Origin of the sequence: Catalinimonas alkaloidigena, from assembly GCF_029504655.1 — a bacterium.
Classification (GTDB): Bacteria; Bacteroidota; Bacteroidia; order Cytophagales; family Cyclobacteriaceae; genus Catalinimonas; species Catalinimonas alkaloidigena.
Window position 1 is genome coordinate 6,175,672 of record NZ_JAQFIL010000001.1, and the last position, 115,343, is coordinate 6,291,014.

Here is a 115,343-nt window from a genome sequence, read left to right on the forward strand (position 1 = left end):
AGCTTTCATCTGCGTCTGAAGCCTTCGGCATTTTTACAATGGCAATGGTCAGCCAGAGTGCTAACAAAAGAACGGCCACGCCCACATAAGGCCCCATCACTGCTGCAAGTTCTTCTGCCTGTATGTTCTTCAATTCATCGGGAGTCATGCCGGCCCTTACTTCAGCACTGGCAGCATTCAGTTTAGAAAGGATAAACACTTTACTCAGTAATACTCCTATAATAGAACCTATCGGATTAAAGGACTGCGCCAGATTTAGTCTACGCGTACCTGTGTCTTCCGGCCCCATGGCGATGATGTAAGGGTTAGCAGAAGTTTCAAGAATAGATAAACCGCCTGCCAGGATGAATAGAGAAGCCAGAAAATGGCCATATACCATCGTCTGACTTGCCGGGTAAAATAAAAGAGAACCGGCAATAAACATTCCCAGCCCTAAAAGCACTCCTGTCTTATAGGTAAACTTCTTGATCAGAATCGCCGCCGGCAGTGCAAGACAAAAGTAAGAACCATAAAAGGCAATCTGTATCCAGCTGGTCTGGAAATCTGACATGCTCATGATCTTCTTGAAAGCTGCCAATAAAGTATCGGTCATATTATTGGCCAGTCCCCACATCAGAAACAAGCTCGTAATTAAGATAAAGGGAAGAAGGGGAGTTTTAGAGGGATTGCTCATTCGGTTTTTGTATTAGCTAAAGTATTCTTTCAAATTTAAGATTTATATGAATTATGTCAGCATAATCAAAAAGCAAATAGATAAATTTATCCCAGCATCACTACATCAATCTTTACCGATGCTTGACTCTATCTTTCTTTCCTACACTGTCCGGGAGCTTAATATTACAGCGAAGCCATTACTTTAATCACTCCCGATTCAGGTTCAAGCCAAGTATTTAACTGATTTTTCCTTTCTTCAAAGCTGACTTGCCTCTGCTGATAAATATCAGGCTGATCGGTAGGGAACCGCTTATACTCATCGGTTAGGTCTGATGCGGATATATGCTTTGCTGATTCCAAATCCAGGGCTTAAGTTATTCATTTAAAAATGATATTACTATGCTTTATTTTCATGTTTTTGTCCAAACTGGCAATAGTCAAAACTAGTACGAAAGTAAACTGAATTATTTGCTGTAAATAGTTGAAGACTATTTCATACTTCATCGGATTTATACCCTTTGCGAATAACTAAGTATGAAGATTTATTTACATTAAACTAAAAACTGGTTTCAGTCTTCAAGACTGAAATCATGAATGAGGGCAAAGTCTGAGACTTTGCTTCATTTGTCCACTTCAGTTAGAAACTGAAGCGAGTATCTTGCTACAAAGCAATGATTTAAACTAATAGTGTCACCTTACTTATCTCCTCTAACCTTCGATCATTAAAGATAAAGCACAAAAAAAAGGTGCAGCTTTTCACTACACCTGGGGCAATAAACTCTAAAAGTTTATTGAGGAAGCCACATCTAGCGTGTTTTACATCTCACACGGTAACAGCTGCCTTTCATCAATATCACGATTTAATCATTCTTGATCTGGATAATGATCGGTTCCACTGCTTCGGTCGCATTGCCTGCCAGATCGGCTGGAAGGTTATTGATCGATACAGAAGCCAACTCATTGGCACCATCTTCCGGCTCAAACACGTATGTCCAGGTAATACCGTCCTGGGTAATCATATTTGCATCGGTAACATAGGCAGCATCAGTAGTAATCCCATTGACAGATACCTTTACGGTGTCAGAAGTGCTGAGCGCTTCACTAAAGACTGCTGACAAGGTCACCGCCATGTCATCGCTAACCGGCGTTTGTGAGGCCATAAGTTCGCCGGTGGCTGAGGTATTATCTACCTTGTATACATCAAAGGTCATGACGGTATCCATCGTTACAGAACCGTAGAATTCGGTAGATACGGCTTGCACTACGCTGACCTGATCAATGCCATCCCCCGTGCCGGCGGTATAGGCTACCTGAAAAGTACGGTCATCCACCTTTTCTACCGCACCGAGGGTACCGCCTGCCAGTTTATCTACCTCTACCATACTGACTTCGGGAGCGCTGGCAATATCCTGGTCAAAAGAAATTAGCACGTTAGCAGTCTCACCTTCAGATAATACTACTCCACTATCCAGCGCTATGCTAGCCTCCGGCGCAGAAGTAAGCACATCTACTGCCTTAGTACCGTTAATTCCGCGAGCAGCTACGCTGATTTCGCCACCTCCGGCGGCGGTAAATGTAACTGTAACCACCGGAGTGTCCTCACCACTGGTCACAGTTGCCCCTGCGGGTACCGTCCAGCTATAAGTTTCATTTTCGTAACGATCAGTGATATAGGTAGCGGTGTCACCGGGAGATACTTCTTCAGGACCCAATATGGTTAGTTCAGTAGGTTCATAAACCGTCACTTCATCATCTTCACAAGAAGAGATAAGTAATACTACTAGGCATAGCATACTTAAAGTTACTTTAATGGACAAGCATGTTTTCATTGGTTATTGTTATAGAGTAAGAAATATTATTTTGATTGTTTTCCCACAAATATATAAACATAAACCGCTTAATTGACTAAAAAATACTTATTCATGCGTTGATTTATTTGTTTTTTGGTACATCATCCAATGTGAAAATATCTTTTAAAAAAATCATAATAATTACAATAGCTTGTAATTCAATGATTAATTATATGAGAATATGTGAGCAATGCATACATATTACTTTGAATATTTTCTCATTGAAATATAATTATATCTATTTTGTGAAATTTGCATATCTACCTGAACTTCATCTCTGGCAAGCTATTCCCTAACCAAAAGCAGTGATAGCCGAGCGATTTTCTTGAAAAAGTGGGAGTTAAGTACATAAAAACATGAAGCATCACTGAAATTTTAATACTTTAAGGTTTTAAAAACGAACTGACTAATGAAAAACAACCTACTAAACTGCCTATGCTTTTTCATTGCTTTTACGGCAATGGCCCAAACCAAGTCTCTCCAAAAATCCCCACCCCTTACTGAAGCGTCTCCTGCCAGCGTAGATATGTCGGCCGAACGCCTGCAAAGAATAGACGCTATGTGCCAGGAAGCCATTGAAGAGGGGCAGGTGCCGGGCATTGTAGCTCTGGTAGCCCGTAAGGGAAAGATTGTCTACCACAAGGCTTTTGGCCATGCCAATATTGCTACTGATAAAGCGATGGAAAAGGATGCGATCTTCCGCATTGCTTCCCAGAGTAAAGCCATTACCTCTACGGCCGTGATGATGTTATGGGAAGAAGGGCATTTCCAGCTGGATGATCCTGTCTCCAAGTACATCCCTGAATTCAAAAACCCTCAGTTGCTGAAAAACTTTCGGTATAGTGATACGACTTATACCACTGAACCTGCTGAGCGGGAGATCACCATACGTCATCTGCTCACCCACACTTCCGGCCTGGGTTATGGCATGATAGACGGCGACGAGCGCTTTAAGATGATGTACCAGAAAGCGGGCGTCACGGACTTGTTTACTACCGAAGACATTACCATAGAGGAAAGCGTAAAACGACTGGCCCAGCTTCCGCTTCATCATAATCCGGGGGATGCCTATACTTACAGCGAAGGGCTGGATGTATTAGGCTATTTCATTGAAGTAATCTCCGGAATGCCTTTTGACGAGTTTTTACAGGAGCGTCTTTTTGATCTGCTGGGCATGGATGATACTGGTTTTTATCTGCCTGATAGCAAAGCCGACCGCCTTGTAGCAGTACAGCACAAAGTGGATGGAGCGTGGGAACCTTTGCCTGTCACTTTTTACGATCCTGAATATCCCATCAAAGGAGCTAAGACTTTCTTCTCCGGTGGTGCCGGTCTATCCAGTACGGCCAGAGATTACGCCACCTTCTTACAGATGTATATTAATGGAGGCGAGCTAAACGGCACACGCTTCCTGAGCCGCACCACTATCCAATCTATGATGGCCAACCAGATCGGTGACCTGTGGGAAGGTACTGGTCGCCATTATGGCCTTGCTTTCGGTGTACTTAATAAAGAAGGAGAAGCAATGGGAGGCCGAGGTAGCAGTGGCACTTTTGACTGGGGCGGCTATTTCAACACCCAATATTTCGCTGATCCGGTAGAAGACATCATCGGCATCATCATGAAGCAAACCCGCGGGCCTGTGGATGACCAGACAGGCTGGAAATTCCGACTGCTGGTAGGTCAGGCCGTGGATAACTAAAACTTACGACAAGCCTTTTATGAAAGCCTTACTTATTAGCTGTTGTCTTACACTCTGTTTTAATTCATCTGAAACCCTAACGGTAAGCTGACTATTCATAAAGTCATTTCAGACAGCATAACGCACCAGATTATTTCAAGCGGTAAGACAGCTGGTAAATAGCAGGCTTTTCCCAATACCTGTTGTTTGTAGCATGGTGATATTGGGGCTGCCTTTTACGCAGGTCATAATATCAGGATGGCAGATCTACTATCTTCTCTTCGGTTATTGTTCCGCATGATGTTTCACGAAATTCAATACGTTTTTTGCGGAAAAAAAAGGGCGCCACAGCAAAATATTTTTAGCTTCATATTCAATAAAATATTTTTTACTCAGTTAAGGATGCTTTTTTATGGCTTTGACGTATACTTTCTGAAAAATGGCTACGCCTTATGCTCACTGACGTATTACTGATTGTCGTTTCTTTGATTTTACTTTACTTCGGGGCAAGCTGGCTGGTAAACGGCGCCAGTGCTTTAGCGACTCGTTTAGGCGTAACACCCCTGATCATTGGTCTGACAGTAGTTGCTTTCGGTACCAGTACCCCTGAACTTATCGTCAGCATACAGGCTGCCTTGCAGGGAAATGGTGGTATATCTATCGGGAATGTGGTAGGTTCCAACATTTTTAACATAGGCGTGATTTTGGGAGTTTCCGCGCTTTGTTATCCCATTAAAGTCAAAGCAGAAGTACTCCGCCTGGATGTGCCGGTGATGTTGCTGACAGCCCTGCTATTCTTTGTTTTCTTTTTGAACTACGAACTGAGCCGCCTGGAAGGAATGGTATTGCTGATCGGCAGCATAGGCTATACTTTGTTTAATGTCCGTAAAGCCCGGCAGGCAAATGCTGAAGTACAGGAAGAATTTCAGGAAGCCATGCCTAAAACTTCCCGGCACTGGGCCATAGAAGTACTCTTCATATTGCTGGGCCTGGGCGTATTGATCTTTGGCTCAGATCTGCTGGTCAATCATGCTGTCAGCCTGGCCAAACGTTTTCAGGTCAGCGATGTAGTGATTGGCCTGACCATCGTGGCAGCAGGTACAAGTATGCCGGAACTGGCGACTTCGGTAGTGGCAGCCATCAAAAAGCAGTCGGATATCGCTTTGGGAAATGTGGTTGGTTCTAATATTTATAATATTCTGATCATTCTGGGAGTCTCTACCCTGATTACCCCCATCAAAGCGCCGGACATTGCCCTGGTGGATAGCCTGGTGATGGTAGGCATTTCTGTTCTTTTGATCCCCCTGGTCAAAACAGGATTTATCCTGAAACGCTGGGAAGGGGCACTCTTGCTAGGCGTATATGGGGCTTATCTGTTCTATCTTTTGGCAGTTTAAGTGTTGATAAAATCTAAGCCGTATCTCATCTGCTGGCGTTTAGCTTTGGTGTAACGTGTGCCTTGCTGTAGCGTTTTTTACTACACTTTTATATCAAAATTGCTGCATAGAAAGCTGTAGTGAACTTGCTGTAGGTAAGTGGAGAGAGCGTTATCTGTTCTAAAATGTTTGTTTATACTGTAATCTAATAGATAGAAGAACTAGAAATTTTCCAATCGTTATATCGTGAAGGCGTGCATTTCAGCTTAGTCGTTGCCCAAATGAATGTCATAATTCGTACAATCATATTAGGTGCTACTCCCCCTGTGTCAACTAAAATAGAAACAGGTTTTTCAAGAGTAGTTGTTAAGATATCAATAGAATAATATCCTTGATCAGAAATTCCAGAAACATATAATGAATCAATACTAGGAAGATCAACTCTGTGAATCATTGAGTTGAGAATATTCATTTCACTTTGATCTAAAGAACATATACTGAAGAGTGTATCCTCGTTTTGGGTTAACTCGCTAAAATATACTTCACCATTATCATTAAGTTGAATCTTAAATATCTCTGTTTCACCAGGATACGAATTTTTTGTAAGAGTTATTGATTTAATAATATTTTGTTCAACAGGAGGTCTTCTATAAAAAATTACTTCTGTAGAATCTTCGTTGAAAACAGTGCTTTTCAACACTAAAGAATCACGATAATAACCTGTTATAAAATAATTAACCCATAAGGAATCCGATTCACTCTCAATATCATATAGTTGAATTTTATCGTCCGTAAATTTCCAATTTGAGAATAGATAAAAACTCAATGGTAAAACAACCGAATCTTTAAACAATAAAAATTCTTCTTCATTTTTACTTGACCACTCGCCAATTAAATCTTTCTTATTAATCTCAATTGTATTGTCAGTGGTTTTTTCGGTACATGAAATGGTGAAAAATATGATTATAAACGAAACAACAAATATGCGACTCATATAAAAATTTGTAATCATCTTTATACCCACTGGTTAAAAACCTTGCCATTTTCTTCAAAGATTTTCACATCTTCCTCAGACCAGACTGATACCTCTTTGATTTTCTCTCCCGCCGGACCGCCTCTGCCTGACTCATAGATGATACTTTTTTCTGAAGTTAGCCATCACTTCGGCATGAGGTTTCCCCTGGCCTTGCTCCAGTTGTGCTAAACCTTCTTCTATGGCAGCTTTCTCGGCTTCAGATAAAGTATCCCATGGTTTGGCCTCAGGATTGGCAAGATGTGTAATCATGCCATACAGCTTTTGTAGCTCACTTTCTGGTAGTTGATCTACCATTCTAAAGATGTCTAGTTTTAATTCTGCTACGCCCATAACGCATTGCTTTTCTCAAAGAGAACGATTTTCCAGTCTTATAGATTCTAGGAAAAGTCTGATAAATAATTTGAGGCTCAGAAGATCTACCAAATTTTAGAAATTTGGCAGATCTATCCTTATTATTTTGAATTATCAAACACAATCTAGTCCTAGTGTTAAAAAATTATTATTGCTTTTTAACAAATACGGGCAGATATAAATCGTAAAAATCTACACCAAATTTAAATCCATCACCTAATACCATAGAGTGTATTCTTGACTTAATAAACTGATCCAAATTAAGAACAACTTCTTCTTCAGAGGAACAGCTCGTTTTTGTCTCAATGTATTCTACACTTCCATTTTTATATAATCTGAACCCAAGAAAAAGCTTACATTCTTTCTTAAAAGAAAAACTTTCTTTTACATCCAAAATCAGCTTCTCAATACTTGGATAGATTAACATTTTAACCTCACCTTCAATCTCAGACTCAAGACTATGTTTTATAATAGATACTGAATCAGCCCTATAGGCGTCTACTTGCCCAATTACTGAATTCCACATAAAAAGGTTAATTATTAATAATGCTATTGGCTTTGACATTATAGAGTATTTAGCTCTTGGTGATTTGCTAGTGAGTTAAGATAACTGAGACATTAACATATCCTCACTGTGTTTACTTTACAGAACATTTTTTATACCAAAACTGCTCCATAAAAAAACTCTAACAGTAGAATCCACCCTCTCAAACCAAAAACAAAAGCATGTAGACTGCTTCATCCACGCAGAATGAAGCTTCATCCCTTTTCACTTGTCGGATAAGGCTGGAAAGAGCATTCCTAGGCTTATTGTACTGTATTTGAAGTCAGAATTTTGCACTACAGGGGAGTGAAGGAGGGTAAAGGAGCCTCAAAGTGAACTGAGAGGTTTTGTAAAGGCGTTTTATTCCGTCAAAGACGACAACATTTCTTCGTAAGCTGCTTAAATAGCTCATGAAGTGCTTTACAATTTGATGTCATGCGCATTCTGAACAATAAATGCTCTTTACATTTTATGGTAATCCGTTTTATCGCAATAAAAGCGCTTTACATTTCTTCGTAATGCGGATTATCGCAATAAATGCACATTACAAAATATTGTAAGCTGCTTCTTAAGCGATAAAAGTGCGCTACAAAATGATGTAAAGCACTTTGACGCAATATCTGCATCCTACAAAACTTATAGCTGCGCTTTGAAGGAAGAAACCACCTTCAAGCGATAATTTGAGGGAATAAAAAGCTTTTTAGCAGGCCAATGGGCCACAGCCATGGGGTTTAGGATATGCTCATACTTTTCTGACTCATTATTATTTTCACTTCTTCCTTATCAGCAATATCCAGTCCTCGGGACCGGGAGCGGTGAGGGTCATTTCTCCTCCCCGGCTGTCAGAGCCATATACCCAGGCTCCGGAGTCGGGATCAAACCAGCTTGGAGTATAGGTGCCTCTGGGCAAAGTCATACTTACCGAGGGAGCTTCCAGACTAGGATGATCTGTACCAGGTTCGGTACCGCTGGGATTAGCCAGATAGATGATGTAAGTGCTATCGTCGTGGGCACATTTCCACCGATAAGGGTCACTGCCTACCAACGCGTCATCCGGCTCCATGCCTGCCAGCGTCAGGCCGGTCTGCTCAAAAAAGGTATGGATGTGGCGGAAATCATGCCCTCCCTGTGAGAGTATGCCTTTCCGGTTAGCGTCAAAGTAGCCGGATACTCCATAATCCCTGCCCTGGTGTGGCTCATAGCTGACCTCCACTGCACGCTCATTGCCAATGTAAGACTGACCGTCATAGGGCAGGTAAGTCTTCAGGCCACCGTAGGTAGCATGGCCTCCGGAGAGTAACGAAGCCCACATGAGCCTGCGAAAATAATACCTGCTGTGCGCCGGATAGCGGTAGAGTTCGTAGCGGTCTTCATCCAGCACGACGGGCTGCTTCCTCTTCTGGCGGTATTCCAGAATCAGTTCTCCTCCTACCTGGTCAAGGTCTTCCAGCGTAATCAAATCCGACCAGGGCTCATCCACATGATCATAGCCTTTGAAGCGTGATTGATGATTGGTGAGCAGCGTGCCCCAGGCTTCCCGTTCCGCCATGTCCTTACCCATTTGATTGATGATTTCGTAGTGTACCTGCCTGCCGCTCAGGCTATCACTTCGGCTGATCTCCCGGTCGTTGGTGATGGTCCACTGCACATTGGGAAAGGCCGACCAACGTGCCTGCGCGTACTCTGCCAGCAGTTGAGCCGCCTCATCTCCTTCACCATACTTTCTGATCAGTTCGGTATCTTCCGCATAAGGAATTAGCTGTAAATTAATGTGTGGGTGGTGATGAAGCGTGTACAAAATCCTTCGCTCAATTTCTTTCCAGTAATAGAGCGCCAGGTCTTTCTGATTGTTTGTAAAGAGGTTATTGACTGTCCCTCTGTCCATAGCAAACCAGGTGCGGATTTTGGTCGCTCCCATCTCACTGGCCTGGTCAATATACTCCTGCCAATAGGGTTCGGAAGCTACCACAAAACGATAACCGGTATCGCCGATGTGGAGAAACCAATCGCCATTGTCGTAGGCAAACTGATAAGGGTCATCCGGATGAATACGGAGTTTTCCTCGCAGATTGGAAGGCAGTACTTCAAAAGTTCCTTCCTGCCCATCCAGTCCAGGATTGTTGGAAGCAGATTGCCACTGCCATGTTCCGGGCTGATCGCAGTAAGCCCGGGCTTTGAAAGATAATCCACCATCATAAAAGCCATCTACCGGCACTTCGGTACCATCGGGTTTTGTAAAAGTGACCGTACATTGTATATCGTAATAAGGATTTTCATCCGTAGGACTGGCGCTCAGGATAACTTCATAGACTCCCCGATGCTGGGCAGTAGAAGTATTTTCAGACAAGACCTCCTGCGCATAAGTAACGTGATGTAGTATGATAAATATAAAAATGAATGCAAGCGTTTTGAGCATGATTACTACATTTGTTATTCTTATGAACCTAGGAGTATAAAGGGTCAATTGGTCAGCGAATTCATTTGTTAGGAGCTCTGCCAGATTTCCAAAACCTGGCAGAGCTTGCCTAACACCGGTTACTTCTTCTGCTGAGCAAGAAAGTTAACCAGGGAGGCAAATTCCTCAAAAGAGAGTGAATTGGCCAGGCCGGGAGGCATCATGGAAGTTTCCAGTTCTTCCCGGGTTTCAATATCTTCTTTGTTGACATTGAAGACCTGTCCGGTGATATTGCGTACTACCATTTTTTCTGCCGACTCTTCCGACACAAAGCCGGTGATGTTTTTTCCATCTTTTGTCTTGATATATACCGAGGCAAAGCCCTGGGAAATAGAGGCGTTAGGCTTAAGAATAGACTCTGCGATCTGTTCACGGGTCATGATAGAGCCGATCTGACCCATAAAAGGGCCTTTCATGGTTTCATTGGTACTGATGCTATGACAGGCCACACAGCCTTGCTTGGTAAAGAGTGTTTTACCCAGTTCTGGATCTCCTTTCACCTCATCTAAAGCCAGCATGATATCTTCAATAGAACTTTTGCCGATCTGCCCTTTCTCATTGCTGATTTTGGCCAGGTCAACCTTCACTTCTTCTTCCTTGGCAGCCACCACTTCTTCTCCGCCAAATTCGCTAATGCCCATGCGGTGCTTAGCATTGAGGCCGGCAAAGAATACTTTACCCTGAGCGTTGACTTTATTTCTTTCCTTCACCAACAGCGCTTTGATCTCAGGGGAAGCTTCCCAGCTTTCAGCCTTGTAATAGGGGCCGTGCGTATCGGGACGGGTGCTCCACCACCAGGAGCCATCGTAAGGGGCCTCTTTTTGGTAGAGACGAGACAAGGTGGTAAGGATTTCTTTTTTCAGCGCATCTCCGCTATTAGAGGAGTTACTTGTGGAAACCAATTCATTATTTAGACTAATGTCATCAGCGGCTTCGTAGGCAGCAATCAAGCCTTCTACCGCTTTAGGTTCGTGCATGTAGCGCAGCGCCCAAAGTGCAAGTGTACTATTTTCTGTTCCTATGGCATCCACACAGGCGTCAACCGCATTCAGTGCTACCAAAGCACGCACTGCAAGGTGGGCAGGAACAATCGCGGCATTAGGGGAGGCATGCGGACCTTCTGTGCCCTTAGCGGGGGCTACGAAAGAATCAGGAACGGGAATCTCCAGGAGTGCCCGGGCAGCTTCTTTATGTCCTAAGCGGCCAAGCCCGACAATAGCAGCAGCCTGTATACGCACAGAAGTATCTTTCAGACTTTGTACAAAAGGCTCCAGCGGCACATTTTCTACATAAGGTTTACGATCAGCGAGGGCACGCAGGGCAAACTCTTTTACATCCCTGTCAGAAACGAGATTTACCAGATTATCCACACCCTCTTCTCCGGCGACCTGTGCATAGGTAAAGATTCCTGCCACCCGGGCGTAAAGAGGGATACTTTGGTTTGCCGCAACGTTCCAGGCCGCTTCAGCGGCATCTTCTTTCGGACGTGTCAACAGTTCCTGCTGGGCATGCAGACGAGCCACCGCGCTTTCTGAGTTCAGGAGCGAAGCCAGTTGTTTCTCTGAAGCTTCTTTGATGTCAGGGAAAGGGGTATACTCCCAGTCTTTGGGAACGGTGCGCACAATAAAGCCTTTGCTGGAATCTCCTTTGTAACCCGCGCCATCCCAGGCAGATAGAAAAAGCCGGCCGGAACCATCAATGTCCAGGTCGGTAATCTGCGGCAGGCTGATAAACTCCTCCTGCTCCTGGGTAAAACTGGCACCATCCTCGGTGACACGATGAATGTACAACTGATTTCTCCCCCAGTCGGCCATCATCGGCACCTGATTGTACTTTTGAGGCCAGTGCGGATCGTCCATAAACAATGAACCTGTCCCTGAGCCACCTCCCACATCTACCAGGGCAGGGATGATCTCCTCGGTAAAATGTTTGAATAATACCGGATAGCCGTATTCACCGGATTGGATCTGATGCGAAAAACGAATGTTCCAGCCCCCGCCATCATTGGTATTACCGCGGGCAAAGATATTCATATAAGGGTCAATGGCCACATCGTAAATGTTACGCATACCGTGGGTGTAGACTTCCATCTCTTTACCATCAGGACGTACCCTGACTATGCCACCACCCAGCATGGTCATTTTCTTTCCTGAGCGATCCATGGCCTCGTGAAAGCCAAAATCACCTACGGCTATGTAAATCCAGCCATCAATGCCCATACGGATGCCATTGGTAGCATGGTCAGTACCACGGTCTTGCAGGAACTTGGGAGAGCTTATGTTTTGGATAAGTGGCTCAGAAGGACCATCGGCCACACCATCATGATCAGTATCCTTGAAAACGACCAGGTCCATGCCGCTGGCTTTGCCGGTTTCTTTAGAGAAGGTGGTATGTAGCACAAAAACCTGATCACCTATGGGAATAATTCCACGAGGATTATCCACTTTGGCAAATTCGGTATGGCTATCAGCAACCCCGTCATGATTGCAGTCTACCAGTTTGATGATAGCTCCTTTATCGGGATCTTTCCCCAGCGACCCCATCATATCCACACCCGCAAAAACTTCTCCCGTAGGGGCTACTGCCAGGCAGGCGGGACTTGGCGTAATATCAGGACCGGCAAAATAAGTCAGTTCCAGCTCCTCCGGCCATTTCAATGACTGGGTAAGAGAGTCTGTGATCCTCATCGCTTCAGTAGTATCCACGCCCTCACAGGGAGGTACTTGCTCCCCACAGCCTATCAGAAGTAAGAAGCAGAACAAACTTAAGCTGCTTCTGAGAAGCATGAAAGGCTTGGTAGTATTCGTTAATTTGGCACTCATTATTAGTTGTTATCTGATTATTTTCGTCACTCGCATTATCCTAGAGCAATTTCTAAAAACAAGCTGTAGAAGTTTGATAGGGGGCTATAAATATAATGGCAGAGTATCTTTACAGCAAGACACTCTGCCAAAGTTTATTAAACATTAATTTTCCTGGTGCTTTGAAAAAACACTAAAGTCCGTGCTTTTCCTTCATTTTATGGATAAAGGCATAGCCTTTTTCGGCTATATCCCAGGGTTGGGAGAATTCGCGCCACACCCCTATGCCATTGGCAAAGTCGGGATCATTGCGAGAAAATGCTTCAATGGTTAGCCAACCGTCATATTTAATTTCCGCCAATGCTGAGAAAGCATCATCCCAGGGCACATGCCCATCACCGGGCGTACCTCGGTCGTTTTCGCTGATATGCACATGGGCCAGCATAGGGGCTATGGTACGGATAGCATCAGAAAGCTTTTTCTCCTCAATATTGGCATGATGCGTATCAAACATGGCTTTGATATTAGGATGATCTACCGCCTTAAGCAATCTTGTCATCTGCTGCATGGTATTGCACAAATAGCATTCAAAACGGTTAACCGCCTCCAGGGCGAAGGTAATATCCGCCTGGGCGGCATAATCGCCAGCGGCATGCAAAACTTCCGCTGCCCAGCCATATTCTTCATCCTGTGGGGCGTGCTGCTTAAAATGCGCATGCGCTGAATGGAGAGGACCACAAAGCGTTTTGGCATGCATATCATGCCCGCGGTCAATGACCCACTTGAGGCGGTCCAATGCTTTTTCTCTTACGGCGACTGAGGAATCTATGGGGTTCATGTCCGGGCTAAGGACGGAGACCACGGTAGTTTCCATGCCCAGACTTTTTACGTAATCACCTATCCGTTTATAGGCAGCCTCATCGGGTGAGCCTATAAAAAACTCTACACCATCATAGCCTATTTCTTTTAACCTGTCAATGATTGGCATCATTTCGTCGGACATCACAGCCGACCAGACCAGTACGTCAAATCCTACTTTAGTCATGGATTGTTGTGTTTTTAGATTTCCAGATTATTATTTTAAAACAAAATCAGAGGGTTTCAAACCTTTCTGATGATCGCCAAAGCCAAACATGGTAGGTTCATACTCTCCTACATACTCTACATTAGCTTCTTCAGGTATCTGGTCTTCCATCTCCATGGTCCAGAAGCAGGCATTGACCATCATTCTACGTAAATCCTCGCTCTGCAAATCTATTGAAGCCCCCATTGTGGTGGTGAAAACACGGGCAGTTTTGCCGCTTTCGCTTTGGTAACTTTTTGTCCATGCCACTGGCATTACTGATTTTTCGTAGCTCAGGGGAGCATCGGCACTCATGCCTTTCGTAGTCTGGCCCCACAGCAATACCTCAGCATCTTCTGTCAGGTCACGGATAGTGTATACATCGGTAGGCCCCCAGATATCTTGTACACTCTTTAGTATAGGATGAGCAGCATGCAGCCCGTTGATCAATCCACGAGTACCTTCCTTGCCATGCTTACCATGATGGGCCACCCAGGTCTCACCCAGTACCTGTCTGCCGTAGCCTTCTCTCCAGCCTTCTACCTTACTGTCAGAACTGTATCTGGCATAAGGGCTCTGCTCATCGCTATCATACTTAAAGGCATGGGTAGAGGTGCGCATCGCGACTACTGGCTTACCGGCTTTGGTATAAGCGTCTATGTACTTCATTTGCTCGGCAGGCAGATGTCTCCAACGGGTGAAAAGCACCATCAGATCGGCAGTTTCCAGATGCTCAAGACCGGGAATATTGGTGTTATATTCCGGATCAATCTCACCGTTTTCAGGGTCAATGGCAAAGAGCACGGTAGTCTTAAAGCCATGATGTTTAGCCAGAATTTTAGCCAACATTGGCAGTGCTTCTTCAGAGCGGTACTCTTCATCGCCACTTACCAATACAATGTATTTCCCATTGCCAGGGCCATTTTCAGGTTCGTAAGTAACCCATTTTTCCCCTTCCTGGGCATGCACGATTTGTGTACTTAAAATCAAACTTAAGGAGCCAAAACAAAAAGCTTTCAGCAGGGGGTAGATAAGTTTTTTTACTTGGTTAATGGTTTTCATTATTTGGTTGTCTAAATAATATGTAGTGTTAATTTATTTATTCTTCAATCGGGTGCTGCCTGAGTAATTCTTCAGGAGAATAAAAGCCTGTTTTATCTTCAATGGAAGCTCTCACTTCTTTCACTTTTTCCGGAGCAATGGGAGAGGCTTCATTTCCAAAAGAATTGCGCACATAGGTAAGTACAGCAGCCACTTCTTCATCTTTCAGCATACCGCCAAAAGGTGTCATCGGCACCTGTCCGGGATATTCTTTGTCCAAGACTTCAATAGGTCCTTGTAGTCCTTTCAGCACCAGTTTGATCAGGCGCTCCTCATTACCTATTACCCACTGCGTTTGGGCAAGGGGAGGAAAGCCAGAAGGATCCAGTCCTTTTCCATCTGCCTGATGACAGGTACTGCAAAAACCTTCGCGATTGTAGATTTCCTGTCCTGCAATGAAAAGATCACGATCAGCACCTGTGAGCTTTGTTGCCACTTTCTCCTCCGTTTTCTCCTGCACAGATTTCCCGTTAAGATGGGCTACTGCTGTTTCATAAGCTTCGGTCATCCAGTCGTCAATAGGATACTTACCTGCTTCTTCCACAATAGGCAGGCCCATTTCTTTGGGCAACCAGGAGGCGGCAACAATGGCTTCCAGGCGCACGCGACCATGGTTATCCTGGGCTGCCTGCATCAGCAGTTCAGACTGATCGGCTATCTGATGTCCATTATAGCGCAAAGCCCTCACAGCAGCTGAGCGTACGTGAAAGTCTTCTGATTTAAGTAGCTGACGAAGTAGTGATTCATCTACCTGATTAAGCCCCCAGCTCACCCATAGAGCTTCCAGCAAATGATGTTCATAAAGGGGATCTTCCTGATCCAGATTGTCTATCCAGCTATACAACTGATTCTTCACCTCAGCGGCATCATGTCCTCTCAACTCACGACGGGAGCGATAGCGGGTGCGAAATTCGGGTAGTTTCAGATTGTCCAGCAGTTCGCTAATACTGGCTCCTGCTACTTTGGCAGGTTCTACCAGCGGACGAGAAGGATAAGTAATGCGATAAATACGTCCATGAACATGGTCGCGCAGCGGGTCACGGGCGTTGTGCTGCATATGGCCGATCAGCACATTGTGCCAGTCTACCAGATAGAGAGAGCCATCGGGCGCAAACTCCATATCTACCGGACGGAAGTTTTTATCATCACTCCACACCAGATCCTGACGATGCTCACTGTGGTAGCCGGTACCATCATCTACCAACATATGCTGCTTGGTACCCAAAAAGCCAATGGTATTATTAATGAGTAAATCGCCTTGTACATCATCAGGAAAGTGGCGGCTGGAAACGAATTCCATACCTGAGGTGGGACGCACCCTATGTGCATCTTCAATCAGGTTTCTGGACTTGGGGGTAGCTACGCCGTAGCGAGGTTTTACTTCGCCGGGCATCATCCAGTGGACATCCGGCCCGGAAGTATCGGCGAAGAAATCCTGCCCCCACGCATCAAAGGCAATACCCCAGGGGTTAGGAATCGGAAGCTGAGCTACTCGTTCCAGGCGGCGGCGATTCGGGTTATAGCGGTAAAATCCGCCATTGGTAGCCCTTACCGGCCCATAAGAAGTCTCTACATTGGTATGCAGGAAAACGCCCTCTCCCATATAGATAGCCCCCGAAGGATCGGCCGTATAAGCACTATGTGCATGGTGGGTGTCGTGATCGTCAAATCCGCTGAGAAGAATCTGTTGTTGGTCTGCCTGATCATCACCGTCGGTATCGGTATACAGCATCAGGTTAGTGCCCTGAGAGATATAAACACCTTCCGGGGCAATCTCAAAACCTACAGGAAGATGTAGGCTGTCAGCAAAAGTGGTCTGCTTATCGGCTTTGCCATCTCCATCCGTATCTTCCAGAATGATAATTTTGTCGTTTGGTTTTGCATCTCCCGGCTTATAATGAGGATAGCTAGGCATGGTGGCTATCCAGAGCCTTCCTTTATTATCAAAGGATAGCTGTACCGGGTTGGCGAGGTCCGTAAATTCTTCTTCAGAAGCAAAGAGCTCTATCTTATAGCCGGGAGCTACGTGCAATTTGTCCAGGGCATCCTGTCCGTAAAGGTATTCAGTCATACCGTTTTTACTGCTAGGCTCATAGTTGGTCTGTACAGGAGGCAGCTTTCTGGTTTTTTCGTCAGCCGCTTTTATATCCATCTTTTCTCCACCCACGGCCTTCCAGATCGCCTCATCCCGGATAGCGGTCATCTCACGGATTTTCTCAATTTCAAAGGGGTAATTATCCGGACCAAAAGGATCATAGCGACGGCCATACGCATGTACCCCATTGGGTATTTTATAATCATTGTGCCACATCCAGTTTTTCTCCATTACAGCATCATGCACCAGCGAACGATGCGCCTCCACCGCTTCCTTTACGTCCCTCTTACCAAATACTTTATCGGCCAGTAAGGTAGCAAAGCGGGCATACCCCTCATCCGTGAGTTGGGAGCCATCAATGGTAAGGGCATCGTCAGCTTCAAACCAGACTTTGGTAGGCCTGAACACATCTATGAAAGGCACATCATTTTGCGCAGCGACCTCTCTCATTGCTGCTGAATACAAGCCCAGATTGGCATTTACCTGCTCACCATCCGGAAGGTCGTAGCGATCAGAAAGGTCTTCAAAGGCAATGGGAGACACGATAGCCAGCCGGGGAGGAACAGTATCTCCATTGTAGCGCTGGCTCAGCGTATGCTTGATAAAAGCATCAAGTTCTGCCTTATAGTTTTCCAGCCCTGCCTCTCCCTGATAAGATTCGTTGAAGCCAAAAAAAGCCAGGATCACATCAGCTTCCAGGTGAGTAAGCCATTCATCGGGTGCAGGAAAATGCCCTTCGCTTCCCGAATCAGTAGCCAGTTCGGATTGGAATTCCTCCGCACCCGGAAATGCCCAGGGAGAATTACGGCTGGAATGTGGTCTGAAGCCGGGTGTATTTCCGGGATCACTCATATTACGGATAAACAGCAGGCTATCTGGATAACGAAGCTGCATTTCTGTCTCAAAATGGCCAAAGTTCATCATTCTGGACCCCAGGTTGTTACCAATCAAGACAATGTGATCGTCTTTGTAAATCTCCAGCGCACCTGGCTCAGAGCTCGAACATTGGAATAAACAAAAGCCAACTGCTATTATGCTAAAGGCCCGCGCTAATATTTTGCTAATCTTTCTTAAGGTTGTTATCATCTAATCATCTTTAGAGCATAAAATGTAGGCGATTTTTCAAAAAAAACTACCCTGAACTATCCTGCCTTTTTGTAAAAACTATACTAAGGCAAAATAAGTATCAAAGATTACAATTAATTGCCAATAATGGAGCTACAAAAAGAACCCTCCCAAAATATAGACATAAATAGATAAAAAAAAACTTCATGTGTGGCCACAGAAACCTGACATTTCGTGTAGATCGCCTATGCTATTTGCCCTAATTTTTCTAAATACACTTATATTAGATTCAATCATGAACTGCTATCGGAATGGAAGAAAATAAAGAGCTCATACTTCGTGATATACTGGCGATTGAAAGGACCAAAATGGCCAATGAAAGAACATTTCTGGCTTACTTCAGAACGGCTGTAGCCTTGTTTGGCGCAGGGGTAGGTATTGTAGAGATAGACTATTTTAAAGAGTATAGACTATTGGGTTTCATTCTGTTAGTAGCAGCGGTGATTATCCTGTTGATAGGAATCATCAGAATATTTCAGGTAAAGAAAGCAATCAGAAAAGCTCAGTAAGTTTTCTCTCAACACTAAGCTATGAGTAAATACCAGAGCACCGTAGATATTGCCCGGGCACTCAAATTATCCCCTTCCACGGTCTCGCGAGCCCTGAATGATCATTACTCGATTAGCGAAAAAACCAAGCTAAGGGTGCTGGCTTATGCCCATGAAGTAGGCTTCAGGAAGAATCTCAATGCTTCCCGCCTGATTCAGCGTAAAACTTTTACCCTGGGTATACTGATGCCTGAAGTAGTCAGCCATACTTTTTCTACCCTGGCCCAGGGTATCAACGATGTACTGGAGCCCGTGGGTTATGATATGCTGATCATGAACGCTTCGGAGCAGTATAAGAAAGAAGTACATATGCTCAACTATCTGGCTTCTATCAGGGTGGATGGAATCATCTTTTCGCCTACACAGCAGACCAAAGACTACGCCCACCTGCAAAGCCTACTCAAGAATAAAATTCCTTTCGTCAATATTGACCGTGGGCTCACCAATGTAGATTGCCATCAGATATTGCTGGACGACGAAGAAGGAGCTTTTCAGGCGGTGCAGCACCTGGTTAACCTAGGTTGCCGAAGCATTGCCCATATCGCGGGTCCGCCGGAGGCGCTCAACTCCAGAAACCGAATAATAGGGTACCGCAAGGCGCTGGAAGCTGGTGGGCTGGCTTTTGATGCGTCGCTGCTCACTTATTCTGACTTTATCATTGGTAACAGCATGGAAGCGGTCAGGAGTTTATTTGAAAGAGATAACATTCCCGAGGGGATCTTTGCGGTGAATGATGAGATCGTTTTAGGCTGTCTGCAAATGGCTGCCCAGAAAGGCATACAAGTTCCTGAACAACTGGCACTGGTAGGCTTTGACGATGAGGTATATAGTCGTTTTTTTCGCCCTTCTATCTCCACAGTCAGGAGCCCTATCCGGGAGATGGGGCAGAAAGCTGCTCAGCTCTGCCTGAATATGATAGACGATTATGAGAGCTTTCCTCCCAAAACCCAGTTGCTGACTCCCCAACTCATCATCAGAAGTTCATCCAGAAAAGAGTGGCGTAAGGAGTGAAGGGAAGCACCTGGTCTGTACTCAGGCTATCTTATCATTACCATAGGATTAAAAAAAATGACAGCGTCGTACCTGAAGTCCAAAATAGTAATCACCAAGCTACGCACTCCGGCGAGCCCCTGGCGACTGAAGATAATTCAGCGCAAACGTGTGCGTAAATAAATTCCTGATAAATTGCTACCCTTATACTTCGTTAATAAATTGTACGACCTTTTTGACTAATACTTTGACTAATACAACAACATGCAAACCCTTCTGTCTTTCGTGGGCTTCACGGCTTTCGTTGCTTTTTACTCATGGTACAAACTTCGTAAAGATCCGCTGTCCTCAAGAGACGGGTATTTTCTGGGGGGAAGGAGCCTGACCGGAATTGTCATTGCCGGTTCCATGCTACTCACTAACATTTCTACCGAGCACCTGATCGGACTGAACGGATCATCTTACAAAAACGGGTTTATCATCATTGCCTGGGAGGTCACATCTGCCCTGGCCCTTATCGTAGCAGCGACTTACTTTATACCGACCTATTTGAAGATGGGGTTGACTACCATACCGCAGTACCTGGAGTCTCGCTTTGACAGCGGCACCCGTACGCTGGTAGCTTTCTTTCTCATGATATCCTTTGTGGTGACCCTGCTGCCCATCGTCCTGTTTACCGGAGCCATCAATCTGGAAAGCATTTTTAATGTTTCTGAAGTGCTGAATGTTACTCAGAGCGAAGGGCTATGGATCACAGTAGTAGCCATTGGGATGATTGGCTCCTGCTACGCGATCTTTGGTGGACTTAAAGCCGTGGCTTATTCTGATACCATCAATGGAATTGGCCTCTTTATTGGCGGGTTAGCGGTACCCATCTTAGCGCTCTGGGATATTGGCGATGGCAATGTACTGACCGGACTTTCCAAGGTGTACGAAAACAGTCCTGAGAAATTTAATGTCATTGGTGCTCCGGATTCGGTTTTGCCTTTCAGCACCTTGTTTACCGGCCTGGTGATCAACCAGCTTTACTTCTGGGGGATGAACCAGACTATTATACAACGAGCCCTTGGAGCCAAAAACCTGGTAGAAGCACAAAAGGGACTTCTGTATACCGGAGCCTTGAAAGTGTTTGTGCCTATCATTATTGTCTTGCCGGGAGTTATCGGTTTTTATTATTTCGGGGATTCGCTCTATGAAAATCAGGACATGATCTACCCTGAACTCATCAAAAAAGTATTACCCTTGAGTTTTGTTGGTTTCTTTGCGGCCGTAGTAATGGGGGCAGTACTCAGTACCTTCAACAGTGTACTTAACAGTACAGCTACCATTTTTAGCGTAGGCATTTATAAGCGACTGATTGACAAGGACGCCACCGACAGACAGTTGGTAAGGGCAGGAAAAATAAGCTCCACCGTACTGGCGATTGTAGCCATCATGGCAGCCCCACTGGTAGCCAGTGCTCCCGAAGGATTGTACCAGCTTTTACAGCAGCTGAATGGCATTTTCTTTATCCCCATTGCCTCTATCATGATTGCAGGGCTGTTCATTCCGCAGATTTCTGCCGCCGGAGCTAAAGCCGCGCTTTTCGTTGGGCTGGCGTTTTACATCACCGCTACTTTCATCCTGGAGATAGACATCCACTTTGTACATATATGGGGGATAGAATTTGTACTCAACTTATTGGTGATGTTTGTTGTTTCTAGATTTTACCCCAATACCGAACGTTTTCAGCCTTCTGATTTTGGGGAGCTAGAGTTGAACCAATGGAAATATACCAAACCATTTAGCATCATCCTTACGCTGATCATCATAGGAATATACATCTGGTTAGGAAATTTTTAACAAGAAATACGTAAATTAATACTTATGGAAAATGTAAAAAAACAGTTGGATATCGAGGATCTTTGGGAGGAAGATCTTCGCGAACGTTATCCTGAAAATGGAGAAAAAGAAAAGACTAAGGAAGAATTCAGAAATTATGATAATCCCGGGCGGGATACGGTGAAAGAATTTTATCGCCAGAACCACCTGCATCAGTCTTATGATTTTGTGATGCAGAAAGAAGCAGAATATAAGAAGCTGGACAAGAAAAAGATGACCTTATGGGAAGCCGTAGAGTTTCTCAATACTTTGGTAGATGATTCTGACCCGGATATTGATCTTGACCAGACGCAACACCTGCTGCAAACCTCGGAAGCCATGCGTGCCGACGGTCAGCCCGACTGGATGGTTCTGACCGGATTTTTGCATGACCTGGGTAAAATCCTCTGCCTCTTTGGTGAGCCCCAATGGGCAGTAGTGGGCGATACTTTCCCCGTAGGCTGCAAATATTCTAACAAGATCGTATACCCTGAGTTTTTCAAAGATAACCCGGACTACCATGATGAGCGCTTCAATACCAAATATGGTATTTATGAGCCTAACTGCGGTCTGAACAATGTGCATATGTCATGGGGACATGATGAGTACCTGTATACGGCCATGAAGGATTATCTGCCCGAACCGGCGCTTTATATCATCCGCTATCATTCATTCTATGCGCAGCATAAGGAGGAAGCTTATAACCACCTGATGAATGAGCACGACCATGAGATGTTTAAGTGGGTAAGAGCGTTCAACCCTTACGACCTATATACCAAGTCGCCTAAGGCTCCCAATGTGAAAGAACTGCGTCCTTATTACGAAGATCTGGCAGCCAAGTATCTTCCTAAGGAGATCGCTTTCTAGTGTAATGTCTCAGAAAATAAATGTCTGCATCCTAGGCTTGGGCAGGGCCGGAATGTTCCACTTACGCTCTGTAAGTTCACTGAATTTGTTCAGGCTTAAATATGTGGTAGACCCTGGTCTTAGCCAAGAGGATGAAATTGTGAAGGCGCATGATTTCATCCTCCTGCAACATATAGAAGCTGCTCTTTCTGATCCTACGCTTGATGCTGTCATCATATCTACTCCTACCCAGTCTCATTATGCCAATATCATACGTGCTTTAGAAGCCGGCAAGCATGTATTTACTGAGAAACCACTGGGAAAAGCAGTAGAAGAGATCAAACACTGCTATGAGCTGGCAAAAGAAAAAAAGTTAGCCCTTCATCTGGGTTTTCAGAGGCGGTATGATGAAAACTTTGTTGCGCTGAAAGCGAGTCTGGCAGACATAGGCAAGATCAGGACCATCAAGACCAGTTCCCGGGATAACCCTAAACCCTCGCTGGATTATCTGAAAATTTCCGGCAATATCTTTCATGATATGCTCATCCATGATTTTGATATGCTGATCTATCTGCTGGGCATGCGTATCCCCCAGTCAATTTATGCCATAGGGCACGCTTATGATCAGGAGATTGCCAATATTCCGGATTTTGACACTGTGCTAGTCACTTTACAATATGCTGAAGGGTTGATCTGTGCCATAGATACCAGCAGAATAGCCACCTATGGCTATGACCAACGTATTGAACTTTTTGGAGAGCATGGCATGGCTATCGCTGAAAATCAGAAGCAAAACAGTGTTCGACTGCATACTGCTGAGGGTATGCATCTGTCTCCCATACAGTACTCATTTCCTCAACGCTATCAGAAAGCCTATGCCAAAGAGATGAGGTCCTTTGGAGAAGGTATTCTAAACAATCAGCTACATAATGTGAGCCTTGAGGAATGTATTTTAGCACACCTCATTGCCGATGCAGCCCATACCTCGGCGACACAGCGGCAGGTGATTGACTTTCAAACATTTTATCATCAGTTTAGCTGAAAATCGTTTCCATTGGCAAAAATAAAAGTAGGCATAGTACAGGATAGTCCGGTCTTTTTTGACAAAGAAGCCTGCCTTCAAAAGGTAGAATCAATTACAAAAAAGTATGCCCGTGAAGGCTGTCAGCTACTCGTCTTTCCCGAATCTTTTATCCCCGGCTATCCTCGGGCTTTTGCTTTTGGCACTAAAGTAGGAAGCCGCAGCGAAGCGGGACGTAAACTCTATGCCAAATACCACCAAAATGCTGTGGATGTAGAAAGTAATGATCTCCTCAGGCTTGAAAAACTTGCTAAAGAACAGCAGGTTTATCTGGCTGTAGGCCTTACTGAGAAAAATAACCGAAATGGAAGTTTGTATTGCTCACTTCTGTATATCTCTCCCAAAGTGGGGCTGATGGGTGTGCATCGCAAAATCAAGCCTACCGGACAGGAAAGAGTAATCTGGGCCGAGGCGGGCGGAGAATCCCTCATCAGTATGCAAACCCGGATCGGCAGAATAGGAGGATTGATCTGCTGGGAAAATTATATGCCGCTGGCACGCATGAGTATGTACCGGCAAGGGGTAGAAATTTATATTGCGCCTACTGCTGATGCACGCCCGGGATGGCAGGCGACAATGCAGCATATCGCGCTGGAAGGCCGCTGTTTTGTCCTGGCCAGCAATCAGTATTTCAAGAGAAGCATGTATCCGGAAGCCTATCAGGAATTGGTAGAAAGTGAGGAAGAGGTGCTGTGCAGAGGGGGCAGTGTCATCATCTCTCCTATGGGTGAAATACTGGCCGGACCATTATACGATCAGGCGGGTGTGCTAAGCGCGGAAATTACTTTAGAAGATATTATCTCTGCCAAACTCGACTTTGATGTGGACGGACATTATGCTCGTCCCGATATTTTTGAGTTGAATATCCAGAACCAATTGGAGATAATACAGGAAGACGAATTGCTTTCAAAACTGAATAAAGAGAAGTAAGCTTCTCTCAAGGAAAAATTACTTTCGCCTCCACTGCAACTTCCCATTGAAACTGGCCTGCTCCTCGCCTTGGCGGTAACCGCTGATCAGGAACTTTTCTGCCTGTATTTCATGCCTGTAAATTTCTACACTGTCCCCTTCTCTCAGTTCAGATTGAAAATTGATCTGCAAGGTTTGTAATTCGTGTTGAGAGAAAAAGTCCAGCGGAAAACTATTGAGCATCCAGCTTACATAGCGAATGTTGTTCACATGCTGGTTGTGATCCAGCTCGGTGTACCTGGCAATTTCCGTATAACTAAGCTTTGCTTTTGTACTCTCCAGTTTCTCTATCGGCTCATCTATTGCGTGTGCTTCATGCTTCAATCGGGCAAAGAAGCTATCCGGGCGAACAGGGCGACGGCTATTAGCATTCAGCATCAGCCAGTAAGAAGTAGCCTGAATGAGTATTTCACCCTGCCCATTACGTACTACAAAATCTCGCAGGGCAAAGAGGCGGTCGGTGCCCTTGGCCCAGGTCTCAATGATAATTTCCTCATGCCACCTTGGAAGCTTTGTGATTTGTAAGAGGAGGCGGGATAGCACCCAGAATAGCTGCTGCTCATCCAGTTGTTGGTATCCTACGCCCAGCTTAAGCGCATGCTCACTGGCTACCTCCTGAAAGAAGCCGCACAGCACATCTGTACGTAAGTGGCGCTGAAAATCCACATCATAAGAGCGTACTGTAAAATGTTGCTGATGCACCAGAGAGGGCGTTGATAAAGGCATGATATTTTTATTAAGGCCAAAAATTAAATTTTCAGACAAATATAAGAAGCCCTTAGAAAATCCGGCTGATCGGCTGTGAAGGGGATAGATCAAATGGGTTCAAAGCATTGACGAATTTGAAATGGCTGTACTGCCCTAAATCTTTCTCCAAAATCTGTTTTTCTTTCACGGTTCCCTGATCCAGCAGAAACTGTCTCTGTACGCCGTTCAGCAAAGGCTGCTCTGAGGTATACCACCGGCCTCCCTGGCTAAAAAGGATATTGGCAAAATAAGTATCCGTCACCACATCTTTTTTGATGATCAGAATATCATCGCACTCTCCTTTTTGTTGAAATAGTGAAGTCAGCGACTCTCGCTCAGCATATTTATAAGTATAGTCAACCTCATGACTGTATACTTTCTTAAGACTATTAATCTGGGGACGCTGGTAAGGCACAAACTCTAGCTGCTTAACCTCATGCTGGTAGAGCACTCTACATTTGTATAAACCCTGAGCATATTTGCTGAGCAAAGGAGAAATGATTCCCGATAGGCTAATTTCCTTATTGAGGCCCCATAAATCTTTACGGCTGCGGTTCATGCGCTGCTCATGATAGTGGAGCAGTTGGACTTCTCCATTTTCTACGCAGATAGATTCAAGCAAAAGGCACATACACTTTGTCAATTAGCTCCTGATATTCGGTTTCCGCCCGGCTGCGCGCAGTGATGCCCCCTCCACTTTTATACACATACTGCCTCCCCTGCTTTTCTATGAAACGAATCATCACAGCACTGTCTACATTCTGTCCATCAAAAATACCCATCACACCGCTATAGTGGCCACGCTCATAGCCTTCCGCTTCGCGGATGATTTCCAGTGTCTTAGGCTTAGGGGCGCCACTGATAGAACCGGCCGGAAGCATGCTCATCAAAATATCTCCTAATTGCTCACGATAATTTTCAGCAAGCTGTCCACAAATCTCCGAGCTCACCTGCAAAAGTTTACCTCTGTAAGTCTCTACTTCTTCCACATAGCGAAAGCGCTTCACCTGGACATCACTGGCAAAATAGCTCATATCATTCCGGATAAGGTCCACGATGGTCACATGCTCCGCCATCTCTTTAGGGTCTGACAGCAGTTTTTCCTGGGCATTGGGGATGCTACTGTCAATCGTTCCTTTCATGGGATAGGAGGAAATTTCTCTGCCTCTGATTTTGATAAAAGACTCAGGGGAGAAAACCACGAACTGATCTTTGTACCACAACTTATAGCGTGCCTTGCTTTGGTAAAAGACCTCTACCAAGCTACGGTTGATCGCGATGGGCGTAGGCAAAGTTAAGTTGACCAGAAAAGAATTCCCCGCTTTCAGATGATGCATTACCGTGTTAAAAGAACGCTGATACGTAGCAAAGTCAACCGGAAATTTCTCAAAAACAAGCGGTTTCAATTCCGTAGCGGCAGATGAATGAGAAGCGTTGGTACGACCGTCAAAATTATAAAGTAGTTGGCCCCTATCAATTTCCTGCAATGGAATTATGATAGGTTTCTTGATCAGGAAATCAATCGCAAAGAGAAAGGGCGTACCATTTGCCCCCAGGGTATTCATCCGCTGCCTGCACCGCTGCTTTTCTTCATGATACATTTGCTTAACCATTGCGCCTCTTTATCAAATTGGTACACAAAATTAGCAAGATCACAGCAAACATCCTTTAGCTCCCGGCTATTATCCATTTATATTGCTTGCTAAACTTCTCTGATTATGTTAGGTGCTATTGCCGGAGACATCATAGGCTCAGTCTATGAAGCTGCTCCTATCAAACGAACAGATTTTCCGCTTTTTCAGCCTGCCTCCACTTTCACTGATGATACGGTGCTGACGGTAGCTGTAGCGGATTGCCTCCTTAATGATAAGGATTATACGGCTAGCTTGCAGGAATACGGGCGCAAATATCCGGATGCCGGATATGGAGGCAACTTTATGCATTGGATTTTTGACAAAGATCCTCAGCCTTACAACAGCTGGGGCAATGGCTCCGCCATGCGGGTAAGTCCGATAGGCTGGGCATTTGATAAACTGGATCAGGTATTAGAGGAAGCCCAAAAAAGCGCGGCGGTTACGCATAATCATCCCGAAGGCATCAAAGGCGCACAAGCCACTGCAACAGCGATCTTTCTTGCCAGAAAAGGCAATAGCAAATCCGAAATCAAAGCTTATATTGAGGAAAACTTTGGCTACGATCTGGGCACAACGCTGGTAGAAATCAGACCACAGTATCATTTTGATGTAAGTTGCCAGGGTTCTGTACCGCAAGCGATCATAGCCTTTCTGGAAAGCAAAAGTTTTAAAGAAAGTGTGCGACTGGCGGTTTCGCTGGGAGGCGACAGTGATACCCAGGCTTGTATTGCCGGGGGTATAGCTGAGGCTTTTTATGGTAGCATACCGGCAGATATTGCCCAGGAAGTTGTGGGTAGGCTTCCAAAAGATTTGAGAAACATTACTGAAAAATTTAAGCTACGCAATACATGAATATACCTTGTGTTACCTTCCTCCTACTTATTAGTTTTTCTACTTTTGCTCAGCAATCCTGGAGAATGCACACGATTGACAGCACTTCTTTTGGCGCTGATGGCACTAAACTGTATCATGCCAATGAAGATAATTTTGCAGACATCATCTGTGGCTGGGAGCAGGGCAACATTGCCCGCCTGTATCTAAACCCTGCCAATACGGAGCTGGACTGGCCTTTTGTAGAAGTGCCTGCCCCGCAGGTAGAAGATGCCCTGCTCGCCGATCTGGATGAAGATGGTTTTGCCGATATTGTTACGTTAAGTGAGGGAAAGCAGCAGCGCATTACTTTTCACTGGGCTCCGGCAGATCAGGTTAAATATGAGCAGAGCGAATATTGGCGGTCCGTAGATGTACCTTCCACCATCGGCAAAACGCGTTGGATGTTCGGCATGGTGATGGACGTAGATGGTAAAAATGGATTGGACCTGGTGGTAGGCTCCAAAGATCCGAACGCTACGCTGGGCTGGCTGGAGGCACCTGCTGATCCACGGGATGTAGCGGCCTGGCAGTTTCACGAGATCAGCCCTGCCGGCTGGATTATGTCTATTCTAAGCCTTGATATGGATAATGACGGCTGGAGAGATGTGCTTATCTCTGACCGCTACGGTGATCACAGAGGCGTGCGTTGGCTCAAAAATCCTGGAAATACTCAGGCGCTTAAAGCACATTGGAAAAGCCATACGATTGGTTTAGAAGAGGGCGAGCCTATGTTTTTAACACATACAGAAGCAGGAGGCATTTATGCTCCTGATTTAAAAGCAGGGCTTTTACATTTTCAGCGAAGCGCAGCGGGACGGTGGCAGGCCGATACTATTGCCTATCCGGACATAGCCGGAAGCCGGGGCAAAGCTGTGAGTGTAGGAGATATAAATCAGGATGGCACAGAGGATATAGCGCTTAGTTTTGAAGGGGCTGAAAATAAAAATGGTGTCATTTGGCGAGATGGCAAAACCCAACAGTTTCACCCCATCAGCAGCCTGGAGGGGATCAAGTACGATCTTGTAGTGCTTATTGATATGGATCAGGATAGTGATCTTGATGTGCTCACTTCAGAAGAAAATAACAACAGTGCAAGCGAAGGCGGCTTAGGTGTGGTCTGGTATGAAAACCCTACCTACTAAGAAAAGCTTAAAGGCAATACTTATCCACTTTTAGAGTATGCCTCCAATTCTCCCATCACTTTCTGTCCGATATATTTCTTAAAATATACGACAAACTCCGACCCTTCTCCTGGCTTACTCCTGACCTCCAGCTTTCCATTATTGCCATGAACAAACTGTTTCACCAGCATCAGCCCTATGCCTGTACCTTTTTCCCGATTAGTGCCTCTGCTGGAAATGCTTTGGCCGGTTTCCACAAATATTTTATCCAGCTTATCAGAAGGTATGCCCACACCACTATCCTTTACATGTACCGCAAAATAAGTATCGTCTTCAGAGTAGAAGAGGTGAATGTCCCTTCCGGCGGGAGTAAACTTGATAGCATTGCCAATAATATTCTGTAAAATAATCTTTACGTGATCCGGGTCTGCATAAATAAATTTGGAACGGTCTGAGGCGTGCTGAATGCATACCTTCTTCTCATGGGCCAGAATATTTGACACAGCGAGAATACTATCCACTACTACTGGTAAGTTTACTTTCAGGAATACCGCACTGATTCCTTTTTGCTGACTGTTAGCCCAATACAAAAGGTTATTTAGCATTTCTGAAACACTTGAAACTTTTCGGTGAAGTTCTTTGAGCACCATTTTTTGTTCTCTAGTATCAAGTAAGCCTTCTCCTATCAATTCAAAGGTTCCCATGATTGAGGCAAAAGGGCTTTTCAGATCATGGCTGATAACTGAAAATAGTTGATCTTTGGTATTATTTAAGGCACTTAACTCCTCATTTTGCTCAGCTATTTTTTCTTTTTGCGAAGCGATATCTGCATTTCTTTCTATCAGCAACTTATTCAACTGGTGCTTTTGCCGATTATTGCGATAAATGAAAGAGGCTGCAATGATGAAGAATAGGCTTACTATGCTGATAATGATAATAATGAGTTTGCTCAGACGATTTTCCTGCTGCTGTAATTGGTTTTCGCGCGCGAGTTGCTGGTTTTCTGCTTCTTTCTGCTGTAAGTGCAGAAAGTTAATTTCCCTTTCCTTAGCCTCGCTGTATAAACTATCACTGTAAGCCTTGTAGAGTGTATGGTAGTGATACGCCTGACCAAAATTTCCCAGGGCAGCATAGCCATCCGAGAGTATCCGCAATGCTCTTTCCATATCCCACTTGGCATGCATGTCGCGAGCAAATTCGTAGCCTTTTAAGGCATTATTCACACATTGCTGATACTTTCCCAGCGCGTAATAGGTTTGCCCCGTTCCAGCATAGGCGAAGCTATTTTCCCATTTACTGCGATATGAGGTATCCTGCAAAACTCTCTGGTAGTAGGCCAGGGCTTCTGTATACTTCTTCATATGGAAATAGATCTCTCCCAGCCTGTTGTGGCTCATGACAATCATGCGGTAATCCCTGATTTTTTTTGCTATCAGAATTACTTTTTTTACATAAAAAATCGCACTGTCGTAGTTTGAGGTTTCGTCATAGCAAAGCCCTATATTAAAGTAGTTTTTGATAAGCTGGGCACTGTCCTTTAGCGCAATATTGAGCTCTGCCGCATTAAAGAGTTCTTTAAGAGCGGCACTGTAATTATGCTGCCCGATATAAACCAGGCCGATTGTATTCAAACCTCTTACATAGCCAGCTTTATCTTTCAGTTCCTTGCTCAACTCCAAAGCCTTGAAATTATTTTCCAAAGCCATGTTATAGGATCCTTTGATATAATATGCTTTCCCCAAAACATACAGGACTTTCATTTCACCTATCTTGTACCCTTGTTGTTGAGCCAGTTTCAGAGCTTCTTCGCAAAAAACAAGCGCACTGTCGGGTTGATCAAACATATACTGCTCAGCAAGTTGCTGAAGAAGCAATACGGAAGTAGTATCAGAGGTAAAATCAGGCTTTAGCTTTTGATTGTTCCACTCACTCAAAAGTGACAGCGTATCTTTTTGGGCAAAACTGAAATTATACGATAATATTATGCAAATAATACTGAGCAAGATGTAAAATCTACCAAATGACATGAATAGTGAGCAGTTTGGGCAAATCGCTGATACTTATACCAATTAAAATATATCGTTAAAATTATGAAGGGGAACCCAATAAAAACAGAAAAAAAGCACCAATACTCTAATCTGTAATGAATGCGCTGATAAAGTAAGTGCTATGCCCAAGAAAGGTACTGAGCTGTGAGGCTTCTTTGTTTGAACCGGAGTATCAAAACGGATGAATTAATCCATATTCGCGCTCCATTATGAGCTTAAAATAGAAAAAGCGCCCCTCCAGGAGCGCTTTCAGTATTGTTTTATCAAAATAAAATATCATACAACGCAGTAAGCAGCCCATGCTGCACATACCAACGTCACTTTAATAGCGATTTCAAATCTTCTTTTAGTATCCATAACTTTGTGTTTTGAATCAGTGTATTAAACGAGAATCCCCGAGCACAAAGTTCACTTTTTTACGAATTATTTTATCATAAGCCTATTTTACTGACAATATCCATATCAAAAACCCCTAATATTTACAATATTAATACTTATTAGAAATTAGTACTATTTCATCACTGCTAAGCTTTAGAGCGCATTAGGGTGTAGAAAATAAGACAAAACCCAGTGTTCAGCAAGAGGAATTATCTTTTACTTCCTGGTATCATCACACCCAGCCCGCCATCAATTCGGTAGGCCTGCCCGGTCATAAAAGCCGCTTTGTCACTGCACAGATAGGCGATAAACTCTCCAACTTCAATGGGTTGGGCAATACGCTTGGTCAGGTGCATATCTACACACTCCTGATAGGGAATTTCCGGATCAGGCGACTGTTCAAAGCCCCAACGCAGCATGGGCGTATCCACAGAGCCTGGGCAGACAGCCACGCAGCGTACCTGAGGACCATAGTCTACCGCAATGCTGCGGGTAAGCCCGATCATAGCGGTCTTGGAAGTCACGTAAGGACAAACATTCCCCTGACTGATCATAGCCTGTACGCTGGAAACATTTACTACTACTCCTTTACCAATTTTTTGCATATGGGGGATAGCGTGTTTGGCACAGAGAAAAGCACTCTTTAGGTTGATATCCATAACCAGGTCCCACTCCTCTTCGCTGGTTTCCGTTACGGTAGAATAACGCTGTATCCCTGCATTACTGACCAGGTAGTTGATCTGCCCGAATTTTTCAACGCCCTTGGCTATCGCAGCTTTGACCTCCTGTTCTTTAGAAACATCGCATTTGATAAAAACAACTTTCTCTCCTGCCTTAGACGCTACATCATTGCCTTGGGCCTCATCTACATCTAAAATGATGACATTGGCACCTTCTCTTGCAAAAACTTCTACGCTGGCAGCTCCTATTCCCTTGCTGCCACCGGTCACAATGGCTGTTCTGCCCTGGTGTTCCATGAGTTTGTCGTTAAATGTTTACCCTGAGTTAAACCGGACCTGATGACAGATCAGGATTCAGGGCCTGGTTAAAAGTTAATACTTAATAAAAAATGCATACGCCTGCTTTACTGAAATAAAGGCTGCCCCGAGGCTAACTTATGGCAAGCTAAAGGAGCGCCTTTCACGCCAAAATTAATCTGATTAATATGATATCTTCCTAAATTTGAAGTATATAATTGATCAAAGTCAGGACCTCCAAAGGCAATGTTGGTGGGATTAGAGAGAGTGTGTCCTTCCCAGTCATCTACCAACTGCTGAACTTCCTGCTGAGGCGTAACTCTGTAAATTCTGTTAGGAGCGTAGCAAGAAACGTATAAATTTTCCTCAGCATCAAAAGCCAAACCATCAGGACAGGTTTGCGGTAAAGTCACGAAAACCGAGCGCTCACCCGCACGACCATCCCGGAGGATAGGAATACGCTCAACACCGGGCAGCCAGGTACAGGCTACATAGAGGGTCTGCTCATCGGGAGATATAGCCAGACCGTTGGCAAAATTAAATGGTCCCGCATGCCATATTTCATGCTTGCCGTCAACACCAAACCTGAGAATCTTTCCTGTCTTTTGCCGAAAAGCCCCGCTCTCACTTACATAAAGGTTTCCCTGACTATCAAACACCGGATAATTTGGGATATTAAACTGATGCCCTTCTGCGCCTTCGGCAAACTTAGTCAACTTACCGCTACTTAGCTCATATTTCCAGACACAGTGCTGCTTGTTATCACAGACTGCCAGCCACTCAGCGGTAGGGTTAAAGGCAATTCCTAATACAAAGCCTCCGGTATTGCTTACTTCTTCTACATGACTGCCATCAGGGGCAACCTTATAAACTTGTCCTGCCTCTCCTCCTGCCCAGATATGCCCATCCGGATGTACAGCCACCCCTTCTACATGGTCCAGGCCTCCTACAAGCTCAGAAACTTGGTTAAGTCGGATTTCCATAGATTGTCAAATTAAGAGCAGTGCTTAAGATAGGGCAAAATTACGAGAAACGGCAAAATTATGTGCCAGCTTCCAGCGGCAGATGCTGACTTTTGATTTAGAAATTTCCAAATAAGGCTTTTACTGATAAAATTTCAGCCTTCATTAGCTATCCCACCACCTGTATATTAGAATAATTCAAATTCATTTAAAGTGGTAACGTACACATTTGGGCATGCTCCTAATATTATCCTATAAAAAAGATGATTTATAGTTTTCTAGTAGAAAACTTGTCAAACTGATAAAACCATTGAGCTTATTGCGAATATTATTTGCAAATATTAATAAAATGCGTAAAAATATTTTATCAATGCCACTGATTAATTCATTTGATTAATTCAAATTTTGGCCAGTAAAATCTTATTAATTGCAAAAAAGCAAAAGTAAATTATAGTTAGCATATTTTGCGATATATATGATAAATACAATTTATAGACTCTACAGTATTTGAAATATAGTAGAATTTTACCCAGAACATATTATTTTCTTGCCTTGTATTTCATCAATGCTTATGTTTACAAGATATAAATTTATTAATACATATAAAACACACATAAGATTTTACTATTGGCTCTATATACAATATTTATCATTACACCAATATTTGTTATCCTTTTTATAGTCTCATTATTTGATAGTCTTATTCCTAATTTAATTCCTATATTGAACAGTGAGAGCTTTGGATATTTTCCGAAAACGAACTTGTTTTTTTATAGCCAAAAATCCTGTAAAAATGATATTTTACATCAAATAATCTTTACAGAAGACCGCTAATCATTGAATTTATACCTTTATTTACACAGAATTGCTTTTACACATTTTATGAATTCCCTGAACTCTGGCTTGTGCTTTAATTTTATCCTTACGCTTTTAGTGCTTGTTGCTTTCACCCAATGTCAGCAAAACAGTAATTTACCTCCCTCTGACCCCGAAAATGGTGGTCTTTATCTGCCCGACGGCTTTGAAGCAGTGGTACTCGTGGATAGCCTCCCCGCTCGAGCCCGGCATCTGGCAGTACGGGATAATGGCGATGTTTATGTCAAAAACAGATTTTCAGACGGCAAGTCTTCCATTACAGCTTTGCGTGATACCGATCAGGACGGGAAGGCAGATATCATTCAAACCTTTGGCGAAACCCATCGGGAAAGAGGCTACGGTACCTCGATGAGAATACATAACGACTACCTCTACTTTAGCACTGAGTTGATGGTCTATCGTTATGCCCTCGATACCGACGATCTGGTGCCTACGAGTGAAATGGAAGTTGTACTCACTGATGATCATGAGCATGGTATGCATGAGCATATTGCCAAACCAATCGCCTTTGATAACGAAGGTTATTTGTATGTTCCTTTTGGTGCTCCTTCCAATGCCTGCCAGGACCCTAAAAGAACGCCCAACGCTCCCGGAATAGACCCATGCCCACAGTTGGCAGACCACGGAGGAGTATGGCGTTTTGATGCAAACAAAACCAACCTTACCCAGGCAGATGGAGAAATGTTTTCTACCGGAATCAGAAGTGTGGTGGCGATGGAGTGGAACCCGTTGGATGAAAACCTTTATCTGGTCATGCATGGCAGAGATGATTTGCTGCGCTTATGGCCTCAGAAATTCTCATCCTGGGAGAGTGCTTTACTTCCTGCTGAAGAGTTTTTAAAAGTTACTCAAGGTTCTGATTTTGGCTGGCCCTACTGTTATTATGATCAGATGCAGGAGAAAAAAGTACTGGCTCCCGAATACGGAGGAGATGGTAATAAAGTAGGCCGCTGCAGCGATTGTGATGATCCTATTATGGGATTTCCCGGCCACTGGGCCCCTAATGATCTGTTTTTCTATACCGGTGAGCAGTTTCCTGAACGTTATAAGCAAGGTGCTTTCGTGGCTTTTCATGGTTCTACCAACCGAGCCCCTTACCCGCAATCAGGTTACATCGTCGCCTTCATCCCTTTTGAGAATGGCGCGCCAAGCGGAGATTTTGAGATTTTTGCCGATGGCTTTGCCGGAGTTGACCCTATTGTCAATGTAAGTGATGCGATTTACCGCCCAATGGGCATTTCCATGGGACCCGACGGATCTTTGTATATTGGAGAAACTGAAAAAGGAAAAATCTGGCGTGTGATGTACAAAGGGGATAAAAATGTGTTTGGAAAAACCCAGCTGGCCAGCATGGAAGAAAGAAAATCTCTATCCCATATCAGAACGCCCGATGAGATAGAGGACAATCTGGATAGAGGAGTGGCGGTAGAGGGAGCCAAGCTATTCAATACCTACTGTGCTACCTGTCATCAGCGCAATGGGCAGGGCGATTCTCAGCGTTTTCCTACCTTAGTAGGCACCAGGTGGGTGTTGGGAGATAAAAAAGAGCTGATTGAAGTAGTTTTGAATGGTCTGGAAGGGCCTATAGAAGTAAAAGGAAAGCCTTATAATAGCCTGATGCCTCAGCACAGCTTTCTGAGTGATGAGGATGTAGCCCAAGTGCTAACTTATGTGCGACAGAACTTTGGAAATAAGGCCAGTGAAGTAAGTACGGAAGAAGTAAGTGCCGTAAGAAAAACTTTGCAAAAGGAATAAACATAGTAATCCTACAGAAACTTGCAGAATAATATAAAATTGAGAAAATTAATCTACACTACCCATAAAATTGAATCATGATTAATAGAAGAAATCTTCTCAAACGCTTAGCCAGCCTACCCTTGCTAGGTAGCATAGTGGGCAGTGGTATCCCTATCCAATCTGCTTCCGCTACACCAGCAGCAGTATCAGTAAAACAAGATTTATTCAAAGAACTGGGCATAAGGCCTTTGATCAATGCCCGCGGCACTATGACCTTTTTATCAGGTTCTCTCATGGAACCGGAAGCCTTAGCCGCGATCAATGCTACTGCGCATGACTTTGCCAATATGCATGAGGTGGAAGACAAAGTAGGAGAAAAAATTGCAGAGATGCTGGAAGTAGAAGCCGCTATGGTAACTTCAGGCGCTGCCTGCGCCCTCACCATCGGCACGGCAGCAGCCATTACCGGCATGGATATGGAGAAGATCAGACAAATTCCTAATCTGCCCGGCCCTCAGCCAGAAGTAATCATCCAGAAAAAACACCGTTATGTGTTTGATCAGGCAGTACGCAGCGCAGGAGTAAAGCTGATAGAAGTAGAGAGTGCTGAGGAAATGGAAAAAGCCATCAACGAACGTACCGTAATGTCTCTTTTCTTTAATGCTGCGGTCTCCTGGTATGGTATTGAAGATAGCATTAGCCACGAAGAATTTGTGGCCATTTCCAAGCGCAACAATATTCCATCTTTTATTGATGCGGCTGCCGATGTACCTCCGCTTGAAAACCTCTTCAAATATCAGAAAATGGGCTTTGATATGGTCACTTTCTCAGGAGGAAAGATGATCCGAGGTCCGCAAAGCGCCGGCCTTCTGTATGGACGTAAAGATCTAATTGAAGCAGCCAAGTTGAATTTCTCACCCCATGAGAGTCCTATTGGCAGGTCTATGAAGGTCAACAAAGAGGAAATTTTTGGAATGTATGCAGCCCTGAAGCATTATCTGGAAAAAGACCATGAAAAAGAGTGGGAAGAATGGATGGGCCGGGTAAAAGATATTGCGAAAAAAGTAGAAAGCGTGTCAGGAGTAATAGGTGAGACACATATTCCTAAGGGCCGTGCCAATGTATTTCCCGGCTTGCGTGTGAAGTGGGATCAGAACAAAATAAAAATAAAGCCGGATGAAGTAGTGGAAGCGCTTAGAGCGGGAGAGCCCAGAATTGAGACCTCTGCCGGAGACGATGGACTGCAAATCGCAGTGGTAACACTTCAGCCAGCGCATGTTCCGATTGTAGCAAGACGCATTAAAGAGGTACTGGAAACAGCAGTATAAGTTGATGGGGATTCAATAGTCTTAAATAATTTTTTTAATATAACCAATGCTAAAAATTTAATGATATGAAATCACAACGTAGATCTATTTTAAAGAAAATGATGGCATCACTGGCCGGAGTAGCAGGCTTGGGTGTAGCTGCACAGGCAAAGAGCGAAACAACTCCTTCCACGAAAGAGACTTTCAGCCCTCACACAGAACCCGGCCAGGAAGTACCGCTATTTTCAGGATCTGTCAAGCATGGAGGATTTGTATTCGTAGCCGGTAAGGGTGCTCACTTTGAGGGAGATATCAAAGCGCATACTGATCACGTCCTCAATGAGTTGGAAAAAGAGCTTAAAAAAGCAGGTTCTTCAATGGATAAGGTGGTAAAAGTAAATGTATACCTGGCTGACCTGAATGACTATACCGCTATGAACGAGGTCTATCGCGGACGCTTTGGAAACAATCCTCCTGTTCGTACTACAGTAGCTACTTACGGGGGCGTACCCGGAGATTCACTGGTAGAAATTGACTGCATCGCCTCTGTGTAAATGGATTTTAGGATTTGGGAGGAGGAATTTAGAAACATTCAAACCCCCTACTCCCAAAATCCCAATTCCCAAAACCTAACAATTACCCTTATGCTAGACCGAAGACAATTGATCAAACGCCTCTCTGCCCTACCCTTGGTGGGCGGCATTATAGGAGGAAGCGCCCCTTTCACTTCCGTAATGGCATCAACAGCCGCTCCTCTCTACCGCGACTATTTTGCCGAACTGGGAGTACGCACTTTCATCAACGCAGCAGGCACTTATACGGCCATGACCGGCTCGCTGCTACGCGAAGAGATGAAGGATGCCTATAACTATGCTTCCCAGCACTATGTAATGCTGGATGAGCTACAGGATAAAGTGGGCGAAAGAATCGCACAAATGCTAAAATGTGAAGCTGCTACGGTCACTTCCGGGGCTTTTTCTGCCATGACCTTTGGCATGGCAGGTGTGCTCACTGGCATGGATCCTAAGAAAGCAGCACAAATTCCTCACCTGGAAGGCACCGGCATGAAGACAGAAGTTATCATTCAGAAAGCACATAACATTGGCTATGCCCATGCTGTGCGTAACTGTGGGGTGAAAGTCGTAGAAGTAGAAACCAAAGAAGAGCTGGAAAAAGCCATCAATAAAAACACTGCCATGATGCTCTACATCAACACCTTTGAGCCCAATGGAGAGATCAGTGTAGAAGAATGGCTGGAAGTAGCCAAGAAACATGATATTCCTGCTATGAACGACTGCGCCGCTGATGTACCCCCTGTAGAAAACCTATGGAAATATACCCAAATGGGCTACGACCTGGTTTGTTTCTCTGGGGGTAAAGGCTTGCGAGGGCCACAGAGTGCAGGCTTACTTCTTGGTAAAAAAGACCTGATTGCCGCTGCCAGACTTAGTGCTCCTCCCAGGGGGGACACTGTTGGTAGAGGGATGAAGATCAACAAAGAAGAGATACTGGGCATGTGGGCCGCACTGGAAGCTTTTCTTAATAGTGACCGGGACCAAGAGTGGAAGCTATGGGAAGATCAGGTGGCCCATATCGCTGATGCCGCAAAGTCTGTGAAAGGGGTCACCACTGATATACATGTTCCTCCGATTGCTAATCATGTACCTACCCTAGGGGTCTCCTGGAATACTAAAAAAGTAAAGATCTCCGGCGATGAGCTCAAAGAAGTGTTGCGCAGCGGTCATCCTTCAATAGAAGTCGCCGGTGGTGGTAAGGATTCTATCAGCATAACCACCTGGATGATGCGTCCCGGGCAGGAAAGGATTGTAGCCACTCGTCTTCAGCAGGCACTCTCCGAGGCAAGTACTTAGTCTTTTCGTAGACCGGAGGCAGGAGCCTGGCTAGCGTATATGTCCGCTACCTGGCACCCGCTTCCGGTCTTTGTCGCCTGTTTTCCCTTTTATTAACCTTTTCTATATACTCTACACCATGCGAATCAAATTACCTATATTTCTTTTGTTCTTCTGCCTGCTGGCCACCCATATCCAGGCACAAAACTATAGCCTTCTCCTCAAAGGAGGGCATGTAATAGACCCTAAAAATAATATTGACGAAGTAATGGACATTGCTGTCAGCGGAGACAGTATTGCCCGGGTAGCGAAAAATATTTCCGAGGCTGAGGCAGAAAAAGTAGTTGACGCCAGTGGCTTATATGTTACCCCCGGCCTCATTGACATCCACTCCCATAATTTTCACGGTACTGAGCCGGATGCTTACCTCAGCAATAGCTTTACTGCACTTCCTCCTGATGGTTTTACCTTCCGGGTAGGCATAACTACCATTGTAGATGTGGGGGGAGCTGGCTGGAAAAACTTCAATACTTTTAAGGAACAAACCATAGACCAGTCCAAAACAAGGGTGCTTTCTTTCCTCAATATTGTAGGCTCTGGCATGAAAGGAGGGCCTTATGAGCAGAATCTAAACGATATGGATGGTAAGATGACCGGCATGATGGCGCAGCGCTACCCTGAGATTGTAGGGGTAAAAGTAGCCCATTACGCAGGTCCGGAATGGAAGCCGGTAGAGCAGGCAGTAATCGCCGGTGAGATGGCCAACGTACCGGTGATGATTGACTTTGGCGGGCATATCCCGCCCCTTTCGCTTGAGACCCTATTTATGGAGAAGCTACGCCCCGGTGATATCTTTACGCACACTTTCGCACATGTGCCGGGCAGAATACCTGTAGTAGATGAAAGAGGGCATGTAAGACCCTACGTATATGAGGCCCAGGAGCGAGGAATCATTTTTGATGTAGGGCATGGTGGAGGAAGCTTCCTTTTCCGTCAGGCAATTCCCGCCCTGAAAGAGGGCTTTCGTCCTAACACAATCAGCACTGACCTGCATACCGGCAGTATGAATGCGGGGATGAAAGATCAACTCAATATCATGTCCAAGTTTCTGAACATGGAGATGTCGCTGGCAGAAGTAATAACAGCTTCTACCTGGAAACCTGCTCAGGTGATCCACCGCGAAGAGCTGGGCCACCTGAGTGAAGGAGCGATAGCCGATATCGCAGTATTCAGCCTGCAGGAAGGAGAGTTTGGCTTTATTGACTCGGGAGGGTACAGAATGGATGGCACACAAAAGCTACAATGCGAACTCACCATCCGTGCAGGTGATGTAGTTTATGACCTCAATGGAATTTCCCGTCCCTACTGGATTGTAGAGTAAAAAGACCATCGTATCATATATCTTTCAAATGAATAGCCAATTACCGTGGGTGCTGTTATTCTGCTTTGCGCTAATTACAGCTTGTAAACAGTCAGAATCTACCGCCAAAGTACAGGGAAATTCTATTGACGGGAGAGATGTTAAGGCGCTGGCAGAAGGCGTAAGTGTGAAACCTTTTATGGCGATAGAAAGAGGAGGCATCCGCCTCTGCCTTGACCCTGTTACCGGAGACTTTTTTTATAATACCATGAAAGGGGATATCCACAGGATATACAGGAGTCAGGACTCTCTCTATGATGAGAAAGTGTACTCAGTGGAGGATCATGGTGTAGAGTCACTGCAGGGCATGCATTTTCAGGATAGTAATATCTTTTTGGTAGGCAATAAATATTATAACGGTAATACTGCTACCAAAGGCATCGTGATGCGGGGGGAACTGAGCCATGAAGGAAAATATCTTTGGGATACGCTGGCGATTACAGAGCTTTATGGCAAGCCCAAGACTTTGTACAGCCATGAGTTTAATGGCATCGCAATCAGCCCGGATGGTGAATACATGTATGTAAACAGCGGGGCGCGTACCGATCACGGTGAAGTGCAGGATAATGGGGACCTCTACCCCGGTCTGAGAGAGTCTTTCCTGACCGCCTGCATTTTCCGGTTGCCAGTTGATGGCAAAGATATAGTCCTCAAAGATGACTCTACTTTTCTGGCAGAAAAAGGGTACCTCTTTGCCGATGGTGTGAGAAATGCCTATGACCTGGACTTCTCGCCGGCAGGACATTTGTTCGCAGTATCCAACTCATCTGATTATGACCATCCGGAAGATATGTTCTGGCTCAGGGAAGGGCATCATTATGGTTTTCCCTGGAGAATGGGCAATACTGACAATCCTCAGCAATATGCAGACTGGGAACCTGAGCTAGACAAAGACCCTTTTATCAATCCCGCGGCATATGCTTATAATAACAACTATTTCAAGGTTGACCCTGAGTTTCCAAAAAAGCCTGCGGCATTAGAGATCACCCCCCCGGTATTGAATTATGGCCCTGATGCTAACTTTTACCGTGATGTAAAGACTGGTGAAGTCATGGATGGTGACGATACCGGAGAAGCGGTGGGTACCTTTACCGGTCACCGTTCTCCTTTAGGATTATTCTTTGATCAGGACAGTCTGCTGGCAGCGCCGTTTAAAGGGAATGGTTTTGTATTAAGCTATTCATTTGGCGCACAGTCAAGCCTGATGAGAAGGCTTTCTCTTTTGGGAGGAGATCTCATTCGCATGGAAATGGAATATAAGCCTGAGCTAGATAATTACATCGTATACTGCTACAGGGTTGTAGATGGTTTGAGAGGACCTACTGATGCGCTGATGATTGACAACCATGTATACATTATAGAAACTGGAGGAAGAATATGGGAGGTCACATTACCTATAGATACGGCTACCTGAGCAATAATGCGCCGCAGCAAATTAAAGCCATTCAATGCTAGTACAGCCTGTTTTTTTTCTTATATTTAACGTAATGCGTAGCCTTGTGGAAATACAATCGCCGATTGGTATTCACTTAATTTCCGAGATTTGCACTTAGCAATCAAATATTTTGATGCATCCTATTGACAGTAGTCAGGTTAATAATACGATTTCATTTGTTTGACCGGCTAATATGTGAAGTGTATAGCAGGTAGGCTTACAGGCAATTATAAGAATATATCTACTGGTGATGAAGCGGCTACAGCGAGTGCAACTTACAGGCATATTGTTAGTCTGGAAAATTCGTAGCTAAGGGTCAATATTTACTCCGGAATTTAGAAAATCAGGAGTATTTTATTGGGTAATTTATGGTAACGTAACCGATATGTTTATTTCAATTTTATCATCACTTTCGCCATAAAAAAATTGAAGTTTTTCAATTTATCGCGCCTTTTTCACAGAAGTTGGAAAAATTAATAATAATGATTCTTCGCATTATAATCTTATGCAAGATATTCTGATATTTATCCATACAAATCTCTTTTTATCTACAAATTCTCAAAACAAAATTTTATGAACCATTCCTAAATTAACCCAAATTCACAAAACTGATTGAACACTAAAAGTCAGTACACTTTCACATGATTAACTAAATTTTACTATGAAAAAATCCTTACTTTTTTTTATTTGTTTTTTACTGCTGCTATCAGTGCTTGAAGTCCAGGCACAAACGCGCACAGTAAGAGGTAAAGTCATTTCAGGTGATGAACAAGAAGCCCTGCCTGGAGTGAACGTACTTGTACAGGGAACTACCACCGGAACCGTTACCGACATTGAAGGTAACTACGCTATTTCTGTATCAGGAGATAATCCGGTATTGGTTTTTACCTCGGTAGGCTTTGAATCCGTTTCCGAAGAGGTCAATGGTAGGTCTACCATAGATGTGGTACTCATGCCTGACCTTCAGCAATTAGGCGAGATCGTGGTGACCGCGCTGGGTATAGCAAAAGAAAAGCGTACTCTGACCTATAGTACGCAGGAAGTATCCAGCCAGGGAATTGAAGAAACAAGACCCTTGAATGTTACCGAAGCCCTAAGTGGTAAAGTAGCGGGTATTGCCATCACAACCACTGGCGCTGGCGTAGGAGCCCCTACCAAAGTAGTGTTGCGTGGTAACCGTTCATTACAAAGCAATGGTAGCCAACCCCTTTATGTGGTGGATGGTATTCCCGTAGGTGGTAGTATTGCTGATATTTCCCCTGACAACATCGCCAGTATATCAGTACTGAAAGGTGGTAATGCCGCAGCACTTTACGGAAGCCGTGCAAACAATGGCGCTATTATCGTCACGACCAAATCCGGTGAAAATGCTCCTGATGGAGTTACGGCCAATCTTGGGTTTAACTATCAGGTCAATAGCCCTATATTACTGACCAAGTACCAGAATGAATACGCTCAGGGCTCAGCAGGCATATATTCTCCCATGGCTTATACTTCCTGGGGCCCCAGAATGACTGGCCAGGTTGTAGATCACTGGTCCAATGACCCTGACTACCTGGCTTCTGTAGGAGGTACTTATGCGCTTCAGGGACAACCGGATAATGTCAGGGATTTCTTTCAGACAGGACATACGATTGCTGCCAGTGTAGGGGTAAATATCAAGAATGAGAATTCTAATACGCATGTCAACTACACTTACTCTGATGGTAAAGGTATTATTCCGCAGAACAATCTGCAGAGACATTATCTGAGCCTGAGAAACAATACCAAGCTGCACGAAAAGCTGACTCTTGACACCAAAGTTACTTATATCCGTAGTAATTACTCCGATATTTTGTTTAGTGGAGAGGGTTTTGACAACCCTATGCGATATGCCTACATTCTCCCCAGAAATATACGTACGCAGGATCTGGAACACTATCAGTTCATTAATGAGGCTGGACAGTTAAGACAACATTTCTATGTGCCACGGTCCAATGAAGCAGGAAACCCTTACTGGACAGTCAACAATGTAAAGCGCCCTCAGATCAATGAAAGAGTACTGGGCCTGGTTTCTTTGAAATATCAAATTACCGATGACTTATCTTTACTGGGTAGATCGGGTATAGACCGCAGCAGTACCTATGAGGAGACCTTTCGCTATGTAGATACATACATTGTTGCGGATGGAGGAGATTATTCCAAGACCTTTAGCTATGGTCTGGAGTGGAACTCAGATGTACTACTAAGCTTTCAAAAAGATCTGACAGAGAACATTTCCTTAGGCCTTAACGCTGGTGCTAACCTGAGAGTAGCTAAAGCTGAGAGTGTAGGAGGCTCCGGTGCCAACTTCAGTGTGGAAAACCTATTCGCGCTGGGTAACACCTTAAATCCCCGTCCTAATGAATCTTATGCGGAAAGAGAGCAGCAGTCGGTCTATGCTTTTGGAGAAATTGGTTTTTATAATGCCATTTTCCTTAGTGGATCTTTCAGAAATGACTGGAGCTCTACCCTACCCGAAGCAAACCGATCTTATAGCTACCCTTCCGTAGGACTAACCGCTGTAATAAGTGATCTGGTAGACCTTCCTTCTGCTGTAAGCTTCCTGAAATTAAGAGGATCATGGGCTGAAGTAGGAAACGATACCGATCCTTATCGCCTCTCCAGACAGGCTAATGTAAGAGCCGGTACTATTTCACTAAGTCCTACTTTACCTCTGGCTGATTTGAAGCCGGAGAGAACAACCACCTGGGAAGCAGGCTTTGATGCCCGATTCCTGGACGATAACCTCAGATTTGACTTCACTTATTATAAGTCTAACACCTTTGACCAGTTATTTGCTACTAACGTACCGGTAGCATCAGGAGTAAGCAGTGTGTTTCTCAATGGTGCTGACATCCAAAACCAGGGTGTGGAAATTGTATTAGGAATCACTCCGGTAACTACGCCTAACTTCTCATGGGACCTGAATGCTAACTTCGCCAAAAACATCAGCGAAGTAGTTGAAATTTCTGATGATGTTGATGTTTTGATTCAGGGCAGCGGTTTCTTGAATGAATACCGGATTGAAGCGGGCGAACCTTTTGGAAATCAGTATTCACGTGGATTTGCAAGAGATGATGATGGGAATGTGCTGATTGACTCACAGGGTTTACCGGTTGTTACTGCTGGCAAAACTGTACCGGTGGCTAATTTTAACCCCGATTTTCTATTGGGACTTAACAATACTTTCAAATACAAAAACTTCTCTTTGAGGGCTTTGGTTGATATGCGCCAGGGTGGACAGGTAACTGTATTCACTGAAGCTATCATGGCAGGTAGTGGGTTACTTGACTATACTTCCCAGGGAAGAGATGGAACTTTGGTATTCGGTGAAAATATCTTTGCAGGAGAAACTGCTGTTTTGACAGATGAAACAGGAGCACCTACTGAAACGCCAAATAACATTCAAATGAGTGCCGAAGACTTGTGGAACAGATTAGGTGGTAGAAATACACCGGTAGGTGAGGCCTTCATCAGAGATGCTTCTAACATCCGCCTGAGAGAGCTTTCATTTAGCTATAACGTACCGGAGAGCACGCTTTCCAGCCTTCCTTTCCGTAGTGCAAGCTTATCCGTGGTGGGAAGAAATCTGTTTTTCTTCAGTAACAAGACGGAATATTTTGATCCGGAAGCCGTTCAGTCTGTATCAAATAATGCGGAAGGACTCAACTCTTTTGCTCCCCCCACTACCAGGAGCTTTGGTGTATCATTAAAACTTGGTTTTTAATAGCAAAAAATATGATGAAGATGAATCGTAGTATATTATATATAGCAGCCTTGTCCATCCTGTTTTTGGTCAATAGCTGTACCGATGATTTTACGGAAATGAATACTGATCCTAAAAATCTTACGGTAGATAACCTTACTCAAAGTGAGTACGGAGCAGTAGTAAAAGCAGCCATGTATACGCCTGCTTTCTTAGGTGATCCTGCGAGGGGCGCATTCCAGCTTACGCAGTCACTATTTTCGGATATTTATGGAGGCTACTTCGCCACTACTGCCCCCAATTTTAACTCTGATAAATTTATCCTGGTAGGTGGCTGGCTCAATGGTGCATTTAATTATTTCTATGCCAATGCCGCTCCTCAGATCAAATACGCGGAGGATTTTGCCGCAGAAAATGGTTTTGAACTGGAAAATGCCATGATGAAGGTATGGCGGGTGTGGGCTTACCATAGAATGACTGACTATTGGGGGCCTATACCTTACTCTGAGTTTGGAAACAGAGAGAGGTCAGTGCCCTATGATGCACAGGACGAAATCTATGCTGACTTCTTTGCTACTTTGGATGAGGCAATTCCAGTACTACAAAGTAATGCTGGGGGTACTTCTTTCTTAGGCATCAATGACTTGGTCTACGGAGGGAATGTAGATCAATGGCTTAGATTTGCTAATACATTACGTCTTCGTCTGGCCATGCGGGTAAAGTATGTTGATCCTTCATTGAGTCAAACTGAAGCTGAAAAAGCAGTATCAGTTGGTGAGTTCATTGAGGACAATGAGGACAATGCTATCATAGAGACAGATGCTGATTTCAGAAACCCTTACAATACCATTACCCAATGGGGAGAGTTTCGTATGAGCGCCGATATGGAAAGCATCCTCAAAGGGTATGAAGATCCCCGCGTACAGTACTATGTTGCTCCTGCCGCAGAGCCGGACCCTACTGACGACCCTGCCAGCATATCATTCCCCTACGAAGGGATGAGAAACGGGCAGTCTCAGGTGGCCAAACAGGGCACTAACTTCAATGCGATAGCATCTGATATGGCTCCGGAATATACAGAAGCCGGAGCAGCTGGTCCAAACTATGTAGTGATGAATGCTGCTGAGTCTTATTTCCTAAGAGCTGAGGGTGCATTAGAAGGGTGGAACATGGGAGGAGGAACTGCTCAGAGTTTTTATGAGGATGGTATTGTTACATCTCATGAAGAATATGGACTGGATGGAAATAACCTGGCTGGAAATCCTTATGTAAGTAGCTCCAATACACCTGACTCTTACAATGGAACCGACCCTGCGCCTTCAGAAGTACCCGTTGCATATAATGCCGGAGGCAGTGTAGAAGAGCAGCTGGAGCAGATCATTACCCAGAAGTGGATTTCTCTTTATCCCAATTCTCAGGAGGCCTGGGCAGAGAAGAGAAGAACGGGTTACCCCACCTTCTATGATCGCCTGAATACTGACGATCCGGCTATTCCGGTAACTACAGTGCCTAGAAGAGTACCTTTTGTAGATGGCGAATTCACTACCAATGCTGAAGCTGTTAATGCTGCAGTAGATAATTTACTTGGCGGTCCTGATAACGGAACTACCAAACTCTGGTGGGATGCTAAGCCTTAATTTATATTGACTTTCTCTTAAAAAGTGCCAGCGTCCCTGGCACTTTTTTTTATCTTTATCCTTAGCTATGAAGAAACTAATAACCTGTTTGCTGATTGGAATTTCAGGCTTTTGCTTACTGACTGCCTGCAATGATACTGAAGAAGCACGAACATTATTTACCAGAATGCCTGCTGACGATACGGGTATCCGCTTCAGAAATGTTCTGCGGGAAACGGAGGAGTTCAATGTCATGAAGTACGGTTATTTCTATAATGGAGGAGGCGTAGCAGTAGGAGATATTAACAATGACAGCCTTCCCGACATCTACCTCAGTGGAAACCTGGTGGCCAGCAAGCTTTATCTGAATAAAGGGAACTGGGAATTTGAAGACATTACTGAAGAAGCTGGAGTGGCTGCTGCCGGGCTATGGAATACCGGCGTAAGTATGGCTGACGTTAATGGAGATGGCTGGCTTGACATCTATGTATGCCGCTCCGCCGCAGCTGATCCAGGCAAGCGAAAAAACCTGCTTTTTATCAATAGTGGTGCTCAGGAAGAAGGAAAGATAGCCTTCAGCGAGATGGGAGAAAAGTATGGGCTGGCTGATCAGGGGTATACCACACAAACTTCTTTCTTTGATTATGACCGGGATGGTGACCTTGATGCCTTTGTGCTTAACCATTCTACACAGGAATATGCCGGTTTCAGTAATGTATCAGCACAGTATAAAAAAAGAAAAAACAACTTTTTAGCCGATAAGCTTTACCGCAATGATATGGCTGAGGGTAATGCCAAGCATCCTGTTTTTACAGATGTCAGTGAAGAGGCTGGCATTATTCAGAATGTACTGGGCTTTGGGTTGGGTGTAAGCATTACCGATGTCAATCAGGATGGATGGTTTGATATCTATGTAAGCAATGACTATAACGAAGAGGATTACCTCTATATCAATCAGCAGGATGGCGCATTTGTAGAGTCTTTAAGAGATTACATGAACCACGTTTCGCTATTTTCCATGGGAAGCGACGCTGCAGACCTGAATAATGATGCCCTACCAGACATCGTAACCTTAGACATGCTTCCCGAAGGCAATGAAAGACTGAAAATGTCTCTGGGACCAGAGAATTACGATAAATACCAGCAGTTGATCAATAGCGGCTTTCATTATCAGAGCATGCGCAATATGCTTCAATTGAACAACGGCAACAATTCATTCAGCGAAGTAGGGCAGCTGACAGGGATCTCTAGTACCGATTGGAGTTGGGCAGCGCTCATCGCGGATTATGACCTGGATGGCTGGAAGGATTTATTCATCAGCAATGGTTATGCCCGCAACTACCTGGACATGGACTTCATGAACTATGTAGTCAATGAGCAGGTAAAAAGTCAGCGGGAAAATCTGGATGTAGAGATTATGGGGTTGGTAGAAAATATGCCTTCTATAAATGCTCAAAACTACATTTACCAAAACCAGGGGGGACTCAACTTCAAGAATCAGGCTACTGCCTGGGGACTGGATGAGCAAACACAATCCAATGGAGCTGTATACGCTGATCTGGATAATGATGGTGACCTGGACCTGATCATCAATAATGTCAATGAAGATGTATTTGTCTACAGAAACAATAACGAAAGCCTTCTGAATCATCGCTATCTCAAAGTCTACCTGAAAGGACAGGATAAAAATCCATTTGGAATCGGAAGTAAAGTTTATGCCTATTCTGATGGAAAATCACAATACCAGGAAATGATTCCGGTAAGAGGTTTTCAGTCCTCAGTAAGCTATGAGTTGATTTTCGGGCTAGGAGAAAAAAGTATGCTGGACAGTCTAAAAATTATTTGGCCTGATGGTAAGCAGCAAATTTTACACGAAATAAAAGCCGATCAATTTCTTCAACTTGAGTACTCACAAGCAAAAAGTGCTCAGGGAAATCAGAGCTTGGCAAATCAACCCACATTATTCCAGGCAAAGAGCAACAAGCTCAACATTGATTTCGTGCATCAGGAAAATGCTTTTTTTGATTTTAAACGGGACAAAATGCTTCCTTACGGGATTTCTAACCTGGGGCCAAAAATTGCCAAAGGCGATATAGATGGAGATGGACGTGAAGATCTCTACCTGGGGGGAGCCAAAGGCCAGGCAGGGCAGCTTTATCGCCAAGTGGGCGATGGCACTTTTACCCGGATTGCAAGCGCTGCACTGGAAGAAGACGCGCAATCTGAAGATACCGATGCCCTGTTTTTTGATGCTGATCAGGATGGTGATCTGGATCTATACGTGCTTAGTGGGGGGAGTGACTTCGCAGAACAGGATGCAGCATTGCAGGACCGTTTGTACTTCAACGATGGTCGCGGAAACTTCATTCATAAAGCTCATACCCTACCAGAAATGTTGAGCAGTGGTGGTAGCATAGCCGTAGCTGACCTGGATAATGATGGTGACCTGGATTTGTTTGTAGGCGGAAGATTAATTCCGGGACGATATCCTCTCGCACCACAGAGCTACCTGCTTGAAAATGATGGCTCAGGAAAATTCACTGATATCACTGATACTATTGGTCCTGCACTGGCAAAGGCTGGTATGATCACTGCTACCCACTTTGAAGACTTGAATGAAGATGGGTTTAAAGACCTGATCGTAGTAGGCGAATGGATGCCTATATGTGTGTTTTATAATGAAGGAGGAAAATCTTTTCAAGCTGCAAAACTTCCTGCTCTTGCTCAGACTTCAGGATGGTGGAACACACTTTATCCTGGTGATTTTGACCAAGACGGAGACACTGACTTTATCGCAGGAAATTTCGGTAAAAATAACCTTTACCATGTCAAAGCAGGACAACCCGCTCGCCTTGTTTACAAAGATTTTGACAACAACGGCTCCATTGATCCTATCTTTACCCATTACTTACAGGGAGAAGAAGTGTTTGCCTATAGCAAAGATGAATTACTAGGACAGCTTATTTCTTTGAAGAAAAAGTTTTATGACTACAAGACTTTCTCCCAAACCTCTCCGGGAGAATATTTTACTCAGGAACAGCTCAGTGGTGCAGATACCTTGTACGCACATATACTGGAATCCGTCTATCTACAGAATGAGGGAGGAAGTTTCAATGTGATACCTCTACCTACAGAAGCGCAGTTTTCCCCCATTTATGCTATCACTTCATTAGCCATCAATGAAGATAAATTTCCTGATTTGATTTTGGGGGGGAATCAATCTCTTAGCCGGGTAAGTACTGGTAGATACGACGCCAACTATGGCATAGTGCTTTCAAATCAGGAGGGGAAGACATTTGAAAGTATACCACCTGCCAAGACAGGGATCAAAGTAAAAGGGGATGTACGAAGCATTGTCAGAATATCAATTGATGACCACTGGCACCTATTATTTGCAAGAAACCAGGACAGTCTGAAGGTATTTCAGAAAGAAGAAGCTGAGACAAAAGGGTTACAAGTTTTAAAATAGGCAGCGAGGCCGGAAATAGTGTCAAAATATTCATGCAGAATTGAATGGCTGGTTTTACACCTATGCGCGACCAAAAGTAGACTCAGCATAGGGCTTAAGCAAATTCGTAAATTGTTCTTACCTTTGCCCGAAGCAAACAATCACAAAATTAATTTTTATAACAATCAATCGATATGGCTTATAACTTATTAGCTGGAAAAAGGGGCATTATCTTCGGTGCTCTTGACGAAAACTCAATTGCCTGGAAAGTGGCATTAAAGGCACATGAAGAAGGGGCTACGTTTACTTTGACCAATGCTCCTATCGCTTTGCGTATGGGTAAAATCAATGAACTGGCTGAGCAGTGCGAAGCCAAAGTGATTCCTGCCGATGCCACGGTAGTAGAAGACCTTGAAAAACTATACGAAGAGTCCGTAGATACGCTGGGCGGCAATTTAGATTTTGTTCTACACTCAATAGGCATGAGTCCCAACGTGCGTAAAGGACGTGATTATGGTGACCTCAACTATGACTGGTTTCAGAAAACGCTGGATATCTCAGCGATATCATTCCATAAAGTGATGCAAACTGCTGAGAAAATGGAGATTATGAATGAATGGGGCTCTATACTTGCGTTGACCTACATTGCTTCCCAACGTACTTTTCCTGACTATAGTGATATGGCACAGGCGAAAGCAATGCTGGAATCTATCGCTCGTAGTTATGGCTATCGCTTTGCAAAATCAAAAAAGGTGAGAGTAAACACTATTTCTCAGTCACCCACAAAAACCACTGCCGGTACTGGAATCACAGGCTTTGATGTGTTTTTTGATTATGCCAATAAGATGTCTCCTCTGGGCAATGCGAGTGCTGAAGACTGTGCAAATTATATCATAGCGATGTTCTCGGATCTTACCCGTATGATCACCATGCAAAACCTGATGCACGATGGGGGCTTCTCCTCTTCAGGCATCACGGAAGAGCTGATTACTGACCTTACCAAATAATGATAAATGACTGATGAATAATGATGAAATGAGTGCTGCACTATTTGTCATTATTCATCACTTCCAATATTCATTACTCATTAAAGCATGATCGTCTTTCCTAACGCCAAAATCAATCTGGGTCTCAATATCCTCCGCAAACGCCCTGATGGTTTTCACGACATCACTTCCTGCTTCGTACCTGTGCCATACACAGATGTACTGGAGATTATTGAAAGCAAGAAATTTGAGTTTAGCAGCAGTGGTTTAGCCATTCCCGGTCATGAAAAAGACAATCTTTGTATCAAGGCATATCATCTGTTACAAAAGGATTTCAACCTTCCTCCGGTCCGAATTCATCTGCACAAAGTCATCCCTATTGGCGCTGGGCTGGGAGGCGGCTCTGCAGATGCAACATTTACTTTGAAATGTCTGAATCGGATGTTTGATCTTTTTCTGGATGATTTTCTACTCGAGGAATACGCTAGCAGATTGGGAAGTGACTGTCCTTTCTTTGTCAAAAACCAACCCGTGATGGCTTATGGTACGGGCAATGATTTTGAAGAGATTTCACTTTCATTAGATGACCAATATTTTGTATTGGTTACACCTCCTATCCATGTAGCTACAGTTGAAGCCTATGCAGGCATAACTCCTTACGAGCCCAAACACAACTTAAAAGAAATATTAGAGAAAAATTCCATTACGGAATGGAAAGGACTAATATATAATGACTTTGAGAAAAGTATTTTTTCAAAATACCCAGCTATTGGGGAAATCAAGGAAAAGCTTTATGAAGCTCATGCCAGCTATGCTAGCATGAGCGGTAGCGGAGCTACTGTGTATGGTATTTTTGAACAGCAAACAGATATTACTTCGCTTTTCTCCGAAAACTACCAGATCTGGCATAGCCAGAACAAAGAGGAAGGGTTTTCGTCCTAGCGAAAATTGTAAGATACTTCTTTGTCTTTATTTGGGCTGCTGGCTGCCAGCTTGTTTTCGTTGGCATATAACATATTATAGAGATTTACTACCCTCAACTGCTCGTGCACTTTCTTCATTTTCAGCTTGCAGCGCTTGATATATTTCTCAACTTCATCTTCATATCTATGCATAAGAGGCAATATTTCTTCTTCAAAATCATTGATAAGTGTTAAGCCTGAATCTTCTTCATGCATGAAGTAAGTATGCTTACATACTGTATTCAGATAAATATGGGGAGCCCTCATGTCTTCAGTAATTCTTGGGCGACGTACATATTCGCTTTTCCTGAGCATGGCAAGTTCACCATGAGAGATGACTTCAAAGAAAGCTCTTCTTTGGTAATTAGGGTATACCGGAGTATCAACAGATACGTATTTACGGTGTATCTGCTTGATAGGATCAAATAATTCAAAATAAGCAATACTTTCTGCCGTAAAAGCCTGCGTCATTCCATTGTTTTTGACTCTTACCACCTCAAACTTGAGGTCATAGCTTAGCTCTCCTTCAAGTGTTTGACCATTCTCTAACAACAATTTCCCATCACACCACAAGCCATAATCAGGAATGGCCATCGCACTAAGAGATACTAAAATAGTTACCACTAATACATACATCTTCTTCATGATCCTTCGGATATACAGTTAAACTTTGTGATTGGGAAGCAGTAATGCTATCCTGCTCAAACTGTATCAAACATGAAGCCCTGAAAGCAGGAAGATCTCTCCTTTCAGACAGATATATCAGAAGTGTAAGAAATGCAGAAGATAAATCATGTCATCTGCTTGAAGCTTGTCTGCTAACAAGCTATAAGCACATAAGGTGGCAACATATGTACTGAAAAAGGACTAGACTGCTACTTCTGCTTTGATGTGCGGATGTGGATTGTAATTCTCCAAGGTAAAATCTTCATATTTGAAGGAAAATATGTCTTTAACCTCTGGATTGATATTCATCTGTGGTAGAGGGCGAAGCTCACGGCTAAGTTGCAACTGAGCTTGTTCCAGGTGATTGCTATAGAGGTGTGCGTCGCCAAAAGTATGGACAAAGTCTCCCAGTTCCAGCCCACATGCCTGTGCCATCATCATGGTAAGCAAGGCATATGACGCTATGTTAAAAGGAACTCCCAGAAAAACATCAGCACTACGCTGATAGAGCTGGCAGGAAAGTTTACCTTCGGCTACATAAAACTGGAAAAGCGTATGGCAGGGTGGAAGCGCCATGCTCTCAATATTAGCAACATTCCAGGCCGAAACTATAATCCGTCGTGAATCAGGGGTACGCTTAATCTGATTTACTACCTGGCTGATCTGATCTATATGCCTGCCATCGGGAGTAGGCCAGCTACGCCACTGATAACCATATACCGGCCCAAGATTACCTTTTTCGTCGGCCCATTCATCCCAGATTCGCACTTTATTTTCTTTCAGGTAGTGGATATTAGTGTCCCCTTGCAGAAACCACAATAGCTCGTGGATAATAGAGCGTAAATGTAGTTTTTTGGTAGTCACCAAAGGAAACCCCTCTTGCAGATCAAATCGCATTTGGTAACCAAAAATACTCATGGTACCTGTTCCGGTACGGTCTTCTTTCCTGACACCATTGTCCAGAATGTGCTTCATCAAATCATGATACTGCTGCATAGCCAAGGGGAATTTAAATTTTGGGCATTGCAATTTTAATGAGATGTGTTAAAAATTGCTACCCGATGAAGATATTTTCTTTATCCAGGGTGTAAACAAACTCATTCAAATTCTAGCTGTTAGTCAAATAAGTAGAAACTGTATCTTTTCAGCTGAACACGATACTTATGCAATTCTTTTGTTTAAAATTTACTACGCTGCTTTGTCTAGCTTTAGCAGCTTGCAACGCACCAAATCAGCAAGAGGAAGGCTTCGGCACCTCTCATAAAACCTCTGCACACACCGCCTCTGAAAACACCCTAATTGTAACCGCTGATGAAAAATATAAAGTTCTTAGGGTGAAGACAACCGACCCCAGTTTGCAAAAACCAATTTATGAGGATACGGTTACCCTGGGTAACAGGGCAGGTGTATTATGCCAGAACAAGGCTAAAAACCCAGAAACGCATTATGGTTTTCAGGTAAGGGACGATTTAAGCAAATACTACTTTGCTTTCTACAAGGGGAGTCTCATGAAAGAAGAGTATGAGTGGTGTAGACTCTATGCATATGATCCATCCCATGAAAAGTGGACTCAACTGATTGACTTTGGTGAGATATATGAACCTATCTGGAAGTATGTGGAAGGCCAGAATGCTATTGTTTATATAGACCGAAGTTCCGGTACGCTATTATCTTATCAGTTGGATAATAAAAATATTGACACGCTTAGAAAAGTGAATGTTGATGTGAGAGAGCATGTCTTTGAGGCAAAAGATGGGCAAATAAAACTTAGCTATATAGAAAATGATCAGGTAAAACAAATTCGTTATAACCTCTCAGATCAAACTTTGGAGGAAGAGATCATAGCGCATGCTGATGGCTTTTCCAGCATACATCAGGAATATGTATTGCAGGTGTATTTTGAAAATAGCGAAGAACAAGGCTTTCGCCTCTATCATGAGGGAAAGCTCATCGCAGACCAGCCCTTCACGGTAGGGAACGTCAATAGCTTTTGGAATGAAAATGATAGCTTTTACCTTCTGGGGGAAGAACACATTTTTATGATGAATACTGAGCTGGATACTTTGGCTAGCGCAAAGCTCAATAGTCCTTTCATATATAACGTATTGGAGAAACAAGTTTTAGCGCACGAAAGGAAGGTAGCAGATAAAGGAGAAATTCAACCTTATCTGCTTCCTAAAGATCTCTCCGTTAAACAAGCTACACAGATACTGGAAAATGCCAGATGGGTATTGTTGGTCCGTGAAATTTAGTGTTCAAAAACCTCAGATAAGCTTGCCTCCAGTTCGGAGAACATATTTTTGTCTTTAATGATATAGTGTCTGATACCCTCTCTTACCATTTTTAGCACGAGTCCGCCATCATCCTGTCCACTAAATACGATAAAAGGAATATCACTGTACTCATCTTTAATCGAGGAGTAAAACTGAAAACCATTTGTAGTATTGCTGTCGTCGGTGGAAAAATTGTAATCTGTAATGATTAAGGATGGCGTTTCTTTCTTGAGCTGTGCCATACAATCCTCCACAGTATAGAACTCACGTACATCATAACCTTTTCTGGTCAGAAACGCTGCTATAGTTGCAGCAAATGTATCATCATCATCTACAACAAATACTGTTATTTTTTGACTTTGCATTCTGGTAAAGATTTACAAACTGTTGGGTTTAATAATGATTAAAATTTTCCCGCTTGGTGTATTACTTAAAATGAAAGTAGGTTTATATTCAAATTTGTATCTATCATAAAATCCTCAGCCTCTTCTCTAAGGTCTTCATCATGCTCAGGATAATACCAGTTAACTGTCACCTGCCCTCCTTCTTCTTCATAAGTTTGCAGGAATTCTAATAGTTGTAATATGCCTTTTGAAGAGCTCGTATTGAAATACGATAGTTTAAAATCAAATACAATAGGCTTTTTAGTTTCAGTAAATACCTTCAGCCAGTTCAGCAGATCACCGAAGAAAGTCCAAGTGTTCTCCAGATATGATTCTCCTTCTATCAGACAATGCCCGCTCTCTGCATTGAAGTATACATCCGGCACATAAAAAGTACCTTTTTCTCCCTTAATGCTAAGGGATTTCAGACTACTAACTTCCATATTATTTCTTTATGTTAATTTTGAATATAATACAAGATAATTCATTATTGATATCAATTATTTCCACTTCGGGTGGGTTTCCTGCTAGTATAGTAACCTGAATAAGCCCTATACCTGCGCCCTTATGTGCCTCACCCAGCCTCATTCTTCTCCTTTGTCTTTTCAATCCACGCAAACCTTCTTTATCTAATCTACTGATAATTTCAAAATGCTGTATTAATTGATTTACCACCTCTTTGCTTAGCACATTGCCACAGTTGATTTCAAGCTTGTTTTGTTCATCAAGAACCTGAAACCAACCTACTCTTTCCATCTTCTCTCCATAATTGATTAGTTCCAGAGAATAGTGCTGCATGTTTTGGGCCAATTCTATTGAAATAGCTGATATACGATTTGTAAGTACTTCAGTGGCAGGTAACTTATTTCTTAACTGCTCTACAATCTTAGCAATTACCTCCGGTGTAATAGGACCTTTGTAAGAGATCAGACTATCAGGATGTTGCCTGATAAAAAGATCTTCGTATGGGAGTGTATGCATTTTTTCTTTTTTTATTGAAACCTTACCCCTATCAGACTTATATCATCTCTTTGTTCTGCTCCTTGTTGATGATCAGCAAAAGCGGCTAGCATAAAATTCTTTTGGGATTCCATGGGTAGATGATGCCATGCCTTAAGGCAACTGGCTAACTGAGCTGACCCAAATCTTTTTCTCTCCTCATTTGGCTGATCAATAATACCATCAGAACTTAAATAAATTTTGTCATCCTTATTCATTCGTAATTGATGCAAATCAAATGAAGCGGTTTGTCTGGAACTGCCTATTGAAATCCTGTTCCCTTTTACTTTGCTTACTTCACCTTCTTTGATTATCCATAGGGTATTTTTTGCTCCGGCATAGCATACATTATATTCACTACCGACCTTTTGTATGACACAAATCCCAATATCCATGCCGTGCAAGCGGGAAGACTCATGGTAGCGTAAGCGTTCAAGTAATTTTTGGTGCAAAAAAGTGAGTATTGCACCAGGATCACTCATTTGATGTGCCTGAATAGCTTCTGTAAGCAAACTATGTCCAATTAAGGTAATCAGCGCTCCGGGAACACCATGCCCTGTACAATCTGCCACAATTAATATCTGATAATCTTCCTGTTGAGATACCCAGTAAAAGTCCCCTGAAACAATATCCTTGGGCATAAAAATAAGATAGCTCTCAGGAAAAAGCTCTTTGATGTAATCATCATTGGGCAAGATTGAGTCTTGAATCTGCTTGGCATACTCTATACTCTCCTGCACACGATTATGCACCAGCATTAACTGTTCTTTTTGGTCAGCCAGCAGTTCCCGGGTCTGTTCCAGGTAAAACATATGTTGCTTTAGCTCCTCTTCGTTACTATGTAGCAGCTCATTTTTATTCAATATTTCTTCTTTCTGCTGCTCAAGTCTTTTATTATCTTTACTTTTTTGGGTAAAACTAAAGGCTATAACTCCTATAATCAGTAAGCATAAACCCAAAATCCCATACCCATATTTACGCAGATTAGCTTCCTTCAATAGACGTTCTTCCTTTAACTGGCGATCTGTTTCCAGTAGTTTGATAGTCTGTTTCTGTTTCTCCTGCTCTAATTTTTGTCTATGAATTCTCAATGATTGTAGCTCTTTTTCACGAGCCAGTTCTTCCAACTGTCTTTCCTGTTGCTCAGCCTTAAGCTTTTGGTTAGCAATATCCAAGGCCTGTTTAGCATTATTGCTTTCTAAAATTTGTTTAGATAGTGCAAGACTTTGTAATTCTTTTTCTTTTTTCAGGAGGGAAAGTTCCTGTGTCTGTAACTTTAGCTGCGTTTCTCGTCTTTCCTGCATCAATGCACTTTCTTCTTTTTCACCCCAGTAAGCTTTTATCTCTTCTTCTCTGGTAATTGCAGCCTGGTATCTCTGTTCCAGTTCATCTTGCTCTTTCTGAGCTTGCTGTGTAATGTAACTTCGAATTTCATCAAACTTCTCTCCGTACTCTTTAACCTTATCATCTCGCTTCTCTTTTCGGTAAATCATTTTTAGGAGACGATAGCTATCTAAAAGTACAAACCACGCTCTCTCCTCGAGTGCGACCTGGCTAGCAGCTAAAGCAGTCTTAAGTGCATCACTCTGCCTCCCACTCAGATAATAATGTGAAGCGATATAATTATTAATATCTGCCTCCCCTTTCCTGTTATTGTTATCTTTTTCTATCTGGAGCGCCCGCTCATAGTACTGAAGGGCCTGTTTATCATTTTCTAAATTACTGTAAGCCAACCCTACATTGATAAGTAAAATTACTGATGGCTTTTCTTTAAACTGTTCACTCAATGTGATTGCCTGCCTAAAGCTTTCAACGGCTTTCTTTTTTTCATCTAACCTTTGGTAGATAAAGCCCAGGTTATTTAAAGCACTAATCTCTTTCTGATATGCTTTACTATTAGCATATTCCTTTTGAAGCCACTGAGCATATACTAGTGCATCTTTATATCTTTCTTCTTTTTGGGCAATAGATAGCAGAGACTTGTTAACTTTTTCCAGTTGTTCTGTAGACTGGCTTTTTCCAAAACCTTCCAATACCTTTTGTCCGTAAAGCTTAGCCTGTTCATAATTTTCTATTTCTAGAAAGCGCAGACACATTTCAAACCTGAGCATTAACAGCTTTTCTTTCTTGCCGTAGCCACTTATCAGGAGCTTTTCTAGCTGTTGGTCATAGAACAAAGCTTGCGCTAGAACCCTTTCCTGTATATATATATCAGACAGTAAATAATAAGTAGCTTCTTTGGCCGAAGGATTATTACTCCCTTCAAACTTAGATAGCGCCTGCAAGGCATATGACAAAGCATCCTGAAGTTTTCCGTCCTGATTTAACTTTTGAGCCTGTGCTAGATACTTGTACCCAATTTCTTCTGATTGGGAAGTACTCTGCTTTACAGAATCTTCTAAGACTAAGTTTTGAGGATTTATTAAATGAGTATTTCCACTACTTTCATTTAGCGACTGGTCTTGACCAGAACCAGGTGATGGTAACAAGAATAGGAGGAATAGAACTTCAAGCAAGCTATAAAAAACACGCCTGTAACTACAATGCTTATATGTATTATTTATTTTCAGCTCTGCCATTTTTTAAAGCACCATATTCAGCCCTATCGTGATTAACCTATTGTGCTGATCAGCAAATGGGATAACCACTTCCTGTCTATTAGTCAGGTTCCTAATATTTACATACACAGAGTATTGATCCCATATCTTATAGTTCACTTTAGTATTTACAAACCACTGGGGAGAGACCAAATAAGCTGCGCTATCCAGCACATAGTGTTCGCTATAATAGTAGAGGCCCGCGTTAATATTCAGGCGGTCAAAAAAAGTAGTAAAGTTCCCACTTAAAGATCCCGACCAAAGTGGATAATTCGGAAATGCCTCTTCCTTTTCAATCAACCTGGTCACTTGTCCTAATACTGTCCAACGATTGATCTGATAATTACCTTCAAAAGTACTCCCTACAGCTGGCATATTTTCCAGATATGGAGGTTCACCCATTTTTTGATAAAAGCCTGAAATACCAATCATTCCTCTATTGGTCCAATGTTGACGAACTCCAAAAGCATAGCTTAACATTTTGATAGCCGCAGGGCCCACCCCATGTATGGTGTCTCTATATAACTGTTGGGTAGTTTTATATACCTGAGAAGCACTGGCCTGAAGGGCGGTATTCTTCTTCAAAAACCATTCTGTAGCAAAATGAAAGCCTAATGGATAATCTAAATTTTGTAAGCTTTGGTAAACCCTCTGACTGGAAGACAGATGCAAACGATTTTTGGCAAAAGTAGCTGTCTGCTGAAAATATAAAGAACCACTAAGCTGAGACCAATCTTCAGCTAGTGGGATGGCATCTGCTACCAGTGTCAATTTGTTAAGAGTGTCACCTGAAGGTGTAAACTGATCATTTATCCATTCTGTACCAACTAGTAAAGAGTATTTGCCCAATGACTTATGGTATTCTAGCCTGGCACCTGTTCTGGCATTATGATATTGCCAACCTGCGTAACCAGTAGCATAATTTCTGTCTCCTGACTGATGAAAGATATGTGAACTCCATTGAGGCGTAGCAAAATGAATATTTATCCAACGACGCTGTTCTTCCCTATGCGTAACGAAAATTTCATCTGAAGGCATAAATATACTCTGAGCCTGAGCGTTTTGTACTCCTAAATCTACACTGACAGATTTATCTTCATTCCACTGATAAGCAGAGCTAAGGTGAAAAGCACTAGACTGTACAGCAAGTTCTGTGTACTGATGCGTTTGTGAGGCATCAGGCTGAAAGAATAACAAAGAATCACTTCTGATATAGCGGCTTACCGAGTTGACATAATATTGATCTTGAAAACGCTGACTTGCCTGATAGTGCCCTCCTACTCTGACAGCAAACTTATCATTAATACCGATGTTCAAGCTTCCGTGATATCGGTATGACTGAAATTGTCCTACTTGCAGATTTGCTTGTAATTGAGTACCCGATGTGTTCTTACTTTTTATTGTAACTATATTGATCACACCCACTGCACCACCGTAACCAAACCAGCTTCCGTGAGGCGAGCGGATCAGTTCAATTCTTTCAATATCTTCTATGCTGACTGGCATTGCCTCCCACCAAACTTGACCAGTTAAGGCATCATTAAAAGGAACAGCGTTAATAAGTAAGAGCAAATTTTCTTCAACCTGTACGTTGGAGTTGCTACTAAAGCTATTCGCTATTCCTCTATATTCTACATCATACAAACCATTAGCTTTAGGCTTTACCACAAATTCAGGAAGTAACTGTAGAGCTTCAGGTATATTGTTGACGCCTGACTGCCTGATCCTTTCTTTCGTCAGTACATTAACGTTTAACGCAACTTCCTTCAGACTATCCAATTTACGGTTTGCTGCATAAATCATAAGTTCCTGCTCACGGAGTACTTTCTCCAGAGGTAAGTCCTTACTGATTTGTAGCTGATACATAGTCGTACTGTCCACACTGGATTGTCCCCAGCATTGAGCACTGCTGAAGATCATTATCATACAGCACAAGCTAATATAGATGCTATGGTGTGACAAGTTTAAAATCCGCATGACTGGAATATATACGTTTGTGTAGGGAAACCATTTCCTGAATACAACTTAGTGGGCATACCTACCTGATTTGTATCATATATATAGGCTTTATTTTCCCAGGTATCAGTAACGAACTCCTGGTAAAAGCTGGTAACCGAGCTGGATACAAAACCTAAAATTGCAGAGCCTGTAGGGTCATTTAACAAAGCATTAACCTGAGGAGAAAACTGATAGTTAGGATTAAAATGATCTGCATACTTCCAGCTTTTTATGAGCTGGTTCGCCGCATTTCTGGCTTCTATAATATTCTCTCCCGAGTAAGTATAGTTCTCCTGAGTATTTAAAGTTGATTTAGTATGATCCGCATATTTGCTAACCTGAATTACTTTTCCCTCAGAATCATATGCTAATGTAGTGTAATCTAGCGTAGTATTGGTTTCATCCTGCCGGTGAAGTGACACCCATTGGTCGTTCTGATAGCCGAATGTCCATATCTCTTTAAGAACCAAAATATTCGGCGATTCTTCTTCGTATTTGTTCGCTTCAACTAGTTGTTCATCTTGGTAAATCAACTCCCAATTGTATCGTGCAATATTTGTGCTATCACCACTAATACTTATTAGCTGACCGGCATTTTCGGTATAACTCTCAACCCAACCGTCATCCCATATTTTTTTACTTAATAAACAGTTCGGAGGAACAGAAGCTGAAACTGTTAATACTGCCTGTCCCGCTGATTTTACAGTACCATTTTTACTTACTACCCGCACATAATATTTTTGTAATGGATCAGTTCCCTCTACTTTCCATGTATTTCCTATTACCTCTTTTAAATCATATCCAGAAAGAACAGTATTAAAACTACTATCCTCGGCCACACTGAGAAGATAGCTTTTAGCTCCTTCCGCTTCACTCCAGGAGAGTGTAAAAGAATTTAGTACCTGGGTTGTTATTTCTAGGCTCTGCGGAGCCTCCAGTGGATAAGTACTAATCACGAAAATTTCCGAATAATCTGAATATGTATTGAAGCCTTGTGCTTTAATACGCAGGTAATAATCTGTCCCCGGTGTTAAGCCTGTAAATGTGTAGGTAAAGTCGCTAGTTGTTAGTCCATTGAACTCAGGGAGGGTACTTGTGAAATCAATGTCAGTGGCTAAGTCTAACTCATAACTCTCAGCATTTGCAACGGTGACCCAGTTGGCGGAAAATTGACTTGCGCCTATTTCTGTAGGCTCAAGTATGTCGGGAGCAGCAAGCCCCTTAGTCTTGATTTTCAAAGTAGATGAGTAAGCAGAATACATGGTATCCTGTTTTGCCCTCAATCTGAAATAGTAGGTAGTATTTCCATCCAGACCTTCTACTTTAGCTTGTGTATTCTGTATATCTTTTATAATGATGGTAGGAGTATTGTGCTCATCAAATAGTGGATCTGCACTTGCTTCTACCTCATAAGCATCAGCTTGGGGAACAGCTTCCCAGTACAGGGTGGCCGAAGTATATTGTATATCTTGGCTATCAGTGATTACAGGTTTATCTAATTGGGTAGTTATTGCATATTTAACATTAGAGGGTATTGAGTAGAAGCTTCCCCTTTTTGATTTTACTCTATAGAAATACCCTTGCTTTTCTTTCAGGTCAGTAATGGTTAATACAGTATCCTGATTACTACTACTTTCGTAGGTGTTTATAATATTCTCAAAGTCAATTTGAGATGATACTTCTAATAAATAACCATCTGCAGCTTCTACTTCAGACCATATCGCTGTAATTTGATTGATACCTATACTTATAGGTTCTAGTGCTAGTGGGCTTGGCAATGCCGTAGTAGATATTTCTTGTGTATCTGAATACTTTAAAATAGAACCTGATATAGTTTGGGCCCCCACTCTATAATAATATATGGTAGAAGGGTCAAGGTCTTGTACCTCATAAAATGTTTCTTTCACTTCAACTGGATATTCTTCACTTAGCTTTACTTTGAAATCAGAATCCAAAGCAATATCCAATAAATAGAAGTCAACCGATGGAAAAGGAGTCCACTGAATTATAAAACTATTGGGGTTGATACTCCTAGGCTCTTCTATTCTGGGTGAAGGCTGAATGAATTCTTTTTTCTCACTGTCACATCCCCAAGAAAATAGAATCAGAAAAAGAAACCGGAGTAAAGGGTAATATCCTGTTTTCACATTTTTTTCCTATAAAAATACTAGGATTACCCAAAAAAGTTAAAATCATAAGGCTTGCAGCAATTCCGAGTAAGCATGAAATCACTTGGAAATAAATATTAATACATTAACAGGCTGACAAACCGCTTAAACAATACAAGCCCTTCATTACAACCCATGACGCAAATAATTTGATAATTTATAAATTATCATGATATAGCACAAAGATATACCTGTTATATAAGGTGAGCTGAGTCGAAAACAGCGCTCGAGTAGATATTTTATCATAGCAATGATGGGAGTAAGGCCTGGCATTGATTTACCAAATTTTTCCCTCGATATCGTTCTTTTGTATGTCTCTGGTTTTTGGGTTTTTCCGCTTTACATTACATCTATATCCGAAAAAAATAGGTTGAGCCAAAATAGAATCATATGGTTATAAGTATTCCTTTAACCATACTTTTAGGGGGAAAATATTATTTAATATTAAATTATTATATGATAAACTATATTTACAACACTTCTCAAATGTTAATAATCGAAAGTAATTACTCCATGTAATATTAGTGGGATAATGTGAAGCAATACATAGCCTGAAAGATACTTTAAGATGAATTTTTACTCTTTTTCCTTATTTTTTCTATGTAATTTTTATAGCTATTGTATATACTTTTATTCAAAATCTCACATTTATACATCAGTTGCTGATTGAAAAAATCATACTAAAACTTTAAAAAGTTACATTTTGATTTTTTTTTGCTAGCTTTGGTACATGGATTTGAATTTGTGGCTTTAATCTAAGAATGTATGGAGACTATGTACCAAAAAATTGCTGAAGACTTACAAACCAACACAGGAGCCCAAGATTGCTCTTTCAACCCTTATGAATGTATAGGTAAAAGTGTTTCAGATATGGTTATTTCTTTTGATCATAACTTTACAGTTACCTATTTAAATGAAAAAGCTGCTCAGTTATTAAATTATAAACAAGAGGAATTGATTGGCTTTCATATCATTGAACTTTTCCCTAAAAGTCAGATTGAGTTTTTAGAGGTATTATTGCAAGAAGTCCTTGAGAAAAAACAAGTCTACAACCGCCGTACCTGCTTTAGTGTACGAGGAAAAAAGCAATTACCGGTATCCTTATCTTTTTCTACACTTTCACAGGAAGAAACTACAAACTTTGTTATGATTGCAAAAGATGACAGGCAACTTGTTAGAGCTACAGAAGAGCTCAAAAAGAAGAATGCTGAATTAGAAACACTGATTTATCGTATATCACATGACTTAAAAGGCCCATTGGCTTCTATGAATGGTCTTTTTCAGTTAATGGAGTTAGAAGCTGATAATCCTGAAGCTAGCCAAAACTATATGCAGCTAATCAAAAAGAGTGCGCATAGATTGGAGGAAAAGCTTTTAGGCTTACTTGAACTTGGGCTATCTAAAAAAGAGGCGATTGAATATAAGCCTATCCCAATAAGAGAGAAGCTGGAAGATATTATCCGTGATTTGCAATCTTTTCCCGGCAAGGAAGAAGTACTGATACACCTAACAGCTACCGAAAATTTTACTTTCAATACTGAGGAAAAGATTTTTCAATCTATCATGCAAAACTTAATAGAAAATAGTATTAAGTACCGCAGGCCTAATATTTCAGATGCTGTAACAAAAATATCCGTTCGTAGATATAAAGAAGGCGTCAAAATAAAGGTAAAAGACAATGGCTTAGGTATGGACAAGGACCTCCAAAAACGCGCTTTCGATATGTTCTATAGAGGGCACAACCACACTGAAGGCTCCGGTTTAGGAATGTTTATTGTCAAAACTCACGTGGAAAAACTGGGAGGGCAGATAGGAATTAAAAGTACACCACAAATGGGTACAGAGGTTTGGCTGTATTTACCCGACCCCAAATTATATGATGAAAATTATGGAAAATTACTTGCCGACTCATAAACTATCTATCAACTTCTCCTAGGACAATATCTATAGATCCCAATATGGCAATCAGGTCAGCAATCATACAACCTTTAGAGATTTCACTGATCACAGAAAGGTTTACAAAACAACTACTACGCGCCTTACAGCGAAAAGGAATATCGCTTTTGCCATCGGTTCTAAAATAAAACCCAAGTTCACCCCGAGGATTCTCGGCACGCACGTAAAAATCCTGCTTTTTGGGGCGAATCTTTTTGGGAACCAATGCACGTGGATCAAATTTACGGTCACGTGTAAGATCTCCGGTAAGTCGTTCCAGGCACTGCTCAACAATTTTTAATGACTCATAGCATTCTCTTACTCGCACATGAGTACGATCCCAGCAATCACCTACGCTGCCCATAAGCCCTTCGCCTACTGGAATATCAAAATCCAGTTCCGGATAAATAGAATATCCATCTACTTTCCGCAAGTCTAGCTTCAGCCCTGAGCCTCTTAACATAGGCCCCGAAATGCCATAATTGATAGCGACATCCAGAGGAAGCAAACCAACATTGGCGGTACGTTCTACAAAGATTTTATTATTCATTACCAGCTTTTCCAACTCCCCCAGTTTTGGCTTTAAGTACTTGATAAAGGCAGCGCAGCGTTCTTCAAACCCTAGTGGCAAATCATAAAAAAGCCCTCCAATCCAAATGTAATTGTATAGCATGCGCGCCCCACATGTCCATTCCAAAAGTCTCATGATATGTTCTCGGTCACGCATCAGCCAAAGAAAAGGTGTGTAAGCGCCAATATCCATAGCATAAGTTCCTACTGCCACAAAATGAGAAGCCAGCCGGTTCAGTTCGGCGACCAATACTCTTATATATTCTACACGAGGAGGTATCTGGTCAGCAATACCTAACATTTGCTCTACGCCCATCGCAAAGGCATGCTCAGAATTCATAGAGGCCAGATAATCCATCCTGTCTACGAACGGTAATATTTGATTGTAAGGCAGGTTTTCAGCATGTTTTTCAAAGCAGCGATGCAAATAGCCTAAATGAGGCACTACATCAACAATAACCTCTCCGTTAGTGATCACTTCTAAACGTAATACTCCATGTGTAGAGGGATGTTGTGGGCCAACATTCACAATCATCTCTTCCGATTTCAGATCTTCAGCTTTGAATTTGTTAGGTTCAGACTTTCTCAGATGCTGCTCGTCAAACTGATATTGTATTGGATTCGCCATGCTAGTAGATTACCTTGATACCGTGATAATATTCCTGCTCTTTATAGTCCTTGCGAAGGGGGTGACCCTCCCAGTCATTAGGCAACAAAATGCGGCGCTGATCAGGATGACCACTGAAATGAATACCTACTAAATCATACGCTTCACGCTCGTGCCAATCCGCAGTACGCCAGATATGACTTACGGTAGGCACCTCGGCATAGGCCTGGCTTTCAGTCTCTCTGGTAATAATTATCTGCAATGACAATTGAAAATTATAAGGAATGGAGTACAGATGGTAAATCACTTCCATTGTTCCCTGCTCAGGACCATTATCCATACCAGTCAGGCAAGCCAGATAATCAAAGTAGGTCTTTTCATTGGTATGCAACGCCATGCAAACTTCTGCAATCTTGGCAGCCGGAATATGGAGCATGGGAGGAGAAGCATCAGTATCTGTTGCTAAAACGATATCTTCACCAAATTTATCAGTTAAAAGAGCTTGAATTTCTTCCAGAATCATGCCTTTTGGGGTTCAGGGCTAGCTTTTTCTTTTTTCTTTCTCTTTTCCATCAGCTTCTCTAAAGCCGTTGGAGCCATTAGCGATTCATTACGGATTTTTTCCTGCAATTTAAGAATACCGCCTATCAGGGCTTCGGGGCGTGGGGGACAGCCTGGTACATATACGTCAACAGGGATAACTCGGTCTACACCTTTTACCACATGATAGCCATGCTGCCAGTAGGGTCCTCCACAATTGGAGCAGGAGCCCATAGAAATTACATATCTCGGTTCTGACATCTGTTCATACAAACGACGAACACGGTCAGCCATTTTGAAGGTGACCGTACCGGAAACGATCATGACATCAGACTGGCGGGGTGAGGGGCGGGGTATTACGCCGAAACGATCCAGGTCATAACCGGAAGCGTAGGTAGACATCATCTCAATAGCACAACAGGCTAGGCCGAAGCCCATAGGCCAGAGCGAAGACAGACGCGCCCAGTTCACAATATCATCAACACGAGTAACAATTACTCCTCCTTTTCCAAACTGTTGATCCAGCAGACCTCCCATGACGATAATTAATTACAAATTGAAAGATTAAAAAATAATTTAAAATAAGGGTTTTGCGAAATACTTTTTCTGGCTTAATACTTTTCTGAAACCTTATCGTACAGCGCTTTAGGGATGTGTGATGTATAGCTAGGTTTACTAACTCTCGGCTTGATCCAATCCAGAAACCCTTTTGCCCATGCATATGCTAAACCCATAGCCAAAATACCGATAAAAACAGACATCTCCACCAACGAAAACCAGCCCCACAATCCCTGTGTTCCGTCAATTAGTTCTTTCTGCCCGAATACTGTAGCCCAGGGAAACAAAAATACAATCTCCACATCAAAAAGAATAAAAATCAGGGCTACGATATAAAAGCGGGAGTTGAATTGTCCCCAGGCTGATCCGCTGGGGTCTTCACCGCACTCATAAGTAGAAAGTTTTTCTTCGTTAGGACGGTCGGGACGAATCATTCTCGCAACCATCAAAGCGATCATTACGAATATGCTACTGCCCACGATAAAAAGAAGTATTATGCTAAATGCTGAAAGCTGCGTATCTTGAGTAATCATGGATAATCTTAGGTATTTAAAGATCCAGTGAATCAAAATGCTTAAAGTGGCCATTCATCCGAATACGTTCTTTTGTACGCTCTACTTCTCGTAAGACAGGTATTGTCTTTTTCAGATGCTGTATGACCATCGCCTGACGATCTCGCTCACGTTCAATTTGTAAAAGCTGATACTCCTGCTCTTGTGATAGCCCTATTTTATGACCGATTTCAAAGGTAGTAATATCCTCGTCTACTTCCACTTTTTTAACGACATTCATCAAATTGTATAAATCCTTGATAAGCGAGATAATTTCAGTATGAAGCCTGAGATCACCATCTTGTACATTATCCAGATAAAACACATCGCCTCCGGCATAAAGTTTTCCTCCTACCGGATTATTGAACGACATTACTTTAAAAACTCGGGTAGCCCTGGTAGTGATGTCCAGGCGGCCATCTTCATACCGTTTTACTACTTTTTTCACATACATCTCAGTACCATATTCCAACTTTTTATCAATATATGCTGGAATCCCAAAAGGATGGCTTTTTTCCAAACATTCATTAATTAATTGCTTGTATCTTTCTTCAAAAACATGAAGGTTGACATTCTCGCCCGGAAACGCCACCAGGTTCAGAGGAAATAAGGGTAGGTAATTTTCCATATAGACACGATCCTACTCAACTAACAAAAATATGATTCATTCCTTCTTATCATACAACAACTTATCTACGTGATCGTTACACATTTGCAATACGTAAGAAAATGACTGATTTGTCATTCAAATAAATATTCCAATAGGAGAATTTATTTTGATCAGGCACAGTTATTGTAACTTATACAATAGCGCAAGGATTTTTCTTAGCGTTTGTTTAAGGTTGATAGTTGACCCCGGACGTTTGGTCGCGTCCGGGGTTCTTTTTTATACCACTGCCCGAAAACAGGCTAATAGCTTCTGCATATCCTCCGCTTCATTATACAGATGGGGAGCGATCCTTACTGAATTACCTCTCACTGAAACCAACACCTGTTCACGCTGTAAATGCTCCTGAAGCTTACTCATCGCTACCTTTTCTGGTAGTCTTACACCAAACAAATGATGACCTCTAAATGTTGGATCTTCTATCTGAAAACCATATTCCAGTAGAGTCGACAGGATAGGCTCATTGAGCCTTTGACAATAGGTTTGGATATTTTGGACTCCCCAGGCGTCAAGTTCTTTAAGTGCTTGAAGTAGCATTGGGACCAGAATAAAATTACTGCGTTCTCCAACTTCATAACGTAATGCTCCTGGCTGATAACAATCCTGATAATTTACCAGATTGGTGAAATCTTCGCTTCCAAAACGGCTTATCCACCCTTCTTCCAGAGGATCGCCTTCGTCAAAGTAAGGTCCGAAATAAGCCATTCCAATTGCATATGGTCCCATGAGCCATTTGTAGCCTGCGCAGATGAGCGCATCAGGCTGTATTTCATCTACATCAAAAGCTAAAGCGCCTACTGACTGAGTACCATCTACTACCAGCAATGCTCCTACTTCCTTTGTTCGTTCTCGGATGGCCTTGAGGTCAAAGCGAGTGCCATCTGACCAGTGGACATGAGCAATAGCAACCAGCCGGGTTTTGTTGTCTATTGCTTCCAGTATGTTCTCATTCCATTTTTTACCTCTCTCTTTAGTTTGTAGAGGAGCATCTATGGTTTTAAGTATTGCCTTCTTTTCGGCTGTCAGCTTTTGCCAGATATATACGTTGCTGGGAAACTGTTCTCCTGTTACTACAACATTCTCACCTTGGCCAATAGGTAGGTTTCGGGCTACTACTGCCATGCCATATGAAACAGAGGGAATAACAACAAGCCGTGAATGGTCTGGAGTCTGAATGAGCTTGGCATATGCTTTCCTTAAATCTTCTACTTCGCCAAAAAACGCTCTATGCCCTACCTGTTCCGGAGATCGTTTAAGCTTCAATCCTTTTATGCCTGCCTCTTCCACACTCTTCATCAAAGGACTCATATAGGCACAATTCAGATAAGTAATATCAGGAGATAATGTGAATTTACCTTTCTGAGAAGGCAATGCAAGGCTGTGTTGTGACATTGTTATTATGTATATTGCTTATTTTCTAAGCGAAAGATAGGAAGCCCTATATTATTTAGATAGTTTTTAAGAGAAAGAAGGTAAATTAGTTATACAACCAACCCGCGGCGGTATGAAAGAACTCAGTAGAATAGTGGAAGCATATGACCAGATTGCTGACACCTCTCAAAAGGCAGCACTGGCTACCGTAGTGAAAGTACAAGGCTCTTCTTACCGTAGAGCCGGAGCACGTATGCTTATGACGGATGATGGCCGCTGGACTGGTGCGATCAGCGGAGGGTGTCTGGAAGGAGATGCGCTACGCAAAGCCCGTCAGGCTATTCTCCTAAATCAACCTAGCGTAGTAACTTACGATACTATGACTGATGAAAATGCCAGTAGACTCGGAGTAGGACTAGGCTGTAACGGAATTATAGATGTACTCATTGAACCTATAGATTATCTGCGTGAGCAGATGGATTTAATGCGGGTTTTTAAAAACTTTCTCAAAGATCGTAAAAGAGCAGCCATTGCCACTGTTTTTAACGTGGAAGAATCTATGCAAGAAGGGATTGGGCAAAGGTTCGTCACAGATAGTCAGGGAAATGCGCTGAGCAATATTACTGTCCCCTTATTGAAGGATCAGGTACACGCTGATATTTTACCTGCCTTAGCAAAAGGTCAACCCCTCAATAAAGTATATGCAGTGGAAAAAGGTCGCGTAGAAGTAAGTATTGAAATACTTCACCCCAGCATAGAGCTCATCATCTTTGGAGGGGGATATGACGCTGCTCCGGTGGTAAAACTAGGAGATACCTTGGGCTGGCAGGTCAGTGTAACTGATGATTGTATTGCACATACGGGCAGCAAGCGTTTTCCGGGTGCTTGTCAGGTGCTACATGCTCCACGCGAAAATGTGGTAGAACAATTATCTATCACGCCTTATACTTATACGGTGCTGATGTCGCACAACTATGCGTATGATATAGCTGTATTACCTCAACTGTTGGCTACTGACGTTCAGTATATTGGTATTTTAGGACCTAAAAAACGCTATCTGAAAATGTTGCATGAGCTGGAACAAAAAGGGATTATCCTCAGTGAAAAAGATCAGGAGCGTATTCATAGTCCTGTAGGATTAGACATTGGTGCGGAAACACCCGACGAAATAGCGCTATCCATTATTTCAGAGATACAAGCTGTACATCAAAGAAGCAAAGGAGGACTGCTCAAAGAAAAGAAAGGCTTCATTCATGAACGCAGTTGAAGAACATGCAATAGTTATCCTGGCCGCCGGAGCATCTTCCCGCATGGGCCAACCCAAGCAGTTATTAGAAATTAAAGGTAAAACGCTACTGCGTCATGTAGCCGAAGAAGCCATAAGCGCAAGTATAGGCCCGGTAATAGTAGTAGTAGGTGCTTTTTCTGAATTGGTAGAAAAAGCAATCAAGGATATTAGCGTAAAAAAAGTGGTGAACCTGGACTGGAAGCAAGGTATGGGAACTTCCATTCAAAAGGGTATATTAGAAGTACAAAATCAATACCCCCATTGTCAGGGAGCTATACTCATGCTATCAGATCAGCCATATGTTGACGCCACCTTGCTGAACAAATTATTACAAGCCCATCTGGATTCTAAAAAACCGATTGTTGCTTCATCTTACCAGAATACATTAGGGGTTCCGGTTTATTTTCATGCTTCGTATTTTCCTCATTTATGCCAACTGGAAGGCTTCGTAGGGGCACGCAAACTTATCCGGCAGCATAAGGAAAAGGTAGAAAGGGTGGATTTCCCTTCTGGTAAATTTGATATCGATACGCCTGAAGATTATCAGAAAATAAAAAAGAAAATGGAGTAAAAACCATGAGTTAAGCACGCTACTTACTCAGCATATGCCCGCATTTTTATTCACTTCTTAAAGCTTCTGCCGGATTAGCAAGCGCCGCTTTTACCGACTTAAAGCTTACAGTGAGCAGTGCTATGACGAGCCCTACAAGTGCTGCGATCACAAACATCCACCAGGAAATACTAATACTGTAGGTAAAGTCTGCCAGCCACTGCTGCATAAAATAATACGCTACAGGGGCAGCCATCAAAAATGCAACCCCCAGTAGTAACACAAAATCTTTGGTGAACAAATAAACAATATGCTGTATACTGCCTCCCAAAACTTTACGTATGCCTACTTCTTTTTCTTTCTGAATGGCCATAAAACTGATCAGCCCGTAGAGTCCCAGGCAGCCAATAAAAATGGCTATTCCGGCAAAAATGGATAAGAGCTTGGAGGTTTTTCGTTCCTGCTCATACATCGTTGCCAGATCATTATCCAGAAACTCATAGCTAAAATAATAGTCAGGAAATGCAGACCGCCACTGTTGTTCTACTGCCGCGATCGCCTCCTGGCTACGACTCATTTCAACTTTAAAAGAAGCTTTCTGAAAAAAGCCTGGCGCTCTTATCATCATCAGAGGGGGGATTTCTTCTTTCAATGACATAGAATGAAAATCCTGTACAACTCCTATTATTTCTCCTTCTGTACCATAAAAGCTGATTTGCTCTCCCAATGCCTTTTCAGGATCAGTGATTCCTATTTCTTTCAAAAAGGTTTCATTCACCACCAAATCAGTAGAGTCACCCAGCGGCTGTACATTGTGTCCTGCAATGAGCGGGATGCCATAAAAAGTCAGAAAATTACTGTCAATAAACTTAATCTCGGATATCTTACGCTCTTCCGAAGATGCCTGATGCATAAAATAAGTCCAGTACTTATTTATGGTAGCCGCGGGTGTGTTCAATGAGAAACTAATGTCTTTGATACTGCTCAACTGAGACATGTCATTACGCAATGTTTCTACCTTATCGTGATTACTTCTTGGCAGATCCGCCGTAAGCACTGCTTCCTGATCAAATCCCAGTGAGGCATTATTGAAATAATGCATTTGACTTAATACAACCACTGTGCAGATGATAAGCACCTGCGAAAGCGCAAACTGGAAAATGATAAGGCCTTTACGCAGTATTATTCCTTTTGAGCTACGGGAAGCATAGGTGTTTTTCAGACTGGAAACAGGACGAAAGGCTGAGAGTACCAGTGAAGGGTAAAAGCCTGCTAATATACTTACTACTATACCTATCCCAAACAAAAAAAGCCAGGTTACCCACTCATTCATCAGTGAGAAATCCAGAGGAAGGTTAAGGAAAGAGCCAAGGGGGGGCAGTAAGTTCGCAGCTAGTAGATATGAAATCAGAATAGCCATAAAAGTCAGCAGTGCGGTCTCTCCCATAAACTGTCCGATCAGTTGCTGGCGCGAGCTACCCAGCACTTTACGCACTCCTACTTCTTTAGAACGCTTTACTGCCTGGGCAGTAGTAAGGTTAATGAAGTTTATACAGGCAGTAATAAGCAGGAAAATACCTACCAGAGCCAGGCTGTTGATAGACTCTTTGGAAACGGTACGCTCCGAAAAATTATCTATCTGACTACTGAAATGAACTTCCTCAAGGGGCTGAAGTTCATGCGTCATATAATTATCAGCAAAATCTTCACCCAGGTACTTAGCGATCATCCCCGGAAAACGGGTATCAATTACTTCAGCGAAAACATTAGGCTTTAACAGGACAAAGGTCTGATAGTAAGAGCTCCTGCTCCCCCCATATGTTTCTTTATATTCTTCACTTTGCTCAAAAGTAGCGTGAGAAATGGCCATTCTGATAGGGTAATCAGTATTTTTTGGCATCGCCTTGAGAATTCCACTTACTACCAGTTCCTGTGCATTGTTGAGCCGTATACTCTTGCCCATCGCATCTCCACGAAAATATTTTTCTGCTAAAGTTTCATCAATCACCACCTGCCCGGCTTTGCCAAGTGACTTTTGCGGACTACCACTAATCCATTCAAAATCAAAAATTTCATAGAAGGCAGGCGAGACATAGGCAATACTAGGCTCACGACTCAACTCTTCATGAACTTCTATCTGCGTCTTTTCAGGATTAGGCTTGTAGACAACCGCAACCTTCTCTATTTCGGGAAAATCATTTTCTAATATTACCTTCAAGCCATGAGGTGTTCCTGCGTCGTTCAATGCCGGATCTTTTGGTGAACCTGAAAGTACCCGATAAATACGGTCTGATTTAGTATGAAAATCATCAAAGCTTAGTTCAAAACGGACGATCAAAAAAATCACCAACGCTCCGCTAATGCCCAGGGTAAGTCCTGCAATATTGATCAGAGAAAAACTTCTTTGTCGGGCCAGGTTTCTGAAGGCAGTGATAAAATAGTTTTTAAGCATGATAAATCAGCTGATGGAGAAATCTTGACTTTTAACACGGGCTGTAAAAAAAGCGTGCCATTTCATAAATGTGCTTCTGATGAATGTTAGTTAGTTGTACATACATATTAAATGTACATTAACGAACATGTCTGTGCGAAGTTGGACACCCTAAAAGTTAAAATCATGCGCTAGTTTAAATTACTGTTTAGAAAATTTTATATAACTTGTAAGCTTGATTCTAAGTTATTTTGAGGCAGTCTATTATACTGCTTTCCCTTCCCTATACTTATCTGGTAAGAGGTAAGCAGAAGCCCGCTCAAATAAACATTTTAACATAAAAACTTTTTGTTGAGATATGTACCATTCATCATTAGTATTAAGCACAGCTATCTTTTTGTCTAGTGTGTTTTTTTCATTTAACCAAGCTGAAGTAGTTTCTATGCAGGCTGAGCCCAACTTAGAAGAAAGCATCAAGCTAGGAAAAGAAATCTACTCCAGCTACTGCGTTAGTTGTCATATGAGTGAAGGGCAGGGAGTACCCGGAGCATTTCCTCCTTTAGCAAAATCTGATTATCTCATGGCTGATAAAGAGCGTTCTATTCGCACAGTGATGCATGGCCTGGAAGGTGAAATTGTAGTCAACGGCACTACTTATAACAACATAATGACTCCACTTGGCCTGACCAATGAAGAGATTACACATGTACTCAATTATGTGCGTAACAGTTGGGGCAATGAAGGAGAAGTAGTCACTTTTCAAGAAGTAGAAGCTGTAAGGGAAGCCGGAGAATAAATAGTGCTATGCTGTAATAGTTCTTAACTGCTACGGACTAGTGTGATAGTGGTATCATTAGATTGCTCCGATCTCTTGACTATAGCACTCTAATCCTAAGAATCATACCACTAATTTATTTTAGAAAGTGACGTTACTTTTGATTCCATCCAGCGTCTAATGGTCAGCAACAGATCTATTAATTTCAAATCCGTAATATTTAATCTGTAATTTTCAATGATATGACACTGGCTTTTTTGATGCTCGAGAACATCAGTGGATGGGAGATATTCATTATAGTACTTGTAATTTATATCTTCTTCGGTCCTCGCTCTCTACCCAAGTTTTACCAAAACATGAAAAAAGCGCTTGCCCAATTTCAGGACTCCCTGAAAGAAGTGCAGCGTGAATTGCATAAGAAAGAATAGAAAAGGGCAGGCATTTGCCTAAACCCTTTTTTATATTTTCTATTCATTTCTCAACGAGCTTACAGGATTGACAAAAGCCAGCTTTAGCGCCCGACTTCCCACAATTAACATTCCCAGCACCAGTAAGCTGGCGCTTCCCAAGAGTATACTTCCCACTCCGATTTCTGTACGATAAGCCAGATTATTTAGCCAGAGGCTATTCAGAAAATAGGCTGTCGGAATACCAATGATGATGGCAATAAACAGCAACAGCAGAAAGCTTTTCAAAAGTAAAAAATCAGCTGATACAGTTCTGCCCCCAGCACTTTACAGATACAAACCTCCTTCATCTTGATTTCTGCTGTGTAAATGGCAATCCCCAAAAATCCGAGACAGGCAATGCAGATGGAAAGGAATGCAAAGTAGCCAACTACTTTCATCAGAATGGTCAGTCCTGCCAGTATAGCCTGTATATGAGTGCTGCTCAGTTTGATCAGCATATAGGCAAATTCCAGCGGACGGCAATAAAGCGCAAAGATTTCAATACGTTCCATCACCGGCAGGTAATGAAAATTTTTCACTATACCACTTATCCTCACCTCCTGATTTCCAACAGTCAGCGGTTCGCCCATAGCTTCTGTAGGAGAACTATGTCCAAGTGCATAGACAGTATACTCATTCAATACCACAAACTCTTCATGCTCAGGGTTTAGACAATCACACTCCCCAGCATACTGCAGGAGATTGAAGAAAATTTGTTCGTATTTCTTCAGAAAATAAAAAAACCACGGGCAATAGCCATAAGCAATTTAAAACTACCTATAGCTACTTCCTGTGGCTAATGCTTTTCTCCGCTTAATGAGTTCAGCGATTATGCGAATGTTATTCCACCTTCTCTGCCTGATAAGCAGCTTTCTGTACGATGTCTTTTACCTATTGCTCAATTTCGGCCTCTGCAGCCAGCATTCTGTCGGGCATACCCAGGTCTGCTTTTCAGTAATTTTCCCTACTGCCTCATTCTGATGAGGCTTTAAAGCCCCCTACGCAGTCATTGGGTTTGAGCTGTATGGATTTCGTAATTTAATATCGATTAATTTTGATTGCTCAGTACATTTCTACTTCCTATCTCACTTAATAATTTGGGCCAATTCTTTTGCGATGAGCTGAGACGACAGAGGAGACCAATGAGTATCATCAAAAAAATAAACATCTTTATTTTTGTTTATGGCCTCGCTTAGAATCTTACGAGAATCAATAAAATGATAGTTTTTTTGCATTTCCTGCATATGCTCAAAAAACTTGGGCTTAGTGTATTTTTCATTGTTTACAATATGATTATAGTAAACATCAAACTTGTCAGGAGCAGGAAGAACAATGAGCATAATTCCTTTTTGACTAAGTTTTTCACCTAAACTATTAAGTTCTCTATTAAGCTTTACCACTAATTCTTTTCTGTTATTCACTTCAGTCATGAGCAAGTCCTCTTCATAGAACAAAAGTTCTTTTTGAAACCGGCCCGAAAATAAAGTTGAATCCACTTTTACTTTTAATACTTTTGAAAAGAAGGCATTATCGTCCAGATGATACAAAATATTAAACAGAGGAAATTTCACAATTTCTGCTGGAGGGAAATTTTGCGGATCAGTTTGAGGCATGCTCTGCTTTTCCCTAGCTGAAGAATCTTTATTATTTTTAAATTGAAAAATATAATTAGTTTCAATCTCGTTTCCCCTTTCAACAAAATGTCTTTCTACGGATTGTAGTATGATATAGTTTACCTCAATACTATCCAGCAAATTTCCATTCAATACACCATATACCACACTTATTGGGTTTTTTTTAACCCTCTGGTCAAAATTTATCACACTAATAGAGTCATATTGTGCTAAGTAGTTCTGGTAACCAATCTGGCTTTGCTGAGAGAATGAGTCTCCTATAGTAAGAACAGAATACTTATTTTTTTTTGAAAGATTAGCTTCTGATAAGTTGGTAAATTTAAGAGGCTGGCTATACTCTTCCCTGAATTTTTCCCTGTAGCTTTTATCAGTAGGTATATATCCTACCCTACTAAGATCTCCCTGGTTTTTTGAGTAAAACAGTTTCGTTACAGCTAACATTACTACAAATGGAATGAGAAAAAGAGTAGTCTTCTGGATGAATCGTTTCATTTTAAATTCTAAAACTGAAAATAGATAAATTCCTGTTTCTGCCCTCCGAACCAAAAGAGTGCAAATATAATTGCATAGTACATCGTATATCTGACAGGGCTTTTCCATTTACTGCCCAAATCAGCGATAGCATATTGTTCTTCTCTTCCCAGCCACTCTACAACTATGAAAATCATCACTAATCCAATCACTGTCTTGGGACTCACTTCTGATGCTGGCAGTGAAAACAAGGAAGGCGAAAATATTCCGGATAAATATGCCCAAGCATGAGTTATATCTTCAGCTCTAAAAAAGACCCATGCAAGTAGGGTTAATAAAAATGTAAGTAGAATATTAAAAAACTCTTTAACTGTGGGCAGGTAATTGCCTTGAGCAGCAATCTTCATATTCTTACGGTTTTTATCAGTCAACAGTAGGGGTAAGAAATAAATGGCATTCAAGGCTCCCCAAACAATAAAAGTCCAGTTGGCTCCATGCCATAAACCGCTAACAATAAAAATGGCGAAGGTATTTCGGATTTTCATCGGGGTCCCTCCTCTACTACCTCCTAGTGGAATATAGAGATAGTCTCTAAACCAGGTGGAGAGGGAAATATGCCATCGTCTCCAAAACTCAGCTATGTCTTTTGAAAAATAAGGAAAAGCAAAGTTCCTCATTAAGTCAAAACCAAATAACCGGGATACTCCAATAGCAATATCTGAGTAGCCAGAGAAATCACAGTAGATTTGAAATGCAAAGAAAAATGCGCCCAGTAATAAAGTACTACCTGAATATTCTGCTGAATTATTAAAAATTAGATTAGCATACGTAGCACAGTTATCGGCGATTACTATTTTTTTGAATAGCCCCCACAGTATCTGCCGCATACCATCAACGGCTTTAGCATAATCAAAGGTACGTACTTTTAAGAACTGTGGAAGTAGATGAGTAGCTCGTTCAATAGGACCAGCAACTAGCTGAGGAAAAAAGCTAACAAAAGTAGCGAATACGATAAAATTTCTAGTGGGCTTGAGCTTTTCTTTGTAAATATCAATAGTGTAGCTCATCGTTTGAAAAGTATAAAAGCTAATTCCCACTGGAAGAATAATATCAAGAGTATTGAACCCTAATGCAACTTGTAAGCCAGGAACGACATCGTATAACGAATCCAGAAAAAAGTTATAGTACTTAAATACTCCTAAAAACCCAAGATTTACCAGAATACTTGTCCAAAGGAGAGCTTTTCTTTTAAAGTGGTCTTTTTGCTTTTCAAGCGCTATTCCAACAGTAAAATCTACTAAAGTACTAAATGCTATAAGTGATAAAAACCTCCAGTCCCACCACCCATAAAACAGATAGCTGGCCACCAGAAGTAGCACATTTTGTAAGCGCAAGCTTTTACTAGTGATAAACCAATATAGTATAAAAACTATGGGTAAAAATATAGCGAAATCTAATGAGTTGAATAACATAAACTTTTGAATAACCTGGTGCCAATTTACAAAATACTGGATTACGGACGCAAAAGTCAGAGGTCTTCAACGCATATGCTTTACAATTTTGTGCTCTTCAGCCTAAGGCTGTTGGTGACTACCGAAACTGAGCTTAAAGCCATGGCTGCTCCGGCAATCATCGGGTCCAGCAGAAAACCGAAAAACGGGAAAAGTACTCCCGCCGCAATCGGAATACCTATGACATTGTAAATAAATGCCCAGAACAAATTCTGCTTGATGGTCTTCACGGTTTTGCCAGACAAATTCAGCGCCTTGGGGATAGCTGTCAGATCGGAGGTGATGAGTGTCATCTTGGCAACATCCATGGCAATGTCAGAACCTTTGCCCATCGCAATGCTCACATCTGCCTGTGCCAGCGCCTGTGAATCGTTAATACCATCACCCACCATCGCTACGATTTTGCCCTTTTGCTGTAGTTCTTTTACAAAATCAGCTTTCTCTGAGGGCAGGACTTCTGCTTTAAAATGTTTCAGACCTACATCCTGAGCCACTGCCTCAGCGGTCTGCTGATTGTCACCGGTGAACATATATACTTCTACCCCCTGCTCCTGCAAACTTTGGATGGCCCGGGAGGAAGTTGTTTTGATCTTATCCGCGATGGCGATCACTGCCAGTACCTGATCCTGATCAGCAAAATAAACGACTGTATTCGCCTTTTGCTGCCACGTCTTGGCCTGTTCTTCTAGCTTACTTGGCAAAGTAATTTTCAGTTCAAGCATCAGTTGCAGGTTACCTATATAATAGCGTTTGTCTGCTGATTTCGCTTTCACTCCCCTGCCGGTCAGGCTTTCAAAACTTTCAAGCTCAATATTTTCTCTTTTTTCCCCTGCTAGTTTGTCGACCACTGCTTCAGCCAGTGGATGTTCCGACTGTTCTTCCAAAGCATAAAGTATCCCCTGATAGCTTGGTTTCTGCTCTTCTTCCACTTCAAGATTCCATTGTATACCGCTTACCGCGGGTTTACCTTCGGTAATGGTTCCGGTCTTGTCCAGAATGATGGCATTTACCTTATGTGCCAGTTCCAGGCTCTCTGCATCCTTGATCAGGATATTATTTTCTGCACCTTTACCTACCCCTACCATGATGGCGGTAGGTGTAGCCAGCCCCAAAGCACAAGGACAGGCGATAACCAGCACTGTAATGGAAGTGAGCAAGGCATGTGTAAAGGCATCATCTCCTCCAAAAAGCATCCAGGCAGCAAAGGTCAGGATGGAAATGACGATTACTACCGGCACAAAAATACCAGCGATTTTATCTACCAGTTTCTGCACCGGAGCTTTGCTACCCTGTGCTTCCTGCACCATTTTGATGATTTGTCCGAGCACAGTTTCTCCCCCTACTTTCTGCGTTTCAAAGCGAAAGCTTCCCTGCTGATTCACAGTTCCGGCAAATACCTGATTGCCTTTTTGTTTCTGTACAGGAATGGGCTCACCGCTGATCATACTTTCATCCACATAAGAAGAACCGCTTTGTACTTCACCATCCACCGGAATTTTCTCTCCCGGATGTACCAGAATCAGAGTACCCGGCTGCACCTGAGCTACCGGAATTTCCTGTTCTACGCCTTCAACAATGGCATGCACCGTTTTAGGCTGCAGACCAATCAGCTTTTTGATGGCTGAGGAAGTATTTGCTTTGGCTCTTTCTTCCAGCAGCTTCCCCAAAGAAATCAGGGTGATGATGACCGCTGCTGCTTCAAAGTAGGTGTGCGCGGGAAGTCCCCGACTATGCCAGAATTCAGGATAGAAAGTGGTGAAGGCACTGAAGAGAAAAGCGATTCCGGTACTCAGTGCCACCAGTGTATCCATATTGGCTTTGCCATGAAGCGCCTGCCTCCAGGCATTGATAAAGAAGTTACGCCCAAACCAGAAAAGCACCGGTGCGGTCAGTACCATCATGATCCAGTTGGCACCAGACATGTCCATGCTGGGCATATCCATAAGAAACATACCAATGATGAAGACGGGTAAGGTCAGCAGCGCAGCGAAGAGCGTACGCTTTTTCAGAGCCTCATATTGATGGTGTTGCGATTCTGCTTGCTTTTCCTGGGCATTTTCAGTTTCTATAATCAGGTCATAGCCTACCGAGCGTACCGCCTGTTGTAAAATTTCAGGTTTAACAGCAGAATCTACATCTACCCAGGCTGACTGGGTAGCATAATTAACGCCAGCGTCTTTTACTCCTTCGGTTGTTTTGAGGGTAGATTCTACACTTACCGCACAGGCTGCACAGCTCATACCTGTGACGGGATATGTTTTGCGAACATAGCCATTCGCTTCTTTTAGGCTGGTGGCTGGTTCCTGATCTATCGTGGTGTGATTCGTTGCCATAGTATTACTTGGTTATACAACAAAATAACACAAAGCAAGGCAAAGATGATTTACAGAATTCTGGATAAGATTTATATGATTTTAAGTTCGTTTGTAAAAAAAATCCTGTCAACCCCAGGACCCTTTTCATCAACAAAAAATTGTACTTCTTATAATATAAGTACGCTCTATAAATTTTTAGAGGCAGTCCATATTCACATTCATAGTTTGGAGAGTTGTAAGCCTTGTAAACATGCGTGATCAGTCAATTATCATGGAGTATTCGGTATTTGTTGGGCGATTGTCCCACTCGTTCTTTAAAAAAACGGCTAAAGTGCTGCGGATATTTAAAACCTAATTCATAAGCAATCTCATTGACAGTTTTGTTGGGGTCAAATATTTTTTCTTTGGCCACCTCAATCACCTTGGATTGAATATGCTCCTGGGCAGACTGACCGGTTTCTTTTTTAATCAAGTCACCAAAATAGTTTGGAGATAAATTTAATTCGTCGGCACACCAGGCTACGGAAGGCAAGCCAAGCGTTTGTACCCTGTCCGAATGAAAATAACCATTTAGCAGGCTTTCAAACCGTTCTACAATGTTGCTGTGGACATGATCACGGGTGATAAACTGACGATCGTAAAAACGGACGCAATAGTTCAAAAACAGCTCAATGTTATCTACAATAAGTTTTTTACTGTGCTTATCTATGGCATGTTCTAATTCATACTCAATCTTGGAAAAGCAATCCAGTACGATTCTTCTTTCACGTTCTGATACGTGAAGGGCTTCATTAGATTGGTAGCCAAAAAAAGTATAGTCCTGTATATGCCTACCAAGGGAAGTACCAAGGATCAGATCCGGATGAAAGATCAGTGCAAGGCCTTTCGGTTGATAGGTCTCTCCCTTGTTTTCAACGGTGATGAGCTGCCCGGGAGCAATGAATACCAATGTACCTTCCTGGTAATCATAGGTATGTCGGCCATAGCGCAGATCGCCACAGTTCACTTGTTTTAAAAAGATGGTATAAAAACCAAAATACATATTGGAGGCTTGTCTCGGACTTGCCTTTGAAATATCCACCACACTCACCAGTGGGTGGAGCGTTTCATTGTTATTGAATACGTTGTAGTCGTTTATGGTCTCAAAACGTCGCAGTTCCATATTATTGATGTTTTAGCTCATCCTAAATTACGGATTTATACACTTCTCAACAGATGAGTCCCTTCAAATCAGTAATAATGGTAGAAGAATCCGTAATCCGTATACCATTAAGGCAAAAAAATACCAAGACCTTTGGAATATACCGATCAAAGAATTTTACCTAAAATAAGCATGCATAGTATCTGTAAACTGATAAGTACTTTGAGGCGCCAAACAATATGCTTTTGCAAAAAGCCCTTTCAATACAGCTGCGTCACCCTATCCATCATCACCACCCTGCTCCTCTGCGTCAATACCACCTTTGCTCAACCGCATATAAAGATTTGGGGCAGCAAAAACCCCAAAATGATAAAAAAGCAGGCTGAAATATATCTAGACCATTTGGATGTCCGGGAGCATCTTTATTTGACCATCGGCATCACTACTAAGATGCCGGAAAAACTGGAAGGTATTACCCTCCCCCTTCCTTCGCCAGAACCAGCTATGTATCAGATGCTCAAAGTACTGATTCAGGCAAATTTGAGTAAAGAAAAGCAATTGCTGGTGCTAGCCCACGAAATGATCCATGTCAAGCAATATGCAAAAAATGAATTGATAACGATGCATGATAAAAGAGTAGTTTGGAAAGGCAAAAAGCACTATTACTCCCAAGCCGATAATTTGAATAAGCCCTGGGAAAAAGAAGCCTATCGCAATGATCATATTTTAGCACAAATCGACGAACCATCGCAAAACCCTAAGCAGGAGACTCTGGCAGAGCAAATACCCAATCGTATTTCTAATTCCACGACTTATAAGTGTTCGTATGTGATAGAAAAATGTAAAGAGCAAAAGACCAGCTCTTAAAAGAGCCATATAAACAAATTGCCCCCTTGGCACTTCATTAAAGTATTATAAACATATACACTTTGAGCTTGTACTTCAGTACATAAAAAAGAAAGCAATAGAGACAACACAACCAAAAAGACATATGAAGAAATTACTCTATTTGACCATTTTATTATCTGTCATTCTCTCTACCCAGGGAATGGCTCAAGAGCGTTCCGTTTTTTCAAAAGGCGAAAAGGCGCCTAACGTACATCACACCGGAGATGTCTGGCTCTATCACGTAAGTGATGCTGATGATACTTTTAACTATAATGTTGCCCAGGCTGTCTTTGCGCCCGGGGCCAAACTAGACTGGCACATGCATCCTGGCGGACAACAATTGCTCATTACGGAAGGTACCGGCTTTTATCAGGAAAGAGATAAGCCTGTACAAATTGTTCAACAGGGAGATGTGGTAAAATGTCTTCCCGGTGTGGAGCATTGGCATGCAGCCACCCCTGAAACTGGTGTTACCTATCTTGCTATCACGGGAAACCAACCCACACAATGGCTTGAAAGAGTAAGGGAGGAAGAATTTAATAGTATAGAAGTACCTGCTATCCGCAGCGAGAATGTAGAACAGGAAATCAAGAATCTCTCTAAAGAAAAATGGCAATGGATGGCGGACAAAAATGTAGATTCTCTTGAAGCTCTCTTCCACGAAAAGGCAGAGTTTGTGCATATGGGAGGTAGCTGGGGAACCGATCGGGAACTCAGCATCATTGAAAGTGGAGGTATCTGGTACAAGAAAGCGGATATCCACGAGGTATCGGTGAATATCATAGATAATACTGCCATCCTGCTAAACCGGATTGATCTGCTGGCCGAAGTCGGGGGAAACGAGGTAACGAATCCCTTTGAAGTCACTGAGGTATATATTAAACAAAATGGTAGCTGGAAGCTAGGTTCGCTATCGTTTACCAGACTCATGAGCAGACCTGAAGAATAATCACGAAATATATTCTTTTGTATGAACCACCTGCTGTTGGCATTTTTTCTTTTGATTGAGACTTGTTCCTCCGCCCAAACGGAGGATTTCCATACTAAAACGGATGCTGTTTTTGATCCCGACAAAGTATTGATTGTCTATTTGTCCCGCACCAATAATACCAAAGCTATTGCGGAAATGATTCACGAAAAGGTGGGCGGAACATTGGTAGCACTTGAATTAGAGACACCCTATCCTGAAGATTATGATGCCATTGTAAAACAAGTCGCCAAAGAAAACGAAAGCGGGTTCTTGCCGCCTTTGAAAACCAAGCTTGAGATGGACAAATACGATACTGTCTTTCTGGGTTTCCCCACCTGGGGTATGCAATTGCCGCCCCCCATGAAAAGCTTTTTGCATCAGTACGATCTGAGCGAGAAAACCGTCATCCCCTTCAATACCAATGCCGGATATGGCGTGGGAAGCAGCTTTAAAACGGTGGAGGAATTGTGTCCTGATGCTAACCTACTAGAGGGATTTACCATCAAAGGTGGCATAGAGAGAGATGGAATTTTATTTGTGATGGAAGGCGAAAAAGCAAAAGCAGCGGAAAAGAAAGTAAGGAAGTGGCTGCAAAACATTGAAATGATCAAATAGCATACTTAGAAAACTAAAAGAAAATCAATGGTTAACAGAAAAATACACTTTGTTCTTATATCCATCACTGTTTCTATGCTCATCACTGCTTGTGGGCGGCAATCCGCTTCACCATCGGAAGAAAGCGCAGGCAACGGGACTTTGGTCATTGAGGAACAAGGCAGCTTTGCAGCGGGGGGCAGGGTAGTCACCGCTCCCGGTAATTTTGACCCTCTTGCACATGGCGCATTCAATCCCTCCGACCAAAGCCCGGAAGGGCAGACCCTGCACGGTGACCATGCTTTTGTATTCTATCAAATACCAAAGAACCCTCGTAAGCTTCCGCTGGTGTTCTGGCATGGATACGGACAGTCAATGAAAACCTGGCAAACGACTCCCGATGGCAGAGAAGGTTTTCAAAGCATTTTTCTGCGTCGCCGCTTTCCGGTATATCTGATTGACCAGCCAAGACGAGGGAAAGCTGGACGTAGTACCGAACCCACTAGCATTACGGCAGCGCCTGACGATCAGCTCTGGTTTGGTATTTTCCGCCTGGGCTTATGGCCTGATTTTTATCCGGGCGTTCAATTCTCCAAAGCCCCTGATGCATTAGATCAGTTTCTCCGACAAATAACGCCTGACACCGGACCTTTGGAGATAGATGTTAATATTGATGCGGTTTCAGCATTGTTTGACAAAATCGGATCAGCGATTCTGGTTACCCATTCACACAGCGGCGGTCAGGGATGGCTTACTGCGCTTCAAAACAGCAATATCAAGGCCATCGTTTCTTATGAGCCAGGCAGCAACTTTGTATTTCCTGAAGAAGAAGTCCCTGAACCCATACCATATCTGGGGGGTACCTTAAGTGCCAGAGGAGTGCCTATGTCCGAATTTATGCGTCTGACAGAAATACCCATCATCATTTACTACGGTGATTACATCCCTGAGGAACCAGTGGAAAACCCTGGACAGGAGCAATGGCGTGCCGCGCTGACGATGGCTAAGTTGTGGACAGATACAGTCAATAAGCATGGCGGCGATGTTAGCCTTGTCCATCTTCCTGAAATTGGCATCAAAGGCAATACACACTTTCCATTTTCAGATTTGAATAACCTTGAAATCGCTGATCATCTATCCGAATTTTTGGAAAAGAAGGGCTTGGATTGATATTTTTTTAATTATTAAAGACTCTTTGTATGACACCCATAAAGATCATCACACTCATTGCCTTTATTGCATTTCAGCTTGGTAACTTCAGTGAGCTGATGGCACAGGCAAAGCCTGGCTCCACCCCAACATTAAATGCCAAGGAAAAAGCCATCGTGACAATAGCCGCATTTACTGCCCAGGGTGATCTGGAGCAACTGCAAGGAGCCTTGAATAGTGGGTTGGATGCTGGTCTGACGATCAATGAAAGCAAGGAAGTGCTGGTGCATCTGTATGCCTATTGTGGTTTTCCCCGCAGCATCCGCGGACTGCAAACTATGATGACAGTCGTGGAAGATCGGCAGACCAGAGGCATCAAAGATGAAGTAGGCCGGGAAGCAGCACCCCAGGACGAGGGCGAAGACAAATATGAGAAAGGTAAAAAGGTGTTGGAAGAACTCGTCGGTCAGCCACTAGACGGGCCAAAGAAGGGTTATGCTGCTTTCAGCCCTATCATTGAGGTATTCTTGAAAGAACATTTGTTTGCCGATATTTTTGGCCGGGATATTCTTACTTACACACAGCGGGAGATTGCAACCCTATCAGCCCTGCTAAGTATGGGAGGCGTAGAACCGATGGCACAAGGCCATATGGGCATCGCATTAAATATTGGCATCACAGAAACTCAACTTGAGGATCTTCTATCTGTAATTGAAGAGAATGTAGGCAAGGCAGAGACAGATGTGGGCAGAGAAGTACTGTCTGAAGTCATGTCTTCCAGAGAATAATCTGCATTCAACAATCTATTAAACACAAAATATGATTAAGATAAAGAATTTGGCGCTGACAGTTTTAGCCAGTACTATGATTGCCTGTAGTAATACTGATGATCAGGACGCAACCAACCTTCACAAGCAAGCCGATGATTTGCTTTACCCCAAAGGCGAAAAAATCACCAACAACAACTTTGTAGGCAATGCCTGGCTGACCGGGCTAGTTACGGCGGATAGCGCCAATAAAAATGCGGTGGGCAGTGTTACCTTTGAAGCAGGGGCAAGGACGAACTGGCATATGCATCCGGCAGGACAGATTATACTGGCTACCGGAGGAGTGGGCTATTATCAGGAGAAAGGCAGTCCGAAACGAACCCTTGAAAAAGGAGATGTGGTAAAGTGTCCACCCAATGTCCCCCACTGGCATGGGGCAAGTGCGGATCAGGCGTTTATTCAAATCGCAATTACCGGCAGGCAAAATGGTCCTACTGAATGGTTACATGCGGTTACCGATGAGGAGTATTTACAATAGACGAAAACGTGCTTGTCGCAAAAATGAAAGGATTAAGCTGATACAGAATCATATTTTGTGGAATGCTTCCATCTCAGTTCTGGGCCAGCCCCGACAAATCCAGGGCCAGCCTTGACTGATTCAATCTTAATTATTTCCGCTTCTACTACTCCTGCCAGATCGGCTTGTAGAATTCCGACCTGTACTTTTTGACTCAGTACTCCGGGAAGAGCTTGACCTTACTGCCGATGACGAAGAGGAAGACCCACTACCTCTCTGATAAGTACTGCTTCCTCTGCTGGATCTGGTACTTTGTCCGGAGGATTTAGAAGGTGATGTGGATCTTTGTATACTGCCGCTGCGGCTTCTACTATTTGTATTTCCTCTCGTGCCATAACTTTGAGGAGTACTGCTCCTACTGGAACGCTGTAGTCGGGTATTTTCAGTTGATCTACTACCAGTATTGCTCCTATAGGTACTACTTCCTCTTTGGGATTCATAGCTCCTATTGGCACGATTATTATCTATAGCGCTGCGTGAATTTGGAGTAGTAGAATAGCTTCTTGTGCTTCTGCTATTTCTGTTATCCAGGCTTTGCCTGCTGTTCGTACCGTTTGTATACTGTTCTCTGGCACGGGATGCTGCATTTCTCCTGGCATCAGATACATTTGAGCGGCTCGTACGGGATTCTGCTGCCCGTGTAGACCGCTTGTTCGCATCATAATCCACTCTATTACTTCTTCCTGAAGGACGATATACATTGACAGCACCATTACGTACTACCGTTCTACCAGGGCGGTCTACATTGCTTATATTATGTACGCGCACTCGTTTGTGTGTAGTACGTTCAATATCACGAACCCTGGGCCCAGTATAATATGTATGTCTACCATTATCCACATAAGTGTTATTAATAATGGTTGTATGATGAATAATGTTGGTTACATGTCGTCTGGGCGCGCAATAGCGATATACATTGGGGCGGGTAAAATGACCATATCTGACAAATGTCCAGTATGAGTTGGGAATGTGTCTCCCTATATTGACAGATATGCTGATGTTTACCCCTGGTCCTAAGGGCGCCCATCCATAGTAGCCACCACCGTTTCGCCAGGCTACCCAGGCAGGTCCCCATTCTGTACCGGGAATCCACATCCATCCATAATAATCATCATAGCGCCATCTTCCATAATGGAAAGGCGCCCAGCCCCAGCTATAATTAGACACCCAGGTATTACCATATTCTGTCATCACCCAATGGCCTTCCGTCATATAGGGATGAAACCCTCTGGGCACATCGGGTATCCAAACGTGACCGAAGTCTCTGTCATTTACCCAATTACCATAAGGGGCTAATTCATGGTAAAAAGTCTCAAAGGAAATTCTTGCTTCTGCTTGAGCCTCTCCAGGCCGGGCCTCGCCAGGCCGGGCCCTTCCGCTCCGGGCCTCTGTAGTTTGAAATGCAGTAAAGATTAAAACTATACAGGCACTAATGGAAAGTAATTTATTCTGGGATATTGTTTTCATGGCATTCATCTTTTGGGTTGTCAATCATGATCATCAGACCTCAACAGAAATAGACGGTCTGCGTAAAGGAAGCCTAGGTTATAAGCTGTATGTGACAGTCCGATGCTTGGGAAAAAGACTGCAATTTGAGCTAATGAAGAGTAGAATTATTACACGAGACATTTCTTTGATTTAAGAAAAAATCACATTTCTCCGTTTGCATTTTTCTAGCCCCTAACGCATTAGTCTACATTTTCAAACGACTGATTATCAGCATTATTCTCAGCACTTCCCTACTTTTCTTATAAAAGATCAAATACCATGCCTTCTCTTTGATAATTTAAAATGCATGCTTGAAATATTACATGATTTTCATTCTGAAAAACAATTGTAGAAGGAGTAAGCCGGATACTTAAAAGTGTGGATTCTCCAAAACGTTGGGGTTGAGAGAAAGCAGAATATAGACGATAATACTTCCTCACTACTTCGTGCAAGACGCACCGTACAACCCGAACTCAAAAGAAAACTGTTTAAGTTTTCATTGCTTAGCCAGCCTGGGCTTTTCATCAGGCAGTTGGTCACTATGCTTGCGGAAAGGCCCCATCTGCTGCTCTATAAAACCGTCCGGAAATTCTTCTACACCCTCAAAACCCAGAGGAATATCCCGCCCATCCTTGGGGATATAATTTGTATGAAACAGATAATCCCAAATGCTAAGCGTAATGCCAAAATTAACGCCATGCTTATGCTCTTCCGGCAACTCTTTCGCATGATGCCAGATATGCATTTTCGGATTGTTGAGAATATACTTAAGCGGGCCGAAGTCAAAATTAAGATTGCTATGGTTGAGATGCCCGATGGCCAGCGCAAAAATGTGCACTACAAAAAAGTCGGTAATCCCAAAGCCAATCATCGCCAATGGCAGGTACTCCAGAAAACGGTAAACCACCGTTTCCATAAAATGATAGCGCAGGTGCGCCGCAAAGCCCATCTGCTGTACAGAGTGATGCACTTTATGTACTTCCCACAGCCAGGGTACCGTATGCAGGAGACGATGCACATTGAAATGGATAAAATCTCGTAATACAAATAAAGTAAGGAGTTGCCCCCATACCGGCCAGGAGTTGATTTCAAGGGCTACCAGATTGCTTACGCCAAAAAGTGCCAGAAAATCGTTGAACAATTGCACAAATACATCGGAAACAGCATTGTAACCTATCAGCGAAAACAGGAAGAAATTGAAAAACATATAAAATGCATCCTTCCAGAAATCTTTACGAAATACAGGCTGTTTCTTTCGCCAGGGGATAATGATTTCTAATGCAAAAAAGAAAAGTGATACCCCGATCAGCCACCAGAAGTAATTGTTCCAGGCCGGATGTGTGATTTCATGTACCAGGTAACTCCAGTAGCCTGTAAAACCATTAACGAAAATCTCAAAATATTTTTGCAGTGCCATTATAGTTTCTTCTGATTATCTGCATTTGATTAGACGATAATCATATGAAGAAAGTTTCATATGAAAGCCGTTTTCTCAGACAGCTCAAGTATATCTAACCTAAAACAAACATTCCTACCTAAAGGTCTATAATACTGTATGAAGCGACTTCTTTTTTTATGAGCACTTCTGATAGACAACATGCATATGCACCTCTTATTCTGAGCCTGAGACTGGATGAAAAGTCGCAGGCTTTCTTTAATCAATTACGAAAGCGATATTTTCCTCCTGAACGAAATTACCTGGATGCCCACCTCACCCTCTTTCATCATCTTCCGGGAGAGGAAACACAAAATATCCAAAAGCAGTTGCAGGAAATCAGTACAACTACCTCCGTTTTTCCGCTGGAGGTAACAAAAGTAAAAATGATTGGAAGAGGCGTTGCTTACCAACTGGAAAGTGAAACGCTCACGAAAGTACATGGGCAACTCGCCCGGCAGTGGCAAAAGTGGCTTATACCTCAGGACAGTCAAAAGCTGTGGACCCATATTACCGTACAAAACAAAGAGGACCCTGACAAAGCCAAAACGCTCTATGAAAAACTATCTGACAGCTTTGAGCCATTCACTGCCTATGGAACTGCTTTTAGCTTGTGGACCTACCAGAATGGCCCCTGGGAGTGGAAAGATGAATTCAGCTTTCGTGAAAAATAAAAAGCTCCCGGAGTTTCTACGACTACTATAAATTTATTCGCTTCTCAGACTATTTGCCGGATTTTCCCGGGCTGCACTGATAGACTGCCAGGCCACTGAGGCAAAAGCAACAAAGAGTGCGGTCAAACCTCCCATGACAAATACCCCCAGGCCAATTTCTGTTTGGTAGGCAAAATTCTCCAGCCAGCTTTCTGACAAATACCAGGCAAGAGGCACTGCCATAACAAAAGCAATCATTACCAGTTGCGTAAATTCTTTGGAAAATAGGAATACAATCTGGGCAATGGAAGCCCCTAATATTTTGCGTACACTTACTTCTTTTCGCTTCTGCTCCACCAGGAATGAAATCAAACCGAACAATCCAAGACAGCCAATAAATATCGCTACTGCAGAAAAAATTCGGAATAAGGTATAGGTACGCATATCTTCTTCATAAAGGCTGGCAAGTTGCGCATCCATGAATTCATACTGAAACAAATCGTTGGGATAAAGGCTTGACCATACTTCTTCCACCTTCTCTATTCCGGCAGTGTAATTTACTGCATTGAGCCTGACACCGGCAGTATAAAAAAGCGGAGCATAAGCCACAAAACATACGGGCATCATTTCGTTGTGTAAAGAACTCTCATGAAAGTCAGCTATCACGCCTATAATTTCTCCCTCACGTCCGCCAAAACCCAGTACGACAGACTCTCCCAAGGCTTCATCTGTTGAAGTATAGCCCAACTCCTTGGTAAAGCGTTCGTTGACGATAAAACGATTCTCCGGGGAGGTTAAATCATACTCCTCAAACCACCGACCTGCCAGAAGCTGTATGCCAAACACATCCACATACTGATGGTCTACCGGTTTGACATTGGCTATGCCTGATTCATTGCCTAATCCTCTTTCTGTTTTGTCGTAAGGCGTGAGGATCATATTTTCTGTATTGGGTGCGCCCAGACAAAGGCTTAGTGCTTCAATACCTGCCTGATCATGTAAGCGTGTACGAAACGCATCCAGCCTGACTGAATCTGTTTCTGGTATAGGCACATTGATGATAGCCTCCTGCTCAAAGCCCATCGCTTTGGAACGGATATAATTCATCTGATTGGCTACGATCAGGGTAGCGATGATCAGTACCTGGGCAATCAAAAACTGAAATACCACCAGGCCCCTACGCAGCCATGTAGAAGATTGGTTGTGGGCGTTTATGGTATTTCTCAGGGCTTTTACCGGCTGAAAACCTGAGACGACAAACGCAGGGTACAGACCGCTCAAGAGGGCAACTAGCAGAATCAGGAGTAAAGCATAAAGCCAGAAAGTGAAATCAGTAGTGATGTCCAGATGGATGTCCTTTTGTAAGTAATTATTTAGCGTGGGAAGTAGTTGCATCATGGCGGTGAAAGCAATCGCAAAGGAGATCAACGTCACTACGAAAGCCTCGCCGGAAAACTGCCTGATCAGGTTGATACGCAAAGCGCCCAATGCTTTACGTATTCCCACTTCTTTACTTTTGCGTAAACTGATGGCGGTAGATAAATTGACGAAATTGATGCAGGCAATCAGCATGATGAATATACCTACCACGCCTACTATCCAGAGATAGCTTTTACTGATCGGAGTGGAAGCCAGCCCTCCTCTTGAATAGGTATCATCAAAGTGGATCTCATTAAGCGGCTGCAACTGATAACTGATGTTGCTCCAGCTTTCTTCGCTATAATATTTTTTAACCAGTTCAGTAAAATCCACTGACGCTGGCGATGCTCCTTCGGGCAGGAGCACATAGGTATAGCCGGAGGAAACAAAATTCCAGCTATCCAGCGGTGAATCTATGTATTCAGGCGTCAGCGATTCCAGGGAAACCAGCATATCAAAATGTAAATGGGTATTGGCGGGAGGGTCTTGCACTACGGCTCCCACTTCTACATCTATCCTATTGCGTAAGCTCAAACGCTTACCCAAAGGATTTTCTCCTTTAAAATATTTCTGGGCAAGACTTTCGGAAAGTACAGCAAAGCCCGGCTCACGCATGCTCCGTGCTGCATCCCCTGCAATGACAAAGTTTTCACCGTAGCCATAATCAAAAATATCCAGAAAGCTGCTGTCGGCAAAGATGACTGCTGCCTCAATAAATTTTTCATCTTCTATCCTGACGAAGACTTCCTGATCAAAATGAAGACCGGAGATTTTTTCCAGTTGCGAAGCATAGTCCATACGTACCGCTGCCGGGATAGGATATGGAGAAGCAGCGTTTTTCCTTTCTCCACGTGTCTGTACTATCCGGTAGATACGGTCAGCCTGGGAATGCATGTTTTCAAAGCTCAGCTCATAACGAATGAGCAAAAAGATAATTAAGGCAGTAGTGAGCCCTAGTGCCAGTCCCAGAATATTCACTACAGCATACACCCGATTACGCTTCAGGCTGCGTATGGCTACGACGAGATAGTTTTTAAGCATAGGTTCAGAGAAAATATATTAACCATATCGCCAATTTACATACCATTTATTTAACATATTGATTTTCAATATATTATGCATAGTAATTACGCGTCATATTGTCCATAACTGGACATTGATTGTTCTGCTATGGACAGTGTATTTCTGCATTAGCGCAAATTATTGATAAATTTATTCAACAGGGTTAAACCTTCTGCGCTCTGCCGTATCCAAAGGACAGAACGTAATCAAGAAAGCATTGCAAGTATTGGAGAGAGCAACAGTAATATTAGAAGATGCCCAATTGCTACATCAGTTTAGCAAGGGGACAGCGATGCAACGCGAGCAGGCCTTCAACCAGGTGGTAAAGAAGTACCAGCAGCGGGTGTATTTTCTGGTGCGCAAAATGGTAATTGACCATGAAGATGCCGATGATGTGGTCCAGGAGGTTTTTATTAAAGTCTGGAAAAACCTGGGAAGTTTTGCAGGGAGTTCACAGCTGTTTACCTGGATTTATCGCATCGCCACCAACGAATGCTTACGTTTTCTGGAAAAGAAGAAGAAAAAGAGATTCTGGATTTCTATGAGCGACGCAAGTACGGAGCTAGCCAGTAAGCTGGATACATCATCGCATATCAGTGGAGACGAGGTGCAGAAGAAATTACAGAAAGCTTTACTCAAACTTCCTGATAAGCAGCGCCTGGTCTTTAACCTCAAATATTTTGAAGAGCTGAAATATGATGAGATGGCGGAAATCACCGGAACCAGCGTAGGTAGTCTCAAAGCCAGCTACCATCATGCTGTGAAGAAAATAGAAGAAGACGTAAAAATGCAACTGACAGAATAAAATGAAATCACCTGACAAGTTGAAGAAAACCATTTTTGAAACCCCTGAAGGCTATTTTGAAGCTTTGCCCGAGCGCATTCAGGAAAGAATCCAGCAGGAAACGCAGAAAAAAAACACTTTCTCTTTTCCGCACTGGGCTTATGCCGCAGCGGCCTCGGTACTGCTCCTGCTGGCAGGAGGCATATTCTTCTTCCAGCCAGCAGATCTGCCTACTGAAACCATGGCTTATGAGCAAAATGTAGAACAGTTACTGGCTTCAGTCTCTGAAGATGAAATCATGGATTACCTACAGATGAATGCGGAAGCCAACACTCTGGAGCTTACGCTAACGGAGGAAGAGCAGCAGGAATTACTTTTGAACGAATTAGAAAATTATAACATACCCCTTGAAGATTATGTATATGAAGTGGAATATATTGAAGAGTACTTTTAAACCATTGATGGCAGTGGTGCTGCTCACATTCTGGATGAGCAGCAGCGTACAGGCTCAGGGCCGCGGCCGTGAGGGCAGAGAAAAACTGGAAAGTGCAAAGATTGCACACATTACCGAACGCTTATCCCTCACTCCGGAAACCGCGCAGAAATTCTGGCCTATCTATAACCAGCTTAGTGAAAAGGAGCGGGAGCTGAGAAAAAAAGAGTTTGAGATGCGCAGGAATACGAATACCAGCGAACTGACAGAAGATGAAGCGCAGACCAAGCTAGATCAGTATTTTGAGCTGAAGGAAGAGCAGCTTGCTTTGGAAAAAGAAGCAGCCCAACAGTATCAGGATGTGTTGACGCCTAAACAGGTTTTGCAGTTATTCAAAGCCGAAGCCGATTTTCACCGCATGATATTAGAGAAATTTGGTGAAAGAAGAAGAGGTGGAGGCCCTCCAAACAGATAGTTTTGTTCATTACACCAATAAGCCGCAAACCTTTAGTTTGTGGCTTTTTTATTTTCATCATTCCTCATAATTTGTTACATCTGCGTGGGCTCTTAACAAAAAAGGAATTTTTATTCACTAAATGCACTTTACTTAGCGTTCTGATAATCAAATACTGAGCTTATGAAAAGAGCATACTTATCCCTCATTCTTTGCTGTATCACGCTGATGCCACTGATGGCACAGGAAGAAGATATGGTATTTCCGGCAGGCTTACGCTTCCTGGATTACAACAACAATTTGCCTGATAACCTGCTGCACACCAAATCTGTAGTCTTTGTGGATGTTCCGGTGAAGTCCGGCACCTCGCTCCGTGGTGACTGGCAGGCTTTAGCAAAAGAAGGACACCGGGCTTTCAAAAATGCAGGTATTGATGCCGTAGCATACTATAATCTGGGCGACGTTGAGGCAGGGAAGGATGCTTCAATCAAGCTGGCTGAAGAGCTCAAAAGTAGACAGATAGAAAACATTATTCTTCTCAGTCAGGTACAGCTCCGAATCGCCGGCAAAGATGCTGAGCGCTTTGCCATCCTGATTACGGATTTTAACGAAGAAAGCTCTTTCATTTCTCATGGGCAAGAGGCATACAAAGAAGTAGCCAAAGATACAGAAAAGCTGTTCAAGCAGTTTGACAGAGATATTCGCAAAAGCGGGATGACCTCACAAAACCATTTGATTGCTGACCAGCCTGAATTTTTTACGGGGGCCGGCAATATCGTCAAAGGTAGAAGAGCGCAGGGCTTTGCCCAGGACTTAAAACTGGATAAGCTGGCGGTTCCTCAGTTTGAAGAAGCTACTATTCCTGATAGCCGCCCGGGAGGCAATGCGAACAAGAACCTGGAAAAGGAAATTGTGAAGAACAACAAAAACGTAAAGCGTAATAACCTTACGCTCAAGGAGATCATGAACGATTATCCTTATGAATATGCGTTGGTAGACCCCTCAACGGAAGAAGATAAAATACGTCAGGATGGCTATCAGTTTATTCTGCTGCGCCTCAACACTACCGGAGAAAACATCAAAGAAATGCTGGGCTATGAGGTTGATCCGTCTGAGACAGATTATGTGACACTTCATCAAAACGGTGGTAATATCAAGATGAGACATATTCCGGCCAAAGCACCAGTCTACAAATATTATATCAAACACATTTACACTGGCGATGTGTATCTGGGTAATCCCTGGGATGCGGATGAAAGCTGGGAAGAAGCGCTGGCCAACTACATCGGCAATATGAAAAAAGACCTGAATATCGGGAGATAAAAGAATGAAGCCTGCGACTCAGCAGGCTTTTTTTGTGATGTTACGTAAAAATCTTATCCCTTCACCTTCTCAGGAGTAATGGGCAGGTGACGTATCCGCTTACCGCAAGCCTGATAGACTGCATTGGCAATGGCTGCGGTAGATGGACCTTGCGCGGCTTCTCCCGCTCCGAGTGGTTCCTCATAGGGCTGATCAATCACTGTTACTTCTACCAGAGGCACATCACTGAAATGGAAGATGGGGTAAGTCCCCCAATTGAGACTACTCACATGTTGCTGGTCAAATTTTACTTCCTCTTTCAATGCCCAACTGGCTGACTGTACCATCCCACCTTCGGTCTGGTTTTTCAGTCCATCCAGGTTAATAACTTCTCCGGCATCAATTACACCCCACATTTGTTGTACCTGCACCTGTCCGCTGCTTTTATCCACTTTCACTTTGGCAGCCACGGCGCAGTACGAAGCTGAGTTTTTATAGCGTGAGAACGCGTATCCGATGCCTTCGTTTTGATTTGTTGTCTGATTTTTGATCATCTCCCCCAGCTTTTTCATCACCCCAATAGCTCTTTCATCTTCAGAATGCATCAGGCGAAACTCCAAGGGATCTTTACCGGCTTCTTCTGCCAGTTCATCCATAAAAGATTCTATGGCGAAGATATTTGCATAAGCCCCCAGCCCTCTAAGCGATGAAACCCGAAGCGGGCCGTCGAAGAAGTGAGCGTCTATCTTCAGATTGGGTATATTATAATAGGGTTGTGAATTACGATACCCTCCCCCACTGTAGCCATAAGAAGTACGAGGGAAAGGCTTCTCCAGATAATGTGCTGTCATCAGGTTACCCGGATCACCGCCGGGACGCGTACTATGTGTATCTGACCAAAGTTCACACTGCCATTGCTTTATTTTTCCTGAAGCATCCAAACTGGCTGAAGGCTCTATGATCATAGCCGTACCATAAGGCTCCCAGCCATGTTCATCCTCTCTGGACCATTGTAACCTGATATGCCTGCCGGGATACGCCATAGCCATCAGGGCGGCATCCGCTGCGGCATCGTCTGCGCCATTATGTCCATAACATCCTGATCCCGCAACGCCTTCGATATGAATTTTTTCCGCAGGCAATCCTACCACTTCCACCAATGAACCTCTCAGAGGATACACACCCTGGCTGTGCGACCAGATATAGAGTTCTTCCTGATCATACAAAGCCACTGCACAGGAAGGTCCGATAGAAGCGTGCATGATATAAGGTTTAAAATAGCTGGCTTTTATTGTCTTACTTCCAGCATCAAAGTTTCCTTGATTTTCTACATTTTGTGTTCTGGCAGGCAGACTCTTCAAATATTCATCCAGTGGCTGATCAGCAGGCAATACCGGGGCTTCGGACCATTGCGTATTTCTCTGTAAATATTCCTGGGCTTTTACTGCCTGGTATTCATCTTCAGTGATCACCCCCAGAAAGCTTCCATTGTTTACTACTTTGAGAATGCCGTTAATTTCTTTCTTCAGGCCTTCTTCGTCAAAGCTTTGTAAAGAAGCCTGATAGGCTTTAGGACGAATACTTCTTGCATGTACCATAGCAGGAAAACGTAAGTCCTGTATGTAAACTTCTTCCCCTCTCACCATCCGACTGATACCCTGACGAGGGAAGGCTGTACCTACCCATTGATGCTCTTTTTTAGGTTTCAGGGGCACCGGAGCTTTAACTTCACCTTCCAGTTGTTTGCCCTTCAGCAGTTCAGCAAAACTCATTTTCGGTTTGCCACCATGGAGTATCTTCCCGTCTTCTACTTCTAATGTTTCTGCACCCACTCCCATTTCCCGGGCTGCTATTTCCACTAACTTTGCACGGGCGGCAGCTGCGGCATAACGTACCGACATCGCACTATTGATGATGGAACCACTACCTGCGGTATAACCTTCATCTGGCGTTACCCCTGTTTCTACCAAATGTACTTTTATCAGCTCAGGATTAGTGTTTAACTCCTCTGCAGCCACTTGTCCTATGGCAGTACGTATACCCTGCCCTAGTTCTATTTTTCCGGTGTATACCTGAATTGTACCATCTTCCAGCACTTGGAGCCAGGCATTAATATGAGGGTTTTGGGAGATGCTGCGAGGTAAATCGTTATCCAGCGCAGGTCCTTCTTCCCCCGCGGCTAAGCCACAGCTTGTCCACATCGGGAATGCAATGGTAAGGCAACCGGTAGCTTTTAGGAAATTTCTTCGTGAGGTGGAAGTCTGCTTCTTTTTGGTATCAAGCGTTTTCATAAGAAGGCTTTTAAGGATTCATATTTTGGGCGGCAGAGCGGATCGCGCGCATCACCCTGGGCTGTACGCTACAACGGCATAATACCCTTTCCATACCTTCACGAATGGCGGTATCATCGGGATTGTTATTCTCATCCAGCAAAGCAACTGCTGAAATGACCATACCATTCAGGCAGTAGCCGCACTGGGCAGCCTGCTGCTCTACAAATGCCTGTTGTACCGGATGCAGATTGTCTTTTTCGTCAATCAGCCCTTCCAGCGTTACGATCTTTTTATCTGCTGTCGCTGAGACAGGCATACGACAGCTGGGCATTGCTTTACCATCTACCAATACCATACAGGAGCCACACTGCTCCAGCCCACAGCCATACTTTGGGCCGTTCAGTTCTAATTGATTACGCAGCACATAAAGTAAAGGAGTTGAAGGGTCATCTATTTGCAGATTGTGTTGCTGCCCATTGACCTGAAGGGAGATTTCTTTCATATTAGGTTGTGTTAGAATATGTACAAGTACTAAAAGTAGTACAAACAAGGAAGCCTAGCGTATTGAAAATCAATTAACTGTGTTGTAGTAATACAACCTTCAATTTCTTTAACTGTTTTGGGAGGACTGCTAATACCATCCCCCAAGTCTATTCTTTTTACTCCTTATTAAAATCAGAATTATTATTCGTTGAATAGAATGAATCAAAGCAAACTTTTCTTCTTTTGAAAAAACATATTAGTAAACATGTTCGACAAAAACTAAATGTAGCACAGAAAGCACAACGCAAAGAACTTGTATGGATAAAGAGGTGGAAAGGAAGGTATCACCCCACTGGCAGATGATATTGTAGATACCTATACGTAAAATCCTCAGATTCAGGAACGATACTTAGCCCTTAAGAATGCTCCTGAAAAAGCTGGATAATCAGGTATTGATGAGGAGTCAAAAACAGACATGCTCGCAATTGTTTACTCTTTAAAAGAAGAAATTGTTAGGCTGTAGACTAAACATATTTTTGCTTTGACCGCATGCGCTATGCTAGCTAGGGCATGTAAACTTAAGGTATTCAGCATGTTTCTACTAAGGAAGACACGCTCAATATGCTTTCCCTTGACAAACATAATATTTGTGAATTGTCATAGTGCAAAAACCATACAGTGGGAGATCTGGAAAGGAAACTCAGACGCCTTGATTTAGGGCAATAAATTCTTTATTTTAATATAAAGAGTGGCACTAAAAAATTCTCTCTATGCCTATTTTCATGGACCGTCACGATGTGCCAGGAGTTACCGCCATAGATGTTGCCGAAGCACATCAGGAAGATTTGAAAATACAAAGCGATTACGATTGCCGGGCGTTGACCTATTGGTTTGACGAAGAAAGAGGTATGGCCTTTTGTCTTATAGAAGCACCAGACGAAGCTTCTGTCCAGAATTTGCATGATTATGCCCATGGTCTCATTCCTAATCAGATCATAGAGGTTCAGCCTAAAGTGGTAGAAGCTTTCCTGGGAAGGATTAAGGACCCGGAAGAGCAGGATGCCGCCAACCCGATCATCAATGACCCGGCATTCCGAAGCATCATGGTTATTGGCCTGGATGAAATCACTCAAATTCAAAGTAAATCCGGTAAACAGGTAGCTATTGATGCCTCGGATAAATTTAAAGAAACACTGGAAAGGGAATTAAATAAACATAACGGCCTTAAAGTAGAACATAGTGACAACTGTTTTATGGCTTCCTTCGCTTCAGTGACACAATCAGTTCTGTGTGCGCTGGCCATTCAGCAGTGTTTTAAAGAACATAATGCCACCAGTACTGAACATCAAATTTATGCCCGTATAGGGCTCAGCGCCGGCGTTCCGGTCTCAACCTCCGGGAGTGATGGTTTTTTTGGAGATACCGTAAAGTTGGCCAAACGTTTATGTTTTACCCTACATACAGGACAGGTAGCAGTAGCTTCTCTGGTAAGTGAGCTATACAATGCCCAAAAATTAAACATACGAACCGAAGAAAACACATTATCTTCCCTGAGTCCTTCGGATGAAGATTTCCTGAACCAGGCCATGGAACTTATGGAAACCAATGCCTGCGCCGCTGGTTTTGATGTAGAAACTTTTAGTAAACATATGGGTATCAGCAAGCCTCAGTTGTACAGAAAGACTACCGCAATCAGCGGTTACTCTCCTAATGATTTTATCAAAGAATTCCGCTTGAAGAAAGCACTTCAGCTGATAGAGCAACAAAGCGGCAATATTTCAGAAATCGCTTACGATGCTGGTTTCAATAGCCTCTCCTATTTTTCCAAATGCTTTCAAAAACGCTTTGGTATTTTACCCTCAGACTATGCCCATGCTATCGCTTAGCATTTTCCATGCACTGCGCTGAATCAGGATTACTATTTTTTGAATGGAATGTGTCAAACTGAGGATACGTTTCCTGATACTTTTGGTATCACAGTAGAATGAGCATGTTGAACCAAAAACCTAAGTATTATGGAAACGACAACACAAGTTAGCCTTTATGAAAGACTAGGCGGTAGAAAAGGGATTACCGCATTAATTGATGACATTGTAGAAGCACATATGCAAAACCCAGTAATTCAGCCTCGTTTTTTACCTTACAAAGAAGATCCTGAAAACCTGAAGATGATCAAAGGACATTTGGTAGAGTTTTTCTGTGCCGGTAGCGGGGGCGAAGAAGCATACACCGGCCGGGACATGGAAACTACCCACCGGGGCATGAATATTAGCGAAGCAGAGTATATGGCAGCTACCGATGATATTATGAAAACGCTGGATAAACACGGTATTGATGATGAATCAAAAAAAGATGTACTGGCCATTGCTTACGCTCTGAAAGAGCAAATAATGAGGGTATGACAATTATGCTTTACAATGAAATCTTTCAGTAGCACTTATTTACAGCATGTAAGCTGAGATATTTCTTATCTGGCAAGTAATAAAAAAGAGTACAGCAATGAACTCCCTAACGATCAGGAAGTTTGCTGTACTCCTTGAATAGATGGTTTCAGCGGATAAACTATTGCGTAGTTACCTGCAAACTCGCTACCTGGCTAAGCTGATCTCCAAGAGCCACAGTGGCATAGACAGTGTAATTAGTTTTGGAGTTTAGGCTACTCATACTCGCTGTTCTGAAGTCAGCACCATTAAGATCAAAGCTAGTGGCATACTGACTTCCTTTAATTTCCTGAGCACTGGGCTTAGCTTTGTCAGTGGTTTGTACCAGATAGTAAAAGCGACCCTTCACACCATCTTCTTCTATCGTAATTGCAAAAGTAAAGCGATCTGCCTGAACACCTCTGACCTCTAATAGAGGGGCATTCAATCCTCCTTCCACATCCTCTTCACAAGCTATCAAAAGACAGCTGAAGATCAATAAGCTGATACTAAAGATACGTTTCATAGCGGTAAAATATTTTTGTGTGCTACAATTTTACCGCTATTTAATTTTCGCTTTTAGAGAAATAGCCCGATAATATAACGCAGGATCGTTTTTATTGAAGAACACTTAATTCTGCCCAACAAGGAAGATCGCATTTCCAAACATCAATTTTCCATTATACCAGAAAGCCCGGAAAAGCGGATTGTCTGCCATATACACCAGTTCGCCAGCACCCTTGTTTTCTACTCCAAATACTAAAGATTCAGGTAGCTTTTGTAAGATATTTTTTCCAGCAAACCCACTTACCAGCGCATCTTGCCCCCGGATCACTCCTACATTCCAGCCATCTTCTAAGTAGCCATAGCGATTATTGCCACGCTTGAGCGTGTAGTAATAATCAGGATATCCTAAAGCCAGAGGATGGGTGTTGTCCAACTGCAACTTAAATATACCGCCAGAAATATAATTGCTGATGTTACGACGTTCGCGCTGTCCATAGGAAGCGAGATTATTACTTTTGGAGACTACCTCATCCAGGCTTTCAATCCGTTGCTTCTCCTGTTCGCTGCTATATTCAGACAGGCTATAACTTTCTGTACCTTCAAAATATGCAAGGGAATTTTCCAGGGCAATTACTTTTCCACCCTGGCTAATCCACGCTTCTATATTTAGCGGCTCCAATATCTCATTGTACCGTCCATTTGGTAGAATCAAAGTATTATAATCAGCTAAGTCTATGTCACCGACATCTTTGGTATCCACTACTGTCACCGGATACTCAATATCCTGCTCAAAGTAGTACCATACTTCTCCAAAAGCCAGTGAAGAAGTACCCTCTCCGCCAATCAACATGACTTTGGGAGGCTCTATATAGTGTACCTCTCCTGAGCCCAGATCGTAGCCGCTACCTACAAAACCGGTAGATATGGCTGCCACATTCTGTTCCAATTCATTGGCAATCTCTACTACGGCTTCATCAAAGGCTTCGCCCATATCTTCATTGTTAGCTCTTGTCATGATGATGGAGCCTGCTGGAAAGCTTTGTCCATTTACCATAAATTCGTATCCGGCATAGCGTGCCTTCACCCCGGCCTGCATCACCTTGGAGAGGAACTTCACATCTTCTACGCTTTTCCAGGGTGCTATGTAAGCATAAGTATTTTCCTGAACAGCTATTGGCTCAAAAGCACTTTGCTCAGGAGCCTGTCCTTCACTCACTCTTGAGGTAAGAGCATAAGCCTGCAGATCATAGGCATAAGGAATAGACCAGGCGGTAATATCATAGGTGATGGAATCCGATAACTCAGCTTCAGGCTCAAACAAAACCTGTAACAAGACAGATTTGGGCTGATAAGCAGATAAGATCATATCTCCTGATTCCAGCCTGAAACTTTCGTTGCTATTACTCTGGTAGTTGAATCCCGATAGGTTAAGCCCTTTATTGCTAACAGAATATTCTATTTCATGTGTGTTAAGCAGGCTTTGCAGTTTCTGCCACTTGTCTTCATTATCTGATTTTTTGATGACAAATGACTTGTACTCCCCGGGAGGGTTATTTATGGCCTGCTCAAAAAAGCTGTCAAATTCTTCTACTACTTTACTAGCATTCTTGGCACTTATTTCAATGGTAGAAAAGCTGGTGGTAACATGATGCGCAATTCTATCGGTCAGCGTCAGCGTATCGCCTTCTTCAGTAAGCACCGCCAGACCTGCTCTGCCCGAACCGCCCTGTTCGTAGGTCATACCAATCGCTCCGTTGTAGGTGGGGTAAGTATCACCGTAGCTGGGGTAGAGCAAATCAAAACGCTCTTTGGTAAAATAGAGCCAGCCTTCTTCATCAAAATAGCGCGCGTTGTTTTTTCCAATCTGCGTCTGAAAATCTCTTTGCCAGTCTGTAATCAGTGCATGATAGGGCTCGGCAGCCGGGGCAAAATAATATGGGCTGTTAACTGCCTGCTCGTGAAAATCGGTATGCACGTGAGGCAGCCACTGGTTGTAGATTGCCAGACGTTCACGACTTTCTTTCTGCGTTAGCCATGCCCAGTCTCGGTTCAGGTCAAATAAATAATGGTTGGCACGTCCGCCCGGCCAGGGCTCATGGTGCTCCCAGGCATCCGGTGAAGGATTGTTGGGTGAGCCTACTTTCTGCTGGTACCAGTTGACGTATCGCTCTCTACCGTCAGGGTTGATACAGGGATCAATCATCACCACCGTATTTTTTAGCCATTCCTGAGCCTGATTGTTATTTTTATTGGCCAGATCATAAAGTACCTGCATGGAGGCCTCGGTAGATACTGCCTCATTGCCATGTACATTATAGCTCAGCCATACGATGGCAATATCCTCAAAACCAGCTTCAGCCTCTTCCAGCAAACCTGTTCTTGCAAGATTGGCTTTGCGGATGTCTTCCAGACGATCAAAGTTTTCCTGAGCACTGATAAAGGCTACAACCAAAGGGCGGTACTCATTGGTCTCTCCGTATTGGGTCAGCGAAATATTTGGAACTTCTTCAGCGATCAATTCAAAATAATCAATCACCCGATAGTGTGGGGTAAAACGTTCTCCCAGCTCGTAACCAAGAAAGTCGGCAGGGGTAGGAACCTGGGCAAAGGATTGGAAAACGGTAAAAAAAACTGCTAATAAAGTGTATATTTTTTTCATAGTATAGGTATACGACTTAACAGAAAACACCTTTAAAAAGATGTATGAAATTATGAATTAAGCCTGAAAATTAGGAAAAAGCCCTGAGCAAGAAAAAAATATTTATAGTGTCAATGCTTAAAATATCTGTGCTTTATTTTTGTTACAGTCATCACCTCGAACTATAACTCATCCTGCCTGATTCTCACAGTCCAGATGCTTAACTTTCTACCCTCTATTTGGGTCCAAATTGGGTAAATATTACCGTCATAAGCTGTAATATTGTTGTAATCTCCAAAAAAAGCCTTTTCTTCCATCAAAAAGGGCTTATCTGTAAGTTTGACATTGGAAAATGTTGTGCCTCCATCTTTTGAATATGCCAGGTATACATCTGTGTAGTTACCTTCGTTGTTTCGTCTGTCGTAGAAAACAACGTATATGTAGCCACTAAGAGGATCTACAGTCATCCAGGTGAAGAACTGCTGATGACCAGCTTCATCATCGTTCACCCTGATTGGTTCTGACCAGTGCTCACCTCCGTCAGTGGATCTGGCAATCCAGACGTCTGCATCTCCTTCTCCATTCCTCAAATCCACCCAGTTCACATATACTGTTCCTCTGTACTCACTCTGGCTGATATCACAGGCAGTAACGGGCAAGCCATTACAACGCTCAAGACCTGACACCTCAAATGTCCAGCCTCCGGGCTGAGCAGCTACGACTTTGTCCTCGGCTAACCAGCTTTGCCCTTCATCTTCAGAGCGGTCAAAATAAATAGTATCGTTGAATGCCCAGGCGATATAAATCTGACCTTCCGGCCCTACTGTAGGTACAGCTCCTTCTACGGTTAGGTCATCATCCAGGCAGTTGCCTGCTTTCTGGTTGATACGGATGGCTTCACTCCAGCTTTCTCCCTGATCGGTAGACCTGGAAAACAGAATATAGGTGCTGTCCTGAGGGCGTACGCTTTCGTATTTGTCAAACTCTGTCCAGCTTACATAAAGATGATTATTTTGCGGATTGACAGCTGCCCACTCTTTGTCCTGATCATGCCGGCGATCATGATAGCCAATGCTCGCCCCTTTGCTCCAGCTTTTACCTCCATCGCTGGATTTCTGCGCTACTATGCGGTCCAGTAATTCGGCAGAATGCCAGCCTCTTCCGCCAGGATTAGAGAGGTGAAAGTAGTAGAAGTTATTATCATAATCCGCGATAATACATGGATCGCCCCACACGCCATAAGGTGACTTCAGAGATTTTACCTGCCAGCTCTGGCCTCCGTCTTCTGAGAAGTATACATTATCCAGCACGCTTCCTGCTACAACCTGATCGGTATTATTAGGATTAATGGCGATAGAGGGTTCACAAGGACCTAAATCACGCTTGCCTTCATGGATTTTAATGGGAGTAATCTGACTATAGGCTAAATCAGATATTGGTAATAATAAGCAGAGGATTAGCTGAATCTTTAACATTTATAGTGGGTTTATCCAATTAAAATAGGTTTTTCCGGCCATTATTCATGCGCTTGTGTTCCTAACTTTTTACAAAAAAAATTGCTAAATCAGCAATATTTTTCCAGACAGTTGACTGCCTAACTTTAAAAAGCTACCGCTCCTGCTTCTCTGGTTTTTGATAGAGTTTTTGCATGTAAAACATGTGAGGCATGGTCAGGACCGATATGGCAACAATAATATTTCTTGCCTCAAGGCTACTGATCATTGCGGACAATATTACTATTCCTTCCAATACTTCAGTACTGGCTTCATAATTAAAAAAAATGATCTCAATAATTATCAGAGCACCCCAGCTTAGATAAAGTAAGGTTTTTAGTATGTTTTTTTCTGACCACTTAATATAATAAAGTTGTGACTGTCCGAAATGATAAAAAGACATGAGCAAAAAGATGATGAGACATAGCTGAGGCAGTTGGAGCCAAAGTAAGGCATAGCCTGCAATGATCCCCAGATAGACCAGAAAAAATCGAGTATAGCTTACTTTTACATCTTCTGACTGCTTTTCTATATACCTAAAAACAATGTGATCTAATGCTCCATGCGGTATACCCGTGGCAAGCATAAGCAGCACAAAAATACTTAATTGCCATAGGAGTGAAATCTCCTGTACATAGGAGATAATGAGCAAACTTATCAGAGTGCTGCTTAGCAAAAACATATTGAGCTTTCTAGGACTGTTCAGTTGCATAAGAGGGAACTTTGATATGTTTCCAGCTCATTTTATCTCTATGTGATGAGACTACATAATGTTGCCATAGCGCTCTAAGAAATGATTTCCAGGGGATCTTCATAAACATAAGCGCTTCTTCCCATACGTTGGTTTTTTCATCCAGAAAGCGTAATAATGTGGTAGGGTTGTTTTTTCTGAAGAGATTTTCAAAAATATATTTACCTTCCTGAGGATAAAATTTTAGAATATGCAATAGCAGGGTATCATAAAAACGAAAGCGGGCTGCGATATTTTTTTTATAAAACGGAGGGCCATTTGTTTCAAGGTTTTTAACGATTTGCTGGGCGTTGTTCAGCATACTTTTAAAGGTAAAGCCAGTGATCACTTTAGTCATACCTCCCACAGTTCCAATACGCATGATATGCTCTCCACTTTGTCTCGGAAAATGATAGTTTGTCATGAGGATGGTCCCCTGCTCAGTCTGCGTGATCTCAAAATTTTCAACTTGCAGCTCCTGACCTATATATCTTATAAGCTCTTGCTCATAGTCTTCTTTTATCAATATTTGTTGTGAAACTACTGTAGACTCCACCAAAGCTTCATGCCCGTTAAGCGGAAGCAGACAGAAAAAAAACTGCCCCCTTTTTTTGGGTGGTCCTAAAGTCCATCAAGCGTACTTTTTCTTGTGCAAACACAGCCTTCGGAGTACATATAAACCAACCCCTGAAATGCTGCTTGGTGATGTGTGATGCAGATGGAATACTGACTGGCAAGCTGCTAAAAGCCCAACGGCCTTCATAAGTTTTTTCGTCAGTAACTACTTTCACACCGCTTGCAGTATTTTCTACCCTTTCGACTGAAACCTGCTCAAAGCTGGTATTCTGATATTGTCTGAGTACTGTCTTTATCTCACTGTAAAAATCTTTTCCTGCCGTATAGTAATAATGGAAAGGTGCAATGGAATGCTTTCGCAGATGCTCTCTATCACTTACCTGAACATAATCCCACTTTCTTTGTGGTAGCAGAGAGCCGACAGCTGAGTCCTTTGCCCAATAGCACCAGCTTCTGTCGTTACTGGTTTTTTCTTCAGCATCAAGCAGAAGGATTCTTCTATGGTTAAGCATTGCACTCTGACTGAGATAATACGCTAAACTCAAGCCGGCGCCTCCGCATCCGGCAATAATAAAGTCATAAGCAGGCTGAGCTTTTTGCAATGCCATAAGGGATATGTGGTAGTAAAAGTCAAATGAACAACGATTAGCATCGTACCGTATTAAGAACTCCTACCAAGCCGATTTGTTAGTTTGGCTGAGCTAAGCCTAGCTGTGGCTAGCTATTCTTCCCCTCAAAAAGCTTTATTGCCAGCAAATAAAAAAGCTTCTCCTGACACAGAAGAAGCTTTCTCATATTATAGAGAATAGTTATACAGCTTAAGTTACATTGGCCACATTCAGAAATGAATCATCTTTAGATTCAAGCTCAGTATGTCCCATCAGATATTTATCTACTTCACGAGCTGCCTCTCGCCCTTCGGAAATTGCCCATACTACTAAGGATTGACCACGGCGGGCATCTCCGGCAGCAAAAACCTTAGGATTGCTGGTCTGGTATTTTCCTTCTTCAGCCAGAATATTACCTCTCGGATCACGCTCCAGAGATAACTCCTCAATAGCTCCGGTAGGATCAGTATGTAAGAACCCAATTGCCAACAAAGCCAGTTCACAGGGAAGGTCTTCTTCTGTACCAGGAATTTCCTCAAAGTAAGTTCTTCCTTCTTCGTTTACCTTCCACTCAATTTTTACTACCTTGATAGCCTTGAGATTGCCTTCTCCATCTCCGATAAACTCTTTGGTCAGTACTGCCCAATCTCTGTTTACGCCTTCTTCATGAGAAGAAGAAGTACGTAAGATCATAGGCCAGAGAGGCCAGGGATCGCTTTCCCCCCGCTCTTTGGGAGGTTTGCTCATCAACTCTATTTGTGTCACTGACTTAGCCCTATGACGGTTAGAAGTACCTACACAGTCTGAACCGGTATCTCCTCCACCAATCACAATTACATTCTTATCCGTAGCGAAGATTTCATTGTTTTCACCATAGGCATCTCCTGATACCCGCTTATTTTGCTGCGTCAGGAATTCCATGGCAAAGTGGATACCATTCAGTTCTCTGCCAGGGATAGGAAGATCACGGGGAACTCCGGCACCGGTACAGAAGACAATTGCATCAAATTCATCGTCAAGTTCCTGCGCTGTAATATCTTTGCCTACATGTACGCCTGTCTTAAAAGTGACACCTTCAGCTTCCATGATTTTAGTACGACGTTCTATCACCCATTTTTCCAGTTTGAAGTCAGGAATACCGTAGCGCAGCAACCCGCCTGGATTATCATCTTTCTCAAAAACAGTAACTGTATGCCCTGCTTTGTTTAGCTGTGCAGCAGCGCCCAAGCCCGCAGGCCCTGAACCCACTACTGCTACTTTTTTGCCTGTTCTCTCCTTAGGAGGGTTAGGCTTGATATAGCCTAACTCAAACGCCTTTTCAGCAATGGTTTTCTCTATATGCTCAATGGCCACCGGAGGCTTATTGATTCCCAATACACAGGAAGCCTCACAGGGAGCGGGACAAATCCGCCCGGTGAACTCAGGGAAATTGTTAGTAGAATGCAGAATCTCTATGGCCAGTTTCCAGTTGCCCTGGTAGGCAGCATCATTAAACTCAGGAATGTTATTGCCTAAAGGACATCCATTATGACAAAAAGGAATACCGCAATCCATACAGCGAGCTGCCTGTTGCTGTGATTTTTCGTCACTAAACTCCAGATAAAGCTCATTATAGTCATTGATCCTTTCTTTGGGATCACGAGTGTTAGGTAATTCACGATTATATTCTTTGAAACCTGTCGGTTTTCCCATCTTTCTTTAGTTTTTTAGGTTTAGACTTTAGAGGCTGTTTTTTGTTTAATATCCTCGTTCTCAGATAACTCCTGCGCTGCTTTCCTGCGTTTGAGTACAGCTTTGAATTCAGTAGGCATTACCTTTACAAAGTGCTGCAGGTTTTCTTCCCACTTTTCTAAGACCGCAGCAGCTACTGTACTGCCAGTATACTGCTTGTGACGAGTAATCATCCCCTTGATCATAATTTGATCTTCTACATCCAGCTGTTCTAGCTCTACCAGTTCCTTATTGCAATGTTTATTAAAAGTATTCTCAGGGTCATAAACAAAAGCCATTCCTCCACTCATCCCGGCGGCAAAGTTACGCCCGGTGTCACCTAGCACGACCACCACACCACCAGTCATATACTCACAGCCATGATCTCCTATGCCCTCTACTATAGCACGCACACCGGAGTTTCTGACGCAAAAACGTTCTCCCGCCATACCTCTGATATAAGCGTCACCGGAAGTAGCGCCATAGAAAGCGACATTGCCGATAATCATATTGTCCTCAGGTACGTACTTTGACTCTTTGTGAGGGTAGATTACAAGCTCACCACCGGAGAGGCCTTTTCCAAAATAGTCGTTGGCCTCACCTTCCAGTTCAAAGCGAATACCCGGAGCGGTGAAAGCAGCGAAACTCTGACCAGCCGAGCCTTTAAATTTGAAATTGATGGTTCCGGCAGGAAGTCCGGGCTTACCAAACTTTTTGGAAACTTCGTTGGAAAGCAAAGCACCGACAGAGCGGTTGGTGTTAATTAATTTAAAGCTTGAATGTACTGATTCAGCATTTTCCAAAGCAGGACGAGCAGCTTTGACTAATTCCCAATCCAGCACTTCTTCTATACCATGATCCTGCTCCTGTTGCTTATAGATACCTACATGAGAGGGGACCTCCTCTTTGGCCAGTATACGACTCAAATCCAGGTTTTTAAGCTTCCAGTGATCAATATTGTCGCGTACTTTCAAACAGTCTACCTGGCCAACCATTTCATTAACCGTACGGAAACCAAGCTCTGCCATTATTTCTCTAAGCTCTTCTGCCAGGAAGTTAAAAAGGTTTACCACATATTCCGGCTTTCCTGTGAAGAGGGCTCTCAACTCAGGGTCTTGGGTAGCTACACCCACCGGACAAGTATTCAGATGGCACTTACGCATCATGATACAACCTTCGGTAACCAGTGCGGCAGTAGACACACCAAACTCTTCAGCACCCAGTAGAATTGCCACGGCAATATCACGTCCGGTCTTAATCTGTCCGTCGGTCTGTACAGTGATACGGCTACGCAGATTATTTTTCACCAATGTCTGATGCGTTTCGGACAATCCTAGCTCCCAGGGGAGTCCTGCATGGCGAATGGAGCTGATTGGAGAGGCTCCTGTACCACCGTCATGACCTGAAATTAGCACCACATCAGCATGAGCTTTAGACACGCCCGCTGCAATCGTGCCTACTCCTGAAGAAGCCACCAGTTTCACATTGATACGTGCTTCTCGATTTGCATTTTTTAGGTCATAGATCAGCTGCGCCAAATCCTCAATAGAATAAATATCATGGTGAGGCGGCGGCGAAATCAAACCTACACCGGGTGTGGAGTGTCGCACACGTCCGATCCATTCATCTACTTTATGGCCGGGTAGTTGTCCCCCTTCACCGGGCTTAGCGCCCTGGGCCATTTTGATCTGCAGCTCATTAGCATTAGACAGGTAATGGCTGGTCACACCAAATCGTCCTGAAGCTACCTGTTTGATGGCTGAGCGCTCCCAGTCACCATTTGGTTTACGCTCGAAACGGATTTCATCTTCTCCTCCTTCACCACTATTACTCTTACCTCCTATACGGTTCATGGCAATGGCCAGGGTAGAGTGTGCTTCATGGGAGATAGATCCGAATGACATAGCTCCTGTGGCAAAGCGCTTGAAGATACTTTCTTTAGACTCAACTTCCTCAATAGGAATGGATTTCCGACTACTTTTGAACTCCATCAGTCCTCTCAAGGTATTTGCTTTCTGGGCCTGGTCGTTTATTAGCTTCGCGTATTGTTTATATTGTTGGTAATCGTTTTTACGCGTAGAGTTTTGTAGTAAGTGGATGGTTTGAGGGTTAAACATATGACGTTCCCCCCTACGCTTCCACTGATATACACCTCCTACCTCAAGTTTAAGGGACTCCTGTGCTTCTTCAGGGAAAGCCATACGGTGGCGCACCAGTGTTTCTTTAGCAATATCGTCAAAGTCCACCCCTTCAATACGCGTCATGGTACCAGCAAAACACTTATCAACTACTTTTTTACTTACGCCAAGGGCTTCAAAGATCTGTGCTCCCTGATAAGACTGCAGAGTAGAAATACCCATTTTTGAGAAAATCTTCAGCAAGCCCATATTCACCGCTTTGATGAACTGCTTTCTTAGCTTCTTGGGAGAATAATCCCCATGGATAAGTTTTTGTGCCTTGAGGTCATTTAGGGTCTCAAAAGCAAGGTAAGGGTTTACGGCATGTGCCCCATAACCTACCAGCGTAGCTACATGATGGGTTTCACGTATATCGCCTGCTTCAACTACCAGGCCTGCCTCTGAGCGAAGGCCGTTTCTGATCAGATGGTGATGTATAGCTCCTGTGGCCAGTAAAGACGGTATCGGGGCTCTCTCACGATCAAAATTACGATCCGAGATAATGATAATATTAGCGCCATCTCTTACGGCTTTTACAGCCTCTTCATTGATGCGGTCAATGGCTGTTTCCAAGTCACCAGCCTCTCCTTTTGCACTAAAAGTAGCGTCAATCGTTTGCGTTTTGAATCCGGGAATCTGGATATACTTTAGTTTCCTCAGATCACTATTGGTCAGCACCGGCTGTACCATATTGATCTGATGAGAATGCTCAGGAGTTTCGTCAAGTATATTCTTCATCCCCCCTACGCTGGTAAACAGCGACATCACCAGGCGCTCACGAATAGGGTCAATCGGAGGGTTACTTACCTGAGCGAACAACTGCTTAAAGTAATGGGCCAAATGCTGGCTATGATCTGAAAGTACAGCTAATGGAGTATCAATACCCATAGAACCAATAGGCTCCTTACCTGCACTCACCATAGGAGCCAGTACCGCTTTCAGGTCTTCGGTAGTATAGCCCAACGTCATCTGACGGGTAAGCAAAGGCAACTCATCAGAAGATTTTTTATCCTGCCCGTTCAGGTTTTGAGGATCAGGGAGATCCTGCAAGAAATATTTATGGTCATTGAGCCATTCGCGATAAGGCTTCTGCGAGCATATTTCCTGTTTAATTTCCTCATCACTGATGATCCGACCTTCTTCCAGATTAGCCACAAACATACGTCCTGGCTGCAAACGTCCTTTCAAAATGACTTTAGATTCATTCACAGGCAAGGCACCAGCTTCAGAGGACATCACAAGTTTATCATCCTCAGTAAGTAAGTAGCGAGAAGGACGAAGGCCATTTCTATCCAAGGTCGCCCCTACCATTTTACCATCGGTAAAACAAATGGAAGCGGGACCATCCCAGGGCTCCATCATGGCTGCATGGTATTCATAAAAAGCCTTTTTAGGATCTTCCATCAGGTCGTTGTCCTGCCAGGCTTCAGGGATGAGCATCATCATTACATGGGGAAGCGAGCGACCACCCAGATAAAGTAGCTCCACGATATTATCCAGGTTAGCTGAATCAGAAAAAGAGGCATCGCAGATCGGAAGAATTAAATCAAGCTCTTCATCTGTAAATAAAGTAGACTTTAACAATGCTTCCTTAGAGCGCATCCAGTTTACATTTCCACGAATGGTATTGATCTCCCCATTGTGCGCGATAAAACGAAATGGCTGAGCCAGTTTCCACTTGGGGAAAGTATTGGTAGAAAACCTGGAGTGTACTAGTGCTAATGCTGTTTTGAAATTAGGCTTTTGCAGGTCAGTATAATAAGGACGTACCTGAAAGGTAGTTAACTGCCCCTTATATACTATAGTATTATATGAACAGGAAGCAATATAAAATCTATCTATCGTATCCTTAACTTTATTATGTATAGTATGCGACACATAATTTTTGAGCACGAAAAGGCGGCGCTCCAGCACCATAGGATCTTTATTACTACGATCCTTCAGGCGAAGGAAAACCTGCTCCACGTGGTGCTCAACCAGCTTTGCAGAGCGGCCCAGGCTATGGTTGTTAGTAGGGACTTTACGGGTTGTGATTATTTCAAATCCGAGTTGCTCGGCTACCTCTTTCCACAAGCCGTAGCACTCAGCTCTTTTGTTTTCGTCCAGAGGAAAGAAAATCATGGCAACTCCGTAACTATCAAAACCCGGAAGGGTAATGTTCTGGCGTTTAAGTTCATCCTGGAAAAACTCATGAGGTTTCTGTACCAGAATACCTGCACCATCACCCGTATCAGGTTCACAACCACAAGCTCCCCTGTGTTCCATGTTTTGCAACATGATAATGGCATCTTCAACAATCTGATGTGACTTTTTTCCTTTAAGATTAGCCACGAAGCCGATGCCACATGCATCATGTTCAAACTCTGGAGAGTATAGGGTTTGTTGTCGAGAATCTTTCATTCAGCTCAAAGATTAGTGGTAAATTCTGCTATTTATTTTATATTTTGTTTTGCAAACAAAAATCAAAATATTATTTTGGTGATTTTAATATCATGTACATATATCAGATAAATTTATCTTATGCACGCTTATATTATTCTATTTCAATAGCATATATTACAAATATGCTCATCTCAAAATATTATTTTGGAAACGAGTAATATACTTAATTAATCGCACTTTTTAAAAGATAATTCCATCACAGGCAGATGAAACTATTGATGGAGCAAGAGATTCTAAGGGCATTTTTTGAAGCTAAAAAGCTCGTCGGCAATAATTATTGATAATATTATAAAAAGAAGAGAAAAATAACTTTTCCTTTATGATATTCATAAA

At 43.0% G+C, this 115,343-nt stretch carries 91 protein-coding genes (1 of these 91 running past the window's edge); 40 read left to right on the plus strand and 51 right to left on the minus strand.

Annotation, left to right across the window (positions count from 1 at the left end; all coding sequences use genetic code 11):
• The 3 genes from fucP to OKW21_RS25005 all read right to left on the minus strand — a co-directional run.
• Positions 1 to 673, minus strand: partial view of an L-fucose:H+ symporter permease gene (gene fucP / locus OKW21_RS24995; RefSeq protein WP_277484920.1) — the 5' portion only. It extends 599 nt beyond the left edge of the window; only the first 673 of its 1,272 coding nucleotides appear in the window; the start codon lies at positions 671 to 673; its stop codon lies beyond the left edge, outside the window.
• Positions 674 to 837: 164 nt separating this feature from the next.
• Positions 838 to 1,014 carry a hypothetical protein gene (locus OKW21_RS25000; RefSeq protein WP_277484921.1) on the minus strand — a complete coding sequence of 59 codons (177 nt, stop codon included), beginning with the start codon at positions 1,012 to 1,014 and terminating at the stop codon, positions 838 to 840.
• A gap of 500 nt (positions 1,015 to 1,514) precedes the next feature.
• Positions 1,515 to 2,447, minus strand: coding sequence for a hypothetical protein (locus OKW21_RS25005; protein WP_277484923.1), 933 nt, complete (start codon positions 2,445 to 2,447; stop codon positions 1,515 to 1,517).
• Positions 2,448 to 2,913: 466 nt separating this feature from the next.
• Here OKW21_RS25005 and OKW21_RS25010 point away from each other — a divergent pair, with 466 nt between their 5' ends.
• Positions 2,914 to 4,206: a serine hydrolase domain-containing protein gene (locus tag OKW21_RS25010; protein WP_277484928.1), complete on the plus strand. Its 1,293-nt coding sequence runs from the start codon at positions 2,914 to 2,916 to the stop codon at positions 4,204 to 4,206.
• A gap of 431 nt (positions 4,207 to 4,637) precedes the next feature.
• The gene (locus tag OKW21_RS25015) at positions 4,638 to 5,582 is read left to right on the plus strand and encodes a calcium/sodium antiporter (RefSeq protein WP_277484930.1); all 945 of its coding nucleotides are present in this window, start codon (positions 4,638 to 4,640) and stop codon (positions 5,580 to 5,582) included.
• Between the two features lie 184 nt (positions 5,583 to 5,766).
• Here the strand turns inward: OKW21_RS25015 and OKW21_RS25020 are convergent, their stop codons facing one another.
• The 8 genes from OKW21_RS25020 to OKW21_RS25055 all read right to left on the minus strand — a co-directional run bounded on the left by OKW21_RS25020 (position 5,767) and on the right by OKW21_RS25055 (position 18,093).
• Positions 5,767 to 6,573: a hypothetical protein gene (locus tag OKW21_RS25020; protein WP_277484932.1), complete on the minus strand. Its 807-nt coding sequence runs from the start codon at positions 6,571 to 6,573 to the stop codon at positions 5,767 to 5,769.
• Positions 6,574 to 6,687: 114 nt separating this feature from the next.
• Complete coding sequence (locus OKW21_RS25025) at positions 6,688 to 6,927, minus strand: hypothetical protein (protein ID WP_277484934.1); 240 nt, start codon at positions 6,925 to 6,927, stop codon at positions 6,688 to 6,690.
• 169 nt (positions 6,928 to 7,096) lie between these two features.
• The gene (locus OKW21_RS25030) at positions 7,097 to 7,513 is read right to left on the minus strand and encodes a hypothetical protein (protein WP_277484936.1); all 417 of its coding nucleotides are present in this window, start codon (positions 7,511 to 7,513) and stop codon (positions 7,097 to 7,099) included.
• 748 nt (positions 7,514 to 8,261) lie between these two features.
• Positions 8,262 to 9,908: a glycoside hydrolase family 140 protein gene (locus tag OKW21_RS25035; RefSeq protein ID WP_277484937.1), complete on the minus strand. Its 1,647-nt coding sequence runs from the start codon at positions 9,906 to 9,908 to the stop codon at positions 8,262 to 8,264.
• A 119-nt stretch (positions 9,909 to 10,027) separates the two neighbouring features.
• Complete coding sequence (locus tag OKW21_RS25040; protein ID WP_420870123.1) at positions 10,028 to 12,769, minus strand: DUF7133 domain-containing protein; 2,742 nt, start codon at positions 12,767 to 12,769, stop codon at positions 10,028 to 10,030.
• Between the two features lie 172 nt (positions 12,770 to 12,941).
• Positions 12,942 to 13,793, minus strand: a complete 852-nt coding sequence (locus OKW21_RS25045; RefSeq protein ID WP_277484938.1) for a sugar phosphate isomerase/epimerase family protein — start codon at positions 13,791 to 13,793, stop codon at positions 12,942 to 12,944.
• Between the two features lie 30 nt (positions 13,794 to 13,823).
• Entirely contained in the window at positions 13,824 to 14,873 is a 1,050-nt protein-coding gene (locus OKW21_RS25050; protein ID WP_277484940.1) for a ThuA domain-containing protein, read from the minus strand.
• Between the two features lie 37 nt (positions 14,874 to 14,910).
• Positions 14,911 to 18,093, minus strand: coding sequence for a PVC-type heme-binding CxxCH protein (locus tag OKW21_RS25055; protein WP_277484942.1), 3,183 nt, complete (start codon positions 18,091 to 18,093; stop codon positions 14,911 to 14,913).
• Positions 18,094 to 18,383: 290 nt separating this feature from the next.
• On the opposite strand from OKW21_RS25055, the gene OKW21_RS25060 reads away from it, so the two are divergent.
• The 6 genes from OKW21_RS25060 (at position 18,384) to OKW21_RS25085 (ending at position 24,387) form a co-directional block, all read left to right on the plus strand.
• Positions 18,384 to 18,641: a DUF202 domain-containing protein gene (locus OKW21_RS25060; protein WP_277484944.1), complete on the plus strand. Its 258-nt coding sequence runs from the start codon at positions 18,384 to 18,386 to the stop codon at positions 18,639 to 18,641.
• A 21-nt stretch (positions 18,642 to 18,662) separates the two neighbouring features.
• A complete protein-coding gene (locus OKW21_RS25065; protein ID WP_277484947.1) occupies positions 18,663 to 19,691 on the plus strand; it encodes a LacI family DNA-binding transcriptional regulator in 1,029 nt (342 codons plus the stop codon).
• Between the two features lie 243 nt (positions 19,692 to 19,934).
• Positions 19,935 to 21,512: a solute:sodium symporter family transporter gene (locus tag OKW21_RS25070; RefSeq protein ID WP_277484948.1), complete on the plus strand. Its 1,578-nt coding sequence runs from the start codon at positions 19,935 to 19,937 to the stop codon at positions 21,510 to 21,512.
• A gap of 24 nt (positions 21,513 to 21,536) precedes the next feature.
• Complete coding sequence (locus OKW21_RS25075) at positions 21,537 to 22,397, plus strand: inositol oxygenase family protein (RefSeq protein ID WP_277484950.1); 861 nt, start codon at positions 21,537 to 21,539, stop codon at positions 22,395 to 22,397.
• 4 nt (positions 22,398 to 22,401) lie between these two features.
• Entirely contained in the window at positions 22,402 to 23,418 is a 1,017-nt protein-coding gene (locus tag OKW21_RS25080; RefSeq protein ID WP_277484952.1) for a Gfo/Idh/MocA family oxidoreductase, read from the plus strand.
• 12 nt (positions 23,419 to 23,430) lie between these two features.
• On the plus strand, positions 23,431 to 24,387 hold the full coding sequence (locus tag OKW21_RS25085) for a carbon-nitrogen hydrolase family protein (RefSeq protein ID WP_277484953.1): 957 nt from the start codon (positions 23,431 to 23,433) through the stop codon (positions 24,385 to 24,387).
• Between the two features lie 18 nt (positions 24,388 to 24,405).
• Here OKW21_RS25085 and OKW21_RS25090 read toward each other — a convergent pair whose 3' ends face one another.
• Genes OKW21_RS25090 through OKW21_RS25100 form a run of 3 tightly spaced genes read right to left on the minus strand, consistent with a single transcriptional unit; the run spans position 24,406 to position 26,786 of the window.
• A complete protein-coding gene (locus OKW21_RS25090; protein ID WP_277484955.1) occupies positions 24,406 to 25,152 on the minus strand; it encodes an acyl-[acyl-carrier-protein] thioesterase in 747 nt (248 codons plus the stop codon).
• Between the two features lie 52 nt (positions 25,153 to 25,204).
• Positions 25,205 to 25,795, minus strand: a complete 591-nt coding sequence (locus OKW21_RS25095; RefSeq protein WP_277484957.1) for an aminotransferase class IV — start codon at positions 25,793 to 25,795, stop codon at positions 25,205 to 25,207.
• Entirely contained in the window at positions 25,788 to 26,786 is a 999-nt protein-coding gene (locus OKW21_RS25100; RefSeq protein ID WP_277484959.1) for an aminodeoxychorismate synthase component I, read from the minus strand. The genes OKW21_RS25095 and OKW21_RS25100 overlap by 8 nt, the downstream gene beginning before the upstream one ends.
• A gap of 105 nt (positions 26,787 to 26,891) precedes the next feature.
• On the opposite strand from OKW21_RS25100, the gene OKW21_RS25105 reads away from it, so the two are divergent.
• Positions 26,892 to 27,659: an ADP-ribosylglycohydrolase family protein gene (locus tag OKW21_RS25105; RefSeq protein ID WP_277484960.1), complete on the plus strand. Its 768-nt coding sequence runs from the start codon at positions 26,892 to 26,894 to the stop codon at positions 27,657 to 27,659.
• Complete coding sequence (locus tag OKW21_RS25110) at positions 27,656 to 28,822, plus strand: VCBS repeat-containing protein (protein WP_277484963.1); 1,167 nt, start codon at positions 27,656 to 27,658, stop codon at positions 28,820 to 28,822. Before OKW21_RS25105 ends, OKW21_RS25110 begins: the two co-directional genes overlap by 4 nt.
• Before the next feature lie 20 nt (positions 28,823 to 28,842).
• Here the strand turns inward: OKW21_RS25110 and OKW21_RS25115 are convergent, their stop codons facing one another.
• From OKW21_RS25115 to OKW21_RS25125, 3 genes are all read right to left on the minus strand, one after another.
• On the minus strand, positions 28,843 to 30,828 hold the full coding sequence (locus OKW21_RS25115; protein ID WP_277484965.1) for a tetratricopeptide repeat-containing sensor histidine kinase: 1,986 nt from the start codon (positions 30,826 to 30,828) through the stop codon (positions 28,843 to 28,845).
• A gap of 608 nt (positions 30,829 to 31,436) precedes the next feature.
• Complete coding sequence (locus OKW21_RS25120) at positions 31,437 to 32,204, minus strand: SDR family NAD(P)-dependent oxidoreductase (protein WP_277484967.1); 768 nt, start codon at positions 32,202 to 32,204, stop codon at positions 31,437 to 31,439.
• Positions 32,205 to 32,311: 107 nt separating this feature from the next.
• Positions 32,312 to 33,187, minus strand: coding sequence for an SMP-30/gluconolactonase/LRE family protein (locus OKW21_RS25125; protein WP_277484968.1), 876 nt, complete (start codon positions 33,185 to 33,187; stop codon positions 32,312 to 32,314).
• 861 nt (positions 33,188 to 34,048) lie between these two features.
• Between OKW21_RS25125 and OKW21_RS25130 the strand changes: the two genes are divergently transcribed.
• The 11 genes from OKW21_RS25130 (at position 34,049) to ispE (ending at position 52,510) form a co-directional block, all read left to right on the plus strand.
• Entirely contained in the window at positions 34,049 to 35,797 is a 1,749-nt protein-coding gene (locus tag OKW21_RS25130) for a PQQ-dependent sugar dehydrogenase (RefSeq protein WP_277484970.1), read from the plus strand.
• A gap of 77 nt (positions 35,798 to 35,874) precedes the next feature.
• A complete protein-coding gene (locus OKW21_RS25135) occupies positions 35,875 to 37,107 on the plus strand; it encodes an aminotransferase class V-fold PLP-dependent enzyme (RefSeq protein WP_277484972.1) in 1,233 nt (410 codons plus the stop codon).
• A 65-nt stretch (positions 37,108 to 37,172) separates the two neighbouring features.
• A complete protein-coding gene (locus OKW21_RS25140) occupies positions 37,173 to 37,640 on the plus strand; it encodes a RidA family protein (protein WP_277484975.1) in 468 nt (155 codons plus the stop codon).
• 90 nt (positions 37,641 to 37,730) lie between these two features.
• Positions 37,731 to 38,957 (plus strand): DegT/DnrJ/EryC1/StrS family aminotransferase, encoded by a 1,227-nt coding sequence (locus OKW21_RS25145; RefSeq protein ID WP_277484977.1) that lies wholly within the window; start codon positions 37,731 to 37,733, stop codon positions 38,955 to 38,957.
• Between the two features lie 118 nt (positions 38,958 to 39,075).
• Positions 39,076 to 40,317, plus strand: coding sequence for an amidohydrolase/deacetylase family metallohydrolase (locus OKW21_RS25150; RefSeq protein ID WP_277484979.1), 1,242 nt, complete (start codon positions 39,076 to 39,078; stop codon positions 40,315 to 40,317).
• 28 nt (positions 40,318 to 40,345) lie between these two features.
• Positions 40,346 to 41,770 (plus strand): PQQ-dependent sugar dehydrogenase, encoded by a 1,425-nt coding sequence (locus OKW21_RS25155; RefSeq protein WP_277484982.1) that lies wholly within the window; start codon positions 40,346 to 40,348, stop codon positions 41,768 to 41,770.
• 682 nt (positions 41,771 to 42,452) lie between these two features.
• On the plus strand, positions 42,453 to 45,539 hold the full coding sequence (locus OKW21_RS25160; RefSeq protein ID WP_277484984.1) for a SusC/RagA family TonB-linked outer membrane protein: 3,087 nt from the start codon (positions 42,453 to 42,455) through the stop codon (positions 45,537 to 45,539).
• Between the two features lie 20 nt (positions 45,540 to 45,559).
• Positions 45,560 to 47,155, plus strand: coding sequence for a SusD/RagB family nutrient-binding outer membrane lipoprotein (locus OKW21_RS25165; protein WP_277484986.1), 1,596 nt, complete (start codon positions 45,560 to 45,562; stop codon positions 47,153 to 47,155).
• Between the two features lie 67 nt (positions 47,156 to 47,222).
• Complete coding sequence (locus OKW21_RS25170; protein WP_277484988.1) at positions 47,223 to 50,603, plus strand: VCBS repeat-containing protein; 3,381 nt, start codon at positions 47,223 to 47,225, stop codon at positions 50,601 to 50,603.
• 173 nt (positions 50,604 to 50,776) lie between these two features.
• Positions 50,777 to 51,589: an enoyl-ACP reductase FabI gene (locus tag OKW21_RS25175; RefSeq protein ID WP_277484990.1), complete on the plus strand. Its 813-nt coding sequence runs from the start codon at positions 50,777 to 50,779 to the stop codon at positions 51,587 to 51,589.
• A gap of 87 nt (positions 51,590 to 51,676) precedes the next feature.
• Positions 51,677 to 52,510, plus strand: a complete 834-nt coding sequence (gene ispE / locus OKW21_RS25180; protein ID WP_277484992.1) for a 4-(cytidine 5'-diphospho)-2-C-methyl-D-erythritol kinase — start codon at positions 51,677 to 51,679, stop codon at positions 52,508 to 52,510.
• Here ispE and OKW21_RS25185 read toward each other — a convergent pair.
• On the minus strand, positions 52,507 to 53,175 hold the full coding sequence (locus OKW21_RS25185) for a hypothetical protein (RefSeq protein WP_277484994.1): 669 nt from the start codon (positions 53,173 to 53,175) through the stop codon (positions 52,507 to 52,509). The two genes, ispE and OKW21_RS25185, sit on opposite strands and share 4 nt — an antisense overlap.
• Positions 53,176 to 53,397: 222 nt before the next feature.
• Positions 53,398 to 54,192, minus strand: a complete 795-nt coding sequence (locus tag OKW21_RS25190) for a thymidylate synthase (protein WP_277484996.1) — start codon at positions 54,190 to 54,192, stop codon at positions 53,398 to 53,400.
• A gap of 167 nt (positions 54,193 to 54,359) precedes the next feature.
• Here OKW21_RS25190 and OKW21_RS25195 point away from each other — a divergent pair, with 167 nt between their 5' ends.
• Positions 54,360 to 55,448 (plus strand): hypothetical protein, encoded by a 1,089-nt coding sequence (locus OKW21_RS25195; protein WP_277484998.1) that lies wholly within the window; start codon positions 54,360 to 54,362, stop codon positions 55,446 to 55,448.
• On the opposite strand, the gene OKW21_RS25200 is transcribed toward OKW21_RS25195, so the two are convergent.
• The 6 genes from OKW21_RS25200 to OKW21_RS25225 all read right to left on the minus strand — a co-directional run bounded on the left by OKW21_RS25200 (position 55,445) and on the right by OKW21_RS25225 (position 63,593).
• On the minus strand, positions 55,445 to 55,834 hold the full coding sequence (locus OKW21_RS25200; RefSeq protein WP_277484999.1) for a response regulator: 390 nt from the start codon (positions 55,832 to 55,834) through the stop codon (positions 55,445 to 55,447). The two genes, OKW21_RS25195 and OKW21_RS25200, sit on opposite strands and share 4 nt — an antisense overlap.
• A 65-nt stretch (positions 55,835 to 55,899) precedes the next feature.
• Positions 55,900 to 56,295 carry a DUF1987 domain-containing protein gene (locus tag OKW21_RS25205; protein WP_277485000.1) on the minus strand — a complete coding sequence of 132 codons (396 nt, stop codon included), beginning with the start codon at positions 56,293 to 56,295 and terminating at the stop codon, positions 55,900 to 55,902.
• A gap of 1 nt (position 56,296) precedes the next feature.
• On the minus strand, positions 56,297 to 56,833 hold the full coding sequence (locus OKW21_RS25210; protein ID WP_277485002.1) for a SiaB family protein kinase: 537 nt from the start codon (positions 56,831 to 56,833) through the stop codon (positions 56,297 to 56,299).
• Between the two features lie 11 nt (positions 56,834 to 56,844).
• Positions 56,845 to 59,340 carry a SpoIIE family protein phosphatase gene (locus OKW21_RS25215; protein WP_277485004.1) on the minus strand — a complete coding sequence of 832 codons (2,496 nt, stop codon included), beginning with the start codon at positions 59,338 to 59,340 and terminating at the stop codon, positions 56,845 to 56,847.
• 93 nt (positions 59,341 to 59,433) lie between these two features.
• Positions 59,434 to 61,374 (minus strand): TonB-dependent receptor, encoded by a 1,941-nt coding sequence (locus OKW21_RS25220; protein ID WP_277485006.1) that lies wholly within the window; start codon positions 61,372 to 61,374, stop codon positions 59,434 to 59,436.
• Between the two features lie 38 nt (positions 61,375 to 61,412).
• Positions 61,413 to 63,593, minus strand: a complete 2,181-nt coding sequence (locus OKW21_RS25225) for a fibronectin type III domain-containing protein (protein ID WP_277485008.1) — start codon at positions 63,591 to 63,593, stop codon at positions 61,413 to 61,415.
• Positions 63,594 to 64,379: 786 nt separating this feature from the next.
• On the opposite strand from OKW21_RS25225, the gene OKW21_RS25230 reads away from it, so the two are divergent.
• Positions 64,380 to 65,528, plus strand: a complete 1,149-nt coding sequence (locus tag OKW21_RS25230; protein WP_277485010.1) for a PAS domain-containing sensor histidine kinase — start codon at positions 64,380 to 64,382, stop codon at positions 65,526 to 65,528.
• 1 nt (position 65,529) lies between these two features.
• On the opposite strand, the gene OKW21_RS25235 is transcribed toward OKW21_RS25230, so the two are convergent.
• From OKW21_RS25235 to OKW21_RS25260, 6 genes are all read right to left on the minus strand, one after another.
• Positions 65,530 to 66,747 carry an NADH-quinone oxidoreductase subunit D gene (locus tag OKW21_RS25235; protein ID WP_277485011.1) on the minus strand — a complete coding sequence of 406 codons (1,218 nt, stop codon included), beginning with the start codon at positions 66,745 to 66,747 and terminating at the stop codon, positions 65,530 to 65,532.
• 1 nt (position 66,748) lies between these two features.
• Positions 66,749 to 67,249 carry an NADH-quinone oxidoreductase subunit C gene (locus OKW21_RS25240; protein WP_277485014.1) on the minus strand — a complete coding sequence of 167 codons (501 nt, stop codon included), beginning with the start codon at positions 67,247 to 67,249 and terminating at the stop codon, positions 66,749 to 66,751.
• Positions 67,246 to 67,803 (minus strand): NADH-quinone oxidoreductase subunit NuoB, encoded by a 558-nt coding sequence (nuoB, locus tag OKW21_RS25245; protein ID WP_277485016.1) that lies wholly within the window; start codon positions 67,801 to 67,803, stop codon positions 67,246 to 67,248. The genes OKW21_RS25240 and nuoB overlap by 4 nt, the downstream gene beginning before the upstream one ends.
• A gap of 74 nt (positions 67,804 to 67,877) precedes the next feature.
• Positions 67,878 to 68,357: an NADH-quinone oxidoreductase subunit A gene (locus OKW21_RS25250; protein ID WP_277485018.1), complete on the minus strand. Its 480-nt coding sequence runs from the start codon at positions 68,355 to 68,357 to the stop codon at positions 67,878 to 67,880.
• A 16-nt stretch (positions 68,358 to 68,373) separates the two neighbouring features.
• A complete protein-coding gene (locus tag OKW21_RS25255; protein WP_277485020.1) occupies positions 68,374 to 69,003 on the minus strand; it encodes an LON peptidase substrate-binding domain-containing protein in 630 nt (209 codons plus the stop codon).
• 258 nt (positions 69,004 to 69,261) lie between these two features.
• Positions 69,262 to 70,434 (minus strand): aminotransferase class V-fold PLP-dependent enzyme, encoded by a 1,173-nt coding sequence (locus OKW21_RS25260; RefSeq protein ID WP_277485022.1) that lies wholly within the window; start codon positions 70,432 to 70,434, stop codon positions 69,262 to 69,264.
• Positions 70,435 to 70,546: 112 nt separating this feature from the next.
• On the opposite strand from OKW21_RS25260, the gene OKW21_RS25265 reads away from it, so the two are divergent.
• Positions 70,547 to 71,680, plus strand: a complete 1,134-nt coding sequence (locus tag OKW21_RS25265) for an XdhC family protein (RefSeq protein WP_277485024.1) — start codon at positions 70,547 to 70,549, stop codon at positions 71,678 to 71,680.
• Positions 71,667 to 72,272 carry a nucleotidyltransferase family protein gene (locus OKW21_RS25270; protein WP_277485026.1) on the plus strand — a complete coding sequence of 202 codons (606 nt, stop codon included), beginning with the start codon at positions 71,667 to 71,669 and terminating at the stop codon, positions 72,270 to 72,272. Before OKW21_RS25265 ends, OKW21_RS25270 begins: the two co-directional genes overlap by 14 nt.
• Positions 72,273 to 72,318: 46 nt before the next feature.
• On the opposite strand, the gene OKW21_RS25275 is transcribed toward OKW21_RS25270, so the two are convergent.
• On the minus strand, positions 72,319 to 74,703 hold the full coding sequence (locus OKW21_RS25275) for an ABC transporter permease (RefSeq protein WP_277485028.1): 2,385 nt from the start codon (positions 74,701 to 74,703) through the stop codon (positions 72,319 to 72,321).
• Between the two features lie 337 nt (positions 74,704 to 75,040).
• Here OKW21_RS25275 and OKW21_RS25280 point away from each other — a divergent pair, with 337 nt between their 5' ends.
• A complete protein-coding gene (locus OKW21_RS25280) occupies positions 75,041 to 75,478 on the plus strand; it encodes a c-type cytochrome (protein ID WP_277485031.1) in 438 nt (145 codons plus the stop codon).
• Positions 75,479 to 75,699: 221 nt separating this feature from the next.
• Positions 75,700 to 75,885: a Sec-independent protein translocase subunit TatA/TatB gene (locus tag OKW21_RS25285; RefSeq protein WP_277485033.1), complete on the plus strand. Its 186-nt coding sequence runs from the start codon at positions 75,700 to 75,702 to the stop codon at positions 75,883 to 75,885.
• A gap of 39 nt (positions 75,886 to 75,924) precedes the next feature.
• On the opposite strand, the gene OKW21_RS25290 is transcribed toward OKW21_RS25285, so the two are convergent.
• The 6 genes from OKW21_RS25290 to OKW21_RS25315 form a co-directional block, all read right to left on the minus strand.
• A complete protein-coding gene (locus OKW21_RS25290) occupies positions 75,925 to 76,152 on the minus strand; it encodes a hypothetical protein (RefSeq protein ID WP_277485035.1) in 228 nt (75 codons plus the stop codon).
• A complete protein-coding gene (locus OKW21_RS25295; protein WP_277485037.1) occupies positions 76,149 to 76,547 on the minus strand; it encodes an ABC transporter permease in 399 nt (132 codons plus the stop codon). The genes OKW21_RS25290 and OKW21_RS25295 overlap by 4 nt, the downstream gene beginning before the upstream one ends.
• Positions 76,548 to 76,991: 444 nt before the next feature.
• The gene (locus tag OKW21_RS25300) at positions 76,992 to 78,086 is read right to left on the minus strand and encodes an alginate O-acetyltransferase AlgX-related protein (protein ID WP_277485039.1); all 1,095 of its coding nucleotides are present in this window, start codon (positions 78,084 to 78,086) and stop codon (positions 76,992 to 76,994) included.
• Positions 78,041 to 79,483: an MBOAT family O-acyltransferase gene (locus tag OKW21_RS25305; RefSeq protein WP_277485042.1), complete on the minus strand. Its 1,443-nt coding sequence runs from the start codon at positions 79,481 to 79,483 to the stop codon at positions 78,041 to 78,043. Before OKW21_RS25305 ends, OKW21_RS25300 begins: the two co-directional genes overlap by 46 nt.
• An 80-nt stretch (positions 79,484 to 79,563) precedes the next feature.
• On the minus strand, positions 79,564 to 81,855 hold the full coding sequence (locus tag OKW21_RS25310; protein ID WP_277485044.1) for a heavy metal translocating P-type ATPase: 2,292 nt from the start codon (positions 81,853 to 81,855) through the stop codon (positions 79,564 to 79,566).
• Positions 81,856 to 82,099: 244 nt separating this feature from the next.
• Positions 82,100 to 82,999 (minus strand): helix-turn-helix domain-containing protein, encoded by a 900-nt coding sequence (locus OKW21_RS25315; protein WP_277485047.1) that lies wholly within the window; start codon positions 82,997 to 82,999, stop codon positions 82,100 to 82,102.
• Between the two features lie 345 nt (positions 83,000 to 83,344).
• Here OKW21_RS25315 and OKW21_RS25320 point away from each other — a divergent pair, with 345 nt between their 5' ends.
• The 6 genes from OKW21_RS25320 to OKW21_RS25345 all read left to right on the plus strand — a co-directional run bounded on the left by OKW21_RS25320 (position 83,345) and on the right by OKW21_RS25345 (position 87,884).
• A complete protein-coding gene (locus OKW21_RS25320; protein WP_277485049.1) occupies positions 83,345 to 83,845 on the plus strand; it encodes a hypothetical protein in 501 nt (166 codons plus the stop codon).
• Positions 83,846 to 83,969: 124 nt separating this feature from the next.
• Positions 83,970 to 84,815: a DUF4440 domain-containing protein gene (locus OKW21_RS25325; protein ID WP_277485051.1), complete on the plus strand. Its 846-nt coding sequence runs from the start codon at positions 83,970 to 83,972 to the stop codon at positions 84,813 to 84,815.
• A gap of 21 nt (positions 84,816 to 84,836) precedes the next feature.
• Entirely contained in the window at positions 84,837 to 85,451 is a 615-nt protein-coding gene (locus OKW21_RS25330) for a flavodoxin family protein (RefSeq protein ID WP_277485054.1), read from the plus strand.
• 27 nt (positions 85,452 to 85,478) lie between these two features.
• Positions 85,479 to 86,600 (plus strand): alpha/beta hydrolase, encoded by a 1,122-nt coding sequence (locus OKW21_RS25335; RefSeq protein ID WP_277485057.1) that lies wholly within the window; start codon positions 85,479 to 85,481, stop codon positions 86,598 to 86,600.
• A 29-nt stretch (positions 86,601 to 86,629) separates the two neighbouring features.
• On the plus strand, positions 86,630 to 87,367 hold the full coding sequence (locus tag OKW21_RS25340) for a carboxymuconolactone decarboxylase family protein (protein ID WP_277485060.1): 738 nt from the start codon (positions 86,630 to 86,632) through the stop codon (positions 87,365 to 87,367).
• Between the two features lie 31 nt (positions 87,368 to 87,398).
• Entirely contained in the window at positions 87,399 to 87,884 is a 486-nt protein-coding gene (locus OKW21_RS25345) for a cupin domain-containing protein (RefSeq protein ID WP_338130085.1), read from the plus strand.
• A 126-nt stretch (positions 87,885 to 88,010) separates the two neighbouring features.
• On the opposite strand, the gene OKW21_RS25350 is transcribed toward OKW21_RS25345, so the two are convergent.
• Together OKW21_RS25350 and OKW21_RS25355 are read right to left on the minus strand one after the other, a co-directional pair.
• Entirely contained in the window at positions 88,011 to 89,390 is a 1,380-nt protein-coding gene (locus OKW21_RS25350) for a DUF6600 domain-containing protein (RefSeq protein WP_277485063.1), read from the minus strand.
• A gap of 517 nt (positions 89,391 to 89,907) precedes the next feature.
• Positions 89,908 to 90,822, minus strand: coding sequence for a sterol desaturase family protein (locus tag OKW21_RS25355; RefSeq protein ID WP_277487790.1), 915 nt, complete (start codon positions 90,820 to 90,822; stop codon positions 89,908 to 89,910).
• A 164-nt stretch (positions 90,823 to 90,986) separates the two neighbouring features.
• On the opposite strand from OKW21_RS25355, the gene OKW21_RS25360 reads away from it, so the two are divergent.
• Entirely contained in the window at positions 90,987 to 91,520 is a 534-nt protein-coding gene (locus tag OKW21_RS25360) for a 2'-5' RNA ligase family protein (protein WP_277485066.1), read from the plus strand.
• A gap of 33 nt (positions 91,521 to 91,553) precedes the next feature.
• Here the strand turns inward: OKW21_RS25360 and OKW21_RS25365 are convergent, their stop codons facing one another.
• The gene (locus OKW21_RS25365) at positions 91,554 to 93,959 is read right to left on the minus strand and encodes an ABC transporter permease (protein WP_277485068.1); all 2,406 of its coding nucleotides are present in this window, start codon (positions 93,957 to 93,959) and stop codon (positions 91,554 to 91,556) included.
• Between the two features lie 313 nt (positions 93,960 to 94,272).
• Here OKW21_RS25365 and OKW21_RS25370 point away from each other — a divergent pair, with 313 nt between their 5' ends.
• From OKW21_RS25370 to OKW21_RS25385, 4 genes are all read left to right on the plus strand, one after another.
• Entirely contained in the window at positions 94,273 to 94,785 is a 513-nt protein-coding gene (locus OKW21_RS25370) for an RNA polymerase sigma factor (RefSeq protein ID WP_277487792.1), read from the plus strand.
• 1 nt (position 94,786) lies between these two features.
• Positions 94,787 to 95,218, plus strand: coding sequence for a hypothetical protein (locus tag OKW21_RS25375; protein ID WP_277485072.1), 432 nt, complete (start codon positions 94,787 to 94,789; stop codon positions 95,216 to 95,218).
• Positions 95,187 to 95,672 carry a hypothetical protein gene (locus OKW21_RS25380; RefSeq protein WP_277485075.1) on the plus strand — a complete coding sequence of 162 codons (486 nt, stop codon included), beginning with the start codon at positions 95,187 to 95,189 and terminating at the stop codon, positions 95,670 to 95,672. The genes OKW21_RS25375 and OKW21_RS25380 overlap by 32 nt, the downstream gene beginning before the upstream one ends.
• Before the next feature lie 162 nt (positions 95,673 to 95,834).
• On the plus strand, positions 95,835 to 96,974 hold the full coding sequence (locus OKW21_RS25385) for a hypothetical protein (protein ID WP_277485081.1): 1,140 nt from the start codon (positions 95,835 to 95,837) through the stop codon (positions 96,972 to 96,974).
• A 53-nt stretch (positions 96,975 to 97,027) separates the two neighbouring features.
• On the opposite strand, the gene OKW21_RS25390 is transcribed toward OKW21_RS25385, so the two are convergent.
• The gene (locus OKW21_RS25390) at positions 97,028 to 99,244 is read right to left on the minus strand and encodes a xanthine dehydrogenase family protein molybdopterin-binding subunit (protein WP_277485083.1); all 2,217 of its coding nucleotides are present in this window, start codon (positions 99,242 to 99,244) and stop codon (positions 97,028 to 97,030) included.
• A gap of 10 nt (positions 99,245 to 99,254) precedes the next feature.
• Positions 99,255 to 99,728, minus strand: a complete 474-nt coding sequence (locus OKW21_RS25395; protein WP_277485088.1) for a (2Fe-2S)-binding protein — start codon at positions 99,726 to 99,728, stop codon at positions 99,255 to 99,257.
• A gap of 751 nt (positions 99,729 to 100,479) precedes the next feature.
• Between OKW21_RS25395 and OKW21_RS25400 the strand changes: the two genes are divergently transcribed.
• The gene (locus OKW21_RS25400) at positions 100,480 to 101,595 is read left to right on the plus strand and encodes a nickel-binding protein (RefSeq protein ID WP_277485090.1); all 1,116 of its coding nucleotides are present in this window, start codon (positions 100,480 to 100,482) and stop codon (positions 101,593 to 101,595) included.
• Between the two features lie 129 nt (positions 101,596 to 101,724).
• Positions 101,725 to 102,111 (plus strand): group I truncated hemoglobin, encoded by a 387-nt coding sequence (locus OKW21_RS25405; protein WP_277485093.1) that lies wholly within the window; start codon positions 101,725 to 101,727, stop codon positions 102,109 to 102,111.
• Between the two features lie 160 nt (positions 102,112 to 102,271).
• On the opposite strand, the gene OKW21_RS25410 is transcribed toward OKW21_RS25405, so the two are convergent.
• The 8 genes from OKW21_RS25410 to gltB all read right to left on the minus strand — a co-directional run bounded on the left by OKW21_RS25410 (position 102,272) and on the right by gltB (position 114,968).
• Entirely contained in the window at positions 102,272 to 102,655 is a 384-nt protein-coding gene (locus tag OKW21_RS25410; RefSeq protein ID WP_277485095.1) for a hypothetical protein, read from the minus strand.
• A 105-nt stretch (positions 102,656 to 102,760) separates the two neighbouring features.
• Positions 102,761 to 105,295 carry a M14 family metallopeptidase gene (locus tag OKW21_RS25415; protein WP_277485098.1) on the minus strand — a complete coding sequence of 845 codons (2,535 nt, stop codon included), beginning with the start codon at positions 105,293 to 105,295 and terminating at the stop codon, positions 102,761 to 102,763.
• A 161-nt stretch (positions 105,296 to 105,456) separates the two neighbouring features.
• Positions 105,457 to 106,749: a sialidase family protein gene (locus OKW21_RS25420; protein ID WP_277485099.1), complete on the minus strand. Its 1,293-nt coding sequence runs from the start codon at positions 106,747 to 106,749 to the stop codon at positions 105,457 to 105,459.
• 133 nt (positions 106,750 to 106,882) lie between these two features.
• Positions 106,883 to 107,479 (minus strand): Brp/Blh family beta-carotene 15,15'-dioxygenase, encoded by a 597-nt coding sequence (locus OKW21_RS25425; RefSeq protein WP_277485102.1) that lies wholly within the window; start codon positions 107,477 to 107,479, stop codon positions 106,883 to 106,885.
• On the minus strand, positions 107,460 to 108,053 hold the full coding sequence (locus OKW21_RS25430; RefSeq protein ID WP_277487794.1) for a lycopene cyclase family protein: 594 nt from the start codon (positions 108,051 to 108,053) through the stop codon (positions 107,460 to 107,462). Before OKW21_RS25430 ends, OKW21_RS25425 begins: the two co-directional genes overlap by 20 nt.
• A gap of 16 nt (positions 108,054 to 108,069) precedes the next feature.
• Positions 108,070 to 108,681: a lycopene cyclase family protein gene (locus OKW21_RS25435; RefSeq protein WP_277485105.1), complete on the minus strand. Its 612-nt coding sequence runs from the start codon at positions 108,679 to 108,681 to the stop codon at positions 108,070 to 108,072.
• A gap of 210 nt (positions 108,682 to 108,891) precedes the next feature.
• Positions 108,892 to 110,373 (minus strand): glutamate synthase subunit beta, encoded by a 1,482-nt coding sequence (locus OKW21_RS25440; RefSeq protein ID WP_277485108.1) that lies wholly within the window; start codon positions 110,371 to 110,373, stop codon positions 108,892 to 108,894.
• 20 nt (positions 110,374 to 110,393) lie between these two features.
• Positions 110,394 to 114,968: a glutamate synthase large subunit gene (gltB, locus tag OKW21_RS25445; RefSeq protein ID WP_277485111.1), complete on the minus strand. Its 4,575-nt coding sequence runs from the start codon at positions 114,966 to 114,968 to the stop codon at positions 110,394 to 110,396.
• Between the last annotated feature and the right edge of the window lie 375 nt (positions 114,969 to 115,343).

What these genes read in the sequence shown, in the direction of transcription:
- OKW21_RS25050 (WP_277484940.1), bottom strand. Translation starts at nt 14,873, where the DNA reads ATGAAAACCATTAACCAAGTAAAAAAACTTATCTACCCCCTGCTGAAA.
- OKW21_RS25335 (WP_277485057.1), top strand. Translation starts at nt 85,479, where the DNA reads ATGGTTAACAGAAAAATACACTTTGTTCTTATATCCATCACTGTTTCT.
- OKW21_RS25340 (WP_277485060.1), top strand. Translation starts at nt 86,630, where the DNA reads ATGACACCCATAAAGATCATCACACTCATTGCCTTTATTGCATTTCAG.
- OKW21_RS25425 (WP_277485102.1), bottom strand. Translation starts at nt 107,479, where the DNA reads ATGCAACTGAACAGTCCTAGAAAGCTCAATATGTTTTTGCTAAGCAGC.
- OKW21_RS25350 (WP_277485063.1), bottom strand. Translation starts at nt 89,390, where the DNA reads ATGAAAACAATATCCCAGAATAAATTACTTTCCATTAGTGCCTGTATA.
- OKW21_RS25420 (WP_277485099.1), bottom strand. Translation starts at nt 106,749, where the DNA reads ATGTTAAAGATTCAGCTAATCCTCTGCTTATTATTACCAATATCTGAT.
- OKW21_RS25175 (WP_277484990.1), top strand. Translation starts at nt 50,777, where the DNA reads ATGGCTTATAACTTATTAGCTGGAAAAAGGGGCATTATCTTCGGTGCT.
- OKW21_RS25405 (WP_277485093.1), top strand. Translation starts at nt 101,725, where the DNA reads ATGGAAACGACAACACAAGTTAGCCTTTATGAAAGACTAGGCGGTAGA.
- OKW21_RS25400 (WP_277485090.1), top strand. Translation starts at nt 100,480, where the DNA reads ATGCCTATTTTCATGGACCGTCACGATGTGCCAGGAGTTACCGCCATA.
- OKW21_RS25265 (WP_277485024.1), top strand. Translation starts at nt 70,547, where the DNA reads ATGAAAGAACTCAGTAGAATAGTGGAAGCATATGACCAGATTGCTGAC.
- OKW21_RS25105 (WP_277484960.1), top strand. Translation starts at nt 26,892, where the DNA reads ATGTTAGGTGCTATTGCCGGAGACATCATAGGCTCAGTCTATGAAGCT.
- OKW21_RS25240 (WP_277485014.1), bottom strand. Translation starts at nt 67,249, where the DNA reads ATGATTCTGGAAGAAATTCAAGCTCTTTTAACTGATAAATTTGGTGAA.
- OKW21_RS25065 (WP_277484947.1), top strand. Translation starts at nt 18,663, where the DNA reads ATGAGTAAATACCAGAGCACCGTAGATATTGCCCGGGCACTCAAATTA.
- OKW21_RS25210 (WP_277485002.1), bottom strand. Translation starts at nt 56,833, where the DNA reads ATGCATACACTCCCATACGAAGATCTTTTTATCAGGCAACATCCTGAT.
- OKW21_RS25140 (WP_277484975.1), top strand. Translation starts at nt 37,173, where the DNA reads ATGAAATCACAACGTAGATCTATTTTAAAGAAAATGATGGCATCACTG.
- OKW21_RS25165 (WP_277484986.1), top strand. Translation starts at nt 45,560, where the DNA reads ATGAATCGTAGTATATTATATATAGCAGCCTTGTCCATCCTGTTTTTG.
- ispE (WP_277484992.1), top strand. Translation starts at nt 51,677, where the DNA reads ATGATCGTCTTTCCTAACGCCAAAATCAATCTGGGTCTCAATATCCTC.
- OKW21_RS25090 (WP_277484955.1), bottom strand. Translation starts at nt 25,152, where the DNA reads ATGCCTTTATCAACGCCCTCTCTGGTGCATCAGCAACATTTTACAGTA.
- OKW21_RS25280 (WP_277485031.1), top strand. Translation starts at nt 75,041, where the DNA reads ATGTACCATTCATCATTAGTATTAAGCACAGCTATCTTTTTGTCTAGT.
- OKW21_RS25195 (WP_277484998.1), top strand. Translation starts at nt 54,360, where the DNA reads ATGCAATTCTTTTGTTTAAAATTTACTACGCTGCTTTGTCTAGCTTTA.
- OKW21_RS25115 (WP_277484965.1), bottom strand. Translation starts at nt 30,828, where the DNA reads ATGTCATTTGGTAGATTTTACATCTTGCTCAGTATTATTTGCATAATA.
- OKW21_RS25020 (WP_277484932.1), bottom strand. Translation starts at nt 6,573, where the DNA reads ATGATTACAAATTTTTATATGAGTCGCATATTTGTTGTTTCGTTTATA.
- OKW21_RS25130 (WP_277484970.1), top strand. Translation starts at nt 34,049, where the DNA reads ATGAATTCCCTGAACTCTGGCTTGTGCTTTAATTTTATCCTTACGCTT.
- OKW21_RS25275 (WP_277485028.1), bottom strand. Translation starts at nt 74,703, where the DNA reads ATGCTTAAAAACTATTTTATCACTGCCTTCAGAAACCTGGCCCGACAA.
- OKW21_RS25380 (WP_277485075.1), top strand. Translation starts at nt 95,187, where the DNA reads ATGAAGTGGAATATATTGAAGAGTACTTTTAAACCATTGATGGCAGTG.
- OKW21_RS25235 (WP_277485011.1), bottom strand. Translation starts at nt 66,747, where the DNA reads ATGGCGAATCCAATACAATATCAGTTTGACGAGCAGCATCTGAGAAAG.
- OKW21_RS25440 (WP_277485108.1), bottom strand. Translation starts at nt 110,373, where the DNA reads ATGGGAAAACCGACAGGTTTCAAAGAATATAATCGTGAATTACCTAAC.
- OKW21_RS25345 (WP_338130085.1), top strand. Translation starts at nt 87,399, where the DNA reads ATGATTAAGATAAAGAATTTGGCGCTGACAGTTTTAGCCAGTACTATG.
- OKW21_RS25080 (WP_277484952.1), top strand. Translation starts at nt 22,402, where the DNA reads ATGTCTCAGAAAATAAATGTCTGCATCCTAGGCTTGGGCAGGGCCGGA.
- OKW21_RS25285 (WP_277485033.1), top strand. Translation starts at nt 75,700, where the DNA reads ATGACACTGGCTTTTTTGATGCTCGAGAACATCAGTGGATGGGAGATA.
- OKW21_RS25305 (WP_277485042.1), bottom strand. Translation starts at nt 79,483, where the DNA reads ATGTTATTCAACTCATTAGATTTCGCTATATTTTTACCCATAGTTTTT.
- OKW21_RS25390 (WP_277485083.1), bottom strand. Translation starts at nt 99,244, where the DNA reads ATGAAAACGCTTGATACCAAAAAGAAGCAGACTTCCACCTCACGAAGA.
- OKW21_RS25155 (WP_277484982.1), top strand. Translation starts at nt 40,346, where the DNA reads ATGAATAGCCAATTACCGTGGGTGCTGTTATTCTGCTTTGCGCTAATT.
- OKW21_RS25160 (WP_277484984.1), top strand. Translation starts at nt 42,453, where the DNA reads ATGAAAAAATCCTTACTTTTTTTTATTTGTTTTTTACTGCTGCTATCA.
- OKW21_RS25135 (WP_277484972.1), top strand. Translation starts at nt 35,875, where the DNA reads ATGATTAATAGAAGAAATCTTCTCAAACGCTTAGCCAGCCTACCCTTG.
- OKW21_RS25410 (WP_277485095.1), bottom strand. Translation starts at nt 102,655, where the DNA reads ATGAAACGTATCTTTAGTATCAGCTTATTGATCTTCAGCTGTCTTTTG.
- OKW21_RS25005 (WP_277484923.1), bottom strand. Translation starts at nt 2,447, where the DNA reads ATGCTATGCCTAGTAGTATTACTTATCTCTTCTTGTGAAGATGATGAA.
- OKW21_RS25070 (WP_277484948.1), top strand. Translation starts at nt 19,935, where the DNA reads ATGCAAACCCTTCTGTCTTTCGTGGGCTTCACGGCTTTCGTTGCTTTT.
- OKW21_RS25035 (WP_277484937.1), bottom strand. Translation starts at nt 9,908, where the DNA reads ATGCTCAAAACGCTTGCATTCATTTTTATATTTATCATACTACATCAC.
- OKW21_RS25150 (WP_277484979.1), top strand. Translation starts at nt 39,076, where the DNA reads ATGCGAATCAAATTACCTATATTTCTTTTGTTCTTCTGCCTGCTGGCC.
- OKW21_RS25330 (WP_277485054.1), top strand. Translation starts at nt 84,837, where the DNA reads ATGAACCACCTGCTGTTGGCATTTTTTCTTTTGATTGAGACTTGTTCC.
- OKW21_RS25360 (WP_277485066.1), top strand. Translation starts at nt 90,987, where the DNA reads ATGAGCACTTCTGATAGACAACATGCATATGCACCTCTTATTCTGAGC.
- OKW21_RS25435 (WP_277485105.1), bottom strand. Translation starts at nt 108,681, where the DNA reads ATGGCATTGCAAAAAGCTCAGCCTGCTTATGACTTTATTATTGCCGGA.
- OKW21_RS25010 (WP_277484928.1), top strand. Translation starts at nt 2,914, where the DNA reads ATGAAAAACAACCTACTAAACTGCCTATGCTTTTTCATTGCTTTTACG.
- OKW21_RS25030 (WP_277484936.1), bottom strand. Translation starts at nt 7,513, where the DNA reads ATGTCAAAGCCAATAGCATTATTAATAATTAACCTTTTTATGTGGAAT.
- OKW21_RS25120 (WP_277484967.1), bottom strand. Translation starts at nt 32,204, where the DNA reads ATGGAACACCAGGGCAGAACAGCCATTGTGACCGGTGGCAGCAAGGGA.
- OKW21_RS25310 (WP_277485044.1), bottom strand. Translation starts at nt 81,855, where the DNA reads ATGGCAACGAATCACACCACGATAGATCAGGAACCAGCCACCAGCCTA.
- nuoB (WP_277485016.1), bottom strand. Translation starts at nt 67,803, where the DNA reads ATGGGAGGTCTGCTGGATCAACAGTTTGGAAAAGGAGGAGTAATTGTT.
- OKW21_RS25060 (WP_277484944.1), top strand. Translation starts at nt 18,384, where the DNA reads ATGGAAGAAAATAAAGAGCTCATACTTCGTGATATACTGGCGATTGAA.
- OKW21_RS25395 (WP_277485088.1), bottom strand. Translation starts at nt 99,728, where the DNA reads ATGAAAGAAATCTCCCTTCAGGTCAATGGGCAGCAACACAATCTGCAA.
- OKW21_RS25415 (WP_277485098.1), bottom strand. Translation starts at nt 105,295, where the DNA reads ATGAAAAAAATATACACTTTATTAGCAGTTTTTTTTACCGTTTTCCAA.
- OKW21_RS25205 (WP_277485000.1), bottom strand. Translation starts at nt 56,295, where the DNA reads ATGGAAGTTAGTAGTCTGAAATCCCTTAGCATTAAGGGAGAAAAAGGT.
- OKW21_RS25075 (WP_277484950.1), top strand. Translation starts at nt 21,537, where the DNA reads ATGGAAAATGTAAAAAAACAGTTGGATATCGAGGATCTTTGGGAGGAA.
- OKW21_RS25230 (WP_277485010.1), top strand. Translation starts at nt 64,380, where the DNA reads ATGGAGACTATGTACCAAAAAATTGCTGAAGACTTACAAACCAACACA.
- OKW21_RS25025 (WP_277484934.1), bottom strand. Translation starts at nt 6,927, where the DNA reads ATGGGCGTAGCAGAATTAAAACTAGACATCTTTAGAATGGTAGATCAA.
- OKW21_RS25055 (WP_277484942.1), bottom strand. Translation starts at nt 18,093, where the DNA reads ATGATAACAACCTTAAGAAAGATTAGCAAAATATTAGCGCGGGCCTTT.
- OKW21_RS25145 (WP_277484977.1), top strand. Translation starts at nt 37,731, where the DNA reads ATGCTAGACCGAAGACAATTGATCAAACGCCTCTCTGCCCTACCCTTG.
- OKW21_RS25320 (WP_277485049.1), top strand. Translation starts at nt 83,345, where the DNA reads ATGATAAAAAAGCAGGCTGAAATATATCTAGACCATTTGGATGTCCGG.
- gltB (WP_277485111.1), bottom strand. Translation starts at nt 114,968, where the DNA reads ATGAAAGATTCTCGACAACAAACCCTATACTCTCCAGAGTTTGAACAT.
- OKW21_RS25110 (WP_277484963.1), top strand. Translation starts at nt 27,656, where the DNA reads ATGAATATACCTTGTGTTACCTTCCTCCTACTTATTAGTTTTTCTACT.
- OKW21_RS25375 (WP_277485072.1), top strand. Translation starts at nt 94,787, where the DNA reads ATGAAATCACCTGACAAGTTGAAGAAAACCATTTTTGAAACCCCTGAA.
- OKW21_RS25255 (WP_277485020.1), bottom strand. Translation starts at nt 69,003, where the DNA reads ATGGAAAATTACCTACCCTTATTTCCTCTGAACCTGGTGGCGTTTCCG.
- OKW21_RS25325 (WP_277485051.1), top strand. Translation starts at nt 83,970, where the DNA reads ATGAAGAAATTACTCTATTTGACCATTTTATTATCTGTCATTCTCTCT.
- OKW21_RS25040 (WP_420870123.1), bottom strand. Translation starts at nt 12,769, where the DNA reads ATGAGTGCCAAATTAACGAATACTACCAAGCCTTTCATGCTTCTCAGA.
- OKW21_RS25260 (WP_277485022.1), bottom strand. Translation starts at nt 70,434, where the DNA reads ATGTCACAACACAGCCTTGCATTGCCTTCTCAGAAAGGTAAATTCACA.
- OKW21_RS25170 (WP_277484988.1), top strand. Translation starts at nt 47,223, where the DNA reads ATGAAGAAACTAATAACCTGTTTGCTGATTGGAATTTCAGGCTTTTGC.
- OKW21_RS25125 (WP_277484968.1), bottom strand. Translation starts at nt 33,187, where the DNA reads ATGGAAATCCGACTTAACCAAGTTTCTGAGCTTGTAGGAGGCCTGGAC.
- OKW21_RS25190 (WP_277484996.1), bottom strand. Translation starts at nt 54,192, where the DNA reads ATGCAGCAGTATCATGATTTGATGAAGCACATTCTGGACAATGGTGTC.
- OKW21_RS25200 (WP_277484999.1), bottom strand. Translation starts at nt 55,834, where the DNA reads ATGCAAAGTCAAAAAATAACAGTATTTGTTGTAGATGATGATGATACA.
- OKW21_RS25045 (WP_277484938.1), bottom strand. Translation starts at nt 13,793, where the DNA reads ATGACTAAAGTAGGATTTGACGTACTGGTCTGGTCGGCTGTGATGTCC.
- OKW21_RS25270 (WP_277485026.1), top strand. Translation starts at nt 71,667, where the DNA reads ATGAACGCAGTTGAAGAACATGCAATAGTTATCCTGGCCGCCGGAGCA.
- OKW21_RS25315 (WP_277485047.1), bottom strand. Translation starts at nt 82,999, where the DNA reads ATGGAACTGCGACGTTTTGAGACCATAAACGACTACAACGTATTCAAT.
- OKW21_RS25250 (WP_277485018.1), bottom strand. Translation starts at nt 68,357, where the DNA reads ATGATTACTCAAGATACGCAGCTTTCAGCATTTAGCATAATACTTCTT.
- OKW21_RS25220 (WP_277485006.1), bottom strand. Translation starts at nt 61,374, where the DNA reads ATGATAATGATCTTCAGCAGTGCTCAATGCTGGGGACAATCCAGTGTG.
- OKW21_RS25185 (WP_277484994.1), bottom strand. Translation starts at nt 53,175, where the DNA reads ATGAAGAAGATGTATGTATTAGTGGTAACTATTTTAGTATCTCTTAGT.
- OKW21_RS25015 (WP_277484930.1), top strand. Translation starts at nt 4,638, where the DNA reads ATGCTCACTGACGTATTACTGATTGTCGTTTCTTTGATTTTACTTTAC.
- OKW21_RS25365 (WP_277485068.1), bottom strand. Translation starts at nt 93,959, where the DNA reads ATGCTTAAAAACTATCTCGTCGTAGCCATACGCAGCCTGAAGCGTAAT.
- OKW21_RS25100 (WP_277484959.1), bottom strand. Translation starts at nt 26,786, where the DNA reads ATGGTTAAGCAAATGTATCATGAAGAAAAGCAGCGGTGCAGGCAGCGG.
- OKW21_RS25370 (WP_277487792.1), top strand. Translation starts at nt 94,273, where the DNA reads ATGCAACGCGAGCAGGCCTTCAACCAGGTGGTAAAGAAGTACCAGCAG.
- OKW21_RS25385 (WP_277485081.1), top strand. Translation starts at nt 95,835, where the DNA reads ATGAAAAGAGCATACTTATCCCTCATTCTTTGCTGTATCACGCTGATG.